Annotated in this window: 96 protein-coding genes and 1 pseudogene (2 of these 97 cut by a window edge); 57 read left to right on the top strand and 40 right to left on the bottom strand. The window is 45.8% G+C overall.

All coding sequences use genetic code 11. The annotated features are described in order from the left end of the window. From AB4512_RS03215 to AB4512_RS03205, 3 genes are all read right to left on the bottom strand, one after another. Nucleotides 1–2042 carry the 5' portion of an FAD-binding and (Fe-S)-binding domain-containing protein gene (locus AB4512_RS03215; RefSeq protein WP_372174405.1) on the bottom strand. 814 nt of this gene lie to the left of the window's left edge, so the window shows 2042 of its 2856 coding nt (coding positions 1–2042); it begins with the start codon at nucleotides 2040–2042; the stop codon falls past the left edge of the window. 159 nt (nucleotides 2043–2201) lie between these two features. Continuing rightward, a complete protein-coding gene (gene lldD / locus AB4512_RS03210; protein WP_010432610.1) occupies nucleotides 2202–3341 on the bottom strand; it encodes an FMN-dependent L-lactate dehydrogenase LldD in 1140 nt (379 codons plus the stop codon). Nucleotides 3342–3662: 321 nt separating this feature from the next. Then, the gene (locus AB4512_RS03205) at nucleotides 3663–5357 is read right to left on the bottom strand and encodes an L-lactate permease (RefSeq protein ID WP_372118801.1); all 1695 of its coding nucleotides are present in this window, start codon (nucleotides 5355–5357) and stop codon (nucleotides 3663–3665) included. A gap of 234 nt (nucleotides 5358–5591) precedes the next feature. Here AB4512_RS03205 and AB4512_RS03200 point away from each other — a divergent pair, with 234 nt between their 5' ends. The 11 genes from AB4512_RS03200 to AB4512_RS03150 all read left to right on the top strand — a co-directional run bounded on the left by AB4512_RS03200 (nucleotide 5592) and on the right by AB4512_RS03150 (nucleotide 22213). Continuing rightward, entirely contained in the window at nucleotides 5592–6509 is a 918-nt protein-coding gene (locus AB4512_RS03200; protein WP_017068571.1) for a LysR family transcriptional regulator, read from the top strand. A gap of 11 nt (nucleotides 6510–6520) precedes the next feature. Further along, nucleotides 6521–8581, top strand: a complete 2061-nt coding sequence (locus AB4512_RS03195; RefSeq protein WP_372174403.1) for a prolyl oligopeptidase family protein — start codon at nucleotides 6521–6523, stop codon at nucleotides 8579–8581. Between the two features lie 373 nt (nucleotides 8582–8954). After that, a complete protein-coding gene (locus AB4512_RS03190; protein WP_017061564.1) occupies nucleotides 8955–10295 on the top strand; it encodes a carbohydrate porin in 1341 nt (446 codons plus the stop codon). 200 nt (nucleotides 10296–10495) lie between these two features. After that, complete coding sequence (locus AB4512_RS03185) at nucleotides 10496–12514, top strand: methyl-accepting chemotaxis protein (protein ID WP_372174401.1); 2019 nt, start codon at nucleotides 10496–10498, stop codon at nucleotides 12512–12514. A gap of 446 nt (nucleotides 12515–12960) precedes the next feature. Continuing rightward, nucleotides 12961–13968: a LacI family DNA-binding transcriptional regulator gene (locus AB4512_RS03180; protein ID WP_017068575.1), complete on the top strand. Its 1008-nt coding sequence runs from the start codon at nucleotides 12961–12963 to the stop codon at nucleotides 13966–13968. An 18-nt stretch (nucleotides 13969–13986) separates the two neighbouring features. Further along, entirely contained in the window at nucleotides 13987–15234 is a 1248-nt protein-coding gene (locus AB4512_RS03175; RefSeq protein WP_372174400.1) for an ABC transporter substrate-binding protein, read from the top strand. 67 nt (nucleotides 15235–15301) lie between these two features. Beyond that, nucleotides 15302–16288, top strand: coding sequence for a carbohydrate ABC transporter permease (locus tag AB4512_RS03170; RefSeq protein WP_017061567.1), 987 nt, complete (start codon nucleotides 15302–15304; stop codon nucleotides 16286–16288). A 46-nt stretch (nucleotides 16289–16334) separates the two neighbouring features. Beyond that, entirely contained in the window at nucleotides 16335–17183 is an 849-nt protein-coding gene (locus AB4512_RS03165; RefSeq protein WP_017077012.1) for a carbohydrate ABC transporter permease, read from the top strand. 17 nt (nucleotides 17184–17200) lie between these two features. Next, nucleotides 17201–18550, top strand: a complete 1350-nt coding sequence (locus tag AB4512_RS03160) for a GH1 family beta-glucosidase (RefSeq protein WP_372174398.1) — start codon at nucleotides 17201–17203, stop codon at nucleotides 18548–18550. Continuing rightward, complete coding sequence (locus AB4512_RS03155; protein ID WP_017061570.1) at nucleotides 18550–19641, top strand: ABC transporter ATP-binding protein; 1092 nt, start codon at nucleotides 18550–18552, stop codon at nucleotides 19639–19641. The genes AB4512_RS03160 and AB4512_RS03155 overlap by 1 nt, the downstream gene beginning before the upstream one ends. 157 nt (nucleotides 19642–19798) lie before the next feature. Continuing rightward, nucleotides 19799–22213: a GH36-type glycosyl hydrolase domain-containing protein gene (locus AB4512_RS03150; protein WP_372174396.1), complete on the top strand. Its 2415-nt coding sequence runs from the start codon at nucleotides 19799–19801 to the stop codon at nucleotides 22211–22213. A gap of 141 nt (nucleotides 22214–22354) precedes the next feature. Here the strand turns inward: AB4512_RS03150 and AB4512_RS03145 are convergent, their stop codons facing one another. Further along, entirely contained in the window at nucleotides 22355–23302 is a 948-nt protein-coding gene (locus AB4512_RS03145) for an aldose 1-epimerase (RefSeq protein ID WP_372174394.1), read from the bottom strand. A gap of 64 nt (nucleotides 23303–23366) precedes the next feature. Between AB4512_RS03145 and AB4512_RS03140 the strand changes: the two genes are divergently transcribed. Continuing rightward, nucleotides 23367–26465, top strand: coding sequence for a GH116 family glycosyl hydrolase (locus AB4512_RS03140; protein WP_372174393.1), 3099 nt, complete (start codon nucleotides 23367–23369; stop codon nucleotides 26463–26465). 96 nt (nucleotides 26466–26561) lie between these two features. Next, a complete protein-coding gene (locus AB4512_RS03135; RefSeq protein WP_372174391.1) occupies nucleotides 26562–27575 on the top strand; it encodes a LacI family DNA-binding transcriptional regulator in 1014 nt (337 codons plus the stop codon). Nucleotides 27576–27771: 196 nt separating this feature from the next. Here AB4512_RS03135 and AB4512_RS03130 read toward each other — a convergent pair whose 3' ends face one another. Further along, nucleotides 27772–29400 (bottom strand): ABC transporter ATP-binding protein, encoded by a 1629-nt coding sequence (locus AB4512_RS03130; RefSeq protein ID WP_372174389.1) that lies wholly within the window; start codon nucleotides 29398–29400, stop codon nucleotides 27772–27774. A gap of 12 nt (nucleotides 29401–29412) precedes the next feature. After that, nucleotides 29413–29907, bottom strand: coding sequence for a hypothetical protein (locus tag AB4512_RS03125; RefSeq protein WP_017068585.1), 495 nt, complete (start codon nucleotides 29905–29907; stop codon nucleotides 29413–29415). A 240-nt stretch (nucleotides 29908–30147) separates the two neighbouring features. Here AB4512_RS03125 and AB4512_RS03120 point away from each other — a divergent pair, with 240 nt between their 5' ends. Next, on the top strand, nucleotides 30148–32508 hold the full coding sequence (locus tag AB4512_RS03120; protein ID WP_017061577.1) for a Lon protease family protein: 2361 nt from the start codon (nucleotides 30148–30150) through the stop codon (nucleotides 32506–32508). A 200-nt stretch (nucleotides 32509–32708) separates the two neighbouring features. On the opposite strand, the gene AB4512_RS03115 is transcribed toward AB4512_RS03120, so the two are convergent. Then, nucleotides 32709–33455 (bottom strand): flagellar brake protein, encoded by a 747-nt coding sequence (locus AB4512_RS03115; protein ID WP_017065025.1) that lies wholly within the window; start codon nucleotides 33453–33455, stop codon nucleotides 32709–32711. A gap of 274 nt (nucleotides 33456–33729) precedes the next feature. On the opposite strand from AB4512_RS03115, the gene AB4512_RS03110 reads away from it, so the two are divergent. From AB4512_RS03110 to AB4512_RS03100, 3 genes are read left to right on the top strand one after another with little or no spacing between them, the layout of a single operon-like run. After that, nucleotides 33730–34014: a GNAT family N-acetyltransferase gene (locus tag AB4512_RS03110; protein WP_004732803.1), complete on the top strand. Its 285-nt coding sequence runs from the start codon at nucleotides 33730–33732 to the stop codon at nucleotides 34012–34014. Between the two features lie 11 nt (nucleotides 34015–34025). Further along, entirely contained in the window at nucleotides 34026–35174 is a 1149-nt protein-coding gene (locus tag AB4512_RS03105) for a phosphotransferase (RefSeq protein ID WP_017061579.1), read from the top strand. Next, the gene (locus AB4512_RS03100; RefSeq protein ID WP_017067651.1) at nucleotides 35164–36345 is read left to right on the top strand and encodes an MFS transporter; all 1182 of its coding nucleotides are present in this window, start codon (nucleotides 35164–35166) and stop codon (nucleotides 36343–36345) included. The genes AB4512_RS03105 and AB4512_RS03100 overlap by 11 nt, the downstream gene beginning before the upstream one ends. A gap of 108 nt (nucleotides 36346–36453) precedes the next feature. Here the strand turns inward: AB4512_RS03100 and AB4512_RS03095 are convergent, their stop codons facing one another. Together AB4512_RS03095 and AB4512_RS03090 are read right to left on the bottom strand one after the other, a co-directional pair. Further along, complete coding sequence (locus tag AB4512_RS03095) at nucleotides 36454–37368, bottom strand: DMT family transporter (protein WP_017061581.1); 915 nt, start codon at nucleotides 37366–37368, stop codon at nucleotides 36454–36456. 332 nt (nucleotides 37369–37700) lie between these two features. Beyond that, nucleotides 37701–38594: a DMT family transporter gene (locus tag AB4512_RS03090; RefSeq protein ID WP_017067653.1), complete on the bottom strand. Its 894-nt coding sequence runs from the start codon at nucleotides 38592–38594 to the stop codon at nucleotides 37701–37703. Nucleotides 38595–38717: 123 nt separating this feature from the next. Here AB4512_RS03090 and AB4512_RS03085 point away from each other — a divergent pair, with 123 nt between their 5' ends. Further along, complete coding sequence (locus tag AB4512_RS03085; RefSeq protein WP_017061583.1) at nucleotides 38718–39200, top strand: MarR family winged helix-turn-helix transcriptional regulator; 483 nt, start codon at nucleotides 38718–38720, stop codon at nucleotides 39198–39200. A gap of 99 nt (nucleotides 39201–39299) precedes the next feature. Here AB4512_RS03085 and AB4512_RS03080 read toward each other — a convergent pair whose 3' ends face one another. Together AB4512_RS03080 and aceB are read right to left on the bottom strand one after the other, a co-directional pair. Further along, on the bottom strand, nucleotides 39300–39740 hold the full coding sequence (locus AB4512_RS03080; protein ID WP_008220964.1) for a heme-binding protein: 441 nt from the start codon (nucleotides 39738–39740) through the stop codon (nucleotides 39300–39302). Between the two features lie 101 nt (nucleotides 39741–39841). Further along, a complete protein-coding gene (gene aceB / locus AB4512_RS03075) occupies nucleotides 39842–41467 on the bottom strand; it encodes a malate synthase A (RefSeq protein WP_372112627.1) in 1626 nt (541 codons plus the stop codon). A gap of 314 nt (nucleotides 41468–41781) precedes the next feature. Between aceB and gcl the strand changes: the two genes are divergently transcribed. The 5 genes from gcl (at nucleotide 41782) to AB4512_RS03050 (ending at nucleotide 47658) form a co-directional block, all read left to right on the top strand. After that, the gene (gcl, locus tag AB4512_RS03070; protein ID WP_372112629.1) at nucleotides 41782–43554 is read left to right on the top strand and encodes a glyoxylate carboligase; all 1773 of its coding nucleotides are present in this window, start codon (nucleotides 41782–41784) and stop codon (nucleotides 43552–43554) included. 117 nt (nucleotides 43555–43671) lie between these two features. Continuing rightward, entirely contained in the window at nucleotides 43672–44448 is a 777-nt protein-coding gene (hyi, locus tag AB4512_RS03065) for a hydroxypyruvate isomerase (RefSeq protein ID WP_151408119.1), read from the top strand. A 37-nt stretch (nucleotides 44449–44485) separates the two neighbouring features. Next, complete coding sequence (locus AB4512_RS03060) at nucleotides 44486–45382, top strand: 2-hydroxy-3-oxopropionate reductase (RefSeq protein WP_372112630.1); 897 nt, start codon at nucleotides 44486–44488, stop codon at nucleotides 45380–45382. 187 nt (nucleotides 45383–45569) lie between these two features. Further along, complete coding sequence (locus AB4512_RS03055) at nucleotides 45570–46880, top strand: glycerate kinase (RefSeq protein WP_372174386.1); 1311 nt, start codon at nucleotides 45570–45572, stop codon at nucleotides 46878–46880. A gap of 163 nt (nucleotides 46881–47043) precedes the next feature. After that, nucleotides 47044–47658 (top strand): TetR/AcrR family transcriptional regulator, encoded by a 615-nt coding sequence (locus tag AB4512_RS03050; RefSeq protein ID WP_065584813.1) that lies wholly within the window; start codon nucleotides 47044–47046, stop codon nucleotides 47656–47658. A 109-nt stretch (nucleotides 47659–47767) separates the two neighbouring features. Here the strand turns inward: AB4512_RS03050 and AB4512_RS03045 are convergent, their stop codons facing one another. Beyond that, the gene (locus AB4512_RS03045; protein ID WP_372174384.1) at nucleotides 47768–49243 is read right to left on the bottom strand and encodes a Na+/H+ antiporter NhaC family protein; all 1476 of its coding nucleotides are present in this window, start codon (nucleotides 49241–49243) and stop codon (nucleotides 47768–47770) included. Nucleotides 49244–49260: 17 nt separating this feature from the next. Then, nucleotides 49261–50604, bottom strand: a complete 1344-nt coding sequence (locus AB4512_RS03040) for a glutamine synthetase family protein (protein ID WP_017065013.1) — start codon at nucleotides 50602–50604, stop codon at nucleotides 49261–49263. Between the two features lie 342 nt (nucleotides 50605–50946). Here AB4512_RS03040 and AB4512_RS03035 point away from each other — a divergent pair, with 342 nt between their 5' ends. The 8 genes from AB4512_RS03035 (at nucleotide 50947) to gabT (ending at nucleotide 59886) form a co-directional block, all read left to right on the top strand. Further along, the gene (locus tag AB4512_RS03035; RefSeq protein WP_017065012.1) at nucleotides 50947–51693 is read left to right on the top strand and encodes a gamma-glutamyl-gamma-aminobutyrate hydrolase family protein; all 747 of its coding nucleotides are present in this window, start codon (nucleotides 50947–50949) and stop codon (nucleotides 51691–51693) included. 16 nt (nucleotides 51694–51709) lie between these two features. After that, a complete protein-coding gene (gene puuR / locus AB4512_RS03030; protein WP_017065011.1) occupies nucleotides 51710–52267 on the top strand; it encodes an HTH-type transcriptional regulator PuuR in 558 nt (185 codons plus the stop codon). A 36-nt stretch (nucleotides 52268–52303) separates the two neighbouring features. Next, complete coding sequence (locus AB4512_RS03025; protein ID WP_017065010.1) at nucleotides 52304–53788, top strand: aldehyde dehydrogenase; 1485 nt, start codon at nucleotides 52304–52306, stop codon at nucleotides 53786–53788. A 30-nt stretch (nucleotides 53789–53818) separates the two neighbouring features. Continuing rightward, complete coding sequence (locus tag AB4512_RS03020) at nucleotides 53819–55096, top strand: FAD-binding oxidoreductase (RefSeq protein ID WP_017065009.1); 1278 nt, start codon at nucleotides 53819–53821, stop codon at nucleotides 55094–55096. 21 nt (nucleotides 55097–55117) lie between these two features. Next, nucleotides 55118–55984, top strand: coding sequence for an N-carbamoylputrescine amidase (aguB, locus tag AB4512_RS03015; RefSeq protein WP_017067340.1), 867 nt, complete (start codon nucleotides 55118–55120; stop codon nucleotides 55982–55984). A gap of 11 nt (nucleotides 55985–55995) precedes the next feature. Then, nucleotides 55996–57078, top strand: coding sequence for an agmatine deiminase (aguA, locus tag AB4512_RS03010; RefSeq protein WP_017065007.1), 1083 nt, complete (start codon nucleotides 55996–55998; stop codon nucleotides 57076–57078). A gap of 93 nt (nucleotides 57079–57171) precedes the next feature. Next, nucleotides 57172–58599, top strand: a complete 1428-nt coding sequence (locus AB4512_RS03005) for an NAD-dependent succinate-semialdehyde dehydrogenase (RefSeq protein ID WP_372174382.1) — start codon at nucleotides 57172–57174, stop codon at nucleotides 58597–58599. A 15-nt stretch (nucleotides 58600–58614) separates the two neighbouring features. After that, complete coding sequence (gabT, locus tag AB4512_RS03000) at nucleotides 58615–59886, top strand: 4-aminobutyrate--2-oxoglutarate transaminase (protein ID WP_102320842.1); 1272 nt, start codon at nucleotides 58615–58617, stop codon at nucleotides 59884–59886. Nucleotides 59887–60055: 169 nt separating this feature from the next. Here gabT and AB4512_RS02995 read toward each other — a convergent pair whose 3' ends face one another. The 4 genes from AB4512_RS02995 to uraH form a co-directional block, all read right to left on the bottom strand. Beyond that, nucleotides 60056–61417 carry an 8-oxoguanine deaminase gene (locus AB4512_RS02995; RefSeq protein ID WP_372057742.1) on the bottom strand — a complete coding sequence of 454 codons (1362 nt, stop codon included), beginning with the start codon at nucleotides 61415–61417 and terminating at the stop codon, nucleotides 60056–60058. 157 nt (nucleotides 61418–61574) lie between these two features. Then, a complete protein-coding gene (locus tag AB4512_RS02990; RefSeq protein WP_372132967.1) occupies nucleotides 61575–63026 on the bottom strand; it encodes a nucleobase:cation symporter-2 family protein in 1452 nt (483 codons plus the stop codon). A gap of 224 nt (nucleotides 63027–63250) precedes the next feature. Next, nucleotides 63251–64594, bottom strand: coding sequence for an NCS2 family permease (locus AB4512_RS02985; RefSeq protein WP_372132965.1), 1344 nt, complete (start codon nucleotides 64592–64594; stop codon nucleotides 63251–63253). Nucleotides 64595–64839: 245 nt separating this feature from the next. Continuing rightward, on the bottom strand, nucleotides 64840–65193 hold the full coding sequence (gene uraH / locus AB4512_RS02980; protein ID WP_004732855.1) for a hydroxyisourate hydrolase: 354 nt from the start codon (nucleotides 65191–65193) through the stop codon (nucleotides 64840–64842). Between the two features lie 411 nt (nucleotides 65194–65604). Between uraH and puuE the strand changes: the two genes are divergently transcribed. The 11 genes and pseudogenes from puuE (at nucleotide 65605) to AB4512_RS02925 (ending at nucleotide 73054) form a co-directional block, all read left to right on the top strand. After that, nucleotides 65605–66543 carry an allantoinase PuuE gene (gene puuE, locus AB4512_RS02975; protein WP_017083064.1) on the top strand — a complete coding sequence of 313 codons (939 nt, stop codon included), beginning with the start codon at nucleotides 65605–65607 and terminating at the stop codon, nucleotides 66541–66543. 22 nt (nucleotides 66544–66565) lie between these two features. Next, nucleotides 66566–67081, top strand: coding sequence for a 2-oxo-4-hydroxy-4-carboxy-5-ureidoimidazoline decarboxylase (uraD, locus tag AB4512_RS02970; protein ID WP_017086622.1), 516 nt, complete (start codon nucleotides 66566–66568; stop codon nucleotides 67079–67081). A gap of 123 nt (nucleotides 67082–67204) precedes the next feature. Further along, nucleotides 67205–68191 (top strand): allantoicase, encoded by a 987-nt coding sequence (gene alc / locus AB4512_RS02965; protein WP_102332253.1) that lies wholly within the window; start codon nucleotides 67205–67207, stop codon nucleotides 68189–68191. Between the two features lie 14 nt (nucleotides 68192–68205). Continuing rightward, on the top strand, nucleotides 68206–68766 hold the full coding sequence (locus AB4512_RS02960; RefSeq protein ID WP_102428165.1) for an ureidoglycolate lyase: 561 nt from the start codon (nucleotides 68206–68208) through the stop codon (nucleotides 68764–68766). Between the two features lie 14 nt (nucleotides 68767–68780). Then, nucleotides 68781–70100, top strand: a complete 1320-nt coding sequence (locus AB4512_RS02955; RefSeq protein WP_372174380.1) for a urate hydroxylase PuuD — start codon at nucleotides 68781–68783, stop codon at nucleotides 70098–70100. 392 nt (nucleotides 70101–70492) lie between these two features. Next, on the top strand, nucleotides 70493–70765 hold the full coding sequence (locus AB4512_RS02950) for a DUF4282 domain-containing protein (RefSeq protein WP_017064999.1): 273 nt from the start codon (nucleotides 70493–70495) through the stop codon (nucleotides 70763–70765). A 47-nt stretch (nucleotides 70766–70812) separates the two neighbouring features. Beyond that, nucleotides 70813–70902: pseudogene (locus AB4512_RS02945) on the top strand (AraC family transcriptional regulator); the annotation flags it as partial. Nucleotides 70903–70998: 96 nt separating this feature from the next. Continuing rightward, nucleotides 70999–71238 carry a hypothetical protein gene (locus AB4512_RS02940; protein ID WP_017086627.1) on the top strand — a complete coding sequence of 80 codons (240 nt, stop codon included), beginning with the start codon at nucleotides 70999–71001 and terminating at the stop codon, nucleotides 71236–71238. A gap of 16 nt (nucleotides 71239–71254) precedes the next feature. After that, nucleotides 71255–71728, top strand: coding sequence for a GrpB family protein (locus AB4512_RS02935; protein ID WP_372174378.1), 474 nt, complete (start codon nucleotides 71255–71257; stop codon nucleotides 71726–71728). 82 nt (nucleotides 71729–71810) lie between these two features. Beyond that, nucleotides 71811–72281: a GNAT family N-acetyltransferase gene (locus AB4512_RS02930; protein ID WP_372174376.1), complete on the top strand. Its 471-nt coding sequence runs from the start codon at nucleotides 71811–71813 to the stop codon at nucleotides 72279–72281. Between the two features lie 248 nt (nucleotides 72282–72529). Beyond that, a complete protein-coding gene (locus AB4512_RS02925) occupies nucleotides 72530–73054 on the top strand; it encodes a hypothetical protein (protein WP_136982328.1) in 525 nt (174 codons plus the stop codon). Here AB4512_RS02925 and AB4512_RS02920 read toward each other — a convergent pair. The 10 genes from AB4512_RS02920 to AB4512_RS02875 form a co-directional block, all read right to left on the bottom strand. Next, complete coding sequence (locus AB4512_RS02920; RefSeq protein ID WP_004732869.1) at nucleotides 73051–73932, bottom strand: AEC family transporter; 882 nt, start codon at nucleotides 73930–73932, stop codon at nucleotides 73051–73053. The two genes, AB4512_RS02925 and AB4512_RS02920, sit on opposite strands and share 4 nt — an antisense overlap. Before the next feature lie 251 nt (nucleotides 73933–74183). Further along, on the bottom strand, nucleotides 74184–75518 hold the full coding sequence (guaD, locus tag AB4512_RS02915; protein ID WP_372174374.1) for a guanine deaminase: 1335 nt from the start codon (nucleotides 75516–75518) through the stop codon (nucleotides 74184–74186). Between the two features lie 59 nt (nucleotides 75519–75577). Further along, complete coding sequence (gene xdhC / locus AB4512_RS02910) at nucleotides 75578–76459, bottom strand: xanthine dehydrogenase accessory protein XdhC (protein ID WP_004732871.1); 882 nt, start codon at nucleotides 76457–76459, stop codon at nucleotides 75578–75580. A 54-nt stretch (nucleotides 76460–76513) separates the two neighbouring features. Beyond that, entirely contained in the window at nucleotides 76514–78919 is a 2406-nt protein-coding gene (gene xdhB / locus AB4512_RS02905) for a xanthine dehydrogenase molybdopterin binding subunit (protein ID WP_372174372.1), read from the bottom strand. After that, nucleotides 78912–80357, bottom strand: a complete 1446-nt coding sequence (xdhA, locus tag AB4512_RS02900; RefSeq protein ID WP_102566030.1) for a xanthine dehydrogenase small subunit — start codon at nucleotides 80355–80357, stop codon at nucleotides 78912–78914. Before xdhA ends, xdhB begins: the two co-directional genes overlap by 8 nt. 467 nt (nucleotides 80358–80824) lie before the next feature. Further along, on the bottom strand, nucleotides 80825–81559 hold the full coding sequence (locus AB4512_RS02895; protein ID WP_017061609.1) for a GntR family transcriptional regulator: 735 nt from the start codon (nucleotides 81557–81559) through the stop codon (nucleotides 80825–80827). A 194-nt stretch (nucleotides 81560–81753) separates the two neighbouring features. Then, on the bottom strand, nucleotides 81754–82440 hold the full coding sequence (locus AB4512_RS02890) for a DNA-3-methyladenine glycosylase I (protein ID WP_017067459.1): 687 nt from the start codon (nucleotides 82438–82440) through the stop codon (nucleotides 81754–81756). A gap of 120 nt (nucleotides 82441–82560) precedes the next feature. Further along, the gene (locus AB4512_RS02885) at nucleotides 82561–83088 is read right to left on the bottom strand and encodes a GNAT family N-acetyltransferase (protein WP_372174370.1); all 528 of its coding nucleotides are present in this window, start codon (nucleotides 83086–83088) and stop codon (nucleotides 82561–82563) included. A gap of 41 nt (nucleotides 83089–83129) precedes the next feature. Beyond that, nucleotides 83130–83756, bottom strand: a complete 627-nt coding sequence (locus tag AB4512_RS02880; RefSeq protein WP_372174368.1) for an HD domain-containing protein — start codon at nucleotides 83754–83756, stop codon at nucleotides 83130–83132. Between the two features lie 210 nt (nucleotides 83757–83966). Further along, the gene (locus AB4512_RS02875) at nucleotides 83967–84626 is read right to left on the bottom strand and encodes an HAD family hydrolase (RefSeq protein ID WP_372174367.1); all 660 of its coding nucleotides are present in this window, start codon (nucleotides 84624–84626) and stop codon (nucleotides 83967–83969) included. Nucleotides 84627–85038: 412 nt separating this feature from the next. On the opposite strand from AB4512_RS02875, the gene AB4512_RS02870 reads away from it, so the two are divergent. Continuing rightward, the gene (locus AB4512_RS02870; RefSeq protein ID WP_004732879.1) at nucleotides 85039–86367 is read left to right on the top strand and encodes an anaerobic C4-dicarboxylate transporter; all 1329 of its coding nucleotides are present in this window, start codon (nucleotides 85039–85041) and stop codon (nucleotides 86365–86367) included. Between the two features lie 114 nt (nucleotides 86368–86481). Here AB4512_RS02870 and AB4512_RS02865 read toward each other — a convergent pair whose 3' ends face one another. The 5 genes from AB4512_RS02865 to AB4512_RS02845 all read right to left on the bottom strand — a co-directional run bounded on the left by AB4512_RS02865 (nucleotide 86482) and on the right by AB4512_RS02845 (nucleotide 89138). Further along, nucleotides 86482–86805 carry a DUF4144 domain-containing protein gene (locus AB4512_RS02865; protein ID WP_372174365.1) on the bottom strand — a complete coding sequence of 108 codons (324 nt, stop codon included), beginning with the start codon at nucleotides 86803–86805 and terminating at the stop codon, nucleotides 86482–86484. A 31-nt stretch (nucleotides 86806–86836) separates the two neighbouring features. Beyond that, nucleotides 86837–87103, bottom strand: a complete 267-nt coding sequence (locus AB4512_RS02860; RefSeq protein ID WP_017069754.1) for a Txe/YoeB family addiction module toxin — start codon at nucleotides 87101–87103, stop codon at nucleotides 86837–86839. Continuing rightward, the gene (locus AB4512_RS02855; protein ID WP_017061616.1) at nucleotides 87093–87350 is read right to left on the bottom strand and encodes a type II toxin-antitoxin system Phd/YefM family antitoxin; all 258 of its coding nucleotides are present in this window, start codon (nucleotides 87348–87350) and stop codon (nucleotides 87093–87095) included. The genes AB4512_RS02860 and AB4512_RS02855 overlap by 11 nt, the downstream gene beginning before the upstream one ends. A gap of 186 nt (nucleotides 87351–87536) precedes the next feature. Beyond that, nucleotides 87537–88328, bottom strand: coding sequence for a CLCA_X family protein (locus AB4512_RS02850; RefSeq protein ID WP_372174363.1), 792 nt, complete (start codon nucleotides 88326–88328; stop codon nucleotides 87537–87539). A gap of 120 nt (nucleotides 88329–88448) precedes the next feature. After that, entirely contained in the window at nucleotides 88449–89138 is a 690-nt protein-coding gene (locus tag AB4512_RS02845) for a flavin reductase family protein (RefSeq protein WP_017061618.1), read from the bottom strand. Nucleotides 89139–89379: 241 nt separating this feature from the next. Here AB4512_RS02845 and AB4512_RS02840 point away from each other — a divergent pair, with 241 nt between their 5' ends. The 3 genes from AB4512_RS02840 to AB4512_RS02830 all read left to right on the top strand — a co-directional run bounded on the left by AB4512_RS02840 (nucleotide 89380) and on the right by AB4512_RS02830 (nucleotide 93102). Continuing rightward, nucleotides 89380–90711 (top strand): ferric reductase-like transmembrane domain-containing protein, encoded by a 1332-nt coding sequence (locus AB4512_RS02840; protein ID WP_017064979.1) that lies wholly within the window; start codon nucleotides 89380–89382, stop codon nucleotides 90709–90711. A gap of 139 nt (nucleotides 90712–90850) precedes the next feature. Further along, nucleotides 90851–91258 carry a hypothetical protein gene (locus AB4512_RS02835; RefSeq protein WP_017054885.1) on the top strand — a complete coding sequence of 136 codons (408 nt, stop codon included), beginning with the start codon at nucleotides 90851–90853 and terminating at the stop codon, nucleotides 91256–91258. A gap of 470 nt (nucleotides 91259–91728) precedes the next feature. Then, complete coding sequence (locus AB4512_RS02830; RefSeq protein WP_372174361.1) at nucleotides 91729–93102, top strand: carbohydrate porin; 1374 nt, start codon at nucleotides 91729–91731, stop codon at nucleotides 93100–93102. A 134-nt stretch (nucleotides 93103–93236) separates the two neighbouring features. On the opposite strand, the gene AB4512_RS02825 is transcribed toward AB4512_RS02830, so the two are convergent. Beyond that, nucleotides 93237–94223: a LacI family DNA-binding transcriptional regulator gene (locus tag AB4512_RS02825; protein ID WP_372174359.1), complete on the bottom strand. Its 987-nt coding sequence runs from the start codon at nucleotides 94221–94223 to the stop codon at nucleotides 93237–93239. A 234-nt stretch (nucleotides 94224–94457) separates the two neighbouring features. On the opposite strand from AB4512_RS02825, the gene AB4512_RS02820 reads away from it, so the two are divergent. The 3 genes from AB4512_RS02820 to AB4512_RS02810 all read left to right on the top strand — a co-directional run bounded on the left by AB4512_RS02820 (nucleotide 94458) and on the right by AB4512_RS02810 (nucleotide 98494). After that, entirely contained in the window at nucleotides 94458–95897 is a 1440-nt protein-coding gene (locus AB4512_RS02820; protein WP_171732892.1) for a sucrose-specific PTS transporter subunit IIBC, read from the top strand. Between the two features lie 195 nt (nucleotides 95898–96092). Beyond that, complete coding sequence (locus tag AB4512_RS02815) at nucleotides 96093–97052, top strand: aminoimidazole riboside kinase (RefSeq protein WP_372174357.1); 960 nt, start codon at nucleotides 96093–96095, stop codon at nucleotides 97050–97052. Further along, nucleotides 97049–98494, top strand: a complete 1446-nt coding sequence (locus AB4512_RS02810; RefSeq protein WP_372100790.1) for a sucrose-6-phosphate hydrolase — start codon at nucleotides 97049–97051, stop codon at nucleotides 98492–98494. Before AB4512_RS02815 ends, AB4512_RS02810 begins: the two co-directional genes overlap by 4 nt. 142 nt (nucleotides 98495–98636) lie before the next feature. Here the strand turns inward: AB4512_RS02810 and AB4512_RS02805 are convergent, their stop codons facing one another. Beyond that, a complete protein-coding gene (locus AB4512_RS02805; protein WP_372174355.1) occupies nucleotides 98637–100079 on the bottom strand; it encodes an N-acylglucosamine 2-epimerase in 1443 nt (480 codons plus the stop codon). A gap of 143 nt (nucleotides 100080–100222) precedes the next feature. Then, complete coding sequence (locus tag AB4512_RS02800; RefSeq protein WP_372174353.1) at nucleotides 100223–100870, bottom strand: glutathione S-transferase family protein; 648 nt, start codon at nucleotides 100868–100870, stop codon at nucleotides 100223–100225. Between the two features lie 117 nt (nucleotides 100871–100987). Here AB4512_RS02800 and AB4512_RS02795 point away from each other — a divergent pair, with 117 nt between their 5' ends. Next, complete coding sequence (locus AB4512_RS02795) at nucleotides 100988–101839, top strand: LysR family transcriptional regulator (protein WP_372174351.1); 852 nt, start codon at nucleotides 100988–100990, stop codon at nucleotides 101837–101839. Between the two features lie 18 nt (nucleotides 101840–101857). On the opposite strand, the gene AB4512_RS02790 is transcribed toward AB4512_RS02795, so the two are convergent. Next, a complete protein-coding gene (locus AB4512_RS02790) occupies nucleotides 101858–103645 on the bottom strand; it encodes a sigma-54-dependent Fis family transcriptional regulator (protein WP_372174349.1) in 1788 nt (595 codons plus the stop codon). Between the two features lie 327 nt (nucleotides 103646–103972). Here AB4512_RS02790 and AB4512_RS02785 point away from each other — a divergent pair, with 327 nt between their 5' ends. Then, the gene (locus tag AB4512_RS02785) at nucleotides 103973–105493 is read left to right on the top strand and encodes an aldehyde dehydrogenase family protein (RefSeq protein ID WP_137002175.1); all 1521 of its coding nucleotides are present in this window, start codon (nucleotides 103973–103975) and stop codon (nucleotides 105491–105493) included. Between the two features lie 126 nt (nucleotides 105494–105619). Here AB4512_RS02785 and AB4512_RS02780 read toward each other — a convergent pair whose 3' ends face one another. Then, a complete protein-coding gene (locus AB4512_RS02780) occupies nucleotides 105620–106357 on the bottom strand; it encodes an NUDIX domain-containing protein (protein ID WP_102398053.1) in 738 nt (245 codons plus the stop codon). Nucleotides 106358–106581: 224 nt separating this feature from the next. After that, nucleotides 106582–106983, bottom strand: coding sequence for a hypothetical protein (locus tag AB4512_RS02775; RefSeq protein WP_017061631.1), 402 nt, complete (start codon nucleotides 106981–106983; stop codon nucleotides 106582–106584). Between the two features lie 306 nt (nucleotides 106984–107289). Here AB4512_RS02775 and AB4512_RS02770 point away from each other — a divergent pair, with 306 nt between their 5' ends. Both AB4512_RS02770 and AB4512_RS02765 read left to right on the top strand, forming a co-directional pair. Beyond that, a complete protein-coding gene (locus AB4512_RS02770; protein ID WP_372174347.1) occupies nucleotides 107290–108108 on the top strand; it encodes an aminotransferase class I/II-fold pyridoxal phosphate-dependent enzyme in 819 nt (272 codons plus the stop codon). An 8-nt stretch (nucleotides 108109–108116) separates the two neighbouring features. Next, nucleotides 108117–108350: a hypothetical protein gene (locus AB4512_RS02765; protein ID WP_372174345.1), complete on the top strand. Its 234-nt coding sequence runs from the start codon at nucleotides 108117–108119 to the stop codon at nucleotides 108348–108350. 77 nt (nucleotides 108351–108427) lie between these two features. On the opposite strand, the gene fghA is transcribed toward AB4512_RS02765, so the two are convergent. Both fghA and AB4512_RS02755 read right to left on the bottom strand, forming a co-directional pair. Next, nucleotides 108428–109267 carry an S-formylglutathione hydrolase gene (gene fghA, locus AB4512_RS02760; RefSeq protein WP_017061633.1) on the bottom strand — a complete coding sequence of 280 codons (840 nt, stop codon included), beginning with the start codon at nucleotides 109265–109267 and terminating at the stop codon, nucleotides 108428–108430. A gap of 154 nt (nucleotides 109268–109421) precedes the next feature. Then, nucleotides 109422–110570: an S-(hydroxymethyl)glutathione dehydrogenase/class III alcohol dehydrogenase gene (locus AB4512_RS02755; RefSeq protein ID WP_017061634.1), complete on the bottom strand. Its 1149-nt coding sequence runs from the start codon at nucleotides 110568–110570 to the stop codon at nucleotides 109422–109424. Nucleotides 110571–110890: 320 nt separating this feature from the next. Here AB4512_RS02755 and AB4512_RS02750 point away from each other — a divergent pair, with 320 nt between their 5' ends. The 4 genes from AB4512_RS02750 to AB4512_RS02735 form a co-directional block, all read left to right on the top strand. Next, nucleotides 110891–111235 carry a multidrug efflux SMR transporter gene (locus tag AB4512_RS02750; protein ID WP_017061635.1) on the top strand — a complete coding sequence of 115 codons (345 nt, stop codon included), beginning with the start codon at nucleotides 110891–110893 and terminating at the stop codon, nucleotides 111233–111235. 232 nt (nucleotides 111236–111467) lie between these two features. Next, entirely contained in the window at nucleotides 111468–113765 is a 2298-nt protein-coding gene (gene pflB, locus AB4512_RS02745) for a formate C-acetyltransferase (RefSeq protein WP_372174343.1), read from the top strand. Nucleotides 113766–114297: 532 nt separating this feature from the next. Further along, nucleotides 114298–115194 carry a hypothetical protein gene (locus tag AB4512_RS02740; RefSeq protein ID WP_017071522.1) on the top strand — a complete coding sequence of 299 codons (897 nt, stop codon included), beginning with the start codon at nucleotides 114298–114300 and terminating at the stop codon, nucleotides 115192–115194. A gap of 20 nt (nucleotides 115195–115214) precedes the next feature. Continuing rightward, on the top strand, nucleotides 115215–115343 hold the 5' end (the start) of the coding sequence (locus AB4512_RS02735) for a hypothetical protein (protein ID WP_372174341.1). It continues 807 nt past the right edge of the window; 129 of the gene's 936 nt are visible here — the first part of the coding sequence; its start codon is at nucleotides 115215–115217; its stop codon lies off the right edge, out of view.

Below are 115343 nucleotides of genomic sequence, written 5' to 3'. Positions count from 1 at the left end.
TTAGTTAGCTTGCCGACAGTATTTGCGCCTAATACTTTGCTCGCTACTTGGTTGGTTTTGAGGCCAGCCTTGGTGAGTTTTGTAGTGGTCGAGAAATGATCCGCTGTCCACTTAGCAATTGGTGTGAACTTCTCATATTTGGCAATACGAAGCTTTTTAATCAAATCACCGGTGTTGATTCCCACTGGACAACGTTCGGCACACAGGCCGGTTGCGGCGCAGGTATCAATGCCTTGGTATTCAAAGGTTTTCTCTAGTTCGCTTGCTTCTATCTCTTCACCCGCAGCTCGGCGGCGTTGTAACTCGCGGTACAGCACGATACGTTGGCGTGGCGATAGAGTTAAGGTACGAGACGGACAAACAGGCTCACAGAAGCCACACTCGATACAGCGGTCGACAAGGTCATCGGCAGCAGGCATTGGCTTCAAATTGGTGATGTGTGAATTCGGGTTGTCGTTGATGATAACGCCGGGGTTGAGCAGTCTTTCTGGATCAAACAGCGCTTTGATCTGTTGCATCAAGGCATAGCCGTCTTTGCCCCATTCCAATTCCACATAAGGCGCCATGTTTCGGCCCGTGCCGTGTTCCGCTTTTAGAGAACCTTGGTATTTCACCGCAACCAGCTCGGCAACATCGTCCATGAAACCGCCGTAGCGATCGATTTCTGTTTGACTGTCGAAGCCTTGAGTAAATACAAAGTGCAGGTTGCCTTCGAGGGCGTGACCAAAAATGATCGCTTCGCTGTAGTCGTATTTGTCGAACAGCTCTTGTAGCTCTCGAATACCGTTAGCGAGGTTTTCGACAGGGAAAGCCACGTCTTCGATGATAACGGTTGTGCCAACTTCACGAACGGCTCCAACTGCTGGGAACATGCCTTTTCGGATGCCCCACAGAGTTGCGACTGTCTTTGGATCGGACGTGAAAGGGACTGATTCAACAATTGTGTATTCAGTCAATGCATCCAAAATTGATTTACATTGTAAATCTAAGTCCTGCTGGGAGCTGGCGTGTGATTCCACCAAAATAGCCGCCGCTTCTAAATCTAGGTTTGGCATAAACGCAGGCATACCCGGTTTATCCGCGACAGAACGTAGCGCCCTGCCATCCATTAACTCAACAGCAGCAACCGGAGTTTTAGATAGCGTAGTCACAGCTTTACTGGCTTGTTCTATGTCAGCAAACACCAACAGAGTCGAGGCTTTGTTTGGATGTTCGATAACCGTGTTATAGGTAATCTCAGCAATGAAACCTAGTGTGCCTTCTGAGCCAATCATCAGGTGTTTTATGATCTCAATTGGGTCGTGGTAATCGACCAATGCATTGAGCGCGTAGCCGGTGGTGTTTTTAAGACGGTACTTGTGGCGGATTCTGTCTGCCAGTTCTTGATTTGAGCTAGTCTGTCTGTGTAAATCAATAATGCCTTCAAACAACGTTTTGTGTGATTGCTTGAAAGCTTCAACGCTGGCGTTATCTGCCGTATCAAGCAGGGAACCATCACTCAATACGATTTTCATGCTCTCGACGGTGCGATAGGAGTTTTGCGCAGTACCACAACACATACCGCTGGCGTTGTTCGCGGCAATACCGCCAATTTTACAGGTGTTGATAGAGGCTGGGTCTGGGCCGATTTTACGTTGGAAAGGGGCGAGGTATTTGTTGGCATCTGCGCCAATTACCCCTGGTTGTAGGATGATCTGATTGCCGTTATCGACAATTTCATGGCCACGCCAGTCGTCGGTCAGTGTGATGAGTACCGAGTCTGAAACCGCTTGCCCTGAAAGGCTGGTGCCCGCGGCGCGAAAGGTAAAATGAATACCGAGTTCGCGACAGCTTTGAATGGTGAATATGACTTCGTCTAAGTTCTTGAGCCTTAGAACCATTTTCGGCACCAAGCGATAGAAACTCGCATCGGTGCCGTAAGCCAAGCGCTTTGCCTCTTGCGTGACAATGCGTTCTGTTTCTATTCTTTGAGCCAGTATCGATTCAAGCTGCTGATAAGCTTTGGCGTCGATTACTCGCTCATGGGATGTGTTTGTCTCCATCTTTGCTTCCTTGTGCTTCTTATTTGGCACTGATTTGCTTTTTTGTTTTTTTATTTTATTTTCCAGTGCTTAAACGGTGTCACAACGGCAGTGGAATTGCTGTGACACCGATTGAACTTCGGTCTAAGTAGACCAAAGCATTACAGTGAATCAACGGACTTAATCTAGCCCCACCAAAGATTCACGGGTTAAGTCTTTGATTGTCTTGGCGCCAGTTAGAGTCATCGCAACGCGCATCTCTTTGTCGTACAGGTCGAGTAGGTTCTCAACGCCTGCTTGTCCTTGAGCCGCTAACGCGTAGACGAATGAGCGGCCAAGTAAGGTGCAATCTGCGCCCATCGCCATCATGCGCACTACATCTAAGCCAGTACGAATGCCAGAGTCGACCAGAATCTTAGTGTCGCCTTTTACTGCATCTGCAATTGCAGGCAGTGCTTTAGCACTTGATAGAACACCGTCAAGCTGGCGGCCGCCGTGGTTTGAAACCACAATGCCGTCTGCGCCAAATCTCACCGCATCCTTTGCATCTTCTTCATCAAGAATGCCCTTGATGACCATTGGACCGTCCCAGAAATCACGAATCCACTCTAGATCTTTCCATGAAATCGACGGGTCGAAGTTATCACCTAACCAACCGATGTAGTCTTCCAGCTTGGTAGGAGAACCACGATAAGTAGAGATGTTGCCTAGGTCGTGCGGTTTACCAAGTAGGCCAACATCAACTGCCCAGCTAGGATGACGCATAGATTGGAATACACGACGTATTGCTGCATTTGGGCCACTCATTCCTGAGTGCATATCACGGTAGCGAGCGCCAGGTACAGGCATATCAACCGTGAAAACCAGCGTTGTTACGCCTGCCGCTTTTGCACGTTCCAATACGTTCTTCATGAAGCCACGATCTTTTAGCACGTAAAGCTGAAACCACATTGGGCGTTCGATCTTAGGTGCGACTTCTTCAATTGGGCACACCGACACGGTAGACATGGTAAAAGGAATCCCCTTGTTGTCAGCCGCTTTAGCCGCTTGTACTTCGCCACGTCGTGCGTACATACCGGTTAAGCCAACTGGCGCTAAGGCGATTGGCATTGCCAGCTTTTCGCCGAACAACTCGGTTTCCAAATTCAGATCTGACATGTCATTGAGGACACGTTGCTTGAGCGCGATCTCTGCAAGATCGGCGGTGTTGCGGCGTAGGGTATGTTCTCCGTAAGAACCGCCGTCAATGTAGTGAAAAAGAAACGGCGGTAATTTCGCTTTTGCTGCGGCGCGGTAATCAGTCGATGCGGATATGATCATAATTTCAGTCCTAAATTCTTGGGATGTTGCCCTTCTATGAGAGCTTGGCTTGGGCTGCTTTAATTCTTGAAAAGTAAGTGTTGGCTCTTTCTTAAACGGTGAAGCGATTAACCGGTGAAGTAACTAATTGGTGAAGCAACTAGTCTATGAAGCAAATAAACAGTGAAACAGTGAAACAGAGAAGCAATAAAATGGCGTTAATACCCGAGGGTGTTGATGTGTTTTAGTATCCATTCCGAAACTCATCAACTGTCTTATTAGACGGTGTTGCAGTCGGGGAATTGAGTATTAACGCCAAGTGCTTTTGTAACGACTTATGGTTTACATAAGTGCGTCTGTCATTTTGAAACCGTAGACAACTACTAGGCCAATGATTCCGGTCATCACCAAGTAGTAGAACGTTGGGATAATCGTTTTACGTAATGTTGCACCTTCACGTCCTAGTAAGCCTACGGTTGCCGATGCGGCGACCACGTTGTGAATCGCAATCATGTTACCTGCTGCTGCGCCCACCGCTTGTAGAGCGACAACCACCGCACTAGAGATCGACAGTGTTTGTGCTACTTCGAATTGGAACTGGCTGAACATCATGTTTGAAACTGTGTTAGATCCTGCAATGAAAGCACCTAACGCACCGATCGTTGCACTTAACGCTGGGAATGCGCCGCCGACTAGGTCAGCTGCAAAGTTAGCAGTTGTTACTGGCATACTCGCTAAATCAGAACCGTTCACACCTGAGTTAATGAAGATACGGACCATTGGGATGGTGAACACCAATACAAAGCCGGCACCAATCAGTGTTTTGCTCGATTCCCCAAAGGCTTTAGCCAATGGTGCTGCGCTGCGTGATTGCATTAGAACAGCAACCAGTGCGACGAAGACCAAGATGCCGCCAGGTAGGTACAGAGGTTGAATCGCTGTGCTTACGCCTGTCTCGCCAAGGATGTTGCTGAAAGAAAGGCTAACGCTCTTAAGTAGGCCTTTGAACTCAGGGCTCACACGGCTAGCAACTAGAGTGACAGCGAGCAGCACGTAAGGTGCCCATGCCATCGCCATGCTCATTTTCTTATGGCTTTGGTTGTTGTCATCAAGGTCGATTTTCAAAGAACCTAACCATTCTGCTGGCCACTTGTCTTCGCTCTCAAAATCCCATTTTGATTTAGGTACTAGGAAGCCGCGTTTTGCTGCTGTTACAACAATCGCAAGGCCAACCAAACCACCAATCAGTGATGGGAACTCAGCACCTAAGAAAACACCTGTTAGTGCGTAAGGAATAGTGAAAGCAGCACCTGCGAACAGTGCGAACGGCAGGATATCAAGACCTTCAGTCCAGCTTTTGTTCTTACCGAAGAAGCGAGTCAGCATCATCGCCATCAATACAGGAATCATCACACCAACACAGGCGTGGATGATCGCAACACTTGACGTGATTTGTTGTAGGTAAGCGTCCCATGTTGAACCATTGGCAATCAGGCTTTCACCGATGTTGTGCGTATCTAAACCTTTGTTCACACCAACGATGATAGGTGTACCAACCGCGCCGAATGATACTGGCGTAGATTGGATCATCATGCCCATCAGTACCGCAGCCAGCGCAGGGAAGCCGATAGCAACCAGCAGTGGTGCAGCGATGGCAGCTGGTGTGCCGAAGCCAGATGCGCCCTCAATGAATGAACCGAAACACCAAGCAATGATGATTGCTTGAACACGACGGTCAGCGGATATATCAGTGAATCCGTTGCGGATGGTGGTGATAGCTCCGGTGTGTTTCAAAGTGTTTAATAAGAAGATGGCGCCGAACACAATCCAGAGAACCGACACTGTAATGCCGAAGCCTTGGAATACAGAAGCCAGCACGCGAGTGCCAGACATGTCCCAAGCAAGTAGGGCGATAGCAACGGTTAAGGCAAATGCCACAGGCATCGCTTTTTTTGCAGGCCAGTTAAGACCAACCAGCAGAATCGCTGCAACAACTATTGGTGAAAATGCCAATAGGGCTAGTAGAGTTTCACTCATGGGTACTTCCTCGTACTGTTTTCAAACGTTCATGTTTGAAGTAAAGATCACGTTATGGTTTGTCATTATTTGAATCGCTTTGGCCTCTAAACGGGAACCTTCTTTAGGCGAATCTTGTAATTGGAATGACTGTTTTTGTAATTGTTTTGTTAATTTGGCGTGAATTTACCCCTTTATTTTTTATTGATATAGGGAAATAATGAAAATAATTAATTCCAAAATTGGCATAATCAGATGCGAGCAGACGATTTGATCCTGTTTTCACAGGTGGTAGAACTAGGCAGCTTCAGTAAGGTAGCAGAGCAAAATAACCTTACAAATTCGGTAGTTAGTAAAAGAATTGCGCGTTTAGAGGAAGAGATTGGCGTGCAATTATTATATCGAACCACGCGTAAATTGACCTTGACTGAGGCGGGCAAGGCAATGTTACACGGGGCCAAAAATGTGAAGCAGGCAGCTCAAGAGGCTATGGACGCAGTTTCAGGCTTTGGTGAAAATGTCAGTGGTCATATCAAAATGTCAGTGCCTACTATCTCCGGAGATTTGATTCTCGCAGACGCTGTGGCCGAGTTTTGTAATATGCACCCAGGTTTAACGGTCGATATGTCTCTGAATAATCGCTTTGTCGACTTGGTTGAGGATGGTCTCGATTTGGTGATTCGAACCGGCTACTTGGAAGATTCAAGCCTCATTGCTCGTCATATATTGGATTCACAATGGGTGGTGTGCGCTTCGCCGTCTTATATTGCTAAGAACGGTAAGCCGATGCTGCCTAAAGATTTAGTGCAGCACAATTGCTTGCAATACGCCTATCAAACAACGGGTGCTAGCGAATGGCAGTTTCTGCATAGTAAAGATGGCTGTACCGACAATGACAAATATATCGTGCGTGTTGCGGGCTCTTTTTCGACTGACAATGCGACCGCGTTAAGAAAAGCGGCGCTGGGTGGGCATGGTGTGGCGTACGTACCACGTTGTCTGGTTTATCACGACATTCGCAATGGTCAGCTGGTGGATATCTTCCCTGATTTGGTAGGCAAAAAGTTGGGAATTTATGCGGTGTACCCTTTTACTCGCCAGCCACCAAACAAGATTAAGTTATTGATTGAACATATCAGAACGCGCTACTTGACGATTTCTCACTATTTTTAATAAGGATCACGATGAGCTATTTAAAAGAGTATCCATATCCAATCACCAATAAACAGATCGTCAGCGATGACTACTTTGGTCAGATAATCGAAGACCCATATCGTTGGCTAGAAGACGACAGAAGTGACGAGACCGCGCAGTGGGTGGCGAGTCAAAACGCAATCACGTTTGATTACCTCGCTAAAATCCCGTATCGCGCGGAACTGAGAGAGCGACTGGCAAAAGCACAAGACTACAAAAAGAGCTCGCAGCCGTTTGTCCGAGGTGATTATACCTATTTCTATAAGAATGATGGTCTGCAGAACCACAGTATTCTCTATCGTCAGAAAGAGGGGCAACAGGTTGAAGTCTTCCTAGATCCGAATACCTTCTCGGAAGACGGCACCACATCTCTAGGCTCGGTGTCGTTTTCTAAAGACTACAGCTTAGTGGCGTACAGCATTTCTGAAGGTGGTAGCGACTGGCGCAAGATCTTCGTGATTGATGCCGAGACTAAACAGCAGCTTGAAGCCGAAATCACTGACGCCAAATTTACTGGTATTTCTTGGTTGGGTAATCGCGGCTTTTATTACTCTAGTTACGACAAGCCAGACGGCAGTGAGCTCTCTGCTCGTACTGAGCAACACAAGCTGTACTTCCATGAGTTGGGTACAGAGCAAGCTAGCGACAAAGTTATCTTTGGTGAGAACAACGCTGAGCAGCACCGCTATGTATCAGGCTATACCACCGAAGACGACCGTTACTTGATCATTCTAGGGCGAGAGTCGACATCGGGTAATAGACTGTTCTATATCGATTTAAACTCACCAGAACAACAGCTGAACACGCTGATTGATCATGTGGATAGCGACATTTATCTCATCGATAACCAAGATGAGACCTTCATTCTATATACGAATCTTGATGCGCCTAATGGCAAGGTGGTGAGCTTTGATAGCGGCACTGAGCAGTGGCGAGATATCATCTCAGAAAAGCCACAGCCATTAGACATCAGTACTGGCGGCGGATACTTGTTTGCCCACTACATGGTGGATGTGGTGTCGAAAATTGAGCAGCTTGATTACCAAGGTAACCTAGTTCGTGAAATTCATTTGCCTGGGATGGGAACGGCCAGTGGTTTAGGTGGTAAAAAAGAGCAAACCCAGCTTTATTACACCTTTACCAACTATGTCACGCCGCCAACGATTTTCTCATTCGATGTCGAAACTGGCAGTTCAGAAATCTATCAGCGCTCTGAGTCTCCGTTTGAATCGGATAAATTTGAGTCTAAACAGGTCTTCTATACCTCAAAAGATGGTACACAGGTTCCGATGCTTATCTCTTACAAAAAGGGATTAAAACTAGACGGTAGTAACCCAACCATGTTGTACGCTTATGGCGGCTTTAATGTCAGTCTGACGCCTTCTTTCTCAGGTACGGTGGGCAGTTGGTTAGAACTGGGTGGCGTATATGCCGTGCCTAACTTACGTGGCGGTGGCGAATACGGTAAGGCGTGGCACAAAGCCGGTACACAACAACAAAAACAGAATGTATTTGATGACTTCATTGCTGCTGCGGAGTTCTTAATTGAAGAGAACTACACCTGCAATGATAAGTTAGCGATCCGCGGCGGTTCTAATGGAGGCTTGTTGGTTGGCGCTTGCATGACACAAAGGCCTGAGTTGTTCCAAGTGGCTTTGCCTGCGGTTGGGGTGTTGGACATGTTGCGTTACCACACATTCACGTCTGGTGAAGGCTGGGCGTACGACTACGGTACATCAGCGCAGAACAGAGAGATGTTTGAATACCTGCTTGGTTATTCTCCGGTTCATAATGTGGTGCGAGGCACGGATTACCCTGCGACATTGGTTACTACCGCTGATCACGATGATCGTGTGGTACCTGCTCATTCTTATAAATTCATCTCAGAGCTGCAAGATAAGCATGAAGGCGGCGCGCCCGTGATGATCCGTATTGACGTCAATGCAGGGCATGGGGCAGGTATGCCGCTCAGCAAAGCGATCGATCTCACCGCCGATAGCTACGCATTTACTCTGTTCAATATGGGGGTTGCGTCTCTAGATTCACTTTAACGAATGCTTGATTCTAGATAACTGGGTATTTTACTCAGACCAAGAAGCCTCAAAATCTACCTTAGATTTTGAGGCTTTTCATATATATGAAAACCAATCAAAACTGCGTCATATTTCCTTCACTTTCACACACTGTTTTCCGTGATAGCCGCCACCAATACTGATGAAATGAAAGCGATTTCAAGCTGATATCTCACGCGTTTCCCGTCCTAAGTTTCTGATATTAAATTAATAGTTTTGGGTATGACTTTTCTAAAAGTTTCATGGCTCTCGACCTAATTTATCAGTGTGAACAGCGACCAACTTTTCAACGCTTTCATTGCTTAATATTTCCCTGTTCGATGAAAACTCAAAAAAATAATAGGGAATTACAATGCAAAAATTTAAGCTTTTGCCAATAACGGTCGCAGTGGCGGCTTCGCTTGCTTCACTCTCTTCTTTTGCTGCAGAAACGGATCTTGCTGCTCTCGAGCAACGAATCCAAGAGTTGGAATCTCAAGTTGGGGACATCAAGTATGTTGATGATCAGCAACAAGCGGTTCTAACTTCAGAAACAACTGTGCCAGACGGTATCGTCTTCTCTGGTTACGCTCGCTACGGCGCTCACTACAAAAGTGGTGATGAGCGTTATGTAGACATCGGTACAACAGGCCGCTCTGTTGGTCGTTTAGGTAACGAAGCGAATGGTGGTGAAGTTCAGTTAGCTAAGCTTTTCCAAGCTGACAACGGCGCTATCTGGGACATCGTATTCATGGCTGACCACTGGGAAGCAGACGCATGGGCTGATGACGGTGGCCTGAGCATGAAAAAAATGTACGCTGGTGTAACCAATGTATTTGAAAGCCAGCCTGAGCTTTACATGTGGGCTGGTCGTGACTTCCATCAACGTCCGCAACAAGGTTTGAACGATTACTTCTGGATGACACACGATGGTCAAGGTGCTGGTTTTAACAACCTAGATTTCGGCGGTGCCAAGCTAGATATGGGCTTTGTTGGCCAAGTGAAAGGCGGCCTCGTAAATGACAATGGCCGATACGCCGTGACAGCGAAGCTACACAGTATTGACGCAGGTATTGGTAATCTGGATTTTTACGCGAACTACGGTTTTGCATCGAGCGAAGCGGATACGTCTACGACGACTGAGTACGTATACGATCCAGTGACAGATTCAATGCAGCCTGTCGTGACTCAAGGACAAAAAGTCAGTGATGAAACGGCCTACCTAGTAGGTGCAACATTAGGCTTGGGTGAGTCTAACAAGTTGGTTGTTAAGTACGGTGACGGTGCCGATTCATCGGTATATGACCTTAAAGGTGATTACCAGACTTTTTATGCAAGTGTTGAGGGTAGCTACGCTGCATCTGAACAGTTCATCATTGATTACTTAGTGTCTTACAAAGACAACTCTGGCTCAGACTTAGATCGTGAGAATACTGAATACGCGGGTATCGTTCGTCCACAGTACCAATGGGATGATGTTCATTCTACATGGTTAGAAGCGGGCTACGGCATGGTTGATTACGATGACGACGGTGAAGAGAACGCATGGAAAGTAACGCTTTCTCAAAACGTTTCTCTAGGTGGCTTACCTTGGAGCCGTCCAATGCTTCGCTTCTACACAACCGTGGGTGATGTAGAAACGAAAGGCAACACAGTGAAGACAACCAATGTTGATACATTGTCGTTCGGCGCAATGTTTGAAGCTTGGTGGTAATCACCGATATAGAAAGAGCGGCTCTTTGAATTCGGCATATTTTCAAAGAGCCATGCTTTCGAATATCCATGCTTTTCAATAGTACGCAAATACTGTCCATTTTAGCCCTAAAGGCAGATTGATTAGGGCACGTTTCAATTAACTCCATTCTTGGGCACATTTTTGTGCCCTTTTTTTCGCCACTAGATCAAGGAATAACGATGAGACTTTCTTCCATCGTGTCTCGAGTTTATTTAGGTTTCTTCGTACTGATTGTGATCATGCTGGGTTCTGCATGGTTAAGCATCAGTAGCAATAAAGACATCACCACTCGAATCGAAAACATCACCCAGCAAGCTACGCCATTAATGCTTCAATCCTCCACGTTAACCATCCGATTTCTGGACATTAATCGCAGCACCACACCCTACTTATCCGCTAACTATATTGATGAACTTGAGCCACTGAAACAAACCGTCTTAAACAACATCGAGCTATATCAGCAGCAATTGAACTGGTTCGAAGGCAAGAGCGTAGCTGGTTCACAAATGGAAGCCATGCTTAACAACATCACTCAAACAGGTTTGTTGACTATCGATAAGATAGAGCAGGTATTAGAGCTTTATGTTGAGTATTTGGATAGCAAAGATCTTGGTTCGATGGGACAAGCGCAATTTCAATCTGTGGTGGGACAGCTCAATAATACTTTGGTGAATCAACTCGCGAGTGCAGATTCAGAGCAGACACAAAAGGCAGTCGAAGCTTTGTTGGTGCAATTGAGTTTGATTGCCGCGGAAGCCAGCGAAGCGTTTTCACTGCAAACATCTTCCGAGGTTCGTGGGGTAGAGCGTCGCCTACAAAGTCGCAAAGAGCGATTCGAACAAGCGGTCGCAGATTTAGATAATCTGGATTCATCTTTGCTGCGCCGCAGTAAACAGTCTTTATCGTTGCTCGCTTCACACGCGTTTTCAGCCAGTGGCTCAGTCGCTACCCATAAAGAAACCGTCAAACTCGATGAGTCTATCTCCCTTCAAAAGCAGGAAATTGAACAGCTAATCGATCAACAGTTAAGTCACTTTGATGAGCTTTCAATGTACGCTGAAGACACCGCGACACGCCTGTATCACGAATCGATGGACTCTTCACAGCAAGCCCTTGTGATGCAGGGTTTTATTGCACTTGCTTCCGTGCTTATTGCTCTGTTGATCGGGTTGAATATTGCCAAAGGTATCCGTAAACCAAGCAAGCTGCTACAAAGTGCACTCGACCAAGTTGCCAATAAAGACTTGAGCGCGATGGTGCAGTATCAAGCCAATAATGAGTTCGGCTCAGTGAGCGACAAGGTCAACTTAGTGATCAGTCATCTGACTCAAATGATTGAGAACATGCGTTATTCGTCGACGTGCTTAAAAGAGGCGTCCATAGAGAATCAAAGCACGAGCCGTTCATTGAGCGAGGCGATGCAAGACCAAACCAATCAGACCGTGATGGTGGCAACAGCTATGGAGCAGATCGAGTGCTCGGTGACCGAAATAACTCAAGCCGCTAATCAAACGCTAACGCTTGTAACCGAAGCGGTGTCGAGTTCCTGTGCTGGTCAGAAGACCATGGATAAAAGCGTCGAGTTAATGGGCAGTTTAGAGCGTAAGTTAGCAGAATCAACAGCGACCATTGGCCAGCTCGAAAGCGAAAGTGCCAGCATTGGCTCCATTTTGGATGTGATATCTGGGATCTCTGAGCAAACTAATCTACTGGCGTTGAATGCGGCAATAGAAGCGGCGCGAGCTGGAGAGCAAGGGCGTGGTTTCTCTGTGGTTGCGGATGAGGTTCGAGTGTTAGCAGCGAAAACCAATGCCTCGACGCAAGAGATACACAACAAGATCGAGCAGTTGCAAACTAGCTCTAAACTGGCGGTTGAACAAATCAATCAATGTGTGGTGGGGATGGTTCAATGTGTTGAGCAAACGGGCGAAGTGAATCACTCGATATCGACGGTGTCTGATCTTCTCAACGAAGTAGAGCAAAGAAGTCATCAAATTGCGACCGCGACGACAGAGCATCAAGTGGTTGCCTCTCAAGTCACTCAAAATATCAGCCAGATACACATCTTGGCTGAAGATAACTCACAACGATCTCAGGTTTTGTTTTCTCATGGTCAACAGCTTGAAACCATGTCGCAGCAACAGTTCTCACTAACTCAAGAGTTTAAGCTCGCGGAGCAATCAGAAAACGAGGTTTAAAGGCGACTCTAAGTTTTTCAATGTTTCACGCCCAGCCTTTGCTGGGCGTTGTTGTTTCAAGTTTCGGGTTCTGGAAAGAGAATTAGAAGTGCCTATGAAATGTTCCCATACAATTTCGCATAGCCACTGAAATAATAGGGTCAATTTTGCTCTGTATATTACCGCCTGTTGCAGGTTCATCACCGAATCGTGCTTTTTGAAAACGGAGTTTATGCATGCTTGTTAGCACTTTGGGAGCAAGTAACCGAGTGCTGTTTTGATAAGGTGAGCAAGAATCTCATGAAACAGTTTCATGGTGTGAAGTGAATCTGTAAGCGCTTTCAAGATTTCCAAATCCAGCCTTTTTACCTCCAAGTTTAGTGTGATGACACTCACTTCAACTAAAACGTAATTTCTTAATAATCGTTTTGTAAGCGGTTACAAGCTAATGAAGTATCGAGGTTCGAGTGGCAACAATTAAACACGTATCAGAGCATGCAGGTGTGTCTCAAGCGACAGTGTCTAGAGTGATTAACGGCACCAGTAGAGTGAGCCACGACAAGAAGTTAAAGGTTGAAAAGGCGATCAAAGAGCTGGGTTATCGCCCGAACTCTATCGCTCAGGCTTTGGCTTCAAGTCGTACCGGAAGTGTGGGTGTTGTTGTTCCAGAACTGGGCGGATCTTTCTATTCAGGCATCTTGCATTGCATAGAGGAAAACCTACGCCGCTTCGGTTACCACGCAGTGGTTACAGCGGGTTCGAACACCGAACAAGGGCAGCGCGAGTCGGTGGAGTTTCTGTTGGGGCGTCGTGTCGATGCTTTGATTCTTCATACTCAACTGCTCAGTGATGACTATTTAATTGAATTGGAAGAACAGGGAACCCCTGTGGTTTTAATTAACCGCTTCATCCCAGAAATGGCGATGAGTTGCATTGATATTGATAACGAAGTCGGGGGGCTACTCGCTACTCAATATCTTTTGCAAAAGGGACATACAGATATCGCGTGTATTACCGGGCCTTTAGATAAAGCCGACGCTAGGGGGCGTTTGCAGGGGTATCGCAAGGCACTGGAAGAAGCCGGTGTGCCATACGATGAAGCCTTAGTCTCTGAGGCGGGATTTACTGAAGAGACAGGCATCAGCGCCATGAAGAAGTTGATCAACAGAAAATGCCACTTTACGGCGGTATTTGCTTCAAACGATCACATGGCATTTGGCGCGTTCGAAGTTTTGCATAAAGAGGGATTGTCTGTTCCGAGAGACGTTTCTCTTGTCGGCTTCGATAACACCATTTTCGCGCGCTATCTGACCCCTAGTTTGACCACCATTAATTTCCCCATTGAAGAGATGAGCATTGAAGCAGTACAGCTCACTCTACAAAAGCTAAAAAAAATCAAACATGACGTGAACTTTAAATTGCTGCCGACGTTGGTCACTAGAAACTCGGTATCGGATTTACTCGTTACCCTATAAAAATATTAAGGATAGAACATGAAATTTAAGACCTTGGCGCTCTCGTGCGCGGTTGCTTTAGGACTAGGTGCAACAGCAGTAAATGCTGCTGACAAAGAGATTCGTTTCGACGGTTTCCCTGATTTTGATAGCAGCCTGAAGGTATTACTGCCTGATTTCGAAAAGGAAACAGGGATTAAAGTTGATTACCTTATGAACAACCACGGTGACCACCACACAAAACTGACCACTAACCTAGCAACGGGCTCTGGTGCAGGTGATGTGATTGTTGTGGACGTAGAGAAAATCGGTCCATTCGTTGGCTCTGGTGGCCTAGTTAACCTGTCTGAAAACTACGGTGCAGATAAATACGAAGAACGATTCGCACCTTACGCATGGGCACAAGGTAAAGGCGCTGATGGCGATATGTACGGCATTCCTGTCGACCTGGGTCCAGGTGTTATGTACTACCGCACCGATGTGTTTGAAAAAGCGGGCATCAATGTAGAAGAAGCAATCAAAGATTGGGATTCATACATCGCTGCTGGTGAAAAACTGAAAGAGCAAAACGTACAACTTATCGCTTCAGCTGCCGACGTTGCACAAGCGATCATCTTCACAACGGTTCCTGAAGGAGAAGGTCTTTACTTCGATAAAGATGGCAACCCAGTTGTGACATCAGAACGCTTTGTTCACGCTTTTGAAGTGGCAAAAGAGATTCGCGACAAAGGCTTAGACGGCCGCATTTTGGCTTGGTCTAACGAATGGTACGAGGGCTTTCGCAACGGCACATTTGCAACTCAACTTTCTGGCGCTTGGCTACTTGGTCACCTAAACAACTGGATCGCTCCTGAAACCAAAGGTAAGTGGGCGGTAGAAAACCTACCTGATGGCATCTACGGCAGCTGGGGTGGTTCATTCCTATCGATTCCAACTCAATCTGACAACCCAGATGAAGCATGGGCACTTATTGAATACATGACGACGGATCGTGATGTTCAACTTAAGCACTTCGAAACGATTGCGGCTTTCCCTGCGAACGTAACGACATATGACGATGAGCTTTTTCAAGAAGAGATGGAATTCCTAGGTGGACAGAAAGCACGTCTACTATTTGCTCAAGTGGCACAGAACATCAAGCCAGTATCTCCAGCTCAAGGCGACCACGTAGCACGTTCTATTATTTTAGAGAACGCATTGATGGAAGTGCTTGATGAAGGCAAGGACATCGAGACAGCACTTAAAGAGGCAGAGCGCCTAATCAAGCGTCGTACGCGTAATCTTTAATTTGTTATTACTTTGAGTAAGTGAGGAAGCGTGGACAACGCGCTTCCTTTTTTAAGAGGTCGTTACTATGAATCATACAGCGAGCACAACGATAGAACCTGCGGACAAAAGCCTTTTTTCTCGTCTAAATCTGAAAGCGCTTACACCGTATGGATTCCTTCTGCCGTTTCTGATCATTTTTTCTGTATTTGGGATCTTCCCGCTGTTGTTCTCTGTTTATCTGTCGTTCCACGAATGGAATCCAGTACAGGGCATGGATGCAATGGAGTTCGTTGGTTTTGAGAACTATCACATTGCCTTGACTGACCCATGGCTATGGCGTTCATTAAAGAACACATTGTGGCTAGCAATCACATCGGGTGTTGCTCAGCACTTAGTCGCTATTCCAGTGGCTTACATGTTGGTTTCAATGGGTGACCGTATGCGTCACTGGCTAACATCGGCGTACTTCCTACCGTTCATCACATCAACGGTCGCAGCATCACTGATTTTCTTCAACATGTACTCTCCTAACTCAGGAATTATCAACCAAACGTTAATGGCATTGGCCGATAGCACGCTGTTTGGTTGGGCATTTGCTTGGGTTAACGATTTTCAACCAATCCGCTGGTTAGACGATGCCACTATGGTGAAGCCGTCTATTGCGATCATGGTTTTCTGGAAATACACAGGTTTTAACATCGTCCTTTACACCACAGGTTTAATGACGATTCCTAAAGACATCTTAGAAGCTGCACGTATGGATGGTGCCAATGCCTTCCGCCGCTTCTGGAACATTTCACTACCAATGATTCGCCCATTCATCTTCTTTGCTATCACGATGACCATCATCGGTAACCTGCAAATGTTTGAAGAACCGTTCGTATTAACACGTGGTACAGGCGGTACTGGCCAATCTGGTTTAACTATCTCGATGTACCTCTACAAAGTGGGTTGGGAATGGCTAGAAATGGGCACAGCATCTGCTATCTCGTGGTTACTGTTTGCACTCATCGCGACTTGTACATTGGTTCAATTTTTACTCTTCGGTAAGAAAGGCTTAGGGGAACATTAAGATGTCGACATCAATTAAGACAAATACCTCACCACTAAGTGGACTGATGCCAAGCGAACGCAGCATGTACATTCTGACTAAGATCTTGATGGTCATGTTAGGCATCTTACTGGTTGTTTCAGCGCTGATTACAGTCTTTCCATTTGTATGGTCGGCGCTGCTATCAACTCGTGACCGTTCTGAAATTTTCGGTACGGGCATTAGCTTTGCGATTGGTGATAGCTTGGCGATTAACTACGCCAAGTTGCTTGAAATCATGCCGTTTTGGAAAGCGATGTTTAACTCGATTTATGTGGCTTTCTTAGGCACCACCATCTCGCTGCTGTTTTGTAGCATGGGTGGCTACGCGTTTGCTGTGTTTAAGTTCCGCGGTAAGAACGTGTTGTTCGGCATGCTGGTTGGCTCAATGGCGATTCCGCCGGTGCTTAGCTTGATCCCTTACTTCATGATCGTGAAATTCTTAGGCTTGCTGGATAACCACATGGCGGTATGGCTACCGTTCACTACGACACCATTTGGTATCTTTTTGATGCGTCAGCACGTGATTGCATCGATTCCAAAAGAGCTACTTGAAGCAGCGAAATTGGATGGTGCAGGTGAGTTCAGAACGTACTGGAGTGTGGTATTGCCACTGATGAAACCAGCACTAGCAACACTGGCTATCGTTCAGTTCGTTTTCTTCTGGAACATGTTTATGCAGCCTCTCGTGGTGCTTAACAACCCAGATAATTACGTGATTACACAGGCGCTACGAAGCGTTCAAGGCATTCCGAATACGCCATGGGGCGCGGTAATGCTAGGCACCACAATTTCTATTTTACCGCTCGTGATTACTTACCTGTTCGCATCGAAACAGATGATCAGTGGTTTAACGTCCGGCGCAGTCAAAGGTTAGGTTTAAGGGTTATAACAATGAATAAATATCAACTTCCAAGTGATTCAAAGTTACGCAGTAAGGAATTTGTATTCGGTGTCGCGACATCTTCATACCAAATTGAAGGCGGCGTTGAAGAGGGCGGTCGTACACCGTCTATCTGGGACACTTTCTGCAAGACGCCGGGCAAGGTCGATAACGGCGACAATGGTGATGTGGCGTGTGACCACTACCACTTATGGCAACAAGATATCGAGATGATTCAAGGCTTAGGTGTTGATGCTTACCGCCTATCAATTGCATGGCCGCGTATCTTGCCGCAAGACGGTGTAGTCAACCAACAAGGTCTAGAGTTTTACGGTCAGATCATCGACGAGTGTCATGCTCGTGGCATGAAAGTGTATGTGACTTTGTACCACTGGGATCTACCGCAATACCTTGAAGACAAAGGCGGCTGGTTAAACCGTGAAACGTCTTACAAGTTTGCAGAATATGCAGAAGTGGTGAGTAACTACTTTGGCGACAAAATTGATGTTTACACCACATTGAACGAACCGTTTGTATCTGCGTTCCTAGGCTACCGTTGGGGCGAGCATGCTCCGGGTATTAAGGGTGAAAAAGAAGGCTTCTTGGCTTCTCATCACTTAATGCTAGGTCATGGTTTGGCGATGCCGATTCTTCGCAAAAATGCGCCTCACGCTAAGCATGGTGTGGTATTTAACGCGACTCCGGCTTACCCACTGACACCGCAAGATCAAGGCGCTGCAGACTACTGTGAAGCAGAGAACTACCACTGGTTCATCGACCCTGTACTGAAAGGTGAATACCCACTGCCAGTCGTCGACCGCCAAGCGATGAACATGCCGATGATTTTAGAAGGCGACCTAGACATCATAAGCGCCCCGGTTGATTACATCGGTATCAACTACTACACACGCAATGTCGCTCGCTTTAATGAGAACGGCGACATTGAATCGGTGAAACAAACCGATGCTGAACACACTTACATTGGCTGGGAAATCAACCCACAAGGTTTAACCGATTTATTGGTAAGACTGGATGCTCGCTACGAAAATATGCCACCTATCTACATCACAGAGAATGGTGCAGCAGGTAACGACGAGCGTGTTAATGGACAAGTAATGGACGACCAACGAGTTCGTTATTTCCAAGGTCATATCGAAGCGGTTCACAACGCGGTTGAAGCGGGTGTGAAAGTCGACGGTTACTTCGCTTGGAGCCTGATGGATAACTTTGAGTGGGCATTCGGCTACTGCCAGCGTTTTGGCATTGTCCATGTTGATTACACCACCCAAGAAAGAACATTGAAACAGAGCGCAATTGCGTACCGAAACATGCTTCAAGAGCGCGCTGAGGAGAACAGATAATGGCTAAAGTAGAATTTAAGAACATCAAAAAATCATTCGGTGATGTTGAAGTCGTCAAAGAGTTTGATTTTACGGTTGAAGACGGTGAGTTCGTGGTTTTCCTTGGCCCATCTGGCTGTGGTAAATCGACAACGCTACGTATGCTTGCTGGCCTTGAAAGCATCAGCTCTGGTGACATCGTGGTTGGCGGCAAGCTGATGAATAAAGTCGACGCTAAAGACCGTGACTTGGCGATGGTATTCCAAAGCTACGCACTGTACCCGCACATGACAGTGTACGAGAACATCGCATTTGCTCTGAAGCTGAAGGGCATGCCAAAAGCAGAAATCGACGTAGAAGTGCTAAAAGCGGCGAAAATGCTAGAGCTTGATCCACTACTGAACCGTAAGCCGAAAGAGCTTTCTGGTGGTCAGCGTCAGCGTGTGGCAATGGGCCGTGCGATGGTTCGTACGCCTAAGGTTTTCTTGTTTGATGAGCCGCTGTCTAACCTAGATGCAAAACTTCGTGGCGTGATGCGTGAAGAGATCAAACATCTACACCGTGAACTAAAAACCACCACGATCTACGTAACCCACGATCAGATCGAGGCGATGACATTGGCGGATCGCATCGTGATCCTGAAAGACGGATATGTTGCTCAAGTTGGTACACCAACCGAGGTGTTCCAGCGTCCGGCAAACAAGTTTGTCGCGCAATTCATTGGTAACCCATCAATGAACATGTTGGAAGCAAAACTGATTGAAAAAGAAGGCGAGTACTTCGTTGAAATCGGCGATGTTCATATCCCACTGCCTGAGCGCTTTAAGTCTCTGGCATCTAAGAACCTAGCTCTGCATTTTGGTGTTCGTCCAACAGATATTCACCTACGTGCCGAGCAAGTTGCCCACGACCGCGTGCTGCCATTCCCTGTGAAAATCAAAGACAAGGAACTACTAGGCGCGAGCATTCTTCTGAAAACAGAAATTGGCGGTCAACCGCTGATGGTTGAAACCCAAGCCGCTGAAGTGGATGTAAAAGATCTGACGCTTTACTTGGATTTGGATGCTTTCCACTTGTTTGATGCATTGAGTGAGAACTCGCTAGCGAGCTGATTTGCAAGAGCTAGTTATTTTGCAACAGCCAGTTGATCTGCAAGGGCGAGTGAGAGAAGCCTGACTCAAACGGCTAAGTCAGTCATTGAGCTGACACCAACCAACTTACGACAAATTGTTTTGGCTCCTCCTGATTTGGGAGGGGCTAGGGATAGTGATGATGAAATTCGGATATTTTGACGATAAAAACAAAGAATACGTAGCAACCACGCCGTGCACACCAATCAAATGGTGTAACTATGTTGGCACATTAGATTTCGGTGGCATTGTTGATAGCAACGGTGGCGTGTTGTTGTGTAAGGGCGATCCGGCACTGAACCGTATCACCAAGTACATTGCACAACTGCCAAACTCAGACTTCAAAGGCTCGACCCTATACCTCAAGGTGCGTGACGAAGCGGGTAACGTAGAGGTGTTCTCACCTTTCTATACACCGACTCTGAAGCCGCTTGATAAGTTTGAAAACCACACTGGCTTGTCTTACACCACCATCATTGCAGAAGCGTTTGGTGTGCGTTGTGAAGCGACATTCTTCGTGCCAAAAGCTGACCAAGTGCTGTTACAAGACATCAAAGTCACCAACATTTCAGATAAAGCCCTGCACGTTGATGTGGTTCCTGTGTATGAGTTCACACACTTTGATGCGCTTAAGCAGCTACTTAATGCTGATTGGGTTCCACAAACCATGACGCTGAAAGCGCACCAGCAAGAGTCGGGTCATACTGTGCTTGAGCAGTATGCCTTCATGAAGCGCGACTACGCGGTAAATCTGATGACAGCGGATCGCCCTGCGACGTCGTTTGATGGTGATCGCCAATCATTCCTTGGTCAATTTGGTTACGGCACATGGGCTGCCCCGCAAGCGTTAGAAAACGATGAGCTTGGCAATACTGAGTGTTTGCGTGGTGACAACATTGGCGCGCTTAACCTGCGTTTGGGTTGGTTATCTCCAGAGCAGACAGAACGTACGGTCGTACAAATCGCGCAAGAACAGAGCCTAGAAGCTGCACTTCCTCTGCTGGCTAAATATCGTGACCATCAAGTGGTTGATTCAGCTTTCGCTGAACTGGCTGAACATTGGGATGGTTACCTACAAGCGGTTCAGGTTGAAACGCCAGACCCTGCTATGAACTCGATGCTTAACGTACATAACCCACGTCAGTGTCACACCACTAAAAACTGGTCTCGTTACCTGTCTCTGTACCAGCTTGGCTATGGCGCACGTGGCATCGGTTTCCGTGATTCTTCGCAAGATATTTTAGGCGTAATTACTCACATGCCGGAAGAGGCGCGTGAGTTTATCGAGCGTCTGTTGTCTGTGCAAAACACCAACGGTTCTGCGATGCACCAGTTCTTCCCATCAACCATGGAAGCGAACGCGGGTGACTCGCGAGAAGAAGAAGATCGCCCTGATTATTACGGCGATGATCACCTGTGGATCATCTACGCGGTCACGCAATATGTGAAAGAAACGGGCAATGCAGACTTCTTGAATAAAGAGATCCCGTTTTATCAAAAAGACAAAGCGGGTAACCCAGTCGAAACGGGAACGGTTTGGAACCACCTGTGCCGCGCGATTGAATTTACTTATACCAATACTGGTGAGCACGGCCTACCGTTGTTAGGTTTTGCTGACTGGAACGACACGGTGAACCTGCCAACGGGTGCTGAGTCGATGATGGTGGCGAACATGTACGGCAAAGCACTGCTCGACATGTTGGATTTGTGTGAGCTGCGTGGTGAAGCGCAACTGACGGCTAAGTTTAACGATCAGTACCAACAGATGCAGAGCACGGTCAATGAGTGTGGCTGGGATGGCGAATGGTTTGTTCGTTACTTTGATGAGCAGGGCTTGCCGATCGGTTCTCATAAAAATGAGCAAGGGCAGATCTACACCAACGGTCAAAGCTGGCCGGTGATCTCTGGTTTTGCGACTCAAGAGCGTGCTACTCAGGCGCTGGATTCGGTTTACAACAAACTAAACACTACCAATGGCATCAAGCTTTCAACACCGGGTTACAACGGCTTTGATCCTCAGCTAGGTGGTGTTTCAACTTACCCACCAGGTGCAAAAGAGAATGGCGGTATCTTCCTGCACTCTAACCCTTGGGTGATGATCGCAGAAGCGAAAATAGGCAACGGTGAGCGTGCTTACGAGTACTACCGTCAAATCAACCCAGCTTCTAAGAATGATGACATTGATACCTTTGAATCTGAGCCTTACTGCTACCCACAAAACATTTTGGGTGATGAACATAAGCAATTTGGTTTAGGCCGAAATGCGTGGCTTTCTGGTACTTCATCTTGGACATACGTTGCGGGTACGCAGTGGATTCTGGGTGTTCGTCCTGAAGTGGATGGCTTGCTGGTGGACCCATGTATTCCTGCTGAGTGGCCTGAATTCAAAGTGCGTCGTCAGTTCCGTGGCGCGACCTACAATATCCATGTTACCAACCCAAATAACGTGTGTAAGGGAGTGGCAGAGATGAAGGTCAACGGTGACCTAATTTCAGGTAATAAAGCGCCAGTGTTTACCTCTGGTGAGCACACCATCGAGGTGATTTTAGGTTAACAAAGAGAAGGGCGCTTTATGCGCCCTTTATTGCTTCTTTAGTTTGGTTCTTTAGTTTGGTTCTTTCGTTGCGTTGTTTCGTTAGCAATGCGTTCTCTGGGGGCTGATTTCGCATTCAGCGGCTGTCTTACTTTGCTTGCCTTAGTTGGGTTGATAGTTGGCTTGGCATTGCCAAGTGAAGGTTTGAGACTGGTTCGGGCTAAGCGTTAATAAGCCAATCTGGTTATTGAATGCATCGGCAGGGCAAGTCATGGGCTCTATTGCAATGCTTTGCTCACTTGTCGGAGTGTATAGCTGAACAAATGGGTAGCTTGCATCTTGTTGATAATGAATTGCGGCTGATGAATCTGAGTGTGTCAAAGTCAGTTGGTTGGTTGCCTTCGAATCAAATTCAAAGCAGTGGTTTAGGCTTTGACTGGTCAGGGAGTCACCCAAAGACAAACGGTCAAAAGCCTGTTTTTCACCATTGGGTAGGTCGTTCTCATGTACGACCTCAGTGCAAGGCGACATAGCGAGTCCACATTGTGCTAGCTCAGTGCCGAGTGAAAAGTAAGGGTGCCAAGCATCACCGAATGGGAAGGCTGAATCACCCAGATTAGAGACGGTCGTTGAGGAAGAGAGCTTACCCGTTGTGTCGATAGTGAAGGTGACTTCAAGGTTAAAAGCGAACGGGAAAGCAGGGTGTAAAGATGATGTCTGATATTGCAGCGTCACACTGGCTGATTTTTCATTGGCTGCGCTGTTTTTGATTGAAAAAGGTTGGTTGTAGAGCAAGCCATGTACGGCGTGATCAGACCAAGGGAAGTTAGCTGGGAGTTGATGGTTTTGGTTGTCGAAACTGTAGCGACCTAAGTTTAAACGATTTGGAAAAGGGAATAATTTAGCACTGCGGGAAAAGAACGGATGTTGGTTGATCAGTTCATCATAATTCTGATAACCACAAATAAAAGAGAATGGACTGTTATTTACGATATACTTATTAATAACAGCACCAAATCCATTGATTATTTGAAGTTCTATACCATGTTGGTGGTTTATTAATGTGACAGAGTCAATATTTCCAAATTTTTCATTTATAATTTTAAACATGTTGATGTCTCCATTTTTAAAAGATATTAACAAGAAGAAAAAAATATTCAATGGCGGTTTTAAAATGAATAATAAAATTCCATATACGAGCTACTCAGGAAATTCAGAACACTTGTGTAAAAAAGGTGATGCAGTTGAATTTATTCAACCTTGGTACACGCCAATTTCGACTACACCAGAAAATACCGGTATGGCGGTCGGCGGAATTGGTAACACATTTACACTCACACCAAACGGCAACACGCCTAACTTCAGCTTTATTCCGGGAATCTTTGTCGATTGTTCAGAGCAAGTTATTAATTTTAATGATTTTTATGCGTCAGTGATGAATGTGCCAACCATCGACACGCTGCAAGTTCTTAATGAACAAGAGCTAAGCGTTCACCTGAACTTTTATCCGGCTTTGTTCGATGGAAAAAAGATTGAAAGTAGAGAAATGTCGAATGCGATTAGTCTCATTCAAACAGCATTAAAAAATGGTCGCTTCTACCAAGAAAATAAAACTAACTTTACAAAATGGAACGTTGAATTTTCAAATAAGACTCAATTGTTGATTGAAGAATATTCAGGTTCAACTATTTGTCAATTATATGTAGCCTTAGATTTCTTTAATGGTTTATTAATAAATGATACAACGAGATTATTATCACTTACTGCGGGTGATAATAATGATATGGATAATATCAATGGCCGTGATATAGATAGTGTTAATGGCAAGGATATAGAATATCAAGCTTTGTATCCATTAGCTGAATATAAATACAGTAGCTTCGAAGATATTAATATAAAGCGTAAGGTCGTCTCTCCGATCGTTAAAGAGAACAAACGCCTTTGCTCTTTACCGATGCACTGGAATCACTTCGAATTAACCAATAATTCATCGCAAACACGCGTGATTACGCTTGCTCAGCCTCTACAAAACTTGATTGGTTCAACCTACCAAAAAGGCCGTGATGGTATTCAGGATTCGGCATGTACCTTGTCTCAAAATCCGATTGCTCAGCAGCATGAAGTGGTTAACTTAAAGGGTGAAAGACACAGCTTTACGGGTGTTCAATTGTCTAGCCAATCGCCTTATCAAAGCGATATTGAAGGCGAAGTGGTGTTTGGTGTTCAAGCGGATAACCATTTGACTGAATCTGGTAAGGTTTCGATTTCTGTCAAACCAACGCTTTATACCTCTAAGACAGCTCAGCAAACAGAGTTCGCACTGAAAACAGGCCGTACCAACGCGGAATTCCAAACAGGAATTTACACGGGGCGTGAAGCATTGAGCGCATTGGTGGTGGTTCAGGTTGAATTGGAACCTGGCGAGTCTGTTGACCTGCGTTTTGCACAGGTGATGGCTCACAGCAAAGTCATGCTTAATGGTTGGCACTCAGATAAGGCTTACACGCAATTCTACCCGCAAGTAAAGCCTGCATTACCTATGTTAGAAGACATGTTGCCTAAGCTCGAAACCATTGAGCAGCAGATCGTCGAACAACAAACAACTTTTCTAGAGCAAGCTCAAAACAAGATCTCGCAGCCTGAATCGGCACTTCGCTATGCGACGATGGCGATGAATTCATTGTCTTTCCTAGCGGAATCAACGGTATGGGACAAAGAAGATAAATTCTTAGTAAAAGAGTGTGTCGACTACCCATTCTTTAACTCTCTGGATGTGTATTTTTACGGCTCGTTTTCACTGCTTTACTTGCTGCCGGAGCTTGATGGCTGCGTAATGAAAGAGTTCTCAAAAGCGATTTTGGCTGAAGACTTCACTCAGCGCCGTTACTGGGAATATGAAGCGACACCGAATGCTGAATTGATTGATGAAAAGTACCAAGGTGTGCGTGCTATTCGAGGTGCGGTAATCCACGATTTGGGTAGCCCATTCGACATTCAGCCCGATGCTTACAGTTGGCACAATGTGAAAGAGTGGAAGGACTTAGCGCCGAAATACATTCTGATGGTGTACCGCCATTACCAAAACACCCAAGATCTCTCTGTGGTTAATGAGTGCTGGCAAGCGGTAACTGAAAGCATCGATTTCTTATCGAATTTGATCGCTGAGGGTGATGATTTGCCGCTAACCCGTGGCACAGACGATACCTTTGATAACCTAGCGTCACATGGCATCTCAATTTATTGTGCGAGCCTTTGGGTTGCTGGCTTGCAAGCGGCGAGTGAACTTGCACAATTGATGGGTGAAAGCGTGCGAGCTAGCGGTTACTTAACGCGTTCTAAAAAGGCGTTAGCCACGGTTGAGCAAAGCTTGTGGGATGACAAAGAGGGTTACTACCACTTCTTCGTGACGCCAGTTCAAGCTAAGCATTTAACAGGTGAAGGCTATCAAGCTCTGGAAACCTTAGGACTTTCATTGACTGGTGATGCGATTGCTGACAAGAACACGCTCAATACCTATCTCAATGAAACGGATACTTCCATCAGCATCAGTAAGGTATCTCAAAGAGTCTCTAAGAAACGCTTGCTGAGTGAGACGGCGCCACAAGCCTTTACTCAAGAATACTTAGATTTAGTGCCAGATTCTGACAACAGTTTTGGTGATGCCTTGTTGGCCGACAGTTATCTAAAACTCATCGGACTCGAGGGTATTTTTCCGCAAGAGAACATCCAACGCGCACTAGACTATGTTTATAAGCACAACTTTGAGATTAACAGCCCTAAGCTTGGGGTTGCGAATATGACGTTGGCCGATGGTTCGCCGCATGAAGCGTTCCAAGCACAAGACGTATGGATTGGTGTGCAGTTTAGTGTCGCAACGGCGTTGAGTCTGGCGGGTAAATCTCAGCAAGCAGAAACATTGATGGATACCGTGTATACCGCGCTGTATGACTATTCAAAAATTCCATTTGCAGCGCCAGAAGGGTTCAATTGCTCTGTGTCTGTCAATGAGAAATATCTTATAGAAGCCTTTAAATTGACGCAAAATGATGCGAAAAACTGGCTAAGTGTACTTAAATGTCAAAACTGTGTGCTGTCTGACGGTCGGATCAATCCAACATTGACGAAAGATACTGATAATTTTGTTAAAATGGTGAGCGGTGAAATTCCGTTAGAAAAGCTGGCAGGCTTACACAAATGGTTACTGAGTACTGGCTTGAAATATACGGCTGGTCGTTACTTTAGACCGGGGATGATCTTCGCCTACTTGTATTAACTTAATGACACGATTTTCAGCTAAAGCAGTGGTATGCAGGTTGAAACTGATGGGGAGCTTAAAGCTCCCCGAATGTCACTTGATTAGGGGTTCGAGATGCGCACTAAAACAAAAAAAACAACAGTATACGATGTAGCAAAACTGGCTGGTGTTTCTCCGAGCACAGTTTCTCGTTTTCTTAATCGAACCACTTATGTGTCGGATGATAAAAGCCAGAACATCGAGCAAGCGATTAAAGACACTGGCTACAAACCTAATTTTCAAATGCAAGAAAACACCAACCGACGTTCACTCACCATTGGTGTGTTGGTGCAACACCCTGACAGCCCTTATACCAGCCGTATTCTCAATGACATGGAGAAAACACTGATCGCTCAAGGTTATTCGTTAGTAATCGCGACAGGGCATTGGCAGAAAAAGTTAGAAATGCACGCCTTAGAGTATCTGGCTAAGAGCAATGTCGATGGAATGATCATCGTAACAGGCAGCATCACCAAAGAGGATATTGCCAAGTACGCGCAAGACATCCCGATTGTCGCGGTCGGTTATGATTTCGCTGAAGACAACGTTCGTTCAATCAATATCGATAATGTGCTAGGCGGTTACATGGCGACGCTTCACTTATTACAACAAGGGCATGTGAACATCGCCCATATCAAAGGGCTTTCGAGTCAACCAGATGCGGGTAATCGTTTTGAAGGCTATAAGAAAGCGCTGCAAGAGGCGGGCATTAAGGTGATGCCAAAGCTCGTCAAGCAAGGGGATTTCAGTAGTGAAACTGGCTATGAGAAAACCGTGGAATTAATTGAATCTAAGATTCACTTCTCAGCCCTGTTTGCTGCCAATGATCAAACGGCTTACGGCGCTATTAAGGCGCTCCATGATCACGGCTACAAAGTGCCAGAAGATGTGTCAGTGATTGGGTTTGATGACTTGCCAACGTCTAAGTATTTCACACCTGCGTTAACAACATTAAGGCAGCCAATTGAAGAGATTGGAGAGGTGTGTGCTCAGTCGATTTTGAACTTACTTTCAGGTGAGAGGCATGAAGCACGACTACCACCGATAGATTTAATCGTCAGAGAGTCGACCAAGTCTCTGTATCGTTAGTTGTGAAATGATTGAATCATAGGGAGTTACAGTCAAAGACACATTATTTCCCTTCAGAAACGAAAAATGTCGCATCCATGCGACATTTCTCTTTTGGCGGCCAAACCAGTTTTGCTATATCCATTCTAGATTTCAATCCATTAGGAGATTATTCAGAATGTACATATAAGACGCTGTTAATGTTGATTAGTTCCCGTTACGCCGCATTTTTTTTCGATTTATTTTCTAAGTCGAATGACGCTGCGATTAACTTCTTGGTGTAGTCATTTTTCGGTGCATTGAAAATCTCTTCTGCAGACCCTTCTTCCATCACTTCACCCTTCTGCATCACCAGTACACGATCCGACAGTGCTTTCACTACCGAGAGGTCGTGGCTGATGAACAGAAAGCCAATATTGTGCTTGGCTTGAATGTCTTTCAGCAGGTCAATCACGGTCAGTTGTACTGAGCGATCGAGTGCTGAAGTCGGTTCATCCAGCAAAATGAAAGAGGGCTCTAGAATCAGTGCGCGAGCAATCGCGATACGTTGTCTTTGCCCGCCAGAGAACTCATGCGGATAACGGTTTATTGAATTCGGCTCTAAGCGAACTTCAATCAATGCTTTGCGCGCTCTTTCTAAACGTTCTTGCTTGGATAGATGAGGTTGATGCACCGTTAAGCCTTCGGTGATGATTTCCCCAACTGTCATGCGTGGTGATAAAGAACCATAAGGATCTTGGAACACCATTTGGACATCTTTCTTGAGCTTGTGACGCTCTTTATCATTTAATAAGCTAACGTCTTGGCCTTTGTAAACAATACGTCCGGTACTTGGCAGCAAGCCGATTAACGCTCGTCCCAGTGTTGATTTTCCTGATCCGGATTCACCAACAATACCCAAGGTTTCGCCCTGTTTAAGATTCAACGAAATGCCTTTTACGGCTTCGAAGTACTGGCTTTTACTCTTGATAAAGTGTGATTTCACCAAGAACTGAACTCGGATGTCGTCAGCACACAATAGTTCTGGGGCTGTCGCCTCAACAGGAACCTTAGCGCCTTTCGGAATCGAGTTAATGAGCATTCTTGTGTAATCATGTTTAGGACTATCGAACAAAGATTGAGTCATCCCTTCTTCTACGATCTCACCTTTACACATCACTAGCACGCGGTCTGCAAAGTGTTTCACCACACCTAAGTCATGGGTGATGAACAAAATTGCCATTCCCATCTTGCCTTGGATCTCTTTGATAAGAGCAAGCACTTCAGCTTGAACCGTTACATCTAATGCAGTTGTAGGCTCGTCAGCAATCAGGATATCCGGTTCATTAATCAGCGCCATTGCGATCATGATGCGTTGCAGCTGACCACCCGAAAATTCGTGAGGGTACTTGGTGTACGACTTTTCTGGCATTGGCAAGTGCACAAGATTAAACAGCTCAATCACTCGCTGTTTGGCTTGAGACTTTGACACTTTACGATGCCACATAATAGCTTCTGCCACTTGTGTGCCCACGCGAAGGTATGGGTTCAAAGATGTCATCGGCTCTTGAAAGATCATGCCGATTCTATCGCCACGAATCGACTGCATTTCACGCTCTGATTTTTCGAGAACAGACTCGCCTTCAAACTCAATTTGAGACTGCGGATCAATAATGGCGTTGTCTGGAAGTAGACGCATCAGTGCGTTGGAAGAGACAGATTTACCAGAACCTGATTCACCAACAATGGCCAAGGTTTCGCTGGATTTAAGGGTAAAGTTAACCTTTTTCACCGCATCAACGATTCCATCGTTGGTTTTGAAGCTAACGGAGAGGTTATTGACTTTAAGAAGAGCCCGGTCCGACATGATATATCCTTATCAATTTAAGACATTAGGTGAAGATTGAACTTCTGACGTTGTTTTAAGTTGCCCAAAATGGTGATGAGCACGTTGAATTTGTTCTAGTTCGAGCATCCAATGCGAACTGCGCTGAGCGCTGCAAAAAGCGATCAGGTGATTGAGCAAACCTTCGCTCTGCTTTTCCAATAACCCAAAGGTACGTTGAATCAGCTCAGTGTTCTCCAGAGAGATAAATTGCATCAGAGCGTAAGATTGATTCAAGGTATCGAAGGCTTGTTGGTGCTGACCTAATCGGTTGAGTATCTCTGATTGAGCGACGCTCGCGTCTCTTAACCCGGCAAGCAAGCAGGCAAATTGGCAAGGCTTGATATCGCTTTGGTATGCTGCATCTTGGATGTGATGAGGAAGTGAGGTTAGAACATCACCATAAAGGCGTTGTGCTTCTGGCCAGTGACCTTGTTCCATTAACTGTTCAGCTTTTAGGTAGTGCATCCAGCATCGTTCAATTTCCATATCCACATCCTCAATTTATAATATCAGAAAATGTTAATGATATTTATTATCAATTGCAAATTAAAATCATTCACATGTTAAGTTGGTGAATTAAATGACGAGCTATTCCTAAAAATGGCTTAAATTGTGTGTTATTTGTTCAGTTGAACAGCTGTGTAGCGTAAGTCACTAAATTTGTAGGAAATTACATCTACACTGATTTTATCTACACCCAAGTAATGAAGGACTAAGGAGGCGGCGATGGCGATGCAAAGACTCAATACAGAACAGCTGTATCAGGTAGCGGATTTAGATAAGCTACCATGTAAGTCGACCAAAGAACTGGCTCCAATTGACGAAATCGTCGGGCAGGAACGGGCACAAAAAGCCGTTGAGTTCGCGATGTCAATCAAGGAAAAGGGTTACAACATTTATGCGATAGGGCGAAATGGTCTGGGTAAACGCACCATGATCTTGCGCTATCTGAACCGTCACCCTCAAGAAGTGCAGGAGCTTTTTGATTGGTGTTATATCGCGAATTTCGAAGATATTCGTACACCTAAGGTACTGAAATTGCCTCGTGGCGTTGGCAGCAGCTTAAAGCAAGATATTGAAAAATTGATGCGTAAACTGCTGAAAGGTATGCCTCTAGCATTTGATAACGAGATGTACTTTAGCCGTGCTGACAGGCTTAAAAACCAATTAGCAGCTAAGCAACAAGCCGCGTTAGAAAGCATTAGTCAAGAAGCGAAAGACAAGGGCATTAACCTGACGATCACCACTCAGGGTGATTACCAGTTTGTGGCCATGAATGGTGATGATCTTCATACCGAAGAGAGCTTTGATCTGCTTTCGCCGGAAGAGCAAGACCAGTTCGATAAAACCATTGATGGATTGGAAGTCGGTCTGCGAACCATTTCTCGTGAGTTGACGGAACTTGAAGAAACGTACACTGAGAAAATTCAAAAACTGAATGATGATACGGCGCGAGACGTGATCACGCACTTCATCAAGCAATTGAAGAAGGATTACAGCCAATATCCAGACATTAAAAAGTACCTAACGGCACTGCGTAAAGACATTGTCGACAACGCTGACATCTTCTTAGAAGAGAGCACTGAGCAAGCCGAAGTTGCAACCGCTTCTTTGGATAAGAAAATGCCGCGTCGCTACAAGGTTAACGTGATTGTAAGCCAAAAGGAGGAGACTCTGCCGATCGTGGTGGAAGAGAATCCAAATTATCACTCTCTGTTTGGCTATGTAGAAACGGCAACGTTCAAGGGCACTGTCTTTACAGACTTCTCATTGATTCGTGCAGGTAGCTTACACAGAGCTAACGGTGGCGTATTGCTGATGGATGCGGTGAAGGTACTTGAGCAGCCGTACGTTTGGGAAGGCTTGAAACGAGCGCTGCGTTCACGTCAATTGAGCTTCACTTCATTAGAGAAAGAGGTGACCTTAACGGGCGCGGTATCGCTTGATCCAGAGCCGATTCCATTGGACGTCAAGATCATCCTGTTTGGCGACTACCGAACTTACCAACTGCTGCAACACTACGATGCAGAGTTTGGTGAATTGTTCCGTGTGACGGCCGATTTTGAAGATGAGATGAAGCGTACTCCCGATTCTGAAATGCACTACGCGCGCTTTATTTCGAGTATCGTGCACGACAACAACATGCTGCATTGTGACCGTAAAGCGATCGCTCGCATCATTGAGCACAGCTCTCGTCAGGCGGGTGACCAAGGTAAATTGTCTCTGCACTCGGCACACATTGCTAATCTGCTTCGTGAGTCAAACTACGTGGCGAGAGGTTCAAAGTCGAACCTGATTCGAGCAACACACGTCGACCAAGCGTTATCTAACCAACAGATGCGTGTCGGACGACTGCAAGACAGTGTGATGGAGACGTTTACCAACGGCACAACACTGATCCATGTTGATGGTCAGGCGGTTGGGCAAGTGAATGCTCTGTCTGTATTAAGCACCACCGATCACATGTTCGGTGCGCCAAACCGAATTACTGCCACCACGGCTTACGGCGATGGTGAAGTGATTGATATCGAAAGAAACGTAGACTTAGGTGGCAGCATTCACTCAAAAGGCGTGATGATCTTGTCGGCTTACCTTTCTTCCGTATTTGGCAAGACAGCCAAAGTCCCGCTCACCACTAACATCACCTTCGAACAATCGTATGGTGGCGTCGATGGTGACAGTGCGAGTATGGCTGAGTTCTGTGCGGTGGTGTCAGCGTTTTCTAAGCAGCCAAACCGTCAAGACATCGCGATTACAGGCTCGATGAACCAGTTTGGTGAGTCTCAGCCTATTGGTGGTGTGAACGAGAAAATTGAAGGTTTCTTTGATGTGTGTGAAATCAAAGGGCGTTCAAACGAACAAGGGGTGATCATCCCGCGTTCAAATGTTCACAACCTGATGCTGCGTAGCGATATCGTGAAAGCGGTTGAAAAGGGCGAGTTTAATATCTGGGCGATTGACCATGTAACAGAAGCAATTGAGCTGTTCACAGGCAAAGCCGCTGGTGAAGCAAGTGATGAGGGTAGCTATCCAATTGATACCATCTTTGGTATCGCCCAAGCTAAACTGAACGCACTGCGTAAATAGCTTGAATACATAGATACATAGATACATAGATACATCGATACATCGATACATAGTTTGATAGCTAATTAGCTAGCTAAACAAGCAGATAAACAGCCAAAACGCAAAAGCCATCGATTCTAGAGTCGATGGCTTTTTTGTTGGTTACGATTTGGTTTGCCAGTGAGCTATTTGTATTCGGTGAAAGTCGCGTCTTAAAGGCGTTACCCGTTTCGCAAGCAGAGCTTGGTGCCATCGAACTTCAGTTTTGCCAACAAGTGTTTGGCGTTAGCTCGGCCAATATCATCAAATTCAACACCATATCGAGCGTAGTGCGTCGATTTCTGTAGGTTACAGACGATGCCTCGCAATGGCGGAATCAGTGGTCCGTTGTAGTTCTCAGGGGTTATCTCAATAGACACTCGATCGGCAATCTGAATCGCACGAGAGGTCGGCGAGGTAACGAAACGACAACCACTTTTTGATAAGTCTCTTATCTCACAGTTTGCTCGCTGGTCGTTGAAGATGATTCTTGAAGCTAGATTCACTTCATAGCGTGTTTCTTTACGTAGCTGAGTCACTTGCATCGTGCTTGGTGTAGACAGCACAAGAATAGGGAAGGGTTCACCAATCTTATGATGAATTTGGCTTCTAAAGTGGATAAGCGCGCCTTCACCTCGTAGAGAATACGCACGAGCAGTCATCCAAAAACCTTCTTGAAAGAAAAAGTTCAGATCTTCATTGGATACCTCGGGAACCTCAACCACAATACAGTTATCACTGTGCGTTCCGATAAACTTGGTGGTAGCGAGAAACTTCGTGCCAACGGGAGTCGAGACATTTAATGTCAGCTCACTGCCGTGCTCAATCATGGCCAGTGCATCAGTGCTATTGATAGTGGAAACGGTGCGATTACGAGGGTCTTGAAGTGCCTGATTATGCTCCAAAGGCTTCTTCAGGGGTGCGTTCATTATATGTTCTCCATGCGCCAACATGCGTCTGTTAGTTATATTGGTAACTTGCTAACAAGGGGTTATTACGTGCTAGATTTAGTGGACGTACTCACATAGATTTATAGAGTGCCTTTTATCATTGCTGATTTTATATTAAGCCGATTGCACTGAATTATTTGCTGTGTTTGTAAGTACTTAGTTTTATTTATATGCACTTGCGCTAGTCTATTACAAGGAACTCATACTTCAAACTTTTATTGTTTGTCGTATCAATTATTTGCAGGAGTTGAGAATGCAGGCAGTAAAATGGGATCAAGAAGTGAACCAGATCACGGTAGAGTTAGAACCCAACCAGTTCGCGGTCGTTAAGTATCAAAAGGACGGAGATGTACTACATATCACGTCGACACGCATTCCTGATGAACTGCAAGGCAAGGGCTTTGGGAAGGTGATGATGGAGTCGGTATTGCCTGAAATTGAACAAGCGGGCTTCAAAATTGTGCCGGTTTGTAGCTATGTGGTTCACTACATGAATAGGCAGCCACAGTGGTCACACCTTCTATCCGATAAAGCATAACAACGAGTAATATGTCTCAATCAATATCGTCGAATAATCGAGCTCAACCTGAAGCGGGTTCAAGTCAAAATCAGCCAGAGCTTTATCAACAAGAGTTTTATCAAAATGAGCTTTATCAAAAAATAGCGACCTCGCTGGGTTGTCATGAAGGGTTTGATGTCCAAGTGATTCAACGCCTATGGGGTGGATATGGCGAGTTAGTTCGCTTAGTCTTTTCTCAAGAAAGCAGTGCGGAACTCAAGAGTGTGATTGTTAAACATGTCGCGTTGCCAGATAAAGCTGAACACCCAAAGGGTTGGAATACCAAACTCTCTCACCAACGAAAGGTACACTCTTACCAAGTGGAAACAGCTTGGTATCAGTCATTCACCCAACAATGGGACGAGCGCTGCCCTGTACCTGTTGGGCTGCAATGTGAACTAGAAGAGAATGAGTGGCTGATAGTGATGCAAGACTTAGCGGATATAGGTTTTCCGTTAACCTCTCATTTTGATGTTCTTGCTGCTTCTGACTATCAGGCACCTAGTTACACACGAGAAGAGCAAAAACAACGCGATGCTTGCCTTAAATGGCTCGCTAACTTTCACGCAAAGCATATCAATATCAATCAAGAGCAGTTGTCATCATTGTGGCAAGTCGGTACTTATTGGCATCTAGATACACGTCCTGATGAGCTCAATGCCTTGGCTGATTTACCATTGAAGAATCAAGCCAAGCACATCGACCGTTTACTCAAAGAGTGTCCATATCAAACCTTGGTACATGGCGATGCCAAGCTCGCCAATTTTTGTTTTGATTCTGAAAGCGAGCGAGCAGCTGCGGTCGATTTCCAATATGTGGGTTACGGCTGTGCGATGAAAGACGTCGCCTTGTTCATGAGCAGCGCGATTAGGCCACAAGATTGCGCAGAGCTTGAATCAGAAGTACTAGATGCTTACTTCCACTACTTGAAAGAGGCATTGGCGTACTATCAGCCACACCTTTCATTTGATGAGGTAGAAGCAGCATGGCGACCAATGTTTTACGTGGCGTGGGCCGATTTCCAACGTTTCGTAAAAGGCTGGAGCCCAGAGCATTGGAAGATTAACCCTTATACTGAGCAGTTGACCTTACGAGTGCTCACTCAATTAGACGAACAGGAGTCCGTCAATGTTCGATAGAACCGCGAGTTGGAAAACGCCGCAAAACTTTTTATTACTGATTTCGATTGTTGTACCGATCGCGTTTTCGAGCTGGATGGCTTTACTTAATAACTTCGTGATTGAGAAGGCGAACTTTGATGGTGCGGATATTGGCTTGCTGCAAAGTGTGCGTGAGATCCCGGGTTTCTTAGCGTTTACCGTAGTGTTTGTGTTGGCATTCATTCGTGAGCAACGCTTCATGTTGATATCGCTGGCGATGCTCACTGTAGGCACCGCGATTACGGGTCTGTTCCCCTCACTCACTGGATTGTTGCTGACTACCATTTTAATGTCGACGGGCTTTCACTATTTTGAAACGCTGAAGCAGTCTTTGTCACTGCAATGGTTGAGTAAAGAAGAAGCGCCAGAGATGCTAGGTAAGATGATCTCCGTTGGCGCGTTGGCATCTTTAATCACTTATGGCTCTATTTGGGTGATGTTAGAGCAACTCAAACTCGACTTTGCTTGGGTGTATGGCATCACTGGCGGAATTGGTTTTGTTTTAGTTTTGGTGATGACCTTTGGCTTCCCTGAGTTTCAAACCAAGACGCCACAGAATAAGAAGTTGGTACTGCGGAAGCGTTACTGGCTCTACTACGCGCTAACGTTTATGAGCGGTGCGAGAAGACAAATCTTCACTGTGTTTGCAGGCTTCTTGATGGTAGAGAAGTTTGGTTACTCGGCTGCCGACGTCACATTGTTGTTCTTGGTTAATTACCTATTTAACTTCTTGTTTGCGAAGCGCATTGGTCGATTTATCGGTGTGGTTGGCGAGCGTAAAGCGTTGATCTTCGAGTATGTTGGATTGATTGGTGTGTTTGTCGGTTATGGTTTGGTGCAAAGCGCGGAATGGGCGGCGGCACTTTACGTGATCGATCACCTGTTCTTTGCATTGGCGCTGGCGATCAAAACTTACTTCCAGAAAATCGCAGACCCGGCAGACATGGCATCAACTGCTGGTGTCTCTTTCACCATCAATCATATTGCAGCGGTCGTTATTCCAGTGGTGTTTGGTGTGATTTGGTTGTCTTCTCCTGCAACGGTTTTCTATATTGGTGCTGCGATGGCGGCGGTTTCTTTGGCGTTGTCTTTAAACATTCCTAAGACACCTGAAGAAGGTAATGAAGTGCGAATGTTTAGCTGGCGTTAATGTTGGTCTCGATATTATGAAATAAGCAAAAAGCTCCAATAGTGATATTGGAGCTTTTTGTTTATGTGGGATATGTATATCTAATCCGCAAAATAGGTTTCACGCGGATCAGTTTCTTACGGTTTTTAATTCGGTACGCAGCTTGAAGATTCCCTTTGGTGCTTTGGTTAGCAGGATGCCGCAAAGTAGAGGAATCATCATTACAAGTGACTGTTCAGATAGAACCTCACCATTGATGTAACAAGAGATCAGTAGTGCAACCACAGGGAAAATTAGGAAGCAGATAGATGCTTGGAAAGGTGTCGAAACCTGACCTAATTTAAAGTAAGCAACAATGCCGCCAACACTCGCCACAAAGCCTAGGTAAACCACAGCAGAGATTGAATCCCAAGTGAAAGATTCAATATTCACGTTTTCACCTATAGCTGAAACAGCGAACAAGAATAGAGCTGCAATTAGGCTCGGTACGGCGTTGTAGGTTAGTACTTCAATGCCTTTGCAGTGCTTTTGAACCAGCACATACATCACTGCGTGAATCGCAACAGCAAGGCCTAAGCAAACCGTGCCAATTAGGTAGTCATCGCCACCCATCTGCATTTCATTACCAAGGATTAGACATAGGCTCACAACAGCAGCGATCAACCCGAATATCTGGTGCTTCGCTAGTCGTAGACCTAAGAATAAGCCAGACATCAACATCACAGCCACAGGCATGTTGGCGAAGATGATCGACGCTAAACCTGAAGAGATGTATTGCTCGCCATAGATCATCAACGTAAACGGAATCGCGAAATACATCAACGCAACAATAAGCAGCCATTGGCGCTTACCTTTAGGGAACAGCAGTGGTTGGTTGAAGACTTTCGCTAATACCGCAAGCAGAGGTGCTGCAAGTAAAAAGCGTAACGCAGTAGCAAAAATAGGTGGGATAGAATGCAATGCTACTTCCATAGCGAACCAAGTGGTTCCCCAAATTAAGCAAACAGAGACAAAAAGCAAGATAGTTAGAGACTTCGAATTCATGGTGACTACTCATTAATAATTATTTTAAATCATAAGCTTGTGGCGCCTTAACGACGTGGCACAGTATAGAAAGGTAGTCGGAGAAAAGTTTTGTCTTTTTATCTCTAATTTGAGTTTTTTGTGGAAATTAAATCTCTAGTATGATTATTTTATAGAAAATAAATTCGCTTTAGATAGTTAAAGTAAAGTCATTGTTCTTTGTGAGGTTTAATTTAACTTAAGGAATGGTCAACTCAACGAGTATGGCTGTTGGGTTATTGCTGTTAGCGTAGCAACAAAAAACGCGCCCTCAATGAGGCGCGTTTTTGAACAATACGTTTAAGAGGCTGCGTCTACTGCGTAACAGGCTTGACTTGTTTGGATTGTCTTACCGCAAGGATAAGTTGTGGTAGCAGTGACATCACTATCATGCCGGTCATTAGTGAGTATTGTACTGCAGTGAATGATTCACCCATCAACACCATACCGGTCACGATGCCAGCTACTGGGTTTGCGATGCCACCGAAGGTGAAATCAACCACCGACATACGCTGTAGCAACCACACATACATGCCGTAACCCAGCGCTGTGTTTAGCCCAATAACCCATACGAGTCCCATAGCATTACGAGTATCGAAATGAGTGACAGCGTTAATATAAGGCTGCGGATCGATGAATGCATGAACGCCAGACGCGACAGACAAAATCGTACCGCCCAGAATCAGTTGCCATGTTAATACCTTCCACCAGTGCATGCGGTTACCCAGTGACTTGGTAATGCTGCTGCCGATGACAATACACATTATTGCGGCAAACATTGCGCCTAAACCGATTGGGTTCAGAGCAATTTGGCTTGGGTTAAACAGTATCCACGCTAAGGTGATCAAGCCAATACCCGAAAGGGCCTGAATCAGATGCGGGCGCTGTTTTTTCACTACCCAGTGGAAGATCATCGCGAACACCGGCACGGAGATCATGCCCACGCCAGAGATTGCCGAAGGCAGCGTTAGCGCCATCACGAAGATCAAGCCAAAGAAGGTCGCGATATTGATAAGGCCCAGTGTGAAAATGATTTGCCACTCGCCTTTTTTAGGCAGTGTTGGTTTTACTGCTAGCAATAACAAACCAGCAGGTAACGCACGCAAAGCACCCAATAATAATGGTGGCCACTCCTGTAGCGTAAATTGCGTCACTGCATAGGTTGTTCCCCAAAAGAACGCGGGGATCATTGCTAATAATATGTTCATTTAAAATATCTTTACGTTAAGATAACTATTGTGTGAACTGTATACTGAGAACTAGTGGTTGTAAAGTATCTTTATGTTAAACTAGTTTGAAGTAATCAGACTAACAACGGAGCGAGATTGCAAATGGATGCTATCGACCGCGTAGTAGAGCAATGGGCAAAGGAAAAGCCCGAACTAGATACTGAGCCTATGGCAATGATGGGTCGGATTATGCGTATTGCCAAGTATATGGAGACGCAAGTTGCCGAGCTTCATAAAAAATACGACATGAAGCTGGGTGAGTTTGATGTGCTGGCGACGTTGCGACGTTCTGGGAAGCCTTACCGACTGACGCCATCTGAACTGATTGGATCCATGATGCTGACATCTGGCGCGATGACCAATCGCCTTGATAAGCTAGAAGCCAAAGGGCTGATCAGTCGTGAACACAGCAAAGAAGACAGACGCAGCGTGAGTGTCCAGTTAACTAAAGATGGTCTTATTCTGATTGACCAAATGATGACTGAACATGTCGAAATGCAGAAAAAACTGGTTAAATCATTGTCTGCGAGTCAGAAGAAGAACACCAACCAACTTCTGAAAACATGGTTGAGCGCGTACGAGTAGTTTTTCTGATCTTCCTTTAGATTCAATAAAAAACCGAAGCCTAATCGCTTCGGTTTTTTTGTTCCTGTCTAAGAATTTCAAGTACAGAGAGTTAGCGAGTTAAGCTTGCAGCATCTCATCACTGAACAGTTCTGCGCAGCCAATACCATTAATGGCGCAGCTTTCATCAATGTCTGAAATGTCACCGCTCACGCCGATAGCACCCAATACCGTTTTATCCTTGTCTCGAATCAGTAGCCCCCCAGGAACTGGCACCATGTTTCCGTGCGCGAGCACGTTTACGGCGGAGATAAATGCTGGTCGGTTGTCAGCATCTTGGGCGAGTTTTCTAGAGGAACAACCCAGTGCGAGTGCCCCCCACGCTTTAGCGATCGCGATGTCTGGTCGCATCATGCTAGAGCCGTCTTGACGTTGCAGAGAAATCAGCTTGCCACCGCTGTCTAAGACGGCGACCGTCAAAGGTTCTGTGTGGATCTTGTTTCCTGCTTTTAAGGTGCCATCAATGATGGTTAACGCTTGTTGTAGAGTCAAACTTCCCATGTTATCTCCTAGTTTTTCAAGGGGCCGTGTACCAAGCTAAGTCAGCCAATCATTACGCTTGTTGTGAATATCATCGACTGATTCAGCTCGGTACAAGAGTCCTAACTGGACTCTTGTAATAGCCCATAGCTGGGTAAAGTTAGGAAGGCAGCGAACTCTTTGGCTGTAGAAAGTTGATAGAAAAGATCAGCTGTCTCTTCAAATCGACCTGCTGTATAGCGCGAGTCTCCGACTTCATGTTTTATCGTGTCTAGCTCTTGGTAAAGCCAAGAGTGGAATAGTGATTTGGTAAAGGTTTGGCCATCATCGAGTGTTACCCCGTGGTGGATCCACTGCCAGATATTGGCTCTTGAGATCTCAGCAGTCGCGGCATCTTCCATGAGGCCGTAGATAGGCACACAGCCGTAGCCTTGAATCCAAGCTTCGATGTAATACAGCGCGATGCGTATATTCTTACGTACTCCTACTTCGTCGCGACTGCCCTCACAAGGCTTTAGCAACGAGTCTGCATTGATCACATGCTCTGGGCTTTGAAAATCCATTTGGTTTACTTTGCCATCTAAGTGCTTATCAAAGATCGACATTGCCAAATCAACCAGTGCAGGGTGCGCGACCCATGTGCCGTCGTGTCCGTTCTGAGATTCTCTTTGCTTATCTTCGATAACCTTGGCGGTTACACGCGCCATTTCTTGCGGATCTTTCGCTGGAATAAAGGCCGACATACCACCCATCGCCAGTGCGCCGCGAGCATGACAAGTACGCACCAACAGTTGGCTATAGGCATTTAGAAACTCTTGATCCATGCCGATCCCGTGGCGGTCAGGCAGGATGCGGTCTTTATGGTTTTTCAGCGTTTTGATGTAGCTGAAGATGTAATCCCAACGGCCACAGTTCATTGCCACGATATGATCACGCATTGCGTACAAGATCTCTTCCATTTGGAATACGGCTGGAAGCGTCTCAATCAAAACCGTCGCACGAATGGTGCCTTTGGGTACGTGGAAATAGTTTTCGGTGAAGCTGAAAATATCGTCCCACCACTGTGCTTCTTCCATGCTCTCAAGCTTGGGAATGTAGTAGTAAACCCCTAAACCTTGTTGTGCTCGTGATTGATAGTTATGGAAAAAGTACAAGGCGAAGTCCATCAAGCAACCGCCGATAGGCTGATTGTTGAATTGGATGGATTGCTCAGGAAGATGGATCCCTCGTGGGCGTGCGATCAGCAGTGCAGGATCGTCGTTTAATTGGTAACGCTTCTGCTTCTTCTCATCGAAGTAGCTAATGGTGCCAAGGTTGGCGTCTCTTAGGTTGATTTGCCCTTCGACCATATTGGCCCAAGTCGGGGAAGACGCATCTTCAAAACAACACATGAAGACTTTCGCGCCTGAGTTTAGCGCGTTGATCACCATTTTTCTTTCGATAGGGCCGGTGATCTCTACGCGGCGATCCAGTAGCTCTGGTGGCGGTGTTGCTACCTTCCACTCTTTATTCTGACGAATGGAGATGGTGTCCTTTCTGAAATTGGGTAACTCGCCGTTGTCATATTGAGCTTGTTTTATGTCGCGGTCATTTAGCAGGGTATGACGGCGATCTCCAAACTTATTAACAAGGGCTTCTAAGAACTTTAATGCATCTTTAGACAAGATCTCTTTGTACTCGGAGTTGTCCATCTTCCCAAGTACCTGCATACACAGCACATCTTTTCTCTCTTTCACGTCATTCATCATTGCTTGTCTCCTTTACACAATATGATGTCATTTTGTATACAAAATTCTCTTTTTAAGGATATTTATATGGTAGAAATTGTAAACAAGCAAACGTTATTTAACATTTATTTATCATTTGATCTTTTTGTAATTTATTTTCACGTAAAGATATTTTATGTAAAGCAATGAATTGTAAGCTTTTCAGGGTAAGTGCGTACTTAATGTGATGGGTTGATGTAACAAGATTGTTTCATTCTGGGGTTGATAAATAGCGAGGATGGCTCATAGTATACAAAAGTTATGTTAATTGTATACAATCTGAACTGGAGGTTCGAATGGCAATTATGAAAGCGATTGAAGCAGCGGTAGAAGTGCTTAAACGTGAAGGTGTAGACATCGTATTTGGTGTTCCCGGCGCAGCAATAAACCCTATGTATGCGGCTATGAAAAAACTCGGAGGAATCGACCACGTCTTAGCTCGCCACGTAGAGGGTGCATCGCATATGGCTGAAGGGTACACACGTACCAATCAAGACAATATCGGTGTGTGTATTGGTACTTCTGGCCCTGCGGGAACGGACATGATCACGGGGCTTTATTCGGCGTCTGCAGATTCGATTCCAATTCTATGTATCACAGGCCAAGCCCCACGAGCTCGTCTTCACAAAGAAGATTTCCAAGCGGTCGACATTGAATCTATCGCTAAGCCTGTGACTAAGTGGGCAACCACGGTACTGGAACCTGCTCAAGTGCCACGCGCATTTCAAAAAGCCTTTCATTTAATGCGTTCGGGTCGCCCGGGTCCAATCCTGATTGATCTACCGATTGATGTTCAGCTAGCTGAGATTGAATTTGATATCGATACCTATGAACCGCTAGAACCTTATAAGCCACAAGCGACACGCGCGCAGGTTGAGAAAGCATTAACCATGATGTCTCAATCGGAAAAACCGCTGATTGTATCCGGTGGTGGTGTTATTAACGCTGGCGCATCTGAATTGTTGCAACAGTTTGCCGAGATCACTGGTGTTCCTGTGATTCCAACCTTAATGGGCTGGGGCTCTATTCCAGATGATCATGAGTTAATGGCGGGCATGGTAGGGCTACAAACTTCTCACCGTTACGGTAACGAAACCATGCTCAACTCTGATTTTGTGTTTGGTGTGGGTAACCGCTGGGCTAACCGTCATACCGGTTCTGTGGATGTTTACACTGAAGGCCGCAAATTCGTACATGTGGACATTGAACCGACTCAAATCGGCCGCGTGTTCTGCCCAGATTTAGGCATTGTCTCTGATGCGAAAGCAGCACTAGAGCTAATGGTCGAAGTGGCGCAAGAGTGGCGTGATGCAGGCAAGCTGCCGAACCGAAACGCTTGGGCAAGTGAGTGTCAGGAACGCAAATCGACCATGCTGCGTAAAACCAATTTCGATGAAGCGCCGATGAAACCGATGCGCGTTTATGAAGAGATGAACAAGGCATTTGGTCGTGACACTTGTTATGTGAGCACCATTGGTTTGTCGCAAATCGCCGCCGCTCAGTTCCTGCATGTTTATAAGCCTCGTAACTGGATCAACTGTGGTCAGGCTGGCCCGCTAGGTTGGACAACACCCGCCGCATTGGGCGTACGAGCGGCCGATCCAAATCGCGATATTGTCGCTATCTCTGGTGATTACGATTTCCAATTCATGATTGAAGAACTGGCAGTAGGCGCGCAGTTCAACTTGCCATACATTCATGTGTTGGTGAACAACTCATACTTAGGTTTGATTCGCCAAGCGCAGCGCCAATTTGATATCGATTATTGTGTACAACTGGCGTTTGATAACCAGAACGCGCCAGAGCTTGAAGGCTACGGTGTTGACCATGTTGCCGTTGTTGAAGGCCTAGGCTGTAAGGCGATTCGAGTTCGTGAACCAGAGCAAATTGCCGCTGCGTTTGAGCAAGCAAAAGAGCTGATGAACAAGCATAAAGTACCGGTTGTTGTTGAGCTGGTTCTTGAGCGAGTAACCAACATTGCGATGGGCGTTGAGATCAATGCCATCAACGAGTTTGAGCCACTTGCCGAAAGTCGCGGCGATGCCCCAACGGCGCTAGCGTACAAGTAATCATTAAGTCATGTGTATCCGTAGAGCACAGGTTTAGCTCTACGGAAAAGCCTCCAATAGAGCGAGGCTCCACTACAAATAACCAGATTTTCAAAAATAAAGAATAAGGACAGAGTCATGGCAAAATTTGCAGCAAACTTGTCAATGTTATTCACGGAAGTTGATTTTATGGATCGCTTTGAAGCTGCCGCAGAAGCGGGCTTTCAAGGTGTGGAATACCTTTTCCCTTACGCCTTTGATGCTAAGGAAATCAAAGCAAAGCTCGACGCTAATAACCTAGAGCAAGTGCTATTTAACTTGCCTGCGGGTGATTGGGATTCTGGCGATCGTGGTATCGCGGTAGACCCAGCGCGAGTTGAAGAGTTTCAAGCGGGTGTACCTAAAGCCATCGCTTACGCAAAAGCGCTCGGTTGTACCCAAGTGAATTGCTTGGCTGGGATTGTTCCGCAAGGTGTGACCCAACAAGACGCGCAATCGGCGTTTGTGATTAACCTGCATTACGCGGCGAACGCACTCGCAGCAGAAGGCATCAGCTTAGTGATAGAAGCAATCAATACTCGCGATATTCCGGGCTTCTTCTTGAACACGACTGAGCAAGCCAAAGCGATCCTCAAAGAGGTAGGGAGCGATAACCTTTCTATCCAATACGATATTTATCACATGCAAATTATGGAAGGCGATCTTACGCCGACCATGCAGCAAAACATTGGCCAAATCGCACACGTTCAACTGGCTGACAACCCAGGTCGACACGAACCGGGGACCGGAGAAATCAATTACCCATTCGTGCTCAATTATCTTGATGAGCTTGGTTATCAAGGCTGGGTTGGCTGCGAATACAAGCCGAAAACAACAACGACAGAAGGCCTTGGTTGGCTACACCAGTACCGTTAATTGCGTCTGGTAACCCTCAAACGTTAAGGAGAACAACATGTCTAAAATTGCATTTATCGGAACTGGCATCATGGGGAAACCTATGGCGAGTAACCTTCAAAAAGCAGGTCACGATTTGATTCTGTCGGATCACTTTAATGCAGCACCTGCCGATCTTGTGGCAGCAGGAGCAACGGTTTGCCATTCACCCGCAGAAGCGGCAGAGGCGGCGGATGTCATTATCTTAATGGTGCCGAATACACCACAAGTTGAAGATGTCCTGTTTGGTGACAACGGCGTCGAGCAAGGCCTCACAGCAGGTGGCGCAACGGGTAAGCTAGTTATCGATATGAGTTCAATCTCGCCAATCGCGACCAAAGCCATTGCCGCTCGGATCAACGAAGGCGGTGCTTCATACCTTGATGCTCCGGTATCAGGTGGCGAAGTAGGCGCTATCAATGCAGCGCTGACTATCATGGTGGGCGGTGAGCAAGACGCCTTTGATAAAGCCCGTCCGCTATTTGAAATCATGGGTAAGAACATCACGCTGGTGGGTGATAACGGTGCAGGTCAAACGTGTAAAGTGGCTAACCAGATCATCGTTGCTCTGAATATCGAAGCCGTGTCTGAAGCGTTAGTTTTTGCTTCGAAAGCCGGTGCCGATCCAGCACGCGTACGTCAGGCTCTATTGGGTGGCTTTGCTAACTCTAAGATATTGGAAGTACACGGCGAGCGCATGGTTGAAGGCACCTTTGACCCTGGCTTTAGAATCTCACTTCACCAGAAAGATCTGAACTTAGCGCTAACGGGCGCACAAGAATTAGGTGTTGCACTACCGAATACGGCGAATGCTCAGGAGTTGTTTGGCGAGTGTGCCGAAATGGGCGGTGAAGGTTGGGACCACTCTGCGCTTATCCAAGCGATTGAGAAACGCTCTGACCACTCGATTCGCTAATTAATTAAGGCTGCTATCGATTCGTAGCCCAACAGTTTGTTTATAAATCGCGTAGTTTCGTCTCCTTTTATACGCGTTCCTGATACGAGGCAGAGGTTGAAGTTGTTCCTTTCCAACTTGATCTTAGCAGGCACCCTTTGGCCTTGTATCGGGGTTCTTTTTTTCTCCGTCAACTAAGGAGTGGCTGATGGACATTGATGCTAAGCAGTTTCTACAAACCCTTTTCTCAAGTGCTGTTAATCAGGCGCTACCTAAAAATCACATCGAACCTTTTCTTCCTCAAGACATTTTTTATCGCTCTGCTAATCAAGCCGGGCGTACTGTGGTGATAGGAGCAGGAAAAGCAGCCGCATCAATGGCAGCTGAGCTTGAAGCGGTTTGGCAGGCAAAGAAACAACAAGACCTTGCGTTGCGTGACCTTGAAGGCCTGGTGGTGACTCGTTATGAGCACACCGCCCCTTGCGAACATATTGAGGTGATTGAAGCGGCGCACCCAGTTCCGGATGCGATGGGCTTAGAAGTAAGCCAACGTATGCTGCAATTGGTGAGTGACTTGAGCGCTGACGATACGGTTATTTGCCTACTGTCTGGCGGTGGCTCTGCATTACTAAGCTTGCCCGGTGGCGACATCAGCTTGGCAGAGAAGCAACAAATCAATAAAGCACTGCTTAAATCTGGCGCGGCTATTGATGAGATGAACTGTGTGCGTAAGCATTTATCGTCAATCAAAGGTGGGCGACTAGCAAAGGCCGCTTACCCGGCAAGAGTCGTCTCATTGGCGATTTCAGATGTGCCGGGCGATGACATCAGTGTGATTGCATCGGGCCCAACCGTACCAGACACCGCCACCCGCTTTGATGCGATGGCAATACTGGAACGTTATCGAATTGAAACACCACGCACGGCATTTGAATGGTTAAATAATCCAGAGTCAGAAACCGTAAAGCCAGATGACGTATGTTGGAAAAATGCAGAGCACCATATTATCGCGACCCCGATGTCGGCATTGGAATCCGCTGCAGCAGAAGCTGAAGGCTTAGGCATTCCGGCTTATGTGTTGAGTGATTGCATAGAGGGAGAAGCGCGAGATGTTGCGAAGGTGCACGCTGCGTTGGCTAAGCAAGTGGCCAATCACAAGCACCCATTTGAGGCGCCTTGCGTGATACTTTCCGGTGGCGAAACCACAGTAACCGTTAAAGGCAATGGTCGCGGTGGGCGTAACTGTGAGTTCTTGTTGAGCCTATATAACGAGCTTAAAGGCCAAGACAACATATTTGCATTGGCTGCTGATACCGACGGGATTGATGGCGTGGAAGACAATGCGGGCGCATGGATCACGCCTCAAACATGGCAACAAGGTTCGAGCCTGTCGCTTAAAGCGCAAGACTACCTCGATGCCAACAACAGCTACGATTTCTTCAAGCAAGTCGATGTGCTTCTTACCACGGGGCCGACGCTGACAAATGTGAATGACTTCCGCGCAATATTGATTCTTTAACTTGAACAGTTCAAAAACACGGTATGGAATGGTCGCTTCTTAACAAATAGAGCGGCCATTTTATTGTTATCAATGCGGTGACCTTGAGTTCTGAGATTATCTTCTGGACTAATGAAGCACGTTGATTACTATGATTTTAGTAACGAGCTGTAAAGGATGCAATATGTCTAGGATCAGACAAAAGAATCAAGATTTAATCATCGAAGTCGCGTGTGAACAATTCGCCACTCATGGTTATGCTGCAACAAAAATGGCCGATATCGCGAAAGCGGCCGACATTCCCAAGCCTAACGTATTCTATTATTTCAGCTCAAAAGATAAGCTCTACAACGCTGTGCTTGAAACCGTCACTCAGCCTTTACTAGAAGCGTCTCGTCCGATTGAAGAGCTCAGCGATCCTGTTGAAGCCTTGTCTCAATATATTCAAACCAAGCTGATCATTTCTCGCGATCATCCACATGCCTCTAAGGTATTTGCCAATGAAGTGATGTCTGGCGCTAAAGTATTGCCGAAAGAGATTGGTGACGAGCTGTATAAGCAATCCCAGATGATTCTTGATAAGTTCTCGACATGGTCGGCGCAGGGCCTAATGGACGATGTTCCCGCTCATCACCTGATGTTTACCATCTGGGCGGCAACTCAAACCTACGCCGATTTTGGCTGGCAGATTTGCAGCGTGATGCAGAAGGACCAACTCGATGATAAAGACTATGCCGATGCCGCTGAGTTCATCACTCAGCTAGTGATTAAAGGCTGTGGTGTGAAAGGGAGCACTTGAAAGCTGGAGAGTCTTGCTGAGAGTTGCTTTAAGCTTGCTCTTCAGGAAATTGAAATGCCTTATCGTAGAATAAGGCATTTTTTACGCTTGTATTTTAGCTGTATGAGGCTTAGCCAACTAACAAGAAGAAGAGAGCTGTTGCGACAATACCTATCAATGCGTAGGGGAATTGAGTGGTTGCGTGTTGCATTGAGGTACACCCGGAACCTTGAGCTGACAATACCGTTGAGTCACTAAAGAAACATGAGTGACTGCCCGCTGCTGATGCCGAAAGCAGAGCCGCAATAGTTAAATGTAGAGGTACGCCAAGTTGTTCGCCTAGAGGCAATACGATTGGCATAGCAACTGCAAAAGTTCCCCAAGAAGATGCGGTAGCAAACACCAATGCACCGGTGATCATAAAGATAATTGCTGGGAAGTAAGACGCCGATAGATAAGGGCTTACTGTCTCGATGACATATTGTGTCACTCCTAGAGAATCATTCACAGACTTCAGCATGAATCCACCAATCACCGTTGCCAATGGCAGCAGCATAACTTTGATTCCGTCGTAGACAGCTTCAAACATATCATTCATTGAGATTAGACGTTGAACACCATAGAAGCAGATAGTAAAGATAATTGCGACAAATACGCCTGCTAATAGATCAATACCGAAGTACCAGCTTGCACCAACTAACACCACCATAGGCAATAGGAAGTTGATTAATCCCATCGTTGGGTTGGTGTGCGCTGTAATATCTGCGCCAAAGTCGATGTCTGTTGCACCGTCAGGACGTACTTGACCTTTCTTCGCTCGTTCCTCAGCCTGCTTCATTGCGCCTAAATCCGGCATCTTTTCTAACGCAACGAGAAGGACGATTATCAGCGTAACCCAGCCATAAGCCATGTATGGAATCGCTTCAATATATGCTTTGATACCCTCACCAGCTTCAGCCACTCCATTCGCTTCAAGCAGTGAGCTAAAGAAAATAGCCCATGTTGATATTGGCACCAGAATACAAATCGGCGCAGCGGTGGAATCGACTAGATAAGATAGTTTTTCACGGGAGATGTTGTATCCGTCAGTAATCTTCTTCATCGATGATGAGATAGCGATCGCGTTCAGATAGTCATCAATAAAGATCATGATGCCGAGGAAAAAGGTCATCAGCATAGATTGTTTACGGCTCTTAACCTTTGTGACCAACATATCTGAAAAGCTTAAAATACTGCCGCCTTTTTCGAGAATTGCGATTAATCCCCCCATCAGTCCGCAAACTAGAACGATCCATGCAATGGTTTCGTTCATCATTACATCCATCGATATGCCGACAATTTGCTCAACGGCTTGCGCAGGATTGAGTAGTAGTACACCAGCGATGGTACCACTAAAAAGCGCCTCTACGGTGCGGTGTGTAGTTAGGGCGAATACCAAAACAAGTGCGGTAGGGAGAAGGCTCATCCATCCATAGGCCTCTCCTTCTTGGTGGTTCAATCCAATTGATGTGAAGAAAATGAAAGTCGTGACAACCAATAGAGATACCATGATGTGTTGACTGTTGATCTTCAGCGGCGCGTCCAACGCCTTAGTTTGCGTAGTCATACGTGTAGTTCCTTTGTTTATGCTGAGTGCAACATCCAGTCGATTTCTAATGGAGTGATGGCGCGTTCAAACTCCGCCAGTTCACTTCGTTTACAAGCTAAATATAGATCGACAAACTCTTTAGAGATGTACGGGGTCAGCTCACTGCGTTCTAGCTGATCGAGAGCTTCAGACATACGCAGAGGTAAGTCTATTGCATCATCACTGAGGGAGTTAGGACATTGGTCTTTGGTATAGTTTTCACTCGCTAATACTGCGGATAGTACTACTGCAGCGAGAATGTAAGGGTTAACGTCAGCTCCCGCAATGCGGTGTTCAATTCGGCGATTGTTGCTGTCGCTGATAGGAACACGCAGTGCGACACCACGATGGTTCTCGCCCCAGTCTGCTTTCGTTGGCACGTAAGCTCCTGGAACAAAGCGGCGGTAAGAGTTAACGTTAGGGCAAATCAAGGCCATGGAATCGGATGTTTGAGCAAGCATCGCGGCCATGGTTTGATAAAAGAGATTACTGGGTTCACCATCTTGTTGGCTGAAGTGGTTATTGTCGTTGGAATCCACCAAGCTAAGGTGGATGTGCATACCGTTACCAGCTTGCTCACTAAATGGCTTAGCCATGAAGGTAGCATCGAAATCATGTTGATTAGCAATTTGACGAATTAGGCGTTTGACGATGATGATTTCATCACACACTCGTAGTACATCTTTAGAGTGGTTGAAGTTAATTTCGAATTGTCCTGGGGCGGATTCAGATAGTGCCCCCGAAGTATTTAACCCTTGTTCTTGAGCGACTTTGTTAAGATCGGCCAAAAAGTCTGCGTAATCATCCAAACCATCTAAGTCATAGACTTCGGTATCTTTTTCTCGTGATTTTTTGTTTGGGTTGATGGCTGTTTGTAGTGCTCCCATCTCACCCCGCTTCCTGTCTATTAAGTAAAACTCTAGCTCTAAGGCAACACATGGATGTTGATCTTTGGTGTGTAACTTTTCGAGAATTTCACTGACGATATTACGAATAAAGAGCGGGTTTGGGGTGTGGGCTGACTCATCCATCATACTCAACATTATTTGGCCCACTTGCTCTTTAGCGGTAGGCATCAATGTATCCGCAATTGGGAAACACATGTTGTCTGGTTCTCCCAATTCTTCACCTAACCCTGCTGTTTCAACCACATTACCTTTGGTATCTAAAGTAATTGTCGAGAGGGGAAGAGCTACTCCTTTATGCAGCTTGTGTAGTGCACTTACTGGGATGCGCTTGCCTCTTGGTGTGGCATTGATGTCGGTAAAAATCAGATCAACAAACTCGATGTTGGGCCATTTTTGTCGAAAATTTTTAACTTCCTGTAGATACGATTCCATTGTGTTCTCCAACTAGCCTCTATTTGGTAAATTAAAAGTAATAAAAAAGAAACAAGTCAATTGTACTAATTAGACTAAAGTCTAGTTTTAAAGGTTATTTCCTTTTAATACATAAGCTTGCGTTGATTACTTTGAAATTTACAATTTTATTGAAAGATGTTTCTGTTAACTATTTTGTAACAGTTGATTGTGTTTTGCTCAATATAATGTCCAAAATTAGTCGTTTTTTTGACCAAAAAGGTGGGTTTGGTCACGCTTTGGTCATAATATCGAACATCGGTGTTGATAATTTTGTACATGATTTGTAGTGTAAGTGTTAAATAAATCGAGCACGGAAGTAACATGTCTAGAACAAGCAAACCCATTATTGGAATTGTTAGTTGCGCTAAAGAATTGGGTGGCTATCAAATACAGGCAGTGAATAATTTTTACCTCACGGCTGTGAAAGACTTTGGTGGGTTGCCACTGATATTGGCTCCGGATATGGCAAGTGAAGACGTTGAGCGTCTTCTTAACATCTGCGACGGTTTTTTATTTCCGGGGAGTCACTCAAATGTGGCACCACATCATTACAACGGCACTCATGAAGAGTCTAAGAAAGATGAAGCTCGAGATGAGCTTTCCTTTACTTTGATTCGTCAAGCGATAGACAAAGACATTCCGTGTTTTGGTGTTTGCCGTGGATTTCAAGAGATGAATGTTGCTCTGGGAGGCTCACTGAACCCAGCAGTTCATGATTCAGGTTTCAACGACCATAGAGAGAGTGAGGTCGAAGACTTTGAGGAAAAGTACGCTCCATCACACGCGGTGTTGGTGCAAAAACAAAGTTTGTTTGAGAAATGGCTGACTGAAAATCATTGGGAAAACACTATCTTTTTTGAGGTTAATACTCTTCATAACCAAGGGGTTGACCAATTAGCTCCCCAACTGACTGTGGAAGCTAAAGCACCGGATGGTTTAGTGGAAGCGTTTAGTCTTCCAGGGCAAAAATTCTTTGTTGGCGTGCAGTGGCACCCAGAATGGAAAGCAAAAACGAATCATTTCTCTCAAATTTTGTTTAAAGAATTTATGATGGCGGCCTCTCTATAAGTTAGGAGCCACCTACATGGACAACCAAGAGATTGGTAAAAATATTGTTCGATTAAGAAAAGAACATGGATTGTCACAACGAGAATTAGCCGAACGAGCAGGTATTACACATAGCGCGATCTCTTCGATTGAGAATGCGAAGGTAAGCCCTTCAGTAAGTTCGTTGCAAAAAATAGTGAATGTTTTTTCTTTATCTCTTTCGGAGTTTTTCACACTTGAACAACCCAAAAGCGATGAAGTGAAGGTTGTCGTTGCACCTGAAGAGTTGGTTGAAATGGGCAGTGAGTCGGTTTCAATGAAATTGGTAACCAACGGCAGCAAAGAACAGGTAATTGGATTTTTGATTGAAGAGTATGCCCCCCACGGCACAACGGGTGCGGCGGAAATTAAACATGAAGGCGAAGAGATCGGCACTATTTTAGAGGGCGAAATCACTCTGGAATACAAAGAGCAATCTTTTGTCCTTAAACAAGGTGAATCGTACATTATTGATACGACGCAGCCGCACAAGTTCACAAATCACACAGACAAGGCTTGTCGAATGATAAGCGCGCATACGCCAACCACATTCTAAGTGGGCCTTGCCTTGTTGTGATAACAAGGAGAGCGTATGAAAACCCAAGAACAATGGATTGAACTGAGAAACAATCTAAACATCGAAAATCGTGCCTTTATTAATGGCGAATATAGCGCAGCTATCAGTGGAGAAACTCTAGATGTTGTTAACCCGGCTACCGACGAGACACTGACCCAGATAGCTCGTTGCCAAGAAGAAGATGTTGAGCTTGCGGTAACATGTGCTCGTCAAGCTTTCCTTTCTGGTGAATGGAGCAACAGCGCTCCGTCATATCGCAAAGCGGTACTCAGCCAATTTGCAACGCTGATTGACCAACATCGTGAAGAACTTGCGTTGCTGGAAACCCTAGATACGGGTAAGCCAATCAGCCATAGCTTTTCAACCGATATCCCTGGTGCTGCAAGTGCACTGCGTTGGTATGCAGAAGCCATCGATAAAGTGTATGGGGAAGTCGCGCCAACGGAACAAGATGTACACGCCTTTGTTTCTCATCAAGCTATCGGTGTTGTTGCAGCGGTAGTTCCATGGAACTTTCCATTATGGTTAGCTTGCTGGAAACTTGGCCCTGCATTAGCAGCAGGTAATAGCGTTATTCTTAAACCCTCTGAAAAATCTTCTCTCACTGCTATTTATATTGGTCAACTCGCCAATCAAGCAGGCTTACCACGTGGCGTTTTTCAAGTCGTTACAGGCTTTGGCCATGAAGCCGGTGATGCTTTAGCGAAACACCATGACGTCGACTGTATTGCATTTACGGGTTCCACTCGTATTGCTGGTCAATTAATGGTTCGTTCTGGTGAAACCAATCTTAAGCGTGTGTTTGCTGAGGCTGGTGGTAAGAATGCCAATATCGTATTTGAAGACTGCGAAGACCTCGATCGTGCAGCCGCAGAAACCGCTGGTGGTTGCTTCTATAACCAAGGCGAAGTCTGTGTCGCTGCAACTCGTTTATTAGTGCACGAAAGCATCAAAGATCGCTTTGTTGATAAAGTCATTTCTGCGGCTCAATCCTTTATGCCGAAAGACCCAATGGACACCTCATCTTCGATGGGAGCGCTCATCGATCAAGGTCACAAATCAAAAGTGCTTGAATATATAGAGCTTGGCCAAGCGGAAGGTGCAGTTCTTCGTTGCGGGGGTGATGTTGAAGGCAAAGGTGCATTTGTTGAGCCGACCATTCTTGATAACGTTGACAATAAAATGCGTGTCGCCCAGGAAGAGATCTTTGGTCCTGTACTTTGTGTTATCTCATTTAAAGATGAAGCTGAAGCCGTCGCAATCGCCAATGACTCAAAATACGGTTTAGGTGCGGCGCTTTGGAGCAATAACATTAACCGCGTACACCGTGTAGCTAAACAGCTTCAGGCAGGTTCTGTTTGGGTGAACAACTACAACGAAGGTGATATGACCGTCCCTTTTGGTGGGTTCAAAATGAGTGGTAACGGCCGTGATAAATCACTGCACGCCATCGAAAAATTCACAGAAACCAAAACCACTTGGATTCGCCTTCACCCTTAGCCTGCTGATGATTAATAAAGGAATATCACTATGAATAAGCATACGGATTCGTTTTACGCCCACTCTATCCCGAACATGCCAGAGTTCCCACAACTGCAAGACAACATTGAGTGTGATGTGTGTGTGGTTGGGGCTGGGTTTTCAGGTTTATCTTCGGCTCTTCATTTAGCCGAGAAAGGTTTTAAGGTAGTGGTACTAGAGAGTGCCAAAGTTGGTTTTGGAGCAACTGGTCGTAATGGTGGACAGATCGTCAATAGCTACAGCCGAGATGTTGATGTAATAGAAAGCCGTTACGACCAACCCCAGGCTAAAGCCCTGTGTGACATGATTTTCGAAGGCGGAGATGTCATTCGTGGCCTAATCGAAAAATACGATATTGAGTGTGACCACAAACGCGGTGGCCTATTTACCGCGCTAAACAAAAAGCAGTTAATAGGTTTAGAGCATCATAAGAAAAACTGGGAGCGATATGGTAATGACCAGCTCACCATGTTGGATGCTAGCCAAGTAGAAGAGGCGGTTGGTACTCAAGCTTACACCGGTGGCTTGCTTGATATGCGAGGTGGGCACATTCATCCGCTTAAACTCGCATTGGGGGAAGCCGCAGCATTTGTTTCTCTTGGTGGCCAAATTTTTGAACAATCAGCGGTAACGTCCATTGAAAAAGGTGCGAATCCTGTTGCAAGAACAGCGAGCGGTAGCGTGAAGAGTAAATACTTGGTGTTAGCTGGCAACGCCTACTTAGGTGGGTTGGCTCCGAATATCAGTAACAAAGCCATCCCATGTGGAACTCAAGTCGTGGCGACAGAGCCGCTTACCGATGAGCAACTAAAACAGGTTTTACCAAGTGACTACTGCGTTGAAGACTGTAATTACTTACTGGACTATTTCCGATTGAGTGCCGACAAACGCTTGTTGTTTGGGGGCGGGGTGGTTTATGGCGCTCGTGACCCTCAAGACATTGAGTCTCTGATTCGTCCTAAGTTAGAAGGTATTTTCCCTCAACTTAAAGGTATCAAGATTGATTACACATGGACTGGTAACTTCTTACTTACCTACTCACGTATGCCGCAGTTCGGCGCATTCGACGACAATATTTATTATTTGCAAGGCTACAGTGGTCATGGAGTTACCTGTACTCACTTGGCTGGCAAGTTATTGGCAGAAGCCTTAACAGGGCATGCCGAACGATTTGATGCCTTCGCACAACTCAAGCACTACGCCTTCCCTGGTGGACGTCACTTCCAAATACCATTCACAGCAGTTGGCGCAGCGTATTACAACCTAAGAGATAAACTGGCTATCTAACCGGACGATAAGGAACATCCAATGAGTAGAGTAGTAAAATTCGCGGCCCTGCAACTGACCAAAAGCTGGGATCTGGAAGATAACCTAAATAAAGCTAAGCAAGCGATTCGTGAAGCTGCGAGTAACGGTGCCAATGTGGTTTTGCCGCAGGAATTGTTCGCTGCTCCTTATTTTTGTAAGAAGCAAGAAGCTAAGTATTTTGAGTTGGCTGAGGAAGTAGACAATTGTCTGTTGATAACAGAGATGAGTGCATTGGCAAAAGAACTCGGGGTCGTGATTCCAGTTAGTTATTTTGAAAAAGCGGGCAATACCTTCTTTAACTCATTAGTGATGATTGATGCCGATGGCACTGTGCTAGATAACTACCGCAAATCACACATCCCGGATGGTCCGGGTTATAGCGAAAAATACTATTTTAGTCCTGGAGATACTGGTTTCAAAGTATGGCAAACCCAGTTTGGTAAGTTCGGCGCTGGTATTTGCTGGGATCAATGGTTTCCCGAGCTTGCTCGTAGCTTAGCGTTACATGGTGCAGAAGCCATTTTTTACCCAACCGCTATTGGCAGCGAACCACAAGATCCAACTTTAGATTCTCGTGATCACTGGCAACGCACTATGCAAGGCCATTCCGCTGCAAACTTGGTTCCTGTGATTGCGTCTAATCGCGTAGGCACAGAATGTGATGATGGCATTGAAACCACATTCTACGGTTCTTCTTTTATTACCGATCATACTGGTGGCAAGTTGGCAGAAGCGCCACGTGATGAGGAAGCTATCATTTACGCGGAGATTGATTTAGCCGCAACGGCTCAAGCGCGTCACTCGTGGGGGCTGTTCCGTGACCGCCGCCCAGATCTATATGGCTCTGTGGGCAAACTAGCAGTTTAAAGGGGCAGACTATGCAGTTATCGACAACACCACTGCAAGATGGGTTCTACTTTCCAGCTGAGTTTCATCCTATTGAAGAAGTTTGGTTGGCTTGGCCAGAAAGACGAGACAATTGGCGTGATAACGCCCTTCCTGCCCAGCAAACATTCGCTAGCATTGCGAATGCAATAGCAGAAGTGACTAAGGTTTGTGTCGCCGTGAGTGCGAAGCAATTTGATAAGGCGAGAACATTGCTTCATTCAGATATTCGGCTTGTTGAAATCCCATTCAATGATGCGTGGATGCGTGATATTGGGCCCACAGTGTTGGTGAATCAAGACGGCGAGCGTCGTGGAATCAACTGGCAGTTTAACGCTTGGGGTGGTGACTATAATGGCCTCTATGAAAACTGGCAGCAGGACGACCTAGTGGCTAGCTCAGTATGTGACATTATCGGAATTGATCACTACAACGCCCCATTCGTTTTAGAGGGGGGCTCAATTCATACTGATGGCGAAGGTACGCTCTATACAACAGAAGAGTGTTTGCTTAGTCCGGGACGCAACCCTGAGTTGAATCAACAACAGATAGAAACACATCTCAAAGAATATTTAGGTATTGAAAAGGTCATTTGGCTGCCTAAAGGACTATTCGATGATGAAACTGACGGACATGTTGATAATTTGATGCATGTAATTGCCCCGGGGAAAGTGGTATTGAGTTGGACAGATGATCCATCAGACCCACAATTCGCATTATCTCGTCAGGCGGAACAAGTGTTAAAAGATCAATCTGATGCTAAAGGTCGAGAGATTGAAATCATCCGTTTACCGTTGCCAGGGCCTTTGCACTATAGCGAAGCAGAAGCAAGCGGAATTGATAAAAGTGATGGAATGACACGTGATGCAGGGGAAAGGTTAAGTGCTTCTTATGCCAACTTTCTTATCGCGAATGGTTATGTGTTTTTGCCATTGCTCGATGATAGAACTGACGAGCAGGCAATAAAAATATTGCGGCAAGCGATGCCTGAACATCAAGTCGTTGGTATACCAACGCGTGAGGTTTTGCTGGGTGGAGGTAACATCCACTGCATTACTCAGCAGATCCCTGCTTAGGAAAACCATTATTAAAACAATGAACTATTGGTTTTCTGCTTGGTAGGGTAACTATCAGTAGACGCCAAGGTAAAGCTGTCAAAAGGAATCCCCATGCAACAAATTACAAATCAATCATTGCTGTCGTTTATGGTGCTAAATCAAGACCAAGGTATTGCTGTAAGTAACCCCGCGACGGGTGAAATACTTGGTTATGCACCAGTGTCGTCTGAACATGACATTTTAGATGGGGTCGAGCGTGCAAGCTTCGCGCAAAAAGAGTGGGCTTTGCTGCCAGCCAAAACCCGTTCTGGTTTACTACAAAAATGGTATCAGTTGTTACTTGATAACAAGGAAGATCTCGGTCGCCTGATGACGTTAGAGCAAGGCAAGCCATGGGCAGAAGCACAAGGTGAGGTGTTGTACGGCGCAAGCTTTATCGAGTGGTTTGCTGAAGAAGCGAAGCGTACCTATGGTGAGACAATTCCAGCGGCAAGTAGCGACAAACGCCTTGTAACTATGAAACAACCTATTGGAGTAGCTTGTGCGATTACTCCGTGGAATTTTCCTATTGCAATGATAACTCGTAAGGCAGGTCCAGCACTTGCGGCTGGCTGTAGTTTTATTGTGAAGCCGTCTGAATCCACACCTTTATCTGCTTTTGCTGTAGCTGAGCTAGCATATCAAGCGGGCATTCCTCGTGATGTACTGCAAGTGGTATTGGGAGCGAATTCTCGTCAAGTTGGCGGTATTTTCACCTCACATCCTCTGATTCGTAAGCTCTCTTTCACGGGCTCTACGCAAGTTGGAAGAGTGCTGATGCAGCAAAGTGCAAACGACATCAAGCGAACGTCAATGGAGCTTGGTGGAAATGCACCATTTATCGTATTTGATGATGCAGATATTGATGCGGCTGTGCTTGGTGCAATGGCGTCTAAGTTTCGTAATGCCGGTCAAACCTGCGTCTGCGCTAACCGTTTTTATGTACATAACAAGGTGTACGATGAGTTTGTTGAAAAATTCAATGCGGCAGTGCAGCAGCTTAAAGTAGGCAATGGTCTAGAAGAGGGTGTAAATGTTGGTCCGGTAATCAGCGAATCAGCAAAACAAGGTATTCAGTCCCTCATTGACGGTGCAATCGAACAGGGCGCGAAACCAGTTACTGAGCCGAAAACTCTTGATGGTTTATTCATGCAACCTGTCGTTCTCAAAAACGTTACGCATGATATGGATATTGTCTCGCAAGAGATCTTTGGCCCAGTCGCTCCGGTGATCAAATTTGATGATGACCAACAGCTTATCGAAATGGCTAACGACACTATCTATGGCTTAGCGTCTTACTTCTATAGCCAAAATATCCACCGTGTATGGAAGATAGCAGAAGCGCTGGAATACGGCATGGTAGGAATTAACGAAGGCATGATCTCTACCGAGGTAGCCCCTTTCGGTGGAGTTAAGCAGTCCGGTATAGGGCGTGAAGGGGCAAAACAAGGTATCGATGAATACATGAGCATCAAATATCTCTGCTTTGGCGGCAACTAATCAAAGGACATGACAATGACAAATCAACAACTACATCAAAGAAGAAGCCAAGTTATCGCTCAAGGCATGGGCGCACTGTACCCACTTTATGTTGAAAAAGCAGAGAATGCTCACGTGTGGGATGTGGATGGAAATAAATATATCGACTTTGCTGCTGGTATCGCGGTGACGAATACAGGGCATGCAAATAAGCGTATCAACGAAGCGGTAAAGGCTCAACTGGATAACTTTTCACACACTTGTGCGATGGTAACGCCGTATGCCTCCTTTGTTGAACTGGCAGAAAAGCTCACAGAACTCGCCCCCGGTGACAGTGATAAAAAAGCGATTTTCCTGACAACAGGAGCTGAAGCGGTTGAGAATGCTGTGAAAGTAGCGAGAGCTCATACTGGCCGCAGTGGTGTGATTGCTTTTAAAGGTGGCTTCCACGGCCGCACTAATATGACCATGGGGCTAACGGGTAAAGTCGCGCCTTACAAAGCGGGCTTTGGCCCATTTCCAAATGAAATATTTCATGCACCTTACCCAAATGCTTTTCATGGTGTAAGCACAGAACAAAGCCTGCAAGCGCTCGATGATTTGTTTGCGTGTGATATTGAGCCATCACGCGTGGCGGCGATAATCTTTGAGCCTGTGCAAGGTGAAGGCGGTTTCTATCAAGCCCCCGCGGAGTTTGCTCAAGGCCTGCGTGAGTTGTGTGACAAATACGGCATTATGCTTATCGCGGATGAAATTCAAACGGGCTTTGCGCGCACGGGTAAAATGTTTGCCACTGAATATCTGGGCATTGAACCCGACATGATAACAATGGCAAAAGGTATTGCGGGTGGTTTCCCTATCTCAGCAGTAGTGGGAAAAGCCGGTGTTATGGATTCGGCACTACCAGGTGGCTTAGGTGGTACTTACGCTGGCTCTCCGTTGGGGTGTGTGGCTGGTTTAGAAGTCCTAAAAATTATCGAAGAAGAGCAATTGTGTGCTAAAGCAATGGGCATTGGTGAGGTTGTGAATGCCCGTATGAGCAAGCTACAGGAATCGGTTCCAGCTATTGGTGAAATACGTACCACTGGAGCGATGATGGCTATTGAGTTTACTGATCCAGAGTCAGGCAAGCCATTGCAGGACTTAACTAAAGCGGTGATAACGAAAGCACAAGAAAATGGTCTTATTCTGCTTTCGTGTGGTGTAAAAGCGAATGTAATTCGTCTGCTTCCACCATTAACTATTGAATCTGAAGTACTCAGCGAAGGCTTAGATAAGCTTGAGAAAATTATTCTGGAAGTTGTTTAGGATTTGAGTTAAGACATTGTATTTTAATATAAAGGTCATTGTAGATATTCTTTTCGTGCTTATAATGTCCCTTCCTGAAATGTATTTACACATTGAGGACGGGGCTGTGAATGAATAAGTAAGGCCGACATCACGTCGGCCTTTTTTCGCTTTTCTAGTTAGAGAGTATTTAATTATTCATCGCCAGTTTACCTAGCTTCATTGCAGCTGCATGGTGGCGGTGCATTAGTTGTTCCATGTCTACGCCAATCACAGCGCCATCGTTCACTCGCCACTTACCTGCAACCATCACTTTATCCGCTTGTTGAGCACCACAAAGTAGTAATGCGGCCAGTGGGTCGTGGCTGCCAGAAAAACGAATATCATCGAGCTTGAACATCGCGATATCGGCTTGTTTGCCAACCTCTAGTGTACCAATGTCGGTTCTGCCCATTGCCGCGGCAGAACCGGATGTCGCCCAGCGCAATGCATCAAAGTGTGAAACGTTGGCGGAACCATATTGCAGGCGTTGTAGATACATCGCCATGCGCACTTCGGCAATCATATTAGAGCCGTCGTTTGAGGCCGAACCATCCACACCTAGCCCGACTTTTACGCCTGCTGCTTCTAGATCGTTGTTTTTACAAATACCGGAAGCCAACATCATATTGGAAGTTGGGCAGTGACTGATACCAATGCCTGCTTTACCCAAACGTTTGATCTCTTCTGGATTGAAGTGAATACCATGAGCGAGCCAAGTGCGCTCGTTCAGCCAACCCACATCTTCTAGGTAATCAACTGGGCGCAAGCCAAACTTCTCTATACAGAAGTCTTCTTCATCGAGCGTTTCGCATAGGTGCGTGTGCATCATGACGTTTTCACGCTCACTGATCTTGGCGGTCTCTTTCATCAGGTCGGTAGTGACTGAGAACGGCGAACAAGGCGCGAGCGCGATTTGAATCATCGCCCCTTCATCACGCTGGTGGTAATCACGAATCAAGCGCTGGCTGTCATCAATGATGGTTTGTTCGGTTTGAATGGTGTGTCTTGGTGGCAATCCACCCTCATCTTCCCCTAGGCTCATGGAACCTCGGGTAAATATCGCTCTAACGCCCAGTTTCTCTGCGGCCTCGACTTGCAAATCAATAGCGTGCTCAAGCCCGTCTGGTAGCAAGTAATGGTGATCGGAAGCAGTGGTACAGCCCGACATCATCAGCTCAACCAGAGCAAGCTCTGTTGCGAGGCTCATCATCTCCGAATCGAGGTTGGCCCAAACTGGGTAGAGGCTTTGTAGCCAATGGAAGAGTTCTTTATTGAGTGCGCCGGGGTAGGCTCGCGTTAGGGTTTGATAGAAGTGGTGGTGCGCATTGATAAGCCCAGGAGTCACAACATGACGAGAGGCGTCGACGCTGTAATCTACGGGTAAGGTCGGTTCTTTGTGTTTGCCAACCAGCTCAATGATTGTATTACCTTTAATGACAATACCGCCTTCTGCATCAGCCAGTGAGCCAGTGTAGATTGCGAGAGGATTCTTAATCCAGATGGTTTCCATTCATAGTAGTCCTTAGCCATCTCAGCCTTTTCAGGGAAGAGGGTCTTTATTGGTATTTGCTGTTGAAAGATAAATTCGAATCAGGGCGTTAAAACGTTCAATGCTCTAATCAGCCCTGATCCTACGGAAATCGGTTTTACGTTAGTCAGTGAACTAGCTAGTTCGTTTTTGGCTCAGGGTTATCTGATGCTGCTTGAACGTCTGCTTCTGTACTTGCTTGCTGAATCTCTAATTGCTCGTCTGAGTGTCGTTCTTCTTCAGCTTGCTCTTTCATTTCTAGCTCAACTTGCGCTTGGCTTTCGGCCAGTGCTTCTTGCTCTTCTGCTCGTGAAGATTTCGGCAACACAAGGTTTAGAAGAACCGTCATGATGGTGCCTGTTGTAATGCCAGAATGAAGAAAGTTCGCTAGATCATGCGGCAAGTGTTGCAGCAATCTTGGTTCGAAAGTTACCGCCAAGCCAGACGCCAAACCTACACAGATTACCAAGGCATTTCGCTTGGTGTCTGCGGCTTTGATCAACATGCGGATACCTGCGTAGGCAATCATTCCGAACATCACAAAACCCACACCACCTAGAACAGGTTTCGGAATCGTGACGGCAATAGCGGCTAATTTCGGGAATAAACCGCCTAAAATTAGCAAACCACCGGTTGCAGCCACTACATAACGACTTGCTACACCTGTGATACCCACAATACCGACGTTTTGACTGAACGATGCCAGTGGCATTGCCGTTAAAATCGAAGATAAGGTACTGCCAAGGCCATCGCCCAATAGACCACGTTTTAAGTCTTTACCGCTGACTTGGGTTTGGCAGTTGTTGCCTAGTGCCATGAAGTCACCTGTTGCTTCGGCGATAACCACGATGTACACCAAGCTCATGCTGATGATGGCACTCGCAGAAAAGGTAAAGCCATATTTGAAGGGCTCAGGTCCACCGATCCAAGCGGCAGAACTGATTTGCTCAAGGTCGACCATGCCGAGCGACAGCGCCACAATGTAGCCGCCCGCTAAACCAATCACGATGGCCGAAGCGGCAACCGCGCCTTTACAGTAAACCGATACGCCAACCACAATCCCCAAAGAGATCAGTGCTAGAAACAGCTTTGGCAGCGTGGCGAATTGTTCTGTGTTGGCAGGAGAGTCTCCGACCCAGTTCATGGCAACCGGTAAAATGGTTAAGCCGATTAAGGTAACCACTACACCACTTACCACGGTTGGGAACAGTTTCCGAACCTTGTCCATATAGAAGCTGGCACCAATCACTACGAACGAGCCGATAAGCGCTGAGCCCATGATCGCGGCGACACCACCTTCGTTACCGATGGAAATAGCCACACCTAAAAAGGCAAAGCTTGAGCCCATTACAACAGGCAGTCGAATACCAACAGGGCCAAAACCGAGACATTGCGCGACAGTCACAATACCAGAAGCCAATAGCGCCGCATTGATCAGTGAAACGATCTCTGTGTTAGGTAGGCCGATAGAAGCACCGACAATAAGCGGGACAGCGACGATGCCACCAATCGAGGCGAGCATGTGTTGTAAAGCAAGTAGAAGGGTTAGCCCATGGGGCGGTCTTTCATTAAGGGTGTACAGAAGTTTCATTTGATATTCCTCTGCCTGCGTTTCCGTTTACAGGCGATTGGCGGTCAAATAATGACTTCTACAAACTGCGTAGGGTCATAAAAAAGTGCACTGAATCGGTAGGGTTTCTGCTCTCTCGTCATCAATGCAATTAGCTTTCTTAAAAATCATGTTGTTGCTTGGCTTGCGAACCAGCCAAGCAACGTTGTGAGCAATCAAGAAATGACTGCTCAGGAGCTTTAGGGTTAACCGATGAACACTAGCTTGGCGATGAAGATAGCCGCTAGGAAGTACATCGAGATAGACACATCTTTGGTTTTACCTGTCGCCAACTTAAGCACTGTGTAGGTAATGAAACCCAATGCGATACCGTTCGCGATAGAGAAGGTCAGTGGCATCATTAGTGCGGTAATCGCGGCTGGAGCACCGTTAGTGAAGTCTTTCCAATCGACGTGCTGCATGCTGCTCATCATCACGAATGCGACGTAAATAAGAGCACCAGACGTTGCGTAAGCGGGGATCATGCCTGCAAGCGGTGATAGGAAAATTGCCGCTAAGAACAACACACCAACCACGATTGCTGAAAGACCTGTACGTGCGCCTGCTGCAACACCGGCTGCACTCTCTACATAACTGGTTACTGGCGGACAGCCTACACACGCACCTGCCACGCTTGAAATACTGTCGGCTTTCAGTGCTTTGCTTAGGCCTTCAATCTTGCCCGTTTCAGGGTTGGTCAGGTTTGCACGCTCAGCTACGCCCATCAAGGTACCAGCTGTATCAAACATGTTTACAAAAAGGAAAGCCAAGATAACGCTGATCATCGATACGTTTAGTGCACCGGCGATATCCATTGCCATAAAGGTAGGCGCTAAGCTTGGTGGTGCAGCGAAGAAGCCATCGTAGTGAACTAGGCCAAGCATCATGCCGACTAGCGTTACACTCAAAATACCGATAAGCACCGCGCCAAACACTTTACGCTCACTCAGAACCGCAATGATCAAGAATGCAATCGCAGCAAGCAGAGCTTCTGGTTTCGTGAAGTCACCCAATGAAACCAAAGTTGCTGGGTTTTCGACGACGATCCCCGCTGTTTTTAAGCCAATTAGACCTAAGAACAAACCAACACCTGCAGTCATTGAATAGCGCAAGCTCTCTGGAATACTCTCGATGATCCATTGGCGGACTTTGTAAAAGCTCATCCCGACGAACAAGATACCGGAGATAAACACCGCACCTAGCGCGACTTCCCAGCTGTAGCCCATTTCGCTTACTACTGTGAACGAGAAGAAGGCGTTCAAGCCCATGCCCGGCGCAAGTCCGACAGGCCAATTCGCAAATAGCCCCATTAACAAACAACCGATCGCAGCACCAATACAGGTCGCGACGAATACCGCGCCTGAATCCATGCCTGAAGCGGCCATGATTTGTGGGTTAACGAAGATGATGTAAGCCATGGTTGCGAAGGTAGTGACACCACCGACTAACTCATTTTTTACGCTACTTCCGTGGGCCTTAATTTTAAAAAACTTCTCTAAAATTCCGTTGTTCGCATCTTGGTTGAGTATTTCTGTTTTACTCTCACTCATGTCAGCAAGTCCTTTTATGTTGTGATCCATTTATTGAATACAGCGAGATTTCAATATTAAGTTTTAAGGTTTTTCCTAGCCGCTATTTCTTTAGCTATCAGTTGATTAGTCATCAACTCTCTAACTAATAACGTTATTAGTATTTTTATATGAGCGTGTTTAATGAGCGCGCATCATTTTAGATGCACACACTAATCTGCTTAATATTTGTCGGTGAGCCTAGTTAGAAGTTCTAGGTCATGAGACTAACTGCCCCGGTAGGTTGAGAAACTGTAAGGGGAGACGAGAAGAGGAACGTGATAATGCGCTTCTGGATCATCTAAGCCGAAACGAATAACCACATCGTCTAGGAAAGGCACACCATCCAATTCCACACCTTTGCTTTTGTAGTAATCCGCAACGTAAAACACCAATTGATATTTCCCCGGTCGGAAATCATTCCCTGCCAGAATCGGCGCATCGGTTCGGCCATCGGAGTTAGTGATTACCGTCGCCAACTTTTCTGTTGAGTCTTCATTGACCTTATAAAGCTCTACCTTGATCTCTGCACCCGGTAAGCCGTGAGTCGTGTCTAATACGTGTGTTGTTAATCTTCCCATAGTCCTTTAATAGCGCTTTTGGCGCTCCTCTGTTCCGTGGTTTATCTGTCTGTTTCGACCTTGCAAAGAATGCAACTGGTCACTTTGTTATCACTAACTATGTACGAACTGTACACAATTAGTAAAGCGAATTGTTGGAAAAATGTTAACTATTGTGTCGTTTTTTCTGACTTTATAGATCTTGATTATCTTTTTTTGGTGACTTTTGGTTTTATTAAGTTATTGTTTTTAATTGGTAATAATGCGTAAATTTAACTTGAATAACAAAATCTTTACATTGAGATAAATAATTGTATACAATAAATGTACAGGGGTAAGGTTGCTCTGTTTATCGAGAATCCATTTGGTTGAATCATTTGGTTACTTACTTAAAGAGCGGCTAAGCCAACCACTTATGTTAGGAGTACTTGGATGAATAAGGATTATTCAAGAAATTTGATCGGTTACGGAGCTAACCCTCCAAACCCTCAATGGCCAGGTAATGCGCGCGTCGCGGTTTCTTTTGTATTGAACTATGAAGAGGGCGGTGAGCGTTGTTTGTTACATGGAGACGACGAGTCTGAAGCTTTTCTTTCAGAGATCCCGTCAGCACAGCCGATCAAAGGCGAACGTCACATGAGCATGGAGTCTATCTATGAATATGGTAGCCGTGCGGGTGTATGGCGTGTTCTTCGCTTGTTCGATGAATATGAAATCCCACTGACCGTCTTTGCGGTTGCAATGGCGATTGAGCGTCACCCAGACGTTGCCAAAGCCATGGTCGAAGCGGGTCACGAAATCTGTAGCCACGGTTATCGCTGGATAGACTATCAATACATTGATGAGTCTGAAGAGCGCGACCACATGACCAAAGCGATTGAGATCATCCAACAAGTGACGGGTCAACGCCCACAAGGTTGGTACACAGGTCGAACAGGGCCGAACACTCGTCGCTTAGTGGCAGAAGAAGGCGGCTTTCTTTACGACTCCGATGCCTATGATGATGACCTACCTTATTGGCACACCGAGACTGGTCATCCGCAATTGGTGATCCCATACACACTTGATGTGAACGACATGCGCTTTTCAACCGCGCAAGGCTTCAATTCGGGTGAGCAGTTTTTCCAATACCTAAAAGACACGTTTGACACCCTTTATATGGAAGGCGAAACAGCACCGAAAATGATGTCGGTTGGGCTGCATTGTCGTCTGATTGGTCGCCCCGGTCGTATTGCTGCATTAAGACGTTTCTTAGATTACGTAAAACAGCACGACAGCGTGTGGTTGTGTCGTCGAATCGATATCGCCAACCACTGGCACCAACATCATCCATATCAACCAAATAACGCTAATCATCAACAGCAAAAGTAGCAGTGAAGCAAGGAGGCTTAACGTGACTGAATTTCGATCATGCCAACCAACAACCATGGACCGCGATACCTTTGTCGCTCACTTCGCTGATGTCTACGAACACAGCCCATGGGTTGCAGAAGTGGTGTATGACCAAGGTTTGAATGCCGAAGATGACCATATCGAGAATCTTCATCTGAAAATGGCATCGACCTTGTTAGGTGCAGACCAAGGCAAACAGTTGGCTTTGATCAACGCTCACCCGGATTTAGCCGGTCGAGCAGCAGTAAACGGCGAACTCACCGAGTCGTCGACCAAAGAACAAGCGGGGGCGGGCATCGACCAGTGCAACGCCGAAGAATTTGAAAAATTCACTTCTTACAACAACAGCTACAAAAGTCGCTTCAATTTCCCTTTTATCATGGCGGTGAAGGGAGCCAATCGTTACCAAATTCTTGAGTCGTTCGAGATGCGATTAGGAAATGATAGTGAAACTGAGTTTGCTACGGCGATTCAAGAGATCAACAAGATCGCGATGTTTCGTCTCTGGGATATGTAAGTTAACGGAGTTAACAGCTATCTCAGCCCAGTCTTAGTGCGCTAAGAGCACGCTTTATAAGCGAATAAGCCATTAAGTTCTCATTTTATTATTACTTGATTAATTGGATAGGATTACACGGACATGACCCAAACATTTGAACAATACATAAACCTTGCAGACGAAAAACTCGGCGCAGAAGCTATCTTCGCAACAGACGATTTTTTCGCGGATAAAAGCCGTCTACTCAGCCACGCAGCACCAGAGTGGAAAGACGACTTATACGACGATAACGGCAAGTGGATGGACGGTTGGGAAAGCAGACGTAAACGTGGTGAAGGTTACGACTACTGTGTCGTTCGCCTTGGCCTAGCTGGCACTATTGCTGGCGTTGATATTGATACCTCATTCTTCACAGGTAACTTCCCACCTTCGGCATCAATTGACGCGTGTTATTCACCGCAAGGTGAGCCAACTGACTCAACAGAGTGGCAAGAAATTCTGCCTTCAATGGCATTACAGGGTGATCATCATCATCTTGAAGCGATTGAAAGCGACCAAGTATTTACGCACCTACGTTTGAACATCTATCCAGACGGCGGTGTAGCGCGCCTACGTGTTTATGGCCGACCAAGTGTGGATTGGGAAGCAATAGATTCTCAGCAACAAGTTGACCTAGCATCGGTTGAACACGGTGGCCGAGCGCTAGCATGTAGCGACGAGCACTACGGCAACAAAGCCAATATTTTAGGCCCTGGCCGCGGTGAAAACATGGGTGACGGTTGGGAAACCGCGCGTCGTCGTACACCGGGTAACGACTGGGTTATCGTGGCACTAGGCCACCCAGGCAACATCGAACGTATCGTAGTGGATACTGCTCATTTCAAAGGTAACTACCCAGACAGCTGCTCAATTCAAGCGGCTTACGTGAAAGGCGGTACCGACGACCAAGTCGAAACACAAAGCCTATTCTGGCGTGAACTGCTGCCTGCTCAAAAGCTGCAAGCGCACGAGATTCACGAATTCATTTCTGAGGTTAACGACCTTGGTGCGATTACCCACGTACGTGCAAACATATTCCCAGATGGCGGTATCAGCCGTTTGCGTCTGTTTGGTACGAAGGCGAAATAGGTAAGGAAATGAGTATGAGTAATGGAATACGTCGTTTATCCATCGAACCGTTAACCAAGCAGGCTTTTGCAGAGTTTGGCGATGTTATCGAGTCTGATAATAGTGATTTCTTCATGATCAACAGTGGATCAACACGTCGCTACCACAAGCTAGCGACAACGGATGTGCAAGACCAAGACGGAGAAGCGATCATTAGCATCTTCCAAGCCACACCGTTGAGCTACCCACTGACCATCAAAATGTTAGAGCGTCATCCACTTGGCTCTCAGGCATTCATTCCATTACTTGGTCAACCCTATTTAATTGTTGTTGCGCCAAAAGGCGATGATCCAACATTAGCCAAGAGCCGAGCTTTCTTGAGCAACGGCCGTCAAGGAGTGAACTATCACAAAGGGGTGTGGCATCACCCAGTTCTCGCGCTTACTGATCAAGACCAGTTCTTGATCGTCGATAGAGGCGGCGAAGGGCACAACTGTGATGAAGTTTATTTCGACAGCGACCGAGTGGCATTGCATTTGGACGACTTGCCAACGGACGACAATAAGGAAGAGCAACGCTTAGCTAAAGCGTTGTGATACAGGAGTTTATTATGGATCCGCATATTACAGAATGGTTGAATTTAGCAATACGCTGGGCTCACATGATTGTTGGTGTTGCGTGGATAGGCGCATCATTTTACTTTGTTTGGTTAGAGAACAACCTTAACCGAGTAAACCCAAAAACGGGCCTTTCAGGCGACTTATGGGCGATTCACGGTGGTGGTATTTATCACCTAGAGAAGTACAAACTTGCGCCACCCGAGATGCCAGAGCACCTGCACTGGTTCAAATGGGAAGCTTATTTCACGTGGTTCACCGGTGTGTGTTTACTGGGTGTGGTTTACTACCTCAACGCTGAAATCTACCTGATTGCACCAGGCTCTGGCCTTGATTCAACAACCGCAATCGCGATTGGTATTGGTTCATTCGTTGCCGGCTGGTTTATCTACGACTTACTGTGTGACTCACCATTAGGTAAAACCCCCGTGTTGCTTGGCGTTGTGCTGTTTGTGCTGCTCGTCGCTGCGACGTACGGCCTAACTCAAGTGTTCAGTGGTCGTGGCGCTTACATCCATGTTGGTGCGATCATTGGTACCATCATGGTGGGTAACGTATTCCGCGTTATCATGCCTGCGCAGCGTAACTTGGTGAAAGCGATAGAAGAGAAGCGCGAACCGGATCCGGCACTGCCAGCGAAAGGCTTACTGCGTTCTCGTCACAACAACTACATGACACTGCCAGTGCTGTTCATCATGATCAGTAACCACTTCCCAAGTACTTATGGCTCGGAATACAACTGGCTGATTCTTGCTGGGCTAGCGATCTTCAGTATCTTGGTGCGTCACTACTTCAACACCCGTCATGGTAGCCAGAAGTTTGCATGGACAGTACCAGTAGCGGCATTGGGTATGATCACGCTTGCGTTTGTTACTTCACCTTACGCGAAAAAACAGATGACTCCAGTTGTACAAGCTCCAGTGGTTCAAGAAGTGCAAGTAAGCGCGACTGAATCAGCGACAGAAGAGGCTGCTTCGAACGCCACCGCTTCAACGACGGCCAGTTCTCAAGCTGTTCCTGCAGACCACGCAATGCAAACGGCTAGCGCAGGTGTAAGCTTTGAAACCATCAACAAAGTCATTCAAGAGCGCTGTTCGGTGTGTCACTCATCAACCCCGAGCCACGCTGCTTTTGCTGCTGCGCCAGCCGGTGTGATGTTTGATACCCCAGAAGAGATTAAAGCCAACGTCCCAAGGATTGTTGCTCAAACCGTAACAACCAAGGTGATGCCGCTCGGCAACATGACTCAAATGACCGATGCAGAACGCGCACTCATCGGCACTTGGGTAGAGCAAGGCGCTACGCTTCAATAATGATGTGAATTCTTTACCTAAGAGCATGAGTCTTAGGTGAGGCTTGGGGAGAGTTTGGTTTCGGGCACGCACCAAACTCATCCCACCCTGTTTCCCCGGTTCCTATAACCGGGGCTTTTTGTTGTTTTTGGACAAAGGCATATTAGAAACTTTATTAGTATGCATCCTTAATAGTTTTATGAACCCACCGACGTGAGTTCGATATTTGCGTTACATGACATATTTAGTTGCATATAAATTGTTGTTGGTCATGAAATTTAGGCTGTATGTTTGGTATGTGTATGTTCTGAAAGGAAAGCTTGTTGAAATTCAAAGCTTTTGATTGCGAATATTCACAAAGAACTAGTTAGATACCCAAGTATAAATTTCATAAAAAATAAGGAAATATAGTAATGAAATCAGTTTTTTCGTTCGACTCAATGTTAACTCCTAAGTTAGTTACTGGCCTATATTGGTTGTTGTTGCTAATCGCTGTAGTTTCAGGACTAGCAACCATGTTTGGAGGATATGGAGGCGTAACATTTGAGAAGTTTATTCTTGGTGCGTTTACGATATTAGGCGGCGCTATAGGTGCGAGAATTTGGTGTGAATTGATGATAGTTATCTTCAAAATTAATGAAAACCTGCAGTCTCTAAAGGACTTAAAAGGCGAGACTGAAGCCTAGTATTCAGATGCGTGACAGCTAACACTTCGATGTTAGCTGTCTAACATGCCGAAGCTGCAATTCACTATGTTGCGCCTGTTGGTGAGAAAGAAGACTCTGTGAATCATTGCATGTCGATAGTAAGTACTTACGTTTAAACTGATTCATTGCGTGCGCAGTCCTGTATAAGGTTCTTGATATGAATCTCTACCCATGGCATTTTTAGTCCAAATTGACTTTACTTAGGACAAAAAATGGAAGACTTGATAGTCGCGTATTTTAGGGCATTGAGCTCATTCTTTAGGTATCTGTTTCAGTCGATATTGATTGAGTTCATTGGTTACGGAGCTGGCTGGATAGTCTGTAAAGTATTCACATTAGGGCGCTTCCCCCCATTGATTCCAACTGAAAAAGAGCGAACCAGAATCTCTTATATCGGAGCTATTAGCATCGTGTTGCTTCTGTTAGCAATTGGTGTGTTCAATAGTTTGTGATTCGGAGTAAGGATATATGAAATTTTACCCCGCGGAGCAATACCAAGCAGCTTGCCACGAGCTGTTTGTCCGATACGAACGTGAAATCAAAAAGCTAATCCCTAACGCGAGAATTGAGCATGTAGGCGCATCTTCTATTCCATCTGCAGTGTCTAAGGGCGATTTGGATATCTTTGTAGGTGTTGATCTTGGCGAACTTGAGGATGTTATAGAGAGGCTCACAACACTCGGCTTCAATGAGAAACTCGATACCTTAAGAACGCCGGAACTGTGTATGTTGGAATCTACATCTTCTGATGATGTGGCCTTGCAAGTGGTCGCCAATAGTTCTGAGTTCGAATGCTTTCTAAGGTTTCGTGACAAGCTACGTGCGAATCCGGCATTAGTTAAGCAATACAACACCCTCAAAATGTCTTGTGAAGGTTGGTCTCAAGAAAAGTACCGTGAAAAGAAAGCGGATTTCATTGAGTATGTATTGGAGCTGAAATAGCCAGTCGCCTTGTGATAGATTGAGTGAGGTTAGTGCCACAGCTATGGCTTTCCATTCCCCACCAATTCCTCTAGGTAGGCTTATGATTACAATTAGAAAAGCGGTTGAGTCTGATGCTCAGGATATTTTCGATATTCGAAGCCGTGCCATTGTCGAGAAGTGCTCGGCTTATTACTCAGAAGAACAGCTGTCAATATGGACGCAGGGTGGAATGTCTGATGGATTCATAAGCGATGTAGCCCAAACTTTTCACGTTTCAGAAGTCGATGAGCGAGTGATTGGCAGCGGTAAAATCAACATCGAAACCGGTATGATTGATGCTATTTTTGTGGACCCAGATTTTTCCGGAAAAGGCGCAGCGAAGCAGATGTTGCAGTTCTTAGAGGAACTCGCGATTCAACACAATTTGCCGTTAATGAAGTTAGAATCGACTCTGAATGCCGCTGCGTTTTATCGTGCGTGTGGCTTTATTGGTGATGAACTTTCCACTTATCACTCGCCTAGAGGTATTAGCCTCGACTGCATCCCGATGGAAAAGCCGTTAGTTGCTTAAATAAACAGCGCCAACGCCAATTGTTGGTGCTGTTTTTACTTTCCTCTTACACTCTTTTCAAGTATCGAACCTAGTATCAAATTTCTCTTTGTTATACAGGCAAGTCTCTCATTATGAAGAACTTCTTTGATAGCGAACTCATGCTCTCTAGCTCCTTGAATTTCGTTTTGCTATCGCTTGGGCTAACGCTCCTTTTTCATCTTCCGATTTGGTGTGGGTTCAACTTGAGCCGACGCAAATGGAAGCTTATGGATTATTTATGGCCGTTCTTGGCGGGTATCGGGATGCTGGGTGCAGTGTCTGAGATTCGTGCGAAAGTAGCGGGTGATTGGGTTGAAACCGAACAAACTAGAGCGGTGGCGATTTTAGAATCGGTTCAGCAGTTTTCTTTGGATAAATTAAGAAGCGACATCTGTACAGGTCAGCCATCTTTGGACTCTCACGGGCAACACCATGAGGCGTGTTTATGGTATTTGAACACGGCGATCACGTTCAAAGATGTCGATTTCACCTTGTTACCCAACGCATCGGATTTTACGGTTCCTGCGCCGAGCGTGTCGCTGGTTGAAAGCGATGCCGTGTGGGTGGATGGTATGCTGAGTCAGTATGAGAAGCAGAAAAACCAATACATAAAAACCAGAGAAGCGCAGGTGAAGCAGCCATTAGAAAGCCTCTTCTGGTATGTGAGTCCTTACTTAGTCTGTTTCGCTATTGCTCTGCGCCTTACTAAAGTGACGGCAGAGCTTAAACTGGATAAGTGCGTAAACAATTAACTCGACATAGACAGCGCGAACGACAGTAAAATAGGCAAGGTAACCACACTTAGGAAGTTGCCGAACAACACCATAGATGCGACCTTGGGAGGCTCGACATTGAACCTTTCTGCAAACAGGTAGTTCATCACGGCAGGTGGCAGCATGGTGAACAGCACCATCATTTGTAGGTGCAGCGTTGGCAGCGGGATAAAGAAGTAGATGATGGCGAAGGCGATGGCACCAGTGAACAGCGATTGAGCCGTACACAGCAAGCCAACTTTTAATCCACTTAGCTTCAAGTTCACCATTTGCGAACCCAACGACAACAGCATGATAGGCACGGCTGCTTGGCCGAGTAGCGATGTGGCTTCATAGATTGGATTCCAGACTGCAATTCCAGACAGGTTGAGCGTCATCGCTAATGCTGCGGCTAAGAATATCGGCATCTTGAGGATCTGTTTGATCGGGTTACCTTCACTCAGCAGTGCTAAACCGACACTAATATGAACACACGCCGATACCACAAACAGCAGTACTGCAGGGGCTAATGCACTCTCACCAAAGGTATACGTGAATAGGGGAATCGCGAGGTTGCCACTGTTGCGGAACATGTGTGGCGGAGCCCAAGCTTTGAAGTTGAGCTTAAAGATCTTACAGATTGGTATCATCAATAAAGCAGGCACCAACACCGCGACCAAAGAGGCGGTGATGAGTGGCAGTTGTTCGGTGTCGAGAGGCATGGTGGTCAGCGATGCAAATACTAGCGCAGGAATACACACATCCATGTTGATGCGATTGATCGGTTTGAAATCGGGCTTGAGCCAACGACCCACCGCAAAGCCAGCACTGGCTAAAGCAAAAACGGGAAACAGAATGCTGACGACCTGTTCGAACATAGAATTCCTTTCTAAGCGAGAGTGATGATTTGTTTTAAACGGACAAATTACAACCTAATGCCATTAAACCTAACCTATCAACATAAGGCAGCCGCGTCATGGGTGTGGAGCACACCACGAGCAATTATTTGTATTTCTTTGAATTAGGGACAAAAAAAGACCAGCGGCGTTAACGGCTGGTCTTTAAAAGCTAGGCGAATCTGGACGGGTTCTTAACAACAAAGGTTACCTAGCGTGTGTTTATTAGCGAACTAACTAACGAGCTTCTTGTAATCTTTGAAGTTCACATCGTAGGCCTTTTCGCCATAGATGTAAGTCTCGCTGACGGTTCTGTCGTCACCCAAACTCATTAGTACAAATAGCTTCTCTTCGAGCTTGGTAGCTTGTTCCATTCTAAAGCGCATCAGCTGAGTTGCGTGTAGATCTAATACCACGAAATCCGCTTCTTTACCGACTTCCAAATTACCAATCTTGTCTTCTAGATGCAGTGAACGTGCACCGCCTAGTGTTGCCAAGAATAGCGACTTAGCCGGGTGCAACTTCTTATGCTGTAGCTGCATGATCTTGTACGCTTCACTCATGGTTTGCAGAATCGAGAAGCTAGTGCCTGCGCCGACATCAGTCCCCACGCCGACACGAATGCCGTGTTCTTCCATCTCAGGTAATCGGAACAAACCCGATCCTAAGAACAAGTTCGAAGTTGGGCAAAAGGCGATAGCAGATTCAGTATCAGCAAGGCGTTTACATTCACAATCAGAAAGGTGAATACCATGAGCAAATACCGAACGCTTATGAAGTAGTCCGTAATGGTCATAGACATCTAGGTAACTGTCACGCTCTGGGAACAGCGATTTCACCCACTCGATCTCTTTCTCATTTTCAGAAAGGTGAGTGTGTATGTACACATCTGGATATTCTTCTAGCAGTTTACCTACAGTAGCAAGTTGCTCTGGTGTACTGGTTGGCGCAAAACGAGGTGTCACCGCGTAAAGCAAACGGCCGCGGTTATGCCATTTTTCAATCAGTTCCTTGGAGTCAGCATAGCCAGATTCTGGAGTGTCGGTAAGGTAGTCTGGAGCGTTGCGATCCATCAATACCTTACCTGCGATCATACGTAGGTTGCGCTTCTCAGCTTCTTCGAAGAATACGTTGACCGACTCTTTGTGTACCGTGCCAAATACCAGTGCCGTGGTGGTGCCGTTGCTTGCTAATTCATCTAGGAATAGCTTCGCCACTTTGTGTGCGTAAACTGGGTTTTTAAAGCGTTTTTCTTCTGGGAAGGTGTAGTTTTCTAACCAATCAAGAAGTTGCTCACCGTAAGACGCGATCATCCCTGTTTGAGGGTAGTGGATGTGCGTATCAATAAAGCCAGAGGTGATCAGCTTGTCTTTGTATTCTTTTACTTTGAGTGTTTTAGGTTGGCGAGCCAATACCTCATCGGCATGGCCCAAGTCGACGACATGGCCGTTCTCAACCACTAAAACACCATCTTCAAAATAGTCGTAAGACTCATCGATACCGACGTCTTTTGGGTCGGCGACGCTATGTAAAATGCTGGCGCGATAAGCTTTGCGTTGCGTTGTCATGTTTACTTCCTTTTAATGACTTCAGCGACGTTATGGCCGCTAAAGCTTTGCGACTTTTATTAGGCGATCTTCTCTTCCAATGGTGGTTCGCCTACGTCGCTTGGTTGACTGTGTTGATCGGTCAAATCCTGATTTCGATATTGTTTGGTTGGGCGCTTTTGTTCAAGTGCTTGGCCTTGATAGTGTGCGATCAGTTCACCCGCAACCGATACCGCAATTTCGGCAGGATGTTTGCCATTCACAGCACTAATGCCAATAGGGCAAAGCATGGTTTCGATTTGCTCTTGGCTGTAGCCGCGTTGCTCTAAGCGGAAGTCGAACTTCTTGCGTTTAGTAAGCGAGCCGATCATGCCGAAGTAACGGCTGTCTTCACGGTCGATAATGGCTTTGGTTAGGTCAAAATCGAGCTGGTGGTTGTGGGTCATCACAAGGTAATAACTGTTTGGTGGCATGTGTTTCACTTCGCCAACCGGATCGTCTGAAACAAGCTTTTTAACACCGTGTGGCAGCGTTTCAGGGAATACTTCTTCACGCTCATCAATCCAGGTCACACGGAAGGGCAGAGTCGCCACAATGTGTAGCAGCGCTTTGGCAACATGACCTGCGCCAAATAGCACAAGGTGATTCTGTTGAGTGCCAATCGGTTCAAAGCTTAATGTTGCCATTCCGCCACAACATTGGCCTAAACGAGCACCTAGATTGAAGCGTTCTACTTTGAGTGATTTTTCACTGGCAATCAGCATTTCGCGCGCCATTTTAGTGGCCACATGTTCAAGGTGACCACCACCAATCGTAGCGATGATTCGGTCACGAGTGACAAGCATCTTGGTACCCGCATCACGCGGAACGGAACCTCTGTCTTCAAGCACTGTCACCATCACACATGGCTCGTAGTTCTCTTCCAGTTTTGCCAGTTCGTGAATCCAATTATCCTTAAACATATGTCCTCCTAAATCCCTTTTTATGCTTCCCAAGCTAAACGATCGATATGAGCCCTAAGCCGTTTCTGATTGAGCATCGACCGAAGTCGGAGCCGTTTCAGAGACTTCCTGAATCGCCATCAGAATGCGCTCTGGCGTTGCAGGCGTGTTGAGCTTTGGAATCGCGCCATCGACAGCGACATAGCTAATCGCATCTTTCAGTGCGCTCCATACCGACATACCCAACATGAAAGGTGGCTCACCCACGGCTTTCGAGTTGAAGACTGTGTCTTCTGGGTTGCTGCGGTTTTCCAAAAGGTGCGTTCTGAAATCAATCGGCATATCAGCAATCGCAGGGATTTTGTAACTCGCAGGGCCATTAGTCATTAAGCGACCTTGTTGGTTCCATACCAACTCTTCTGTGGTTAACCAACCGACACCTTGCACAAAGCCACCTTCGACTTGGCCGATATCAATCGCTGGGTTCAATGACGCGCCCACGTCATGCAAAATATCAACACGTAGAATCTTGTTTTCACCGGTTAGAGTATCGACGATAACCTCTGAACAAGATGCGCCATACGCGTAGTAGTAGAACGGGCGACCGCGTGCTTTCTCATGATCGTAATAGATCTTCGGAGTGCGGTAGAAACCAGTGCTCGATAGCGAGATTTGGTTAAACCAAGCCAGTTCAACAAATGAGTTGAAGGTCATGATTTCGTCGCGGATCTGCACCATGCCGTTCTTAAACACCACTTCTTCAGGCCACACTTTGAAGTGCGAAGAAGCGAAGTCGATCAGGCGCTGCTTAATGGTTATTGCTGCGTTTTGCGCGGCCTTACCGTTGAGGTCGGCGCCCGATGAGGCTGCGGTTGGTGATGTGTTCGGAACTTTGTCTGTGTTTGTAGCGGTGATCTGGATACGTTCGACATCGACTTGGAACTCCTGTGCAACGATTTGTGCCACTTTGATGTTCAAGCCTTGCCCCATTTCCGTACCACCGTGATTCAAATGAATACTGCCATCGGTGTAGATATGGATGAGCGCACCTGCTTGGTTCAAGAAAGTCGCAGTAAACGAGATGCCGAATTTCACTGGTGTGATAGCAAGGCCTTTCTTCAAGATAGGGCTCTGCCTGTTGAACTCAGCGATTTCTTTACGACGTGCGTGATAGTCACTGCTGCGTTCAAGCTGTTCGGTTATCTCAGGTAAAAAGTTGTCTTCAACGGTTTGGTAGTAATGGGTCACATTACGGCCTTCTTCGCCGTAGTAGTTCGCTTTACGTACTTCCAAAGGATCTTTTTTCAGGTAACGCGCAATCTCGTCCATGATGTGTTCAATCGTCATCATGCCTTGCGGGCCACCAAAGCCACGGTAAGCGGTGTTCGATGCGGTATTGGTTTTGCATCGATGACCGACCACAGTTGCATCGCCTAGATAATAAGCGTTGTCTGAGTGGAACATCGCGCGGTCGACAATAGAACTTGATAAGTCTGGTGAGTAACCACAGTTACCTGCAACGGTAATGTCGGCACCTTGAATCACACCGTTGTCGTCAAAACCGACTGTATATTGATTGTAGAACGGGTGGCGTTTACCGGTTTGCTGCATGTCTTCATTACGCAGCAGACGCATTTTGGTCGGTCGGCCTGTAAGGTGGGCAATCACCGCAGCCATACAGGCTGGAGAGGCTGCTTGAGTCTCTTTACCACCGAAACCACCACCCATACGACGCATATCAATCACGACTTTGTGCATCGGTACGCCAATCACTTCCGCAACCAGTTTTTGAACTTCGGTCGGGTTTTGTGTCGAGGTGTAAACGATCATGCCGCCGTCTTCGGTTGGTATCACGCTACTGATTTGAGTTTCTAGGTAGAAGTGTTCTTGTCCACCGATCTCTAGGTCACCAGAGATCACGTGTTTTGCTTTTGCCAGCGCCGCTTTTGAATCACCACGTTGTTGCGTGTGGCTTTCTGTGACGAAGTGTTCTTTCTCTAGCGCTTCTTTTACATCAAGAATCGCAGGCAGTTCTTCATATTCAATGATTGCAGCGTGTGCGGCTTTACGTGCCGTTTCCAAATCGTTGGCAGCCACGGCAATCACAGGTTGGCCGTAGTATTCCACTTTGCCGTCTGCAAGCAGTGGGTCACCCGGTAGGATGGCACCAATGTCCAATTCACCTGGTACGTCTTTGGCTTGAATGGCAATCGCCACGCCTTCAAATTCGTAACACGGTGATAAATCTATATTGGTAATGTTCGCGTGTGCTTGAGTGCTCAGGCGTGCGTAGACGTGCAGCTGATTTGGGAACTCTAGGCGGTCGTCAATGTATACCGCTTCGCCCGTGACTTGCTTGGCTGCACTGTCGTGTTTTACGCTTTTACCTACGCCAGTTTTTAGGTCTTGTTTTGCAATGGTAACCATCTCTTCGTGGGTCATCGCATTGCTCTTGTGAACAGAGGAATTTGATTTAGACATAAGACGTTACCCTTGTTTCGATTTGGTTGTTTTTGTTCTGCTGTTCAATGAAGTAACGACGCAACATATTGGCTGCCGACAATGAACGGTATTCTTGGCTGGCACGGAAATCAGATAGCGGCTCAAAGTCGTTATACAGTTCCTGCATCGCTAACTTAATATTAGCGTCTGTCCATGGTTTGCCTAATAACGTATTTTCACAACGCGCCGCGCGCTTAGGTGTTGCAGCCATACCGCCGAAAGCGATACGAGCGTAAGAAACCTTGCCGTCTTCGATTTGAATATCAAACGCACCACACACCGCAGAGATGTCGTCGTCTAAACGTTTAGACAGTTTGTAAGCTCGGAAGCTGTCGTTAGTTGGCTTAGGAATGATGATCTGTTCAATGAACTCACTCTCTTTTTGCGCCGTCACTTTGTAGCTGATGAAGTAATCTTCAATCGGCATGGTGCGTGACTCGTCACCGCAACGAAGTTTGATCTTTGCGTTAAGGGCAATCAGCAGAGGAGGGGTGTCACCGATAGGCGAAGCATTCGCTACATTACCGCCGATGGTGCCTTGGTTACGCACTTGCAGTGAAGCAAAGCGATGCAGCAGTTCACCAAAATCTGGGTAGTGTTTTTTCAATAGTGAGTAAGAATCACTGATAGGCAGGTTGGCACCAATGATTAGATCGGTGTCGGTCTCTTCACATACCTTCATGTCTTCAACAAGGTTCACGCTGATCAGTGTTTCAATCTCACGATGGAATTGCGTCACTTCCAGCGCTAAATCCGTACCGCCAGCAACCAGCTTAGCGTTCGGGTGGGCTTGAAAAAGCTTGGCCAACTCATCGGTGCTTTTCGGGGAAAAAGCGGTGAGGTGACCAAGGCGTAAGTTGGCCTCGGTGTCTTGAATACCTTCTAGCTTCTTGATGGTGTTGCGTTCAAGCTCAGCAAATTGGTCGATCAAAGGTTGGTCTGTTGAAAGCGACATCGCAGCATCAACAATTGGTCGGTAGCCTGTACAGCGACATAGGTTACCCGCCAGTGATTCCATGACGTCTTCTTTGCTCGCATCGGGTTTGTTCTTGCCTAGCGCAAACATCGACATGATGAAGCCCGGCGTGCAGTAACCACATTGTGAACCGTGAAAATCCACCACCGCTTTCTGCACTGGGTGCAAAGAGCGATCTCGGTTTTGTAGATCTTCTACTGTGATCAGTTGCTTTCCATGCAGCGCTGAAACGAACGTCAGGCAAGAGTTCACCGAGCGGTATTGCAGCTGCCCATCAACCACTTCACCCAGAACTACCGTACATGCACCACAGTCGCCCGACCCACAACCTTCTTTGGTACCGGTTTTATTAACCTTGGTACGAAGGTAGTTGAGCACTGTCATATTTGGCGACAGATTATCTTCACGTCTTATTTCCTGATTGAGCAAAAAAGTAATCAAGAGACCTCCTTGTAAATCGACATATTTCCATGTGTATTCTTTTTGACTTCTAGGTCAATAATTATCCATCCTGACCCTGTGGTCAATTATTTATTTACAAAAATGCAACAAATAGTCTTGGTTGTGGATTGTGTACAATTTTATCTTAACCGTAGTTGTCTGTTTTATAAGGGGTTGAGTTGAAGGTGAACAGTTTTTTGGTATTAATGAATTGATAGCTATGTATACAAGATAATGACAGGGTTTGTGGCACTGTTGGAAGTGATTCTATAGTGGCTAAGATCGTTGTTGAGGCTAGAATAGGCAGTGTTTTAGATGGATGTGAGCCGATCGTCATCTTTATTTTTAGGGGAGAGGGCATAAAAAAGAGAAGTAAACGCAGAGGCTTACTTCTCTCCTGTATTGTTAATAAAAAGCTGTTAACAAAAAGTTGTTAACAGATGGTTATCAATCGTTTGTTGAATCGTCTATGACTTACTCTTAAGCAGATCTGAGAACACGACATGCAGATCACTAGAAGCTGTGCTGCTGTCTAGGTTGAGCTTCGAACGAATATGGCTTAGGTGTTCTTGCATCAACTCTACGGCTTGTTGTTCGTTGCCTGACTCTATCGCATCCAGTAATCCCGAATGTTCGTCTAGAGAACAGTTCGAGTGGTTGCCCGTTTCGTATTGAGCGATCAGCAGTGAAGTTTGCGATACCAAGCTGCGTTGGAAAGCCAGCAGTGGCGCGTTCTCTGCCATTTCAGCCAATTTGATGTGGAACTCACCAGACAAACGTAGGCCAGAGCCGTAATCACCTTGGTCGAAAGCACAGTTCTCTTTCGCGACTAATTTTCTGCATTCTTCTATTTGAGCTTTGGTTGCGTTTTTCACCGCCAGCTCAGTGATAGCAATTTCCATCACTTCACGTGCTTTAAAGATTTGTTTGGCTTCGTCAACCGTTGGCGCAGCAATCACGGCTCCTCGGTTAGGACGGATCACCACAACTTGTTCTAAGGAGAGGCGCAGCAAGGCACGGCGGATAATAGTACGGCTAACGCTAAAGATTTCTGCTAGTGCTTCTTCGCTTAATTTGGTGGCTGGTGGCAGCCTTTGTTCTAGTATCGCGTCGAAGATATGGCAGTAAACAACATCGTCTTGAGTCTGGCCTGTTACTTTCGTTTTTACACCTTTGGAGACAGAGTTTTTGAGAACTGTCATAGAGATAAGGACCCTTGTTTAGTCGAGTTGGGTTGGTCGAGAATAATTCATGAGTATTACTCTATATTGTATACATTTATCTATACAATGCCACTGGATGGAAGTGCGATGCACGCTTATTTGTTAATGACTTATAACATTTTGTTTGCAGGGAACTGTGTGCAATCTTTAGCTTTAAGCCATTTTAAATTTAATTAAACTCGATTATCACCGCAGCTGTAGGCAACAATTTGGCTGATTTCGCTCAGGCTACGCCCTGACTGTTGCTGCCATTCGTTGAAGGCTTTACCCGCTGCCAGTTGTGCTCGCTTGGTATTACGACCGCTATCCACCACGTCTGTGCTGCGTAGGTGTGCTTCAACATCTGATGACAAGATGAACGTGTCTTTACCCATTTGGCGCAGAGTGTAGGCACCAGTATTACCGCCTAATCGCTTGCCGTGTTTCTTCAGATAATCCCAAAGTTCAGTGATACGTTCTGATGGCCAGTCGGCAACCATTTGTGAGAATGAATCGGCTTCACGCTTGGCGTTGTGAATCATGGTGGCATTGGCAGGGATAGTCATCACCTTAGTCAGGTGACGAATAATGCGTGGATCTTGCGCTTTTTGTTCCCACATCTCATTCGGCAGCATCAGCATTTTTTCGATATTGAATTCAAAGAACACTTCTTCAAATTGCGGCCATTTCTTCCTCACTACATTCCATGAAATACCACACTGGAATACTTTTTCAGTAAAGGCGGCCAGCCAACGATCGTCGGTGATTTGCGATAGCTCGGCTTGGGAAAGGGGCGCACGAACAATTTTTTCGAGTTCGGCCGCTCCGCCTTTGCGGTGAGCAGCTCGTTGATAAATAGTGTCGAATTTTTCTTGGGTCATTGGAGGTTCCAAATTACATCTGTGTATCTTGAGTGTGTAGCTAATGTTTAATGATATGGGGTCAAATTTGGTAATTAAAACAAGTCTGTTAACTAAAACCAGTCTGACAATTAAAACAAACTAGCCGAGCTTTAATTCCATCTGATACAAGGGCCAGGTTTTGCCATTGAACTCTTTTACGCTCGGCTCTTTGTCGACGACCTGAAAGCCGGCTTTGTCGTAGCAGCGTTTTGCGCCGTGGTTTTGCTTAAATACTGCTAAGGTGATGGTGGTGATGTCTGGTGTTTTTTTCGCCGCCTCTAAGGCCGTTTCAAGCATCAATTGCCCTAATCCTTTGCCTCGAAGGTTTGGGTGAATCGCGACTCGGCAAAAGCGAAGTTCGCTGTCCGACATGCGTTGAAATTCCATAAAGCCAAGCAGGTTATTAGTGTTTGAGTCGGCGCTTGAATCGGCGTTCGGTTCAGAGTATGACTTAGGTGCATAGAAGGTATATAACTCGACATGTGGCTCTTGAGAGCGTTCGATGATAGAGGCGGCTTTTAACGGCCAACCAAATGTTCGCCCACCCCATAAAACGTAGTCTTCTAGGGATGTAAACCAAGTGACGATCTCTTCGGCGTCGGATGCTTTAAAGCGGTTTATTTCCATATCCTTCTCTCTCCCTTATCGCGTGTCTCTTTTTTAATCCGTTAAACTTCTGCGCCCAACTGTTCTAGAAAACCGCGCATGTAGTCGGTGCGCTTGTTGGCTTCTAATTTGGCGGATTCTGTATTCATGGTTTCAGCGAGCTTAAACAGTTTCACGTAGAAATGGTCGACACTGTAATTCTTGTCATCCAAGTCACGCTGCTTCGCGAACGGGTCTTCGTGGTTATAGAGTTCGGCATCGAAGCTCTGCCCAACGTATAGGCAGCGAGCGATACCAATCGCACCGAGAGAATCTAGGCGATCCGCATCTTGGACGATTTGAGCTTCCAAGGTTTCTGGAGTGATGTTGGCGCTGTAGCTGTGAGTGACAATCGCGTGATGAATTTCATCAAGATGGGACGCAGGATATTCGATAGATTTGAGGAAAGAGACCGCCTTGTCAGCTGCCATTTGTGAGCTTTGGGCTCTGTCTGGGTGGTTCTTAGGGAAGGTGAAGCAATCATGGAGGTAAGCGGCAGGAAGAACGACCTCAAGCTTAGCCTGTTCTTGAGTACACAAAACCTTAGCAGTTTTGACTACGCGCTTAATATGGCTGATGTCGTGCGCGGCATCCTGTGTCATCTCTTGCTGAGCAAAATCAAGCAGCTGGCTTTCAAATCTTTTAATCACGCGTCCCTTTCTCCATCTGTAGACGTTATCAATGTTGCTTATCGATTAGTATCGTTTCATATCGACTGTAACAGTTTCTTGCGCGATGTTTTATCTTTTATAAAAGGAATATAAACAAAAAAACCGACTCAGTGAGTCGGTTTAATAGAGAGGCTTGTCTACGTATTTTAGGACGAGACAGATAAAAGCATTATCAACGGTAATTAGAGCTTAAGCGACGGCTTGCTGAAGCTGCGCTAACACATGGTGTAGGGAAGGGCTGATGGTGTGACCAAGCGCTTTCACTTCGTCGCATGGTTCGACCAAATCTGGGATCTGGAAACTGATCATGTTCGCTGCCATAGATGCGCGAATACCGTTGTTTGAATCTTCAAACGCTAGGCAATTTTCAGGTGCAACACCTAAGCGCTCTGCCGCTAGCAAGTAGATCTCTGGGTGAGGCTTACCATTGGTGACTTCACAGCCTGTGCTTAACGAGGTGAAGTAAGAATCTAGGCCAGCCAGTTCAAGCTTCTTTTTCGCGATATCAAGCTGAGTGGAGGTCGCTACCGCGATTGGAATGTCGTTTGCTTTAAGCCATTCAAGTAGTTCGATAACACCATCTTTAACTGGGATTGCTTGGTGTTTCACAATCGCACTGTAGCGAGTGCGCCATTCGGTGTTCAGCGCTGGGTAGTCTAGGTTTTCACCGTAGCCATTTCGAAAGATCTGTTCGATGGTTTTTGCGTTACAGCCAATGATGCCTAAGTAAACATCTTGCAAAAACGGAACACCTTGCGCGTGACATGCTTCTTCAAAAATCTGCATACAAAGCCGCTCGGTGTCGAGTAACAGTCCATCCATATCAAAAATAGCAGCTTGAAAATTCATATCCGTGGTTCTTTATGTGTTGTCATCGTGAGGGCGAGTATTTTGACATAGTGTCTCGGGATAGGCGAGTCAGTGTTTAGTAAGAACGAGCCCAATTAGCTTAAGGAATGTGCCTATAGGTGAGTTGGGAGCTGATTGATTTACGCTGAAATAATATCGTTCAGTTATGAGCTTGATATTTTATAGGCCATATAGTTCTAATAGAAACAATTGTGATTATCCCACATAACAAATCTAGGTCTTTCGCCTGGCTTCTTATTACATTTCATAAACTTACAGGCATGTTAGCGTGACCATAATCTTATAAAAAACAATTAACGGGAGCCTGCAATCATAGTGTGACCAAGCGATAAGTAAATAGCGGAACTTAGGGACAAAATATCATTAGTCCATATTTTTAGCAGGGTTGCTTATGTTGTATTTTGAGTTTCTATTTTTATTAGTCGTACTTTATATCGGGTCTCGGTATGGCGGTATTGGCTTAGGTGTTGTTTCTGGTATTGGTTTGGTTATCGAGGTGTTTGTCTTCAAGATGCCACCAACGTCTCCACCTGTCACCGTAATGCTGATTATCCTCGCTGTTGTTACCTGTGCTTCTATTCTTGAAGCGGCTGGTGGCTTGAAATACATGCTGCAAGTGGCCGAAAGGGTACTGAGAAAGAACCCGAAACGCGTCACTTTGATAGCACCGTTCGTGACTTACTCGATGACTTTCCTATTGGGTACTGGTCATGCAGTTTACTCCATCATGCCTATTATCGGCGATGTTGCACTGAAGAATGGTATTCGTCCTGAGCGCCCAATGGCGGCTGCATCTGTTGCGTCTCAACTAGCGATTACTGCATCTCCTATCTCGGCAGCAGTGGTTTATTACCTCGCGCAACTTTCTGATATCCAACACTCTATTACTCTGCTTTCTATTTTGATGGTGACGGTTCCTGCAACGCTGTTCGGAACACTTTTACTTTCTCTGTATAGCTTGAAACGTGGTAAAGAACTGAACGACGATCCTGAATACCAAGCGCGTTTAAAAGATCCTGAGTGGAAAAAGCGCATCGAAAGCACCACTGCGACGTCTTTGGATGAAGTGCTGCCAACTTCGGCTCGTAATGCGGTATTGATTTTCCTATTGTCGATTGTGGTGATTGTTATCGTGGCGATGGTGCCTGAGATTAGAACCATCGTAGACGGCGACAAGCCAATCAAAATGTCGGTGATCATCCAAATGATGATGCTCTGTTTCGGCGGTATCATCTTGCTGGCAACGAAAACCGACCCACGTGACGTGCCAAATGGCGTGGTATTTAAATCGGGTATGGTGGCAGCGATTGCTATCTTCGGTATCGCTTGGATGTCGGATACTTACTTCCAATACGCAATGCCTCAGTTCAAGTCTGGCATCGTGGAAATGGTGACCAATTACCCGTGGACGTTTGCGCTAGCGCTATTCATCGTATCGGTTGTGGTGAACTCTCAAGCCGCTACTGCACGTATGATGCTACCGGTTGGCCTTGGCTTAGGATTAGATCCAGCACTGCTTATCGGCTTGATGCCAGCGGTTTACGGTTACTTCTTCATCCCGAACTACCCATCAGACATCGCAACGGTTAACTTCGATGTCTCTGGCACCACCAAGATTGGTAAGTGGTACTTCAACCACTCATTCATGTCGGTTGGTTTGATCGGTGTAGTCGGCGCATGTTGCTTAGGCTACGCACTGGCTCAGATTTTTATCGCTTAATGAATTAGCTTTCTTTGAGATAGCTAAATAACAAACAAAAACAGCGCCTATTGAGGCGCTGTTTTTGTTTGTTCTGTCTTGGGAATTAGCTTTGATACGAGCTCTAAAGCAATATTAACGTAGCTCAAAAGCCAAAGACTGAATCGCTTCTTCTATCGTTAAGAAGTGGATCTTCATCAGGCACACTTCAGCTTTCTGGAACTCGTGGTTTCGAATGAGTTTGGTCACGTTTTCAACCGAATACTGGTCCGCTCGTTTAGCTAGAGACAGATTGTTAGAACTCGATTGAAGCGAATAGCTGTCGCCAACTGAATCGATGAGGTAATCCTCTTCGCCCAAGATCATGTCTGAGCATTCTGCTTGAAAATCGTTCTCGGACGCGACGTAAATAAGCTCATCATCACCGTCGAGTTTTACCAAAGATGGCCAACTGATCATTACTGCCCTTTCTATGTGCTGCTTACTGCTTTTAATAGTGGTGACGACAAGCAATTATGTAAAAGTTATCGTCATCTGCTTTATACACTAATCGATTCTTGTCATCGATTCGTCTTGACCAAAATCCAGACAGGTTGCCGACTAGTGGCTCCGGCTTTCCAATCCCTTCAAAGGGCGTTCTTTTGGCAGCTTCAATCAACTTATTTAGTTTCTTGAGCGTTTTCTTGTCTTGGGTTTGCCAGTATAGGTAATCTTCCCAAGCATTATCTGTAAATACAATCTTTCGATCATTCGTCATTATTCAATTCTCGAACGGTTGTATTTCCGGCTTCGAGTTGAGCAATGGATTCAGCTAATCTTTCAGCGTTTTTAGGCGAGCTCATTAGGTACAAGGTTTCTTGCATTGAATTAAAATGATCAAGAGACATGACCACTGCATCTTCTGAATCTCGTCTGGTTATTACCGTAACATCAGAATCGTCTACCACTCTATCGAGCACAGACTTAAGGCTATTTCTGGCCTCAGTAAAAGAAACAATATTCATCACTTATTTACCCTGTTGTTTTTGGATATGTTTAATCTTTCTATATACACAGAATAGTTAATCATTCATGAATTAACTATTCTACATGTTCCGCTTGTTGTACATGTTATATCAGAGCTTACACATGATCAACTTATGGTACATGTCATTCATTGTAAATATGCAGAGAGTTACTGACTCAAAATGCTATTTACTCAAAGATCGGCCTAATGGTGCGAAGTAACCTTGCAGGGCTTGGTATATCTGTTCTCGGTGCGCCATATCAGGATACACGGGGTACATATCAGGCTTGGTTGTGCCATCCACTAGATAAGCGTTCTTGATATCGGAACACGATTCAATCACGGATTCAAAAGCGCGCGCCATCATCTCTGTGGGTAGTGAGAAGTAACGGGCAGACATCGCTTTGTCGGCAATCACACTGCGAGCCACATAATCGTGTTTGTCCAAGTTATTGTCGCTAAGCAGTGTGGAATCAAACAGAGACATCAAACTTTCGTTTAATGGATGAGGTCGCACCGTTCTATCGTGCAACCAACAGTCGCTGGCGAACAGGATCTGCTTGCGAGGGCCAGAGGTATCGCCGATTTCAAACGCTTTCTCAGCGATATAGTGGTCAAATGCATGCCAAAACTCGTGAGCGAGCGCGCCAGCTCCGGCATTCTTCGCGAGGGCTAATTCTCGTTGGTTCGGGGCATAGTGTGCTTGTACGCCTTTTCTGCCGCCACTGCCGAACGCTAAGCCTAATGTGCCGCGAAGGCCAATCGCTTCTGGTGGCAAAGCCAAGATGTAAGCCAAGTCGGCTAGCGAATCGAATATCAGATTTGCGGCCAACTCTTTTTCTTCTTTCGTCACCCAAGCACCCACACGAATGCTGCCCATACCGAAGGTTTGTTTGATGTCCATGAATGACACCTGATCGCCATGTCGGTAGTCTGGGCCTTCGCGCGTTTTGTATTTAAAGTGAGTTAACTTCAAAAGGGTCCTTGGAAACAGACGTAAGAATGAATAGTGTGCTCAGTGAGATGCGCCTGTGTGAGATGCATCTCTTGGAATTAAAGGACGTTAGCACTTTTGATAGCAAATTGCCGAACAAAATTAGTTTAGATTGAGTTCGAAAGCTTCCCATGAAGTTGGGTTACCTTCACGAGTGAGTGGAAAGAGTGGCTGTTGTGGTTTTGCATAGCTTAATCGGTGCAGTCTTTGAGTTACGTGGTAGCTATCAAGCCCTGATACCGTGACCAAATCCAACGCTTCTAAATCAAGGTAGCCATCCGGCATCACGGCGCGTTTGGGTGCGTGAATCGTTATAACTTCACCGATCAACATTTGCGTTTGATTGCTTTCGATTGTTATCTGTTCTTTGAACGCTAACCCTATCTTTAAACTGCTCTCCAAGACGAAGGGAGCGGGGAATGTGTCGTCATAATAGGCCGTTAAGCCGACCGCGTTGAATTCTGAGACTGGTTTAGGGTAGCGAGCCGAGGTTTGATGGGCCTTTTTAACAAAGTCAGCACCAATGCTGTTAACGGTGAAGTACTTAGTTTCTAGGATGTTTTCTAGCGTATGACGTCGGCTTTTATCTGGGCGAACAATAAAACCAAGCAGCGCGGGATCAGACCCTAGGTGAATGACAGAGCTCACTATCGCAAGGTTTTCAAGCCCCTGTTTATCACAAGTACCAATTAGGTTGGCGCTTTTAAATCCAGATAGGGAGTTAACCAAACGAATGCGGTGGCGCGGGTCCATTGTTTGGATATCTTGTTTAGAAAGGGTCATGTCCTTCATATCTTCTCTTCTTCTCTTCTTCTCATTTATTGTTATCTTCGAGCATGCTCACTAACGGACTTATATGTACGAAGAATCCGCTTTTATCGATCAAAGAGCGCTTATTGGCCGTGGGCAGTTTGTCTCTTTTATCTCTGCTACAGCACAATGAACGAGATCCTTTGCATAGATTTACGTACGTTGACGTCCCTTTACATCACAGGAGCTAAAGTAATGATGTCGTCTTTATGAGTGTTAACAAATGAAAACAGTCCGCAATATCATTTGGGCAATGATTGCCACAATGTCAGCCTTTTGGTTTGCGATGGAACCGCAATTATTCGCTTCAAGCGATGTCTTTGAATGGCGCTCAGCCATGATTCAGTACTCAGGTATTTTGTCTCTGGTGTTAATGTCCATCACAATGATCTTGGCGATGCGTTTGCCTATGGTTGAGAATTGGCTGAAAGGTATGGATAAAGCATATCGAGTCCATAAATGGCTCGGTATCGGTGGTGTTGCACTGGGTGTGACACACTGGTTGTGGTACCAAATACCTAAGTCATTGGTGGTGTCTGGTGTGTTAGATAAGCCTGTTCGACACGATGGTTCAGGGCCGCAAGCTGTTTTGACTGGATGGGAGTTATGGGTCAATGAATTACGCGGTATTGCTCAGAGTATTGGCGAGTGGGGCTTCTACTTGTTGCTCATTTTACTGGTGGCGTCACTATGGGCGGCAGTGAAGTACAAACCGTTTAAATTGTCGCACCGTCTGATGTCGGTTGCGTACCTGTTTATCGCTTTCCACTCAGTAATCCTGCTTAAACGAGCGTATTGGGGAGAACCTATTTATTATCTAACTGTGGCATTTGCTTTGGCTGGGTCTATCGCAGCGATTTACAGTTTGTTGGGCTTGGTTGGGCGTCGTAATCGTCACTCAGCGACGATTATCTCGACTCGCTATTTTCCACAAGCTGAAGTGATGGAGCTGGTGTTAAAACCGGAGGCATCTTGGCAAGGTCACAAAGCTGGGCAGTTTGCGTACTTGCGTTTCGGTAATGAAGACCCGCATCCGTTTACCATTGTTTCTGGCAGTGATGATCCAGAGTTGCGCTTTTTGATTAAAGAGCTGGGTGATTTTACTAATGGCCTATATGAACGAGTGAAAGCGGGCGATGCGGTTACGGTTGAAGGACCCTATGGTCGACTTTATTTTGACCTAAGCAAGCCACAAATTTGGATTGCTGGTGGTGTCGGGATAGCGTCGTTTTTTGCAACACTTGAAGCGCTCAAAACAGAACGAGATCATCCTCGTATTCAACTGTTTTATTGTACTCGCGGTGTTGATAAGCAATTAATCGATGAGTTGTGGCACCTAGCACACGCGGTTGGTGTGAAGTTGACCGTGATAGATACCTTGCACTCACCGCGGCTAAACGCCGGAAGAATTGTCAATCAATGTGGCGACCTCAACGAGTACGAGATGTATTTCTGCGGGCCGGAGTTGTTCTCTACATCACTGAAAAAAGAATTAGACACCTATCAATTTGATATTGAAAAGCACTACCACGAAGAGCTGTTTGTGATGCGTTAAAGCCAACTATTGGAGCTGTGATTGTTAAATTAGTCAATCGGCACAGTGTAAAAAGGCGTAAAGTCACTCAATTTGTTATTGCAGCGGTTTGCTATTGAGCGATACCATATAGGGCTGTTTCTTTGGTAAAGATGTAATTATGTCAGATGAAAAACTCGCACTCGAATGGATGCGCCAACAAGCTCATAAAGTTGACCCATACGTTATCGATCCATCGTTTGATGAATGCGTTGAGTTGCTTGATCCTGCCTTCAAGAAAGGCAAGAGTGTTGCTCAACTCAAGTATCTGTTATCAGAAGCAGATCGCCGAGCGGGCGCGGCAGAACGTAAGCATGCGGCTTTAAAATACGCCAAAGAGAAAAGCCCAAATGCTGGTCAAATCTTGCGACTGCAAAGCAAGCTTCAACAAGTTCAGTTGGCTCTCAAGCTTGCCACTGGCGATAACAATATGACCATATCTCAGTTCTGTGCGGAGTACGATGTCTCTAAGCGTGACGGCAATACGGCATGGAATGAAAAGTTGGTGGAGCAGGGTAAGAGAAAGTAGTCTTTTAAACGCTTTATTCTTCTATAAACTGTCACGTTAGTTAATGTCATACACTTTTCAAAAAACGACCTATTGTTATCAATGAACGCCTTTCTAAAGCCTGAAAAATCGCTTCTCAGGCTTTAATTTTTATAGCCAACCTGTTGCATTTTTTAGCGCCTTTCCTAATTCTCGTACTGGATTTTCTCTCTATTTTTCTGAGATATCTAATGTGCGCGATACACTATTTTTCGCCCATTAATCAATTTCACTTGTGACAAAGTTATCAGAATTATGCATTTTCGGTAACGTTCCCGAAATTATCGATCTATCATCCACTCAGATACAAAAGTGAAGTAATCAACACGACTGATTTCTATTTCTTCTTCGATATAGAGCTTATACATCAAAAGTATAAGCCGAAATGTGCTTACGAATTATTTTGGGAACGTTTGCAGATAATCCAAAACAATTAACGTGAGAACATCAGAATGAAACGACACATTTTAGCGGTTGCTGTAACAATGGGGCTAATGACTACATCGGTATTAGCAAGTGAAGACGTTGCAGCATTAGAGCAACGTATTAATGAATTAGAACAAAGGGTTGCACAAACAGAGCAGGTCTCTACCGAGGCCAATGAAAAGGCTTCTTCGTTTGAGTTTCACGGCTATGCTCGCTCTGGGTTATTGATCAACGACGACCTAAACGGCGCGACAGGTACTGGTCCTTACATGACAGCGGCGGGTGCCATGGGAGCTCCAATTGGACGTCTTGGTGTTGAAGATGATCATTACGTTGAAGCGAACTTGATTCATAAGCGATTTGCAGACGATGGCTCTAGTGCTTTGTTTCGCATCATGTTGGCCGACAGTACTGAGACAAATAACGAGTGGACTGCCAGCGAAAGCCAGTTGAATGTGCGACAAGTGTATTCAGAACTGAACCGTCTGAGCATGTTCTCTGAATCTGAAGCGTTTTCTGAAGCAACGTTTTGGGCGGGTAAACGATTCGATCGCGACAACTTTGATATTCACTTTTTCGATTCGGATATTGTCTTCTTATCAGGTACTGGTGCGGGCGTTTATGACGTTCAGATGAGCGACAACTGGAAAGCGAATTTCTCTATTTATGGCCGAGATTTTGGTGAGATTGATAGCTCGTCAACAGATGTAGAAAACTACATTGCAACCATGAATAACCGTATTGGCCAATGGCAAGTGATGTTGAGCGGTATGACCTCAGCAGACAACGATAGCCGCCTAAATGGCGCAGCTGAAAGCGGTGTACACGCAATGTTTGCGTACCATGGAGACAACTTCTTTGGTCTGAGCGAAGGCTTCTCTAAAACGGGTATGTTAGTGGGTAGTGGCCTAGGTGCAGAGCTAAAAGGCATCGGTTCAAATGGTGATCTACTGGATGACGCGAAAGCCGTTCGCCTGTTTAGCTACGGTGTCACTCGCATTGGCGACAACTGGCGCTTAGCACCTGCATTAATGGCAGAGCATAGCCAAGACCGTTTGAAGAAGAATGACGAGTTCACATGGGCTTCTTTAAACGTTCGATTAGCTCAAGAGTTCACAGAGAACTTTGAGATGGTTTACGAAGGTTCATTGCAATACATGGATTTAGACAACTCGACAGAGCAAGCGAGCGGCGGTTTCTACAAAGCGACAGTTGCACCAACACTCAAGCTTTCAACTAGCACTGGTTTCTTTGACCGACCAGAACTGCGTTTCGCTGTGAGCTATGTGGATTGGAGTGAAGACCTAAATGGTTACTCGATCAGCACTGAAGCAGATGCTGCAACGATGGGAGAGGGCGGCGAGGTTCTGTTTGCACTGCAGATGGAAACTTGGTTCTAATTGCTTGATATATCGTTTAGATAGAGAGTGTTACTCATGATGTGATAGTCGCATCAGCAAATGCCAACCTTATCGTTTCAACTCGAAGGTTGGCATTTTTTATCTTGGGATAACCTGATCTCTGAAATAAATCGCTAGCAAGACTCTCGGTCAATAGTGGTGAAGGTCAACACCATCTTGCTCATTTCAAAGCCTTTTTTCTCAATACGGTCGAGTAGCAGCTTGGCTCCATTTTCTCCCGCTTTATCAAACGCATAGTTAAACGTAGACAGCGTTGGTGTGCATACTGAAGCAAGTTCATCATCACCCACGCCGAGTACCAAGACATCCTTTCCTGGAACGAGGCCCGCTTCTTGAATTGCTCTGATCGCACCGATTGCGATACGGTCAGTGGCGCAGAATAGGCCGTCGAGCTTGGTGTGCTCCTTGAGATACTGCTTCGCCAGTTGGTAACCTGATTCTATGGTGAAGTCGCCACGGGCGTGAAATTGCAGTGTGAGGTCGTTAAATTGAAGCGATTGAACGAAGCCTTCCGATCTCATCTTATCAACCGCAATATCATCACCTTGCACACCGATGAATCCCATATGCTTACAAGCTTTCGCTATGAGGCGATTACCCGCTTCAAACCCTACGCGAGTGTCGTCGTGCACAATGCTTGGGATGTTAAACATTGACCCGTCTTGACCAACCAATACCACGGGTACGGCAGAGCTTTGAATCGCTTTGACTAATTGGTTGTCGAGGTGGGTCGCGTACAGGATGATTCCTTCAACACGCTTCTGGTTAAATATCTGAATATATTCAAGTTCTTTATGGTGTGTTTGGTGTGTGCTCGCTAATAATACATGCTTGCCCGCTTGCTCTAATACGGCGGTTAAACCATCGACACCCTGAGAGGTGGCATGGGAAGAAACCCTAGGAACAATCACGCCAACCAGGTTGGTTTTTTGGGACTTTAAGTCTTTAGCGACTTGGTTTGGGAGATAGCCACACTCTTCAACCGCTTTACGCACCTTCACCTTGGTCGCGTCTTTTACGCCATACTCATCATTGATTACTCTTGAAACCGTCGACTTGGAAACTCCAGCGAGACGAGCGACATCATGAAGACTAGCCATTATTCATTATCCAATTGTAATTTTAGTTTTGGGATTGTTTGCAAACAGAGCATCAAATTTACCTGTTATTAGGGGATTTTAACCCTGTCTTCTTATCCTAGGGAGATAATTTGAAGATCATTCTCACACTATTGAGCAGTTATCTTTGATCATTTGTTATTTCTAGGCAAAAATTTGTTTTGCAAACGTTCCCGAAAATTCAAAAGCTCAAATGATAATCCAATGGGGTATGTAATGAATTATCCAAAAATAGCAAAAGAGCTGCTTTCTCTATTAGGTGGTAAAAGTAATATCACCGCACTCGCACACTGCGCGACTCGTCTGCGTCTTGCGGTTGCAGACCAAGATAAAATTGATGAACAGGCGATTGATAACCTAGAAGGGGTTAAGGGCCAGTTTAAAGTGGCAGGTCAATATCAGATCATCTTTGGCTCAGGCATCGTAAACCAAGTTTATGCTGAGTTGGCTAAGCTGACTGAAATGACGGAAATGTCGACCAACGATGTGGCGTCTGCAGGTGCTGACAACCAAAATATCCTGCAACGCGCGGTGAAAGGCCTGTCTGATATTTTTGTACCAATCATTCCGGCGATTGTTGCTGGTGGTTTGTTGATGGGTATCTACAACCTATTGACGGCTCAAGGCTTATTCATTGATGGCAAATCTTTAATCGACGCTAATCCGGGTTTGACCGACTTAGCAAACATGATCAATACATTTGCTAATGCTCCTTTTGTGTACTTACCTATTTTATTAGCATTTTCAGCGAGTAAGAAGTTTGGTGGTAACCCATACCTTGGCGCGGCTTTAGGTATGTTGATGGTTCACCCAGACTTGCTTAACGGCTGGGGCTTCGGTGGCGCATCAGTGTCGGGCAGCATTCCGGTTTGGAACATTTTAGGTTTCGAAATCGAGAAAGTAGGCTATCAAGGTTCAGTACTACCCGTTCTTGTTTCTGCGTTTATTCTAGCGAAAGTTGAGCTTGGGCTGCGTAAAGTTATTCCTTCGGTTCTGGATAACTTGCTAACGCCGCTATTGGCGATTTTCATAACTGGTTTGTTAACATTCACGATTGTTGGTCCATTTACTCGTGATATCGGCTTCCTGCTTGGTGACGGCCTAAATTGGTTATACAACAGTGCTGGCTTCATTGGCGGTGCGGTGTTTGGTTTGATTTATGCGCCGTTTGTTATTACTGGTATGCACCATAGCTTTATTGCTATTGAAACTCAGTTGCTTGCGGATATTGCAACAACTGGTGGTACGTTTATCTTCCCTATCGCGGCGATGTCTAACGTGTCACAAGGTGCAGCGGCACTGGCGGTTGGTTTCATGAGTAAAGATAAGAAAATGAAAGGTATCGCGATTCCTTCTGGTGTGACCGGTTTGCTTGGTATTACTGAGCCTGCAATGTTCGGTGTGAACTTGAAGCTTCGCTACCCATTCATTGCTGCGGTTTGTGCAGCTGCGGTTTCAAGCGCGTTTATCACTATGTTCAATGTGAAAGCACAAGCATTGGGGGCGGCGGGTATTCCTGGCATCATCTCAATATCACCAGAAAAGATTGGCTACTACGTGGTAGGTATGATTATCGCGTTCGTGACTGCCTTTGCTCTGACCGTTGTTTTAGGTCTGCGCGAGCGCAGCAAGCAAAACATTAAAGCAACAGCTTAACGTTTCTCCCTAGAAGTGAAGCCCCCCTTTTCACTTCATTTCCTAAGCTTTGGGGTGCTAGCTAGGTGATTTGGCTTAGCTAGCCTTTTTATATTTTTACATGACAGCGTGAAGTGTCACCTTGCTTTTGGTTGCTACTGCTTTCGATTGCCATCGCTTTCGGTTGTCATGATTTTCAGTTTTAAGGTAAGAAAGATGAATCAAGTTTGGGTAACTGGAGACGCCGTCGTCGACCTCATTCCGGAGACTGACGCGACATTATTGAAATGTCCGGGCGGTGCGCCTGCTAATGTCGCGGTAGCGATTTCTCGCCTTTTAGGCAAAAGCGCATTTTTTGGCCGAGTGGGTAACGATCCGTTTGGCACTTTTATGGAAGTGACTCTGCAAAAGGAAAGTGTGAATACCGAGCGTTTGGTGAAGGACCCTGAACAACGCACGTCAACCGTGGTGGTCGATCTTGATGACCAAGGCGAGCGTAGCTTTACGTTTATGGTTAAGCCAAGTGCCGACCAGTTTATGTCTGTTGAAGACATTCCCGAATTTAAGAAAAACGAGTGGCTACACGTCTGCTCGATCTCTTTGGCTAATGAACCAAGCCGAAGCAGTACCTTCGAAGCGATCCGACGTATGAAAGCCGCGGGCGGTTACATCAGCTTCGATCCAAACCTTCGTGATGAAGTGTGGCAAAACCCATCTGAAATTAAGTCTGTGGTCATGAAAGCGGTTGAATTGGCTGATGTGGTTAAATTCTCAGAAGAAGAACTGGACTTCTTAACCGATTCAACTTCGATGGAACAAGGTTTGGCTAACATTGCAGATCTTAACAACATGCTTGTTCTGGTTACGCAGGGCGCGAAAGGCGTTTGGCGAGTATTTGAAAACCAAGGTGTGTTGATTTCAGGTCGCTCAGTGACGCCAGTGGATACCACGGGTGCAGGCGATGCTTTTGTTGGCGGTTTGCTTGCAAAGCTTTCTCAAGATGATGAGTGGAACAATCAACAAGTCGTCGATTCTGCAATTCAGTGGGCGAATGGGTGTGGTGCACTGGCGACCACGCAAAAAGGCGCAATGACCGCACTTCCAACGCAAGAAGCTCTTACTCAGTTTATTCAAAAAGACTCTTCAAATACGAATGCCGTAGAGGAGAGTGTATGAGTTTGAACTCGAACTGGACAGTAGAGCAAAGATATCGCCGTATAGAAGATATTTCTCTAGAGAGTATTGATGCGATGGTAGAGCTTCGCAAACAAGACTCTGGCTATCCAAGCTACCATATTGCGCCTAAGTTTGGTCTGCTTAATGATCCGAATGGTCTGTGTTTCTTTAATGGTGAACACCACCTATTTTACCAATGGACGCCAGTTGGCCCCGTCCATGGTATGAAGTACTGGTACCACCTTTCTACCAAAGACTTCGTTCATTTCGAAGACCACGGCATTGGCTTGCACCCAGACCAAGATTACGACTCTCACGGTGTTTACTCTGGTGGTGCATTGGTTGAAAACGACAATGCATTGTTGTTTTTTACAGGTAACAAGCGCGACGGAAATTGGTTGCGAGTGCCAACTCAATGTTTTGCCAAGATGACTGCTGACGGCAAAATAGAAAAGCACGGCGTGGTTATCGAAAACGATCACTACACCGAACATTTCCGCGACCCAAAAGTGTGGAAACAGGGCGGCGATTATCTGATGGTTGTGGGTGCTCAAACGCCTCAAAATACTGGCTCTATGGCGCTATATTGCAGCCGAGACCTGATGAATTGGCAGCACAAAGGTCCAATTCAAACTCGTTACAACAACCTTGGCTATATGTGGGAATGCCCAGATTTCTTTGAAATAGAGAATCAGTCGGTGATGCTGTTTTCTCCACAAGGTGTGTCTAGCGAAAATCCATACGATTTCAAAAATATCTACTCGGTGGCTTATATCGTCGGTGACCGCCTAAATCTCGATTCGGTAGAACTGGAAAACCACCAAGATATTGCGCAGCCAGATTATGGCTTCGATTTCTATGCACCACAGACTTATTTAGATGATACAGGCCGCCGTATTCTGATTGCTTGGATTGGTCTGCCTGAGATTGATACACCATCTAATGAGTATCAGTGGGCGGGCATGTTGTCGTTACCACGCGAACTTCAAATCCAAGATGGCTATCTTGTTCAGTCTGCTTTACCTGAATTGAAAGCGCTACAGGGTGAAGCTGTGGTGGTTGAAAATGCTCTTGAATTGGATACAACCAGCTTCATGGTTGAGCTCGAAACGGATACTGACGAGTTTGAGTTTACACTTGCTAACGTTGCGGGTGATAACATCGTGTTCAGTGCTACAGAAAAGGAGTTCATGCTTGATCGCAGTAAGATGTCTCAGCTCTACGCGGAAGAGTTTGGCTCAGTGAGAAAAGCACCGAGGTTGAGCACCAAGCAAACCATCGAGGTTTATGTTGATAAGTCAGTGATCGAAATCTTTATCAATGGCGGTAAGCACACAATGACCAGCCGTTTCTTCATTGATGACTTGAGTTCATTGTCGATGACTGGTGACGTGAACACCGTTTATCACTCGATGAACCCAATTAAAGGGTTGGACAACTAACCTCCGCTTATCTCCATCAAGAAAGCCGCTGATCAACAGCGGCTTTTGTTTGGTCTGCGACATCACTATTGTGCTAACTCTTTGACCTTGTCCATTCCCCGTAGCCCTGAATCTCAAGTCCATTTAGAACAAACAACCAACGCTAAGGTCGAATGTTATTGAAGCTGACCTTCTGCGTTCCATCTCCAAGTTTCTCCAACTTAACCACGTCCCCTTGATAGTAATACGGTTCCATTGGCATATTGCTGTTGGTCGGTCTTGCGTAGTGCAATACAGCTAGTTTAGCGTCAACTTGCTGAGCATATAAATAGCCAATCAGCGCATGTTCAAATTGGTGATAGCCATTGCCCCAATGGAAAGCTTTAGTTCGCTTAGGATCAAGCCCAACGCCACCATATTTGTGGTCGACCCATACATCATGAAAGGTTGGTAGGGTGTATTGCAGGACGTCTTTCATTGAACCATCGACCAGCGAAACCGTCATGGCCGCTTGATCAAGCTCAGCCCACTCCCATGATGACGCCCACTGACTGTGCGGTCTGCTTTGCCAGCCCGTGATATCTTGCCCTTGCCACATTTTCTGAAGTCGCTCACCAAAGTAGTTAAATACATTGGCAAAGTTTTTCTGATATTGCGCCTGATCCAGAGTGTGTTTCATGCCGTCTAAACCAAACTCCGACCAATCGGAATTATCTAATGCATGACCGGTTAGATAGGTCATCCAATATGCTTTGATGGTGTGCCCAAAATCGTTGTGATTGGCATTCGGCATCATCGCAGCTTTATCGTGAATAGCCCCGTAGAAGCGTTGTTCATCTTCAGAATGGTATTGGTCAATCATGGCTTGTGTGAGCCAATTCAGGTCATCAAGCCATTTGGATTTGACGGGCTCTTTGAGCAGAGGAGCGACGAGCAACAGGTAGCCGTTTATTTGATCAAGTTGCGCGACCAGTTCGCGTCGTTTTGCACTGCCATCTTCACCGTCAGCAAGTACCCAAGCAAGACCACTGTTGTCGCTAAGTCGATATTTATCAAAGATAAAAGCTTGTTGGGCGATGAGTGCTTCTTCTACCTTTTTGTCTTGGGTCAGGTAGTAGTACATAGCAAGGCCAACCAGCGCGTACGCTTGATCTTGAGAGGTACGCTGCTGCCAATCTTGGCCTACTTTTCCCTCTTTTGTGTAGCCGATAAAGCCACCATTTTGCTTATCTTCTAGCTGTTCAATGATGTAGTAGGCACCTTGTTTGGCAAGCGCTAAAGCCTGCTTATCACCAGTAAGGTGGTAGAGCACGCCGTAGGCATAGGTTTGGCGTGATTTCATGCGTGTAAACTCCTTGCCAAAGTGCGGAGTGATCCAGCCTTTGTTCAATTCAGGACACACATCAGATACATCGAGCAAGGTACCATCATCACAGCGGAAAGTAGGGAAGTTGCCTACCGGTTCTCCTTGAGCGCTAGGCATCAGCCAGTAAGGTGCGAGCCCTTCAGAGGCATGATTGATCCAGTCTTCTCCAGAGGGAAGGGTGACATTGGCAGATACGGCCAAGCTGGCCACGCTGAGTAATGCGATCGTTGCTCGTAACATGATGTTTATCTTAATGATTTGAGTTTCGTTGAATATAAACAATCGCATCTGCACATTGTGATTCGGTGATCACAATCGACCAAATTATTAAGGTTTAAATAAAGGCTCACAGACTAGTGAGCCTTGAAAGGGTGTTTTGTATTTTATACAGGCTTGCCTGCCTCGTCCTCTTCAACTACATCGGTTTCTAAGCTTGCCTCTGCCAACCATTTTTGTATTGATGGGCTGTTAAGCACGCGTTGTTGATACTGCGATGCTTTCTTTGAAAGCTGGATGCCATAGGTTTCTACACGTAAAGCCACAGGTGCAAACATCGCATCGGCAATCGACCATTCACCAAACAACCATCCTTCAGGGTATTGTTCAATCTGCGTCGACCAAATGGCATCGATACGAGCGATGTCTTTTAGTGCTTCTTCACTGAGTGTGAGCTTTCGTTGCGCGCGGCAGTTCATCGGCATTTCATTTCTGACGGCAAAAAATCCAGAGTGCATCTCGGCGGAAATTGCTCGGGCATGGGCGCGTTCTTTCACTGAACTGGGCCATGCTACGTCGTTCAAGTGAGCGTCGTTAACGTATTCGAGAATGGCCAATGAATCCCACACAGCAACGTCACCGTCAACTAGGGTTGGAACCTTGGCCGTTGGCGTCACTTTCGCCAGAGTGTCGTAAAAATCGGAGGTGAATAGCTTGAGCTTGATGACTTCCGCATTCAGGTTGTAGTTGTCGAATATTAGCCATGCGCGCAGTGACCAAGTTGAGTAGTTCTGGTTTCCAATATAAAGCTGCATCGTTGCTTCCTTGCGTTTAGTGGGTATGTATTGAGCCTAGGGGCATGCATTTGAGCTTAGGGGATTGTATTGCGGCGTACTAACGGATAATTTTGATGCAATACATTAATAAAAACGATGGGTGGTGATTTCAATATGGATATTGATGCTTTGCGAGGCTTTCTCGCGTTTGTGGAAACCAGTAGTTTCACTCGTGCAGCGAAACAGATAAATCGTACCCAATCGGCATTCAGTGCTCAGATGCGTAAGTTGGAAGAAGAACTCAACGTCACTCTTTTCCAGAAAGAAGGACGTAATTTAATACTGACTGAAGCTGGCTTAGCGCTGCGTTCTCATGCCGAACAGTTGGTCGCCCTCCACAACACCGCCCTCAAGCAAGTAAAGCGTTACGAAGACAAACAACCTCTGCGACTCGGCTGCCCTGAAGACTACAACGACACCATTCTTCCAAAAGTGATTCGCCTGTTACAGCAAGCAGAACCTACCTGTTCCATTCAAATATTTAGCCTACCAAGTATTAACCTCAGAGAGTGGTTAGATGATGGCCGTTTAGATGCGGCGATTGTCACCAGAGCGCCTGATAGTGAAGAGGGTTACTGGCTTACACATGATGTGGGTGTTTGGATAAGCAGCCCTGACTATGCATTCGATGAGTCTAAACCAGTCCCACTAGCCTTGTTTCAGACCGATTGTAAGTACCACGCAGCGGCAGTGAATGGCTTAACCAAGCAGGGCACGCCTTATCAGTTATTGGCGTGTAGCAATACTGCTTCAGCGCAGCGATCGATCGTTAAAGCTGGATTAGCCATTGGCGCGATGGGTAAGCTGAGCGTGACTTCAGATTTGAGAATCCTCGATGATATGCCACCGTTGCCTTCGGTCGATATTGTGCTGATCCTAGCGACCAAGCATCACCCGGTATTGGATAAAGAAGTGCTCAATCAACTTGTGGAGTTGGATTCTGAGTAGCTTAGATTCCTTTTCCTACTATAGAATCCCCAAGCTCTTTAGCTTTCGGTAAATGGTATTGCGGCTGATACCGAGTATTCTCGAAGTCTTACTTATGTTGCCTTGGTTGGCTTGATAGGTTTGCAGCAAGGTTTCTTCAACGGTACTTCTTAAATCGTTACTCGCTGTACCTTTGATGGCATTAGGAGTCATTAGCTGATGCTGATTATCGTGTGCTAATGACGTGAGATGTTGAGCAAGGTGGCTGGGCACATGCTCGAGTGTGAGTTGGGGTTCATCACTTGCTAATAGAGCAGCAACCTTAAGTAAGTTGTCTAATTCGCGGATATTACCCGGCCAAGAATAGGCGCACAGTAAGCTCATCAAGTGCGGGCAGATTGTCTGTTCGTCTTCGGCGTATTTACGATGAATGTGCTCGATTAAAGCGTGCTTGTCTTGTCGGTGTTGTAGGCTTGGCAAGGTGAAGGCTAAGCCATTGAGTCTGTAATACAGGTCTTGCCTAAACTCACCTGTTGCGACTAACTGCTCGAGGTTTTTGTGAGTTGCAGCGATGATCTGACAATCGACTTGATAGCTTTGATTAGAACCAACTGGCACCACGGATTTGTCTTGCAGAACATGCAGTAGTCGGCACTGAGCTTCTAAAGGCATGTCGGCGATCTCATCTAGAAATAGAATCCCTTTATCTGCTTGACGGATCTTACCTTGGAAGCCCTTGTGGCTTGCTCCCGTAAAGGCGCCCGGCGCGTAACCAAACAGTTCAGATTCGATAAGGTCTTTAGGCAGCGCGCCACAATTTACCGCTACCAAGGGCGAAGACTTACGCTGGCTTTGCTTGTGCAGCGCTTTAACAAATTCGCCTTTGCCAACTCCTGTTTCTCCTAAGATCAACAAACTGATCCCTTTATCGATTACCTTGTTGGCTTGCTGCCAAGCGTGTTCGATTTGTTGTTCGCCATGGTGCAAATCGCACGATGCTGAAATAGAGCGAGTGCGTTTTGCAGTTGGATGTTTGAGGTGCTGTTTCTCAAATACAAAAGGCGTGTCTAATGAGGTTCGGTTGAACAGGGTATCGATACTCTCACCGACGATCGAGGTTTGATCCAATAGTTGAGAGGCGACCTGATTGTGTGCCACCACCTCCCCAGCTTCATTGGCTATTACAATCCCTTGCCAACCACTGTGTAATAACGATTTCTCACATGCGAGGTCGATGCGAGTGGTGCCTTGTGGGATGTGGCTCAGTAGCTGGTTTTCAACAAGCTGAACCATATTTTGGACCAGTAGCTGCACCGAACTGTCGTGCTGTTGCTGCTCACTGGTAATGTCCAATACGCCAACCATGTTCCCTTGGTGATCAAACACAGGGCTTGCTGAACAGCTGATAAATCGATGCTGGTGGATGAAGTGCTGCTCACCAATGATGGTCACGGGTTTAGCTTCAACAATCGCGGTGCCAATCGCGTTGGTGCCCTTAAGTTGTTCCTGCCAACACGCTCCTGAGCTGAGTGCAATTGATGTCAGCTTCTCCTTAAACCGCTCCTGTCCCCAACTCGCCAGAATCACCCCTTCAATATCGGTCAGAATCAAACGACTGTCGGTACGAGCAAACATCTGATTAAACAAAGGTAGCGCATTGCGTTCGACGATGTGGATCAAGTCAGCCGATTGATGACGTCGCTGCTTAAGAATCGATTGTGGTAGGCGAATGTCTTCAGGAAGTCGTCTCTGTTTTAGACCCGCTTCTGTGCTGCGGTGCCAAGAGGACGAAAGCCAATCTGAGGTGTTTGCTTGTTGAAGGTGCATGACTGTTCCATGTCGTAACAGTGAGGGTGTACCAATTTGGAACAGTTGAACACTGGAGTGGTTTCCATACGTCCGTTCAATGCCAACTCACTTTGGGTTGTAAACGTTTGGTAATCATAGTTTTACAATTTATTAACAACAAGTTTTGAAGTTCTGGCGTGTGATTTGCGTTGTTACTGTTGTGAAGAAAACACGAAGTATCAGTGTTTTAAACAGAAAGCATAAACATGGGCGTCTCGCCATGAGTTCTTTTCTCAAGGGGAGCCGCCACAAAAATAAGACAGCTCTAGCTCAATAACGAATATCAAATCGAAGAAGGATCTAACTATGATTTACGCACAGCCGGGTAGTGACAACGCAGTGGTGAACTTTAAAGCTCAATACGATAACTTTATCGGTGGCGAGTGGGTGAAGCCTGTCAGCGGCGAGTATTTTGATAACACTTCCCCAGTGAATGGTCAGGTGTATTGCCAAGTGGCACGTTCAACAGAGGCAGACATTAGCTTGGCACTCGATGCGGCGCATGCGGCTCGTGCTAGTTGGGCTGCGACCAGTGTGACAGAACGTTCCAATATCCTACTTAAAATTTCCGATCGCATTGAAGCGCACCTAGAAGAAATCGCGGTGGCGGAGACGTGGGAAAACGGCAAGCCTGTGCGTGAAACTCTAGCGGCAGACATCCCGTTAGTTGTTGACCACTTCCGTTACTTTGCAGGCTGTATTCGGGCGCAAGAAGGCAGCGCAGCCGAGCTAGATTCAAACACCGCGAGCTACCACTTCCCAGAACCCATCGGTGTGGTGGGGCAGATCATTCCTTGGAACTTCCCGATTTTAATGGCGGCTTGGAAATTGGCGCCAGCACTGGCTGCGGGTTGCTGTGTTGTGATGAAGCCAGCGGAGCAAACACCGACATCGATCTTAGTGATGATGGAGAAGATCGCTGATCTTCTACCTGCAGGCGTAGTCAACATCGTCAATGGTTTTGGTAACGAAGCGGGTCAAGCGTTAGCAACCAGCGATCGCTTGGCGAAATTGGCCTTTACCGGTTCGACAGAAGTCGGTCACCACATCTTGAAATGTGCGGCTGAAAGCTTGATTCCATCAACGGTTGAGCTTGGCGGTAAGTCTCCAAATATCTATTTCCCAGACATCTTTAACCATGAAGACGAATACCTTGATAAGTGTGTCGAAGGCATGTTGCTGGCGTTCTTCAACCAAGGTGAAGTGTGTACCTGTCCATCACGTGTGCTGATCCATGAATCGGTGTACGACAAGTTCATCGCCAAGGTGGTCGAGCGTGCTCAAACTATTAAACAAGGTAACCCGCTAGATACTGATACTCAGGTTGGCGCACAAGCTTCAAAAGAGCAGTTCGATAAGATTCTGAGTTACCTTGAAATCGGTCGTCAAGAGGGTGCGAAAGTGCTGACAGGTGGCGAAGTTGCGCAGCAATCTGATGATCTCGGTAATGGTTATTACATCCAGCCAACAATGTTGGAAGGGCACAACAAGATGCGAGTATTCCAAGAGGAGATCTTCGGTCCTGTTATCGCGGTGACGACGTTTAAAGATGAAGCAGAAGCACTCGAGATAGCCAATGATACCGAATATGGCTTGGGTGCAGGCGTGTGGACGCGTGATGCAAACCTCGCGTATCGAATGGGTCGCAACATTGAAGCCGGCCGTATCTGGGTGAACTGCTACCACGCTTACCCAGCTCATGCCGCGTTTGGTGGTTATAAGAAATCCGGCATCGGCCGTGAGACACATAAGATGATGCTCGATCACTACCAAAATACTAAGAACCTGTTGATCAGCTACGATACTAACCCACTAGGATTTTTCTAAAATAGATAGGTTCTAGAACAGTCTATTAGGAAGTCACTAGCAACGAGATGGCTTAAACAATACAAGTAAAATGAAAAGCAAAACGCCAAGTTCTTATGAGCTTGGCGTTTTTATATTTGAATCGCTCTAGTTTTGCGAAAAGAAGATCTCGGGCTTGTGGACTGGGCCATAGTTGCCTTCTAACTGAGTGAGTTCTAATCCTTGTTTGCCTATCAAAGAGCCGACTAACTGGCGGTTGAACGGGTAGCTGTCGGGGTTGTTAATGTACTCTTCAACATCAATCCATTTAGCTTCTGCAATTTCATCTGTGTCTTGAATCGCAATCTCTTGAGTTTGAGCGATAAGGTGACAAACAAAGTAGAGGTTAGACTTTCCGAATTGATACGGGTGTCTCGTCGCCATGCCAACCACTGAAACGAACGTGGCTTCGATACCGGTTTCTTCCAAGGTTTCACGAACCACGGATTCTTCAATGCCTTCACCCAACTCAATATGACCGCCCGGTAATTTGTAGCCCGTCATGCCGTGTTCTTTAATCATCAGCACTTGGTTGTGTTCGTTAGTGATTAACGCGCCAGCACCCAAGGTGTGGGTCGGAATGAAAGGCACAAACTCTACAATCTCGGATTTGTGGATCAGCGTAATCTCGTCTTCTAAGCAGTTGTGAAACACAAAGCCAAGCTCAGTCGCCACCGGAATAAGGTGCGAGAGTGAAATAGGTAAGCTAATCCAAATAATGCCTTTGCTATTCTGCTTTGAAAATTCGGTGATCTCGCTGAGTTCGGCATTGAATGAGTCAACATCGTGAGGGGCTGTTGCTGGGTCAATGATGATGCCGTTAAATTTGTCGAGCGTAAATTCCACGGGTGATCCTTTATTATTTTGATTTATTGGGCGTCGAGCATGGTCTGAGCTTATCGTATCTAAAGAGCTTATAACACCTTGAGAGCAAGGGCAGCAGTGAATCAAAAGTAGGCAATGCAGTTTATGTCGAACGGGTCGGGATAAGTGGAGGGTGTTGCTAGAAACAAAAACTGCGCTTGGAAGCCAAAGCGCAGTTTTAAAATGAGGTTTATTGCAGTTCGATTTTAACGAATATAGTTCGCGTTAATACTCACGTACCAGTGTTGAAGCTTGCCATCAGATTTCTTGATCCACAAATCGTTGGTGTAGCTATCAATCTTGCCGTTAACCGTAAGGTTGAATGTGTTCTCGTCGAATTCGCCAAGCTTCACGAACTGGTCCGTGGTAATCAGGAATGGGTCCATGTCGTCTACACCAACCACATCTGAAATCACATAGTAGTGGTAAGTCAGCGGCTTGCTCGCATCATTCGGGTTGCTGCGATACGCAACAAGCTTGAATGGTTCCGTTAATGGAACGTCGAGCGTTTGCTTGTCCATGGTCGCTGGAATTGGAATAAACAGCCAAGCGGTAAACAGACCGCTCAATAAAACCATCAGGAAGAAAAGAGTCTTAATTGCTTTCATAGCAACCTTCAAAATATGGGGGATGTTAATGGGGCTATGGTAACTAGGGAGAGTAAAGATGCAAGCTCTGTTATTACCCTATCTTATCTCAGCTTAATCTAGCGCAAAGAAAGCGGTTCGGTTAACTCGAAATGTAAACACGAGTGCTTAACTCTTGATTATGGCTTAAGAGAATTCGTTATTTGAACCAATCTTGGTTTTTAACCAGTCTCTCGAAACAAGGCGAAGAACTGTCGCGAAATGACCTATATAGATAAAATTCAGTACGATAAGAATAGCGCATGAATATTTTTTGAGCGTTTTCTTATGCATTTAAATCCACGGTTAAGTGGCGAATACCATTCTTATGTCGATCACTCATTTCGTATCGATTGTTCACTTGGCTCCAATCCATTTGGCGCACCAGAAATTCCTGAACATGTGATCAAAGATATTATCTACGGTATTGATAAGTACTATTGCCACAGGGAGCTTTCGGAGCTGACTTATCTGACTCGCCAGTTTATTGGGATTGAAGATTGTCGTATTACGTACACCACGGGCTCTCTTGGGGCGCTAGAACTTATCTTCAATAAACTTATCGATCACAACAATCGCACCATGATAGGCATTGGCCCTCAGTTTGTTGAAGCAGTATCAGAGTTCACTTTGGTGGGCGGGAAGTACCAGTCCATCAACATGTTTGATTATCAAAACGAGTCGGATCTGTTCGGTGTGTTGGCATCAAAAATAAGCAGTCAAAATCCTGCCTTGGTGTATATCGATAATCCCAACAACCCAACGGGTCGAATCTACGACAGAGCTTATCTGGTCGAGATAGCGAGAGTATGTGAGCGTTCTGGCGCTATTTTGATTGTCGACGAGGCATATGGTGAATACCTGACCCCTGAGCAGTCTATGCTCGATCAGACCTTAGTCTTGGACAACTTAATAGTTTTACGAACCTTTTCTAAAGGTTTAGGGCTCGCTGGGATTCGACTCGGTTACTTAGCCAGCAGTGAAAACCTGACTTCTGCAATCGAAGCTGCGGTGAGTGTGTTTACGCCGACTTACCCCTCAATAAAAATCGCATCGGCGACCTTACCCAATGCAAAACACTTCTTAGAAATGAACCGCAGCAAATGATCGGCTTGTTGTCTGAGAACAATATTGAGGTGGTTGGCACGTCAATATCGACGCCCATTATGTTGTTGAAAAAGAGAGGAACTCACCTTTCAAAGCTATTTGAGAGTATCGGTATTAAGACATGTTCGGGTGTCGATTTTGCTATTACGTGCGACGCGATGACTGAAGAGTATGTTCGATTACGAATTGTTGGCAATGATATAGATTTAGAAGCGTTAAAGCAGCGTATTAAGCAGTTATAAAAGCAACCGTTATAAAATCAGTAGGCATAAAAAAGCCCGCACCTTGCGTTTACAAAGTGCGGGCTAAATTCATCTGGCTACTTGTTTAAGTAAGCAGCGTGGAACTCAATGTGTTCATCAATAAAGCTAGAGATGAAGTAGTAGCTGTGGTCGTAACCAGGCTGCATACGTAGATCTAAATCGGCATTGGTTACCTTAGCGGCTTCGACTAATTGCTCAGGTTTAAGCTGTTCAATCAGGAAGTTATCGGCTTCACCTTGGTCGACCAACATTGGCAGTTTAGTGCCTTTGGTTTTTAGAAGCTCAGAGGCATCGTAGTGTTTCCACTCTTCAATATCCAAGCCTAGGTATTGGTTGAAGGCTTTTTGTCCCCAAGGGCATTGCATTGGGTTGGTGATTGGGCTGAATGCAGAGATAGAACGGTAGCTATCTTCGTTTTTAATGCCAATCGTTAGGGCACCATGTCCGCCCATGCTGTGACCAGAAATCGATTTTACGGATGTAACAGGGAAGAACGACTCAATTAATGCAGGGAGCTCTGTTACCACGTAATCGTACATGTGGTAATGGCTGTCCCATGGCGCTTGAGTGGCATTCACATAGAAGCCTGCACCTTGGCCGAGATCGTAATTTTCATCGTCGGCAACACCTTCGCCACGTGGGCTAGTGTCTGGTGCCACAATCGCGATGCCTTGCTCAGCCGCGGCTTTGAAAGCGCCGGCTTTTTGCATGAAGTTTTCATCGGTACAGGTTAAGCCTGACAACCAATACAAAACAGGAACTGGGTTTTCTTTGCTTGCGTTAGGTGGCAAGAAAATCGCAAAACGCATGTTGCAGTCAAGCGTTGCAGAAAAGTGGGTGTATTGTTTGTGCCAACCACCAGCAACCTTTGCTTGGCTAATGTTTTCGATTGTCATCTATTGTGCTCCGTTAGGTTGATGGTTTGGGAGTAAATTTGTCTATATTACATAAAGTTTCACCACCCACCGGGCAGGAGGTGGTGAAGACAGTTTGTTGCTATTCATTTGTAGCTGTGGCCTCGATGCTCGAAAGAATCGAGGCCAAGATGTGTTACTTATCCATGTGTAGAACAGTACGGATAGATTCACCTTTGTGCATTAGGTCGAATGCTTCGTTAACGTCTTGCAGACCCATAGTGTGAGTAATGAACTCTTGAAGACCAAACTCACCTGCCATGTAGCGGTTAACGATTTCTGGAAGCTCAGAGCGGCCTTTAACACCACCGAAAGCAGAACCACGCCATACGCGACCAGTCACTAGTTGGAATGGACGAGTTGAGATCTCTTGACCTGCGCCTGCAACACCAATGATTACAGATTCGCCCCAACCTTTGTGGCAGCACTCAAGTGCTTGACGCATCACGTTTACGTTACCGATACACTCGAAAGAGTACTCAACACCACCGTCTGTCATCTCTACGATAACGTCTTGGATTGGCTTGTCGTAGTTCATTGGGTTGATGCAGTCAGTCGCGCCAAGTTGTTTCGCTAGCTCGAATTTGCTCTCGTTGATGTCAACACCGATGATGCGGTTAGCACCAGCCATGCGAGCACCAATGATTGCAGAAAGACCGATACCGCCAAGGCCGAATACAGCAACGTTGTCGCCTTTTTCAACTTTAGCTGTGTTAAGTACCGCGCCCATACCTGTTGTTACACCACAACCTAGAAGACAAACTTCTTCAAGTGGTGCTTCTTTGCTTACTTTCGCTAGAGAGATTTCTGGAAGTACAGTGTACTCAGAGAAAGTAGAGCAACCCATGTAATGGAAAATTGTTTCGCCATTGATAGAGAAGCGGCTTGTACCGTCTGGCATTAGGCCTTTACCTTGCGTTTCACGAACGGCTTGGCATAGGTTAGTTTTACCAGATTTACAGAACTTACATTCGCCACATTCAGCTGTGTAAAGTGGGATAACGTGGTCGCCAATCTCAACACTTGTAACGCCTTCGCCGATCATCTCAACGATACCGCCACCTTCGTGACCAAGAATTGAAGGGAAGATACCTTCTGGATCGTCACCTGATAATGTGAATGCGTCAGTGTGACAAACACCAGTAGCAACGATGCGAACTAGAACCTCACCAGCTTTAGGAAGTTGTACATCAACTTCTTCCATTTTTAGTGGCTCGCCAGCTGCCCATGCAACCATTGCTTTTGATTTGATATGCGTTTGACCAGGTTTAATTTCGATTGTCATTGGATGTTTCCTATATGTCAGTACAGCGGATAATTGTGCAATTAAATTCAACCCGTTAAGCGTAGTTGAGCTTAATTGTTTCCGCTCTCTCGTTTTGTTGGAGCTAGTATAGGTGTGAGTGCATGTTTTGATAATCCCCTTAAATAGAAAATGATTATTACGTATTTGTAATAATAGAGCATTTAGGTTCCTCGTGTTAACCGAAAGTCACACTTAAGAATTTTTAAGGTACGTCATAATAATTGCTTACTGAAAATCACATGAATTGGAAATAAAACTACAATATTCTGAGCGCCGTATTTAATGTTGTGGACTCATACATGCTTTTATCTCTTCCGCCTCCAGTGATGCTGTCACTTGCCATCGTGCTTGAAGTTGTCGCGACTTCTTTATTGCCTAAAACGCAGCAATTTACTTCCCTTCCTGCGACCGCCGCAGTACTCGTCGGTTATGGCTTTGCTTTTTATCTGTTGTCTCTCACGGTTCAAACCATGTCTTTGGGTGTGGCGTATGCGATTTGGTGTGGCGCAGGGATAGTGTTGGTCGCGGCGTTGTCTTGGTTGGTCTACGGGCAAAAGCTAGACATCTACGCGATCATTGGCATCGCTTTGATTCTGTCTGGTGTGGTGGTCATTAACCTGTTTTCAACGTCGGTGAGTCACTAAGAGTCTATTTCCTACTTCTGAAGGAACAAACTAATTGGAATCTAGAGTAGTTAGCCTTCAACTTAAGGTATTGAATATAATATAGTAATTCCAATAAATGCATTTTGTGCATGTATTTTATGAAAACAGCTCACTTTACTCATAGATTGGTCGGTTTAGTATAGCCAGCAGAAACCAATGATTATAAATAATCATAGATATTATCTGTTTATCAATAACTTAGGGGGTCATTATGACTATTCCGACAACCGATATGATGGAAGCTTGGACGGGATTTCAAGCTGGCGACTGGCAAACATCCGTTAATGCACGTGATTTTATTCAGCGAAACTACACCCCTTATGAAGGCGATGAGTCTTTTCTTGCGGACGTGTCGGAGTCGACGACACAGCTATGGGAGTCGGTGCTAGAAGGTATTAAAGAAGAAAGCCGCACTCATGCCCCTGTCGATTTTGATACGGATATCGTTTCCACTATCACCTCGCACGATGCCGGTTACATTGTAAAAAACCTCGAAAAAATCGTGGGTCTACAAACCAATAAACCACTGAAACGCGGCATCATCGCCAATGGTGGTATTCGAATGGTGAAAACGTCGTGCGAAGTGTACGGTCGTGAATTAGAGCCACAAATCGAAAAGATCTTCACTGAGTACCGCAAAACGCATAACCAAGTAGCGTTCGATCTTTATACCGACGAAATTAAAGCATGTCGCCGTTCTGGTATTATTACTGGTCTGCCGGATGCTTATGGTCGTGGACGCATTATCGGCGACTACCGTCGTCTTGCTTTGTACGGTATCGACTTCCTAAAATTAGACAAAAATGAGCAATTCAAATCGACTCAGAAGATGCTTGAAACGGGTGGTGATTTAGATAAGACATTGCGTCTACGTGAAGAGCTTACTGATCAAATTCGTGCCCTTGATGAAATGCGAGAAATGGGTTTGAAGTACGGCATTGATATGTCTTCTCCTGCTCGTACTGCGCAAGAAGCAATCCAATTTACCTATTTTGGTTACTTAGCTGCGGTTAAGTCTCAAAATGGTGCTGCGATGTCGCTAGGCCGCACATCAACCTTCCTAGATGTTTACATCGAACGTGACCTTAAACTTGGTCTGATTGATGAAAAACAAGCGCAAGAGTTGATTGACCATTTCATCATGAAGCTTCGTATGGTTCGTTTCCTTCGCACTCCTGAATATGATTCATTGTTCTCTGGCGACCCAATTTGGGCAACAGAAGCAATGGCTGGTATGGGCGTTGATGGTCGTACTCTTGTTAGCAAAACGACTTTCCGCTACTTGCACACATTGCACACGATGGGCCCAGCACCAGAGCCGAACATGACGGTTCTATGGTCTGAACAACTGCCTATCGCGTTTAAACAATACGCGGCTAAAGTGTCTATCGAAACCTCATCACTTCAGTATGAGAACGATGATCTAATGCGTGCGGATTTTGATAATGACGATTACGCGATTGCGTGTTGTGTGAGCCCACAGGTGGTTGGCCAACATATGCAGTTCTTTGGTGCTCGTGCAAACCTTGCTAAAGCGTTGCTTTACACCATTAACGGTGGTGTTGATGAAAAATCTAACATGCAGGTTGGTCCTCAAGTTGCTCGTATCGAAGATGAAGTTCTCGATTTTGACCACTTAATGCCTCGCTTTGATGACATGATGGATTGGCTTGCAACGCAATACGTCACTGCGTTGAACGTGATCCATTACTCGCATGACCGTTACAGCTATGAAGCATCGTTAATGGCATTGATGGATCGCGATGTTCATCGCACAATGGCTTGTGGTATTGCAGGGCTGTCGGTTGTTGCTGACTCGTTAGCGGCTATCAAATACGCGAAGGTAACACCAGTACGTAACGAAGATGGCATCGCTGTCGACTTTGATATTGAAGGCGAATATCCAAAATTCGGCAACAACGATTCACGTGTCGATGATATTGCTTGTGATTTGGTTGAACGTTTTATGAAGAAAATTCAGAAAAGGAACACCTACCGTGAAGCGGTTCCAACTCAATCTATCCTTACGATTACTTCAAACGTTGTATATGGTAAAAAAACCGGTAACACGCCTGATGGTCGCCGCGCTGGTATGCCATTTGGCCCGGGCGCAAACCCAATGCACGGTCGTGATGAGAAAGGGGCGGTGGCTTCACTTTCTTCAGTTGCCAAACTGCCATTCGAGTTCGCTAAAGATGGTATCTCTTACACCTTCTCAATCGTACCAAATGCACTAGGTAAAGATGACCTAAGCCAAAAAGTGAACCTAGCAGCACTAATGGATGGTTACTTCCACCACGAGGAAAGTGCAGGATCGATTCGTATTGAGGGTGGGCAACATCTTAACGTGAACGTGCTTAACCGTGACATGTTGTTGGATGCCGTCGAACATCCAGAAAAATACCCACAGTTAACCATCCGAGTCTCGGGTTACGCAGTACGATTCAACTCGCTAACACGTGAGCAGCAACAAGATGTAATTAGCCGTACGTTTACTGCTAAGATCTAACCGTAAACTTCAAGTTATACGGTCCTAAAAAGCGCGAGAATGACATCCGTCTCTCGCGCTTTTTTGTGCGTCGAGTATGGCGGTAATCATGTTGTTGGACGTCGCGTTGTCTTGGCTGGTATATGGGCAAAACCGATATTTACACGGTGATTGGAATTACTTTGATGCTTTTTTTGGGGGGATTCGCTTGTTTTTTATGTCAGAGATCACTAGGAGCTCTAACTTATCTTTGCCCCATTGTTGTATAGATCTTTTCCTCATTCACATCCTGTTCATGGGGTTTTGCCCTACTAGAAGTTATCCATTCTTCTAATGCTGTTCGTCGTGAACCCCCGTGTTGTATCACGGGGGTAAATTCGACCAACTATAAGCACTCGTAAATGTCATTGCTATATACAACTAGCGTTATCTAAAGCATTAAATGGGGGTAACGGTCAGGTTTACTTAATTGAATCATTTACCAAAAGTTATGAAACAATGATAATAAGATAAAATTCGTATTAATTTTCAAACGCATAGTTAAGGAACAAATATGGCAATTGTTGTTTTGTTAGGTGCAGGTGCTAGCTTTGGTAGTTTAGGAGTTGAGCCGTATGAGCCGCCTTTGGGTAATGGTTTGTTCCCAGAGCTAGTGAAAAAAAATGGCGTTGCAGCAGCAATACCCGAACATATAAAGCAGAGTTTCGAGTCCAACTTTGAAACAGGAATGGCTGAGTATTATGAGCACACAAATGGAAATATTATGTCGTTTCAACGTGAGTTAGCTGAATACTTGGCTAATTTCAAACCAACAGAGTCGAGCGTTTATATTGAGCTGATTAAGTCACTAGGTTGCAACCGAGTGATTTATAGTAGTCTGAACTATGATCTCTTATTTGAACAGTCAGCTGGTAATTTAGGGCTCTTTACTAACTATGATGTAGATAATGTTCAGGGTGGAGTGAGACTTCTGAAGTTTCATGGTTCTAGCAACTTTTGGCCTAACCTACCCACAGGAATGCTCAAAAACTGTCAATTTTCTGGTTCAGTTCGTGCTGATATTCAAGCCCCAGTAAAACCTCTCAATAGATTGGAAACTCTCGCTAAATGCGAACTTGAAGATAGCGTAGCCCCTGCAATTGCAATGTTTGCTGTTGGTAAAAAAGTTAAGATCAGCCCTGATTATGTTGAGAGGCAGTATGATTTGTGGAAAGAACAAGTAACTAAGTCGTCCCAAATCTTTGTTGTTGGTGTACGTGTGCATGAGGTCGATGAACATATTTGGGGGTTACTTGGCTCGACTAAAGGTAAGGTTACGTACTTTGGCTTTGACGGTGACAAACCGGAGTTTGAACAGTGGAAAAACAATAATAATAAAAAGAACGCCTATTTTTACAACAATAACTTCGAAGAGTCAGTGCAGGTAATGAAACGACTTAGTGGTCTGTAAAATGGCTCAATGTGTAGCCTATGCATTCAAATTCTTGCTCTTCTACAGACTGTTGTAAAATTAAAATTACTGATAAATACCTAATACATATGTCAAAAAATTTCATTGTCAATAATGCAGCTCTTTGTTTCCTAATCTGGTTAGTCTTC

Origin of the sequence: Vibrio sp. 10N.222.52.B7 (assembly GCF_041474275.1) — a bacterium.
Taxonomy (GTDB): Bacteria; Pseudomonadota; Gammaproteobacteria; order Enterobacterales; family Vibrionaceae; genus Vibrio; species Vibrio crassostreae_C.
This window is presented reverse-complemented; position numbering and strand designations above follow the sequence as displayed.

Bases quoted from the DNA above. Each gene is read 5' to 3' on its own strand.
- lldD (WP_010432610.1), bottom strand. From the start codon at position 3,341: ATGATCATATCCGCATCGACTGATTACCGCGCCGCAGCAAAAGCGAAA.
- AB4512_RS03130 (WP_372174389.1), bottom strand. From the start codon at position 29,400: ATGTCGGACCGGGCTCTTCTTAAAGTCAATAACCTCTCCGTTAGCTTC.
- AB4512_RS02805 (WP_372174355.1), bottom strand. From the start codon at position 100,079: ATGTTACGAGCAACGATCGCATTACTCAGCGTGGCCAGCTTGGCCGTA.
- AB4512_RS03200 (WP_017068571.1), top strand. From the start codon at position 5,592: ATGCGAGCAGACGATTTGATCCTGTTTTCACAGGTGGTAGAACTAGGC.
- AB4512_RS02800 (WP_372174353.1), bottom strand. From the start codon at position 100,870: ATGCAGCTTTATATTGGAAACCAGAACTACTCAACTTGGTCACTGCGC.
- AB4512_RS03185 (WP_372174401.1), top strand. From the start codon at position 10,496: ATGAGACTTTCTTCCATCGTGTCTCGAGTTTATTTAGGTTTCTTCGTA.
- guaD (WP_372174374.1), bottom strand. From the start codon at position 75,518: ATGACAACGCAACGCAAAGCTTATCGCGCCAGCATTTTACATAGCGTC.
- AB4512_RS03140 (WP_372174393.1), top strand. From the start codon at position 23,367: ATGAATAATAAAATTCCATATACGAGCTACTCAGGAAATTCAGAACAC.
- gabT (WP_102320842.1), top strand. From the start codon at position 58,615: ATGACAAATCAACAACTACATCAAAGAAGAAGCCAAGTTATCGCTCAA.
- AB4512_RS03005 (WP_372174382.1), top strand. From the start codon at position 57,172: ATGCAACAAATTACAAATCAATCATTGCTGTCGTTTATGGTGCTAAAT.
- puuE (WP_017083064.1), top strand. From the start codon at position 65,605: ATGAATAAGGATTATTCAAGAAATTTGATCGGTTACGGAGCTAACCCT.
- gcl (WP_372112629.1), top strand. From the start codon at position 41,782: ATGGCAATTATGAAAGCGATTGAAGCAGCGGTAGAAGTGCTTAAACGT.
- AB4512_RS02785 (WP_137002175.1), top strand. From the start codon at position 103,973: ATGATTTACGCACAGCCGGGTAGTGACAACGCAGTGGTGAACTTTAAA.
- AB4512_RS02750 (WP_017061635.1), top strand. From the start codon at position 110,891: ATGCTTTTATCTCTTCCGCCTCCAGTGATGCTGTCACTTGCCATCGTG.
- AB4512_RS03055 (WP_372174386.1), top strand. From the start codon at position 45,570: ATGGACATTGATGCTAAGCAGTTTCTACAAACCCTTTTCTCAAGTGCT.
- puuR (WP_017065011.1), top strand. From the start codon at position 51,710: ATGGACAACCAAGAGATTGGTAAAAATATTGTTCGATTAAGAAAAGAA.
- AB4512_RS02960 (WP_102428165.1), top strand. From the start codon at position 68,206: ATGAGTAATGGAATACGTCGTTTATCCATCGAACCGTTAACCAAGCAG.
- AB4512_RS03195 (WP_372174403.1), top strand. From the start codon at position 6,521: ATGAGCTATTTAAAAGAGTATCCATATCCAATCACCAATAAACAGATC.
- AB4512_RS02830 (WP_372174361.1), top strand. From the start codon at position 91,729: ATGAAACGACACATTTTAGCGGTTGCTGTAACAATGGGGCTAATGACT.
- AB4512_RS03045 (WP_372174384.1), bottom strand. From the start codon at position 49,243: ATGACTACGCAAACTAAGGCGTTGGACGCGCCGCTGAAGATCAACAGT.
- AB4512_RS02755 (WP_017061634.1), bottom strand. From the start codon at position 110,570: ATGACAATCGAAATTAAACCTGGTCAAACGCATATCAAATCAAAAGCA.
- AB4512_RS02825 (WP_372174359.1), bottom strand. From the start codon at position 94,223: ATGGCTAGTCTTCATGATGTCGCTCGTCTCGCTGGAGTTTCCAAGTCG.
- xdhB (WP_372174372.1), bottom strand. From the start codon at position 78,919: ATGTCTAAATCAAATTCCTCTGTTCACAAGAGCAATGCGATGACCCAC.
- AB4512_RS02890 (WP_017067459.1), bottom strand. From the start codon at position 82,440: ATGACCCAAGAAAAATTCGACACTATTTATCAACGAGCTGCTCACCGC.
- AB4512_RS03105 (WP_017061579.1), top strand. From the start codon at position 34,026: ATGTCTCAATCAATATCGTCGAATAATCGAGCTCAACCTGAAGCGGGT.
- AB4512_RS03090 (WP_017067653.1), bottom strand. From the start codon at position 38,594: ATGAACATATTATTAGCAATGATCCCCGCGTTCTTTTGGGGAACAACC.
- AB4512_RS02845 (WP_017061618.1), bottom strand. From the start codon at position 89,138: ATGAAGGACATGACCCTTTCTAAACAAGATATCCAAACAATGGACCCG.
- AB4512_RS02855 (WP_017061616.1), bottom strand. From the start codon at position 87,350: ATGAATATTGTTTCTTTTACTGAGGCCAGAAATAGCCTTAAGTCTGTG.
- AB4512_RS02940 (WP_017086627.1), top strand. From the start codon at position 70,999: ATGGAAGACTTGATAGTCGCGTATTTTAGGGCATTGAGCTCATTCTTT.
- AB4512_RS03060 (WP_372112630.1), top strand. From the start codon at position 44,486: ATGTCTAAAATTGCATTTATCGGAACTGGCATCATGGGGAAACCTATG.
- AB4512_RS02820 (WP_171732892.1), top strand. From the start codon at position 94,458: ATGAATTATCCAAAAATAGCAAAAGAGCTGCTTTCTCTATTAGGTGGT.
- alc (WP_102332253.1), top strand. From the start codon at position 67,205: ATGACCCAAACATTTGAACAATACATAAACCTTGCAGACGAAAAACTC.
- AB4512_RS03085 (WP_017061583.1), top strand. From the start codon at position 38,718: ATGGATGCTATCGACCGCGTAGTAGAGCAATGGGCAAAGGAAAAGCCC.
- AB4512_RS02740 (WP_017071522.1), top strand. From the start codon at position 114,298: ATGGCAATTGTTGTTTTGTTAGGTGCAGGTGCTAGCTTTGGTAGTTTA.
- AB4512_RS02925 (WP_136982328.1), top strand. From the start codon at position 72,530: ATGGATTATTTATGGCCGTTCTTGGCGGGTATCGGGATGCTGGGTGCA.
- AB4512_RS03135 (WP_372174391.1), top strand. From the start codon at position 26,562: ATGCGCACTAAAACAAAAAAAACAACAGTATACGATGTAGCAAAACTG.
- xdhC (WP_004732871.1), bottom strand. From the start codon at position 76,459: ATGTTTAAGGATAATTGGATTCACGAACTGGCAAAACTGGAAGAGAAC.
- AB4512_RS02860 (WP_017069754.1), bottom strand. From the start codon at position 87,103: ATGACGAATGATCGAAAGATTGTATTTACAGATAATGCTTGGGAAGAT.
- AB4512_RS03115 (WP_017065025.1), bottom strand. From the start codon at position 33,455: ATGAACGCACCCCTGAAGAAGCCTTTGGAGCATAATCAGGCACTTCAA.
- fghA (WP_017061633.1), bottom strand. From the start codon at position 109,267: ATGACAATCGAAAACATTAGCCAAGCAAAGGTTGCTGGTGGTTGGCAC.
- AB4512_RS03150 (WP_372174396.1), top strand. From the start codon at position 19,799: ATGATGAAATTCGGATATTTTGACGATAAAAACAAAGAATACGTAGCA.
- AB4512_RS03035 (WP_017065012.1), top strand. From the start codon at position 50,947: ATGTCTAGAACAAGCAAACCCATTATTGGAATTGTTAGTTGCGCTAAA.
- aguB (WP_017067340.1), top strand. From the start codon at position 55,118: ATGAGTAGAGTAGTAAAATTCGCGGCCCTGCAACTGACCAAAAGCTGG.
- AB4512_RS02930 (WP_372174376.1), top strand. From the start codon at position 71,811: ATGATTACAATTAGAAAAGCGGTTGAGTCTGATGCTCAGGATATTTTC.
- AB4512_RS03080 (WP_008220964.1), bottom strand. From the start codon at position 39,740: ATGGGAAGTTTGACTCTACAACAAGCGTTAACCATCATTGATGGCACC.
- AB4512_RS03190 (WP_017061564.1), top strand. From the start codon at position 8,955: ATGCAAAAATTTAAGCTTTTGCCAATAACGGTCGCAGTGGCGGCTTCG.
- AB4512_RS02865 (WP_372174365.1), bottom strand. From the start codon at position 86,805: ATGATCAGTTGGCCATCTTTGGTAAAACTCGACGGTGATGATGAGCTT.
- AB4512_RS02770 (WP_372174347.1), top strand. From the start codon at position 107,290: ATGCATTTAAATCCACGGTTAAGTGGCGAATACCATTCTTATGTCGAT.
- aceB (WP_372112627.1), bottom strand. From the start codon at position 41,467: ATGATGAATGACGTGAAAGAGAGAAAAGATGTGCTGTGTATGCAGGTA.
- AB4512_RS02790 (WP_372174349.1), bottom strand. From the start codon at position 103,645: ATGCACCTTCAACAAGCAAACACCTCAGATTGGCTTTCGTCCTCTTGG.
- hyi (WP_151408119.1), top strand. From the start codon at position 43,672: ATGGCAAAATTTGCAGCAAACTTGTCAATGTTATTCACGGAAGTTGAT.
- pflB (WP_372174343.1), top strand. From the start codon at position 111,468: ATGACTATTCCGACAACCGATATGATGGAAGCTTGGACGGGATTTCAA.
- AB4512_RS03095 (WP_017061581.1), bottom strand. From the start codon at position 37,368: ATGAATTCGAAGTCTCTAACTATCTTGCTTTTTGTCTCTGTTTGCTTA.
- AB4512_RS02995 (WP_372057742.1), bottom strand. From the start codon at position 61,417: ATGGAAACCATCTGGATTAAGAATCCTCTCGCAATCTACACTGGCTCA.
- AB4512_RS02875 (WP_372174367.1), bottom strand. From the start codon at position 84,626: ATGAATTTTCAAGCTGCTATTTTTGATATGGATGGACTGTTACTCGAC.
- uraH (WP_004732855.1), bottom strand. From the start codon at position 65,193: ATGGGAAGATTAACAACACACGTATTAGACACGACTCACGGCTTACCG.
- AB4512_RS02815 (WP_372174357.1), top strand. From the start codon at position 96,093: ATGAATCAAGTTTGGGTAACTGGAGACGCCGTCGTCGACCTCATTCCG.
- AB4512_RS03165 (WP_017077012.1), top strand. From the start codon at position 16,335: ATGCCAAGCGAACGCAGCATGTACATTCTGACTAAGATCTTGATGGTC.
- AB4512_RS03025 (WP_017065010.1), top strand. From the start codon at position 52,304: ATGAAAACCCAAGAACAATGGATTGAACTGAGAAACAATCTAAACATC.
- AB4512_RS03160 (WP_372174398.1), top strand. From the start codon at position 17,201: ATGAATAAATATCAACTTCCAAGTGATTCAAAGTTACGCAGTAAGGAA.
- AB4512_RS02775 (WP_017061631.1), bottom strand. From the start codon at position 106,983: ATGAAAGCAATTAAGACTCTTTTCTTCCTGATGGTTTTATTGAGCGGT.
- AB4512_RS02840 (WP_017064979.1), top strand. From the start codon at position 89,380: ATGAAAACAGTCCGCAATATCATTTGGGCAATGATTGCCACAATGTCA.
- AB4512_RS03125 (WP_017068585.1), bottom strand. From the start codon at position 29,907: ATGGAAATTGAACGATGCTGGATGCACTACCTAAAAGCTGAACAGTTA.
- AB4512_RS03120 (WP_017061577.1), top strand. From the start codon at position 30,148: ATGGCGATGCAAAGACTCAATACAGAACAGCTGTATCAGGTAGCGGAT.
- AB4512_RS03175 (WP_372174400.1), top strand. From the start codon at position 13,987: ATGAAATTTAAGACCTTGGCGCTCTCGTGCGCGGTTGCTTTAGGACTA.
- AB4512_RS03100 (WP_017067651.1), top strand. From the start codon at position 35,164: ATGTTCGATAGAACCGCGAGTTGGAAAACGCCGCAAAACTTTTTATTA.
- aguA (WP_017065007.1), top strand. From the start codon at position 55,996: ATGCAGTTATCGACAACACCACTGCAAGATGGGTTCTACTTTCCAGCT.
- AB4512_RS03170 (WP_017061567.1), top strand. From the start codon at position 15,302: ATGAATCATACAGCGAGCACAACGATAGAACCTGCGGACAAAAGCCTT.
- AB4512_RS02935 (WP_372174378.1), top strand. From the start codon at position 71,255: ATGAAATTTTACCCCGCGGAGCAATACCAAGCAGCTTGCCACGAGCTG.
- AB4512_RS02810 (WP_372100790.1), top strand. From the start codon at position 97,049: ATGAGTTTGAACTCGAACTGGACAGTAGAGCAAAGATATCGCCGTATA.
- AB4512_RS02870 (WP_004732879.1), top strand. From the start codon at position 85,039: ATGTTGTATTTTGAGTTTCTATTTTTATTAGTCGTACTTTATATCGGG.
- AB4512_RS03155 (WP_017061570.1), top strand. From the start codon at position 18,550: ATGGCTAAAGTAGAATTTAAGAACATCAAAAAATCATTCGGTGATGTT.
- AB4512_RS02990 (WP_372132967.1), bottom strand. From the start codon at position 63,026: ATGAAACTTCTGTACACCCTTAATGAAAGACCGCCCCATGGGCTAACC.
- AB4512_RS02895 (WP_017061609.1), bottom strand. From the start codon at position 81,559: ATGACAGTTCTCAAAAACTCTGTCTCCAAAGGTGTAAAAACGAAAGTA.
- AB4512_RS02835 (WP_017054885.1), top strand. From the start codon at position 90,851: ATGTCAGATGAAAAACTCGCACTCGAATGGATGCGCCAACAAGCTCAT.
- AB4512_RS03020 (WP_017065009.1), top strand. From the start codon at position 53,819: ATGAATAAGCATACGGATTCGTTTTACGCCCACTCTATCCCGAACATG.
- AB4512_RS03205 (WP_372118801.1), bottom strand. From the start codon at position 5,357: ATGAGTGAAACTCTACTAGCCCTATTGGCATTTTCACCAATAGTTGTT.
- AB4512_RS03145 (WP_372174394.1), bottom strand. From the start codon at position 23,302: ATGTTTAAAATTATAAATGAAAAATTTGGAAATATTGACTCTGTCACA.
- AB4512_RS02885 (WP_372174370.1), bottom strand. From the start codon at position 83,088: ATGGAAATAAACCGCTTTAAAGCATCCGACGCCGAAGAGATCGTCACT.
- AB4512_RS02795 (WP_372174351.1), top strand. From the start codon at position 100,988: ATGGGTGGTGATTTCAATATGGATATTGATGCTTTGCGAGGCTTTCTC.
- AB4512_RS02950 (WP_017064999.1), top strand. From the start codon at position 70,493: ATGAAATCAGTTTTTTCGTTCGACTCAATGTTAACTCCTAAGTTAGTT.
- AB4512_RS03040 (WP_017065013.1), bottom strand. From the start codon at position 50,604: ATGGAATCGTATCTACAGGAAGTTAAAAATTTTCGACAAAAATGGCCC.
- AB4512_RS02955 (WP_372174380.1), top strand. From the start codon at position 68,781: ATGGATCCGCATATTACAGAATGGTTGAATTTAGCAATACGCTGGGCT.
- AB4512_RS03110 (WP_004732803.1), top strand. From the start codon at position 33,730: ATGCAGGCAGTAAAATGGGATCAAGAAGTGAACCAGATCACGGTAGAG.
- AB4512_RS03050 (WP_065584813.1), top strand. From the start codon at position 47,044: ATGTCTAGGATCAGACAAAAGAATCAAGATTTAATCATCGAAGTCGCG.
- AB4512_RS02985 (WP_372132965.1), bottom strand. From the start codon at position 64,594: ATGAGTGAGAGTAAAACAGAAATACTCAACCAAGATGCGAACAACGGA.
- AB4512_RS02920 (WP_004732869.1), bottom strand. From the start codon at position 73,932: ATGTTCGAACAGGTCGTCAGCATTCTGTTTCCCGTTTTTGCTTTAGCC.